General features: G+C 59.9%; 110 protein-coding genes, 4 tRNA genes, 2 pseudogenes and 1 riboswitch (1 of these 117 cut by a window edge). Of the genes and pseudogenes, 45 read left to right on the forward strand and 71 right to left on the reverse strand.

From position 1 onward, the window contains the following. Positions 1-397: 397 nt before the first annotated feature. Entirely contained in the window at positions 398-2353 is a 1956-nt protein-coding gene (gene acs, locus AC54XV_RS18375) for an acetate--CoA ligase (RefSeq protein WP_011268519.1), read from the reverse strand. 384 nt (positions 2354-2737) lie between these two features. On the opposite strand from acs, the gene AC54XV_RS18380 reads away from it, so the two are divergent. Next, the gene (locus AC54XV_RS18380; RefSeq protein WP_003404113.1) at positions 2738-3004 is read left to right on the forward strand and encodes a DUF2790 domain-containing protein; all 267 of its coding nucleotides are present in this window, start codon (positions 2738-2740) and stop codon (positions 3002-3004) included. A gap of 96 nt (positions 3005-3100) precedes the next feature. On the opposite strand, the gene AC54XV_RS18385 is transcribed toward AC54XV_RS18380, so the two are convergent. Beyond that, complete coding sequence (locus AC54XV_RS18385) at positions 3101-4678, reverse strand: sigma-54-dependent phenylalanine hydroxylase transcriptional regulator PhhR (RefSeq protein WP_011268520.1); 1578 nt, start codon at positions 4676-4678, stop codon at positions 3101-3103. Between the two features lie 265 nt (positions 4679-4943). Between AC54XV_RS18385 and phhA the strand changes: the two genes are divergently transcribed. The 4 genes from phhA to AC54XV_RS18405 all read left to right on the forward strand — a co-directional run bounded on the left by phhA (position 4944) and on the right by AC54XV_RS18405 (position 8104). Continuing rightward, positions 4944-5741, forward strand: coding sequence for a phenylalanine 4-monooxygenase (phhA, locus tag AC54XV_RS18390; protein WP_058398731.1), 798 nt, complete (start codon positions 4944-4946; stop codon positions 5739-5741). Between the two features lie 35 nt (positions 5742-5776). Further along, positions 5777-6133, forward strand: a complete 357-nt coding sequence (locus tag AC54XV_RS18395) for a 4a-hydroxytetrahydrobiopterin dehydratase (RefSeq protein WP_058398730.1) — start codon at positions 5777-5779, stop codon at positions 6131-6133. Positions 6134-6586: 453 nt separating this feature from the next. Next, positions 6587-6766: a hypothetical protein gene (locus AC54XV_RS18400; protein ID WP_003314725.1), complete on the forward strand. Its 180-nt coding sequence runs from the start codon at positions 6587-6589 to the stop codon at positions 6764-6766. Positions 6767-6904: 138 nt separating this feature from the next. Continuing rightward, the gene (locus AC54XV_RS18405; RefSeq protein ID WP_058398728.1) at positions 6905-8104 is read left to right on the forward strand and encodes an MFS transporter; all 1200 of its coding nucleotides are present in this window, start codon (positions 6905-6907) and stop codon (positions 8102-8104) included. A 929-nt stretch (positions 8105-9033) separates the two neighbouring features. On the opposite strand, the gene arfB is transcribed toward AC54XV_RS18405, so the two are convergent. The 8 genes from arfB to AC54XV_RS18445 all read right to left on the reverse strand — a co-directional run bounded on the left by arfB (position 9034) and on the right by AC54XV_RS18445 (position 16177). Next, positions 9034-9447, reverse strand: coding sequence for an alternative ribosome rescue aminoacyl-tRNA hydrolase ArfB (arfB, locus tag AC54XV_RS18410; protein WP_003314723.1), 414 nt, complete (start codon positions 9445-9447; stop codon positions 9034-9036). A 31-nt stretch (positions 9448-9478) separates the two neighbouring features. Next, a complete protein-coding gene (locus tag AC54XV_RS18415; RefSeq protein ID WP_003404128.1) occupies positions 9479-10888 on the reverse strand; it encodes an amino acid permease in 1410 nt (469 codons plus the stop codon). A 271-nt stretch (positions 10889-11159) separates the two neighbouring features. After that, a complete protein-coding gene (rluB, locus tag AC54XV_RS18420) occupies positions 11160-12389 on the reverse strand; it encodes a 23S rRNA pseudouridine(2605) synthase RluB (protein WP_003314721.1) in 1230 nt (409 codons plus the stop codon). Between the two features lie 184 nt (positions 12390-12573). Then, positions 12574-12765 carry a DUF1289 domain-containing protein gene (locus tag AC54XV_RS18425; protein WP_003314720.1) on the reverse strand — a complete coding sequence of 64 codons (192 nt, stop codon included), beginning with the start codon at positions 12763-12765 and terminating at the stop codon, positions 12574-12576. A 304-nt stretch (positions 12766-13069) separates the two neighbouring features. Beyond that, positions 13070-13837, reverse strand: coding sequence for an SMC-Scp complex subunit ScpB (gene scpB / locus AC54XV_RS18430; protein WP_032653332.1), 768 nt, complete (start codon positions 13835-13837; stop codon positions 13070-13072). 15 nt (positions 13838-13852) lie between these two features. After that, the gene (locus tag AC54XV_RS18435; protein ID WP_003404131.1) at positions 13853-14671 is read right to left on the reverse strand and encodes a segregation and condensation protein A; all 819 of its coding nucleotides are present in this window, start codon (positions 14669-14671) and stop codon (positions 13853-13855) included. Then, positions 14671-15300 carry an L-threonylcarbamoyladenylate synthase gene (locus tag AC54XV_RS18440; protein ID WP_003404133.1) on the reverse strand — a complete coding sequence of 210 codons (630 nt, stop codon included), beginning with the start codon at positions 15298-15300 and terminating at the stop codon, positions 14671-14673. The genes AC54XV_RS18435 and AC54XV_RS18440 overlap by 1 nt, the downstream gene beginning before the upstream one ends. 13 nt (positions 15301-15313) lie before the next feature. Continuing rightward, positions 15314-16177 (reverse strand): PHP domain-containing protein, encoded by an 864-nt coding sequence (locus tag AC54XV_RS18445; protein WP_003404134.1) that lies wholly within the window; start codon positions 16175-16177, stop codon positions 15314-15316. Positions 16178-16242: 65 nt separating this feature from the next. Here AC54XV_RS18445 and AC54XV_RS18450 point away from each other — a divergent pair, with 65 nt between their 5' ends. From AC54XV_RS18450 to AC54XV_RS18470, 5 genes are all read left to right on the forward strand, one after another. After that, on the forward strand, positions 16243-16839 hold the full coding sequence (locus tag AC54XV_RS18450) for a septation protein A (RefSeq protein WP_011268525.1): 597 nt from the start codon (positions 16243-16245) through the stop codon (positions 16837-16839). Between the two features lies 1 nt (position 16840). Beyond that, positions 16841-17140 (forward strand): YciI family protein, encoded by a 300-nt coding sequence (locus tag AC54XV_RS18455; protein ID WP_060409479.1) that lies wholly within the window; start codon positions 16841-16843, stop codon positions 17138-17140. Positions 17141-17226: 86 nt separating this feature from the next. Further along, a complete protein-coding gene (locus tag AC54XV_RS18460; protein ID WP_003404140.1) occupies positions 17227-17904 on the forward strand; it encodes a response regulator transcription factor in 678 nt (225 codons plus the stop codon). Between the two features lie 171 nt (positions 17905-18075). Beyond that, complete coding sequence (locus AC54XV_RS18465) at positions 18076-18561, forward strand: hypothetical protein (protein ID WP_003404142.1); 486 nt, start codon at positions 18076-18078, stop codon at positions 18559-18561. An 86-nt stretch (positions 18562-18647) separates the two neighbouring features. Beyond that, positions 18648-19997, forward strand: a complete 1350-nt coding sequence (locus tag AC54XV_RS18470; RefSeq protein ID WP_011268526.1) for a sensor histidine kinase — start codon at positions 18648-18650, stop codon at positions 19995-19997. On the opposite strand, the gene AC54XV_RS18475 is transcribed toward AC54XV_RS18470, so the two are convergent. Beyond that, the gene (locus tag AC54XV_RS18475; RefSeq protein ID WP_003404145.1) at positions 19998-20558 is read right to left on the reverse strand and encodes a nitroreductase family protein; all 561 of its coding nucleotides are present in this window, start codon (positions 20556-20558) and stop codon (positions 19998-20000) included. Between the two features lie 173 nt (positions 20559-20731). Between AC54XV_RS18475 and AC54XV_RS18480 the strand changes: the two genes are divergently transcribed. Beyond that, the gene (locus AC54XV_RS18480) at positions 20732-22186 is read left to right on the forward strand and encodes a TrkH family potassium uptake protein (RefSeq protein WP_060409480.1); all 1455 of its coding nucleotides are present in this window, start codon (positions 20732-20734) and stop codon (positions 22184-22186) included. A gap of 578 nt (positions 22187-22764) precedes the next feature. Continuing rightward, a complete protein-coding gene (locus tag AC54XV_RS18485) occupies positions 22765-23076 on the forward strand; it encodes an Mpo1-like protein (protein WP_003393857.1) in 312 nt (103 codons plus the stop codon). A 183-nt stretch (positions 23077-23259) separates the two neighbouring features. Here the strand turns inward: AC54XV_RS18485 and AC54XV_RS18490 are convergent, their stop codons facing one another. From AC54XV_RS18490 to AC54XV_RS18505, 4 genes and pseudogenes are all read right to left on the reverse strand, one after another. Continuing rightward, the gene (locus tag AC54XV_RS18490) at positions 23260-24081 is read right to left on the reverse strand and encodes a UDP-2,3-diacylglucosamine diphosphatase (protein WP_060400100.1); all 822 of its coding nucleotides are present in this window, start codon (positions 24079-24081) and stop codon (positions 23260-23262) included. Between the two features lie 93 nt (positions 24082-24174). Then, positions 24175-24477 carry an Rdx family protein gene (locus AC54XV_RS18495; protein WP_011268529.1) on the reverse strand — a complete coding sequence of 101 codons (303 nt, stop codon included), beginning with the start codon at positions 24475-24477 and terminating at the stop codon, positions 24175-24177. Between the two features lie 52 nt (positions 24478-24529). Next, on the reverse strand, positions 24530-25354 hold the full coding sequence (locus tag AC54XV_RS18500; protein ID WP_060400099.1) for an ABC transporter ATP-binding protein: 825 nt from the start codon (positions 25352-25354) through the stop codon (positions 24530-24532). A gap of 4 nt (positions 25355-25358) precedes the next feature. Next, a pseudogene (locus AC54XV_RS18505) lies at positions 25359-26215 on the reverse strand (ABC transporter permease). A gap of 257 nt (positions 26216-26472) precedes the next feature. On the opposite strand from AC54XV_RS18505, the gene AC54XV_RS18510 reads away from it, so the two are divergent. After that, positions 26473-27561 carry an LLM class flavin-dependent oxidoreductase gene (locus tag AC54XV_RS18510; RefSeq protein WP_024640582.1) on the forward strand — a complete coding sequence of 363 codons (1089 nt, stop codon included), beginning with the start codon at positions 26473-26475 and terminating at the stop codon, positions 27559-27561. A gap of 65 nt (positions 27562-27626) precedes the next feature. Here the strand turns inward: AC54XV_RS18510 and AC54XV_RS18515 are convergent, their stop codons facing one another. Next, positions 27627-28532, reverse strand: a complete 906-nt coding sequence (locus AC54XV_RS18515; protein ID WP_024640849.1) for a LysR family transcriptional regulator — start codon at positions 28530-28532, stop codon at positions 27627-27629. A gap of 207 nt (positions 28533-28739) precedes the next feature. On the opposite strand from AC54XV_RS18515, the gene AC54XV_RS18520 reads away from it, so the two are divergent. From AC54XV_RS18520 to AC54XV_RS18535, 4 genes are all read left to right on the forward strand, one after another. Further along, positions 28740-29345, forward strand: a complete 606-nt coding sequence (locus AC54XV_RS18520) for a cysteine dioxygenase family protein (RefSeq protein ID WP_058399448.1) — start codon at positions 28740-28742, stop codon at positions 29343-29345. Further along, positions 29342-30925 carry a rhodanese-related sulfurtransferase gene (locus AC54XV_RS18525; protein WP_060406618.1) on the forward strand — a complete coding sequence of 528 codons (1584 nt, stop codon included), beginning with the start codon at positions 29342-29344 and terminating at the stop codon, positions 30923-30925. The genes AC54XV_RS18520 and AC54XV_RS18525 overlap by 4 nt, the downstream gene beginning before the upstream one ends. Positions 30926-31149: 224 nt before the next feature. Next, positions 31150-32139: an ABC transporter substrate-binding protein gene (locus AC54XV_RS18530; RefSeq protein WP_060406619.1), complete on the forward strand. Its 990-nt coding sequence runs from the start codon at positions 31150-31152 to the stop codon at positions 32137-32139. 32 nt (positions 32140-32171) lie between these two features. Next, positions 32172-33350, forward strand: coding sequence for an acyl-CoA dehydrogenase family protein (locus tag AC54XV_RS18535; protein ID WP_496717123.1), 1179 nt, complete (start codon positions 32172-32174; stop codon positions 33348-33350). Between the two features lie 15 nt (positions 33351-33365). Here the strand turns inward: AC54XV_RS18535 and AC54XV_RS18540 are convergent, their stop codons facing one another. Further along, positions 33366-34274 carry a LysR family transcriptional regulator gene (locus AC54XV_RS18540; protein WP_024640577.1) on the reverse strand — a complete coding sequence of 303 codons (909 nt, stop codon included), beginning with the start codon at positions 34272-34274 and terminating at the stop codon, positions 33366-33368. Positions 34275-34458: 184 nt separating this feature from the next. Here AC54XV_RS18540 and AC54XV_RS18545 point away from each other — a divergent pair, with 184 nt between their 5' ends. Both AC54XV_RS18545 and AC54XV_RS18550 read left to right on the forward strand, forming a co-directional pair. Beyond that, a complete protein-coding gene (locus AC54XV_RS18545) occupies positions 34459-35181 on the forward strand; it encodes a pirin family protein (RefSeq protein WP_003404168.1) in 723 nt (240 codons plus the stop codon). Positions 35182-35328: 147 nt separating this feature from the next. Beyond that, positions 35329-35754 carry a cupin domain-containing protein gene (locus AC54XV_RS18550; RefSeq protein WP_003404169.1) on the forward strand — a complete coding sequence of 142 codons (426 nt, stop codon included), beginning with the start codon at positions 35329-35331 and terminating at the stop codon, positions 35752-35754. 72 nt (positions 35755-35826) lie between these two features. Here AC54XV_RS18550 and AC54XV_RS18555 read toward each other — a convergent pair. From AC54XV_RS18555 to AC54XV_RS18570, 4 genes are all read right to left on the reverse strand, one after another. Then, positions 35827-35902: transfer RNA gene (locus tag AC54XV_RS18555), tRNA-Gly, on the reverse strand. 4 nt (positions 35903-35906) lie between these two features. After that, a tRNA-Glu gene (locus AC54XV_RS18560) sits at positions 35907-35982 on the reverse strand. A 100-nt stretch (positions 35983-36082) separates the two neighbouring features. Then, positions 36083-36158 (reverse strand) — tRNA-Gly (locus AC54XV_RS18565). 2 nt (positions 36159-36160) lie between these two features. After that, positions 36161-36236 (reverse strand) — tRNA-Glu (locus tag AC54XV_RS18570). A 304-nt stretch (positions 36237-36540) separates the two neighbouring features. Here AC54XV_RS18570 and AC54XV_RS18575 point away from each other — a divergent pair. Next, on the forward strand, positions 36541-37299 hold the full coding sequence (locus tag AC54XV_RS18575; protein WP_011268541.1) for a hypothetical protein: 759 nt from the start codon (positions 36541-36543) through the stop codon (positions 37297-37299). 54 nt (positions 37300-37353) lie between these two features. Here the strand turns inward: AC54XV_RS18575 and AC54XV_RS18580 are convergent, their stop codons facing one another. Both AC54XV_RS18580 and AC54XV_RS18585 read right to left on the reverse strand, forming a co-directional pair. Beyond that, the gene (locus AC54XV_RS18580; RefSeq protein WP_003404173.1) at positions 37354-37836 is read right to left on the reverse strand and encodes a GAF domain-containing protein; all 483 of its coding nucleotides are present in this window, start codon (positions 37834-37836) and stop codon (positions 37354-37356) included. Then, the gene (locus tag AC54XV_RS18585; protein ID WP_011268543.1) at positions 37833-38723 is read right to left on the reverse strand and encodes an ATP-binding protein; all 891 of its coding nucleotides are present in this window, start codon (positions 38721-38723) and stop codon (positions 37833-37835) included. Before AC54XV_RS18585 ends, AC54XV_RS18580 begins: the two co-directional genes overlap by 4 nt. 85 nt (positions 38724-38808) lie before the next feature. Between AC54XV_RS18585 and AC54XV_RS18590 the strand changes: the two genes are divergently transcribed. Beyond that, positions 38809-41160, forward strand: coding sequence for a hybrid sensor histidine kinase/response regulator (locus AC54XV_RS18590; protein WP_024638898.1), 2352 nt, complete (start codon positions 38809-38811; stop codon positions 41158-41160). Positions 41161-41164: 4 nt separating this feature from the next. On the opposite strand, the gene AC54XV_RS18595 is transcribed toward AC54XV_RS18590, so the two are convergent. Together AC54XV_RS18595 and msrB are read right to left on the reverse strand one after the other, a co-directional pair. Beyond that, positions 41165-41650 (reverse strand): glutathione peroxidase, encoded by a 486-nt coding sequence (locus tag AC54XV_RS18595; protein WP_003418059.1) that lies wholly within the window; start codon positions 41648-41650, stop codon positions 41165-41167. 57 nt (positions 41651-41707) lie between these two features. Then, entirely contained in the window at positions 41708-42103 is a 396-nt protein-coding gene (gene msrB / locus AC54XV_RS18600) for a peptide-methionine (R)-S-oxide reductase MsrB (protein ID WP_024641772.1), read from the reverse strand. 188 nt (positions 42104-42291) lie between these two features. Here msrB and AC54XV_RS18605 point away from each other — a divergent pair, with 188 nt between their 5' ends. Together AC54XV_RS18605 and htpX are read left to right on the forward strand one after the other, a co-directional pair. Continuing rightward, positions 42292-43503 (forward strand): pyridoxal phosphate-dependent aminotransferase, encoded by a 1212-nt coding sequence (locus AC54XV_RS18605; protein WP_003314686.1) that lies wholly within the window; start codon positions 42292-42294, stop codon positions 43501-43503. Between the two features lie 265 nt (positions 43504-43768). Further along, positions 43769-44656: a protease HtpX gene (htpX, locus tag AC54XV_RS18610; RefSeq protein ID WP_003369784.1), complete on the forward strand. Its 888-nt coding sequence runs from the start codon at positions 43769-43771 to the stop codon at positions 44654-44656. Between the two features lie 146 nt (positions 44657-44802). On the opposite strand, the gene AC54XV_RS18615 is transcribed toward htpX, so the two are convergent. Further along, positions 44803-45465 (reverse strand): thiopurine S-methyltransferase, encoded by a 663-nt coding sequence (locus AC54XV_RS18615; RefSeq protein WP_032653364.1) that lies wholly within the window; start codon positions 45463-45465, stop codon positions 44803-44805. Positions 45466-45566: 101 nt separating this feature from the next. Between AC54XV_RS18615 and AC54XV_RS18620 the strand changes: the two genes are divergently transcribed. Beyond that, positions 45567-46334 carry a DODA-type extradiol aromatic ring-opening family dioxygenase gene (locus AC54XV_RS18620; protein ID WP_058398575.1) on the forward strand — a complete coding sequence of 256 codons (768 nt, stop codon included), beginning with the start codon at positions 45567-45569 and terminating at the stop codon, positions 46332-46334. Positions 46335-46424: 90 nt separating this feature from the next. Here AC54XV_RS18620 and AC54XV_RS18625 read toward each other — a convergent pair whose 3' ends face one another. Continuing rightward, entirely contained in the window at positions 46425-48098 is a 1674-nt protein-coding gene (locus AC54XV_RS18625) for a DEAD/DEAH box helicase (RefSeq protein WP_003404191.1), read from the reverse strand. Between the two features lie 453 nt (positions 48099-48551). Beyond that, complete coding sequence (locus AC54XV_RS18630; protein WP_003404195.1) at positions 48552-49313, reverse strand: spermidine synthase; 762 nt, start codon at positions 49311-49313, stop codon at positions 48552-48554. A 169-nt stretch (positions 49314-49482) separates the two neighbouring features. Here AC54XV_RS18630 and AC54XV_RS18635 point away from each other — a divergent pair, with 169 nt between their 5' ends. Next, positions 49483-50829, forward strand: coding sequence for a class II 3-deoxy-7-phosphoheptulonate synthase (locus AC54XV_RS18635; RefSeq protein WP_003404196.1), 1347 nt, complete (start codon positions 49483-49485; stop codon positions 50827-50829). 27 nt (positions 50830-50856) lie between these two features. Here the strand turns inward: AC54XV_RS18635 and AC54XV_RS18640 are convergent, their stop codons facing one another. Continuing rightward, positions 50857-51090: a DUF1127 domain-containing protein gene (locus tag AC54XV_RS18640; protein ID WP_058398573.1), complete on the reverse strand. Its 234-nt coding sequence runs from the start codon at positions 51088-51090 to the stop codon at positions 50857-50859. 94 nt (positions 51091-51184) lie between these two features. Between AC54XV_RS18640 and AC54XV_RS18645 the strand changes: the two genes are divergently transcribed. Then, on the forward strand, positions 51185-52039 hold the full coding sequence (locus AC54XV_RS18645; RefSeq protein WP_201025281.1) for a LysR substrate-binding domain-containing protein: 855 nt from the start codon (positions 51185-51187) through the stop codon (positions 52037-52039). On the opposite strand, the gene AC54XV_RS18650 is transcribed toward AC54XV_RS18645, so the two are convergent. Further along, complete coding sequence (locus AC54XV_RS18650) at positions 52029-52775, reverse strand: sulfite exporter TauE/SafE family protein (RefSeq protein ID WP_032653503.1); 747 nt, start codon at positions 52773-52775, stop codon at positions 52029-52031. The genes AC54XV_RS18645 and AC54XV_RS18650 overlap by 11 nt on opposite strands. 188 nt (positions 52776-52963) lie before the next feature. On the opposite strand from AC54XV_RS18650, the gene AC54XV_RS18655 reads away from it, so the two are divergent. Then, on the forward strand, positions 52964-53437 hold the full coding sequence (locus tag AC54XV_RS18655; RefSeq protein WP_003404203.1) for a MarR family winged helix-turn-helix transcriptional regulator: 474 nt from the start codon (positions 52964-52966) through the stop codon (positions 53435-53437). Positions 53438-53633: 196 nt separating this feature from the next. Beyond that, positions 53634-54053: an organic hydroperoxide resistance protein gene (locus tag AC54XV_RS18660; RefSeq protein WP_003342698.1), complete on the forward strand. Its 420-nt coding sequence runs from the start codon at positions 53634-53636 to the stop codon at positions 54051-54053. A gap of 102 nt (positions 54054-54155) precedes the next feature. On the opposite strand, the gene AC54XV_RS18665 is transcribed toward AC54XV_RS18660, so the two are convergent. Beyond that, on the reverse strand, positions 54156-54725 hold the full coding sequence (locus tag AC54XV_RS18665) for an elongation factor P (protein ID WP_003404205.1): 570 nt from the start codon (positions 54723-54725) through the stop codon (positions 54156-54158). Positions 54726-54824: 99 nt separating this feature from the next. Next, positions 54825-55961 carry an elongation factor P maturation arginine rhamnosyltransferase EarP gene (gene earP, locus AC54XV_RS18670; RefSeq protein ID WP_496717124.1) on the reverse strand — a complete coding sequence of 379 codons (1137 nt, stop codon included), beginning with the start codon at positions 55959-55961 and terminating at the stop codon, positions 54825-54827. Positions 55962-56119: 158 nt separating this feature from the next. On the opposite strand from earP, the gene AC54XV_RS18675 reads away from it, so the two are divergent. The 3 genes from AC54XV_RS18675 to AC54XV_RS18685 all read left to right on the forward strand — a co-directional run bounded on the left by AC54XV_RS18675 (position 56120) and on the right by AC54XV_RS18685 (position 57334). Then, positions 56120-56518 (forward strand): hypothetical protein, encoded by a 399-nt coding sequence (locus AC54XV_RS18675; protein WP_011268555.1) that lies wholly within the window; start codon positions 56120-56122, stop codon positions 56516-56518. A gap of 3 nt (positions 56519-56521) precedes the next feature. After that, complete coding sequence (locus AC54XV_RS18680; protein WP_003404212.1) at positions 56522-57004, forward strand: GreA/GreB family elongation factor; 483 nt, start codon at positions 56522-56524, stop codon at positions 57002-57004. A gap of 123 nt (positions 57005-57127) precedes the next feature. After that, positions 57128-57334, forward strand: a complete 207-nt coding sequence (locus AC54XV_RS18685) for a hypothetical protein (RefSeq protein ID WP_002554553.1) — start codon at positions 57128-57130, stop codon at positions 57332-57334. A gap of 72 nt (positions 57335-57406) precedes the next feature. On the opposite strand, the gene AC54XV_RS18690 is transcribed toward AC54XV_RS18685, so the two are convergent. Continuing rightward, positions 57407-58684 carry an aromatic amino acid transport family protein gene (locus tag AC54XV_RS18690; protein ID WP_496717125.1) on the reverse strand — a complete coding sequence of 426 codons (1278 nt, stop codon included), beginning with the start codon at positions 58682-58684 and terminating at the stop codon, positions 57407-57409. A gap of 361 nt (positions 58685-59045) precedes the next feature. On the opposite strand from AC54XV_RS18690, the pseudogene AC54XV_RS18695 reads away from it, so the two are divergent. After that, positions 59046-59838 (forward strand): annotated as a pseudogene (locus AC54XV_RS18695) (prolipoprotein diacylglyceryl transferase family protein). A gap of 119 nt (positions 59839-59957) precedes the next feature. Further along, positions 59958-60527 carry a TetR/AcrR family transcriptional regulator gene (locus tag AC54XV_RS18700; protein WP_003404219.1) on the forward strand — a complete coding sequence of 190 codons (570 nt, stop codon included), beginning with the start codon at positions 59958-59960 and terminating at the stop codon, positions 60525-60527. Between the two features lie 102 nt (positions 60528-60629). Here the strand turns inward: AC54XV_RS18700 and AC54XV_RS18705 are convergent, their stop codons facing one another. From AC54XV_RS18705 to mtnA, 14 genes are all read right to left on the reverse strand, one after another. Beyond that, entirely contained in the window at positions 60630-60992 is a 363-nt protein-coding gene (locus AC54XV_RS18705; RefSeq protein ID WP_024640829.1) for a ComEA family DNA-binding protein, read from the reverse strand. A 159-nt stretch (positions 60993-61151) separates the two neighbouring features. Next, complete coding sequence (locus tag AC54XV_RS18710) at positions 61152-63146, reverse strand: polysaccharide biosynthesis protein (protein WP_003404223.1); 1995 nt, start codon at positions 63144-63146, stop codon at positions 61152-61154. Between the two features lie 104 nt (positions 63147-63250). Further along, positions 63251-64261 carry an MraY family glycosyltransferase gene (locus tag AC54XV_RS18715; RefSeq protein ID WP_024640830.1) on the reverse strand — a complete coding sequence of 337 codons (1011 nt, stop codon included), beginning with the start codon at positions 64259-64261 and terminating at the stop codon, positions 63251-63253. After that, complete coding sequence (locus tag AC54XV_RS18720) at positions 64254-65234, reverse strand: UDP-glucose 4-epimerase family protein (RefSeq protein ID WP_003404227.1); 981 nt, start codon at positions 65232-65234, stop codon at positions 64254-64256. The genes AC54XV_RS18715 and AC54XV_RS18720 overlap by 8 nt, the downstream gene beginning before the upstream one ends. A gap of 199 nt (positions 65235-65433) precedes the next feature. Continuing rightward, positions 65434-66876: an MBL fold metallo-hydrolase RNA specificity domain-containing protein gene (locus tag AC54XV_RS18725; RefSeq protein WP_104652882.1), complete on the reverse strand. Its 1443-nt coding sequence runs from the start codon at positions 66874-66876 to the stop codon at positions 65434-65436. 415 nt (positions 66877-67291) lie between these two features. Then, positions 67292-67534, reverse strand: a complete 243-nt coding sequence (locus tag AC54XV_RS18730) for a lipopolysaccharide assembly protein LapA domain-containing protein (protein ID WP_024638886.1) — start codon at positions 67532-67534, stop codon at positions 67292-67294. A 24-nt stretch (positions 67535-67558) separates the two neighbouring features. Next, positions 67559-67855 (reverse strand): integration host factor subunit beta, encoded by a 297-nt coding sequence (gene ihfB / locus AC54XV_RS18735; RefSeq protein ID WP_002554561.1) that lies wholly within the window; start codon positions 67853-67855, stop codon positions 67559-67561. A gap of 320 nt (positions 67856-68175) precedes the next feature. Continuing rightward, positions 68176-69867, reverse strand: coding sequence for a 30S ribosomal protein S1 (gene rpsA / locus AC54XV_RS18740; protein ID WP_002554562.1), 1692 nt, complete (start codon positions 69865-69867; stop codon positions 68176-68178). A gap of 121 nt (positions 69868-69988) precedes the next feature. Further along, the gene (cmk, locus tag AC54XV_RS18745) at positions 69989-70678 is read right to left on the reverse strand and encodes a (d)CMP kinase (protein ID WP_002554563.1); all 690 of its coding nucleotides are present in this window, start codon (positions 70676-70678) and stop codon (positions 69989-69991) included. Further along, complete coding sequence (locus AC54XV_RS18750; protein ID WP_060409491.1) at positions 70675-72279, reverse strand: prephenate dehydrogenase/arogenate dehydrogenase family protein; 1605 nt, start codon at positions 72277-72279, stop codon at positions 70675-70677. The genes cmk and AC54XV_RS18750 overlap by 4 nt, the downstream gene beginning before the upstream one ends. Positions 72280-72336: 57 nt before the next feature. Beyond that, the gene (gene pheA / locus AC54XV_RS18755) at positions 72337-73431 is read right to left on the reverse strand and encodes a prephenate dehydratase (RefSeq protein ID WP_003404232.1); all 1095 of its coding nucleotides are present in this window, start codon (positions 73429-73431) and stop codon (positions 72337-72339) included. Further along, entirely contained in the window at positions 73431-74516 is a 1086-nt protein-coding gene (gene serC / locus AC54XV_RS18760; RefSeq protein WP_003393775.1) for a 3-phosphoserine/phosphohydroxythreonine transaminase, read from the reverse strand. The genes pheA and serC overlap by 1 nt, the downstream gene beginning before the upstream one ends. Positions 74517-74720: 204 nt before the next feature. Next, positions 74721-77498: a DNA gyrase subunit A gene (gyrA, locus tag AC54XV_RS18765; RefSeq protein ID WP_003314654.1), complete on the reverse strand. Its 2778-nt coding sequence runs from the start codon at positions 77496-77498 to the stop codon at positions 74721-74723. 304 nt (positions 77499-77802) lie between these two features. Continuing rightward, on the reverse strand, positions 77803-78879 hold the full coding sequence (gene mtnA, locus AC54XV_RS18770) for an S-methyl-5-thioribose-1-phosphate isomerase (protein WP_003404235.1): 1077 nt from the start codon (positions 78877-78879) through the stop codon (positions 77803-77805). A gap of 120 nt (positions 78880-78999) precedes the next feature. Between mtnA and AC54XV_RS18775 the strand changes: the two genes are divergently transcribed. The 5 genes from AC54XV_RS18775 (at position 79000) to AC54XV_RS18795 (ending at position 83677) form a co-directional block, all read left to right on the forward strand. Further along, positions 79000-80331 carry a TRZ/ATZ family hydrolase gene (locus tag AC54XV_RS18775; protein ID WP_024638883.1) on the forward strand — a complete coding sequence of 444 codons (1332 nt, stop codon included), beginning with the start codon at positions 79000-79002 and terminating at the stop codon, positions 80329-80331. Between the two features lie 85 nt (positions 80332-80416). Then, positions 80417-81115 carry a bifunctional 2-polyprenyl-6-hydroxyphenol methylase/3-demethylubiquinol 3-O-methyltransferase UbiG gene (ubiG, locus tag AC54XV_RS18780; RefSeq protein WP_003369710.1) on the forward strand — a complete coding sequence of 233 codons (699 nt, stop codon included), beginning with the start codon at positions 80417-80419 and terminating at the stop codon, positions 81113-81115. Between the two features lie 3 nt (positions 81116-81118). Further along, a complete protein-coding gene (gene mupP, locus AC54XV_RS18785) occupies positions 81119-81790 on the forward strand; it encodes an N-acetylmuramic acid 6-phosphate phosphatase MupP (RefSeq protein ID WP_024638882.1) in 672 nt (223 codons plus the stop codon). 12 nt (positions 81791-81802) lie between these two features. Then, positions 81803-82543 (forward strand): YciK family oxidoreductase, encoded by a 741-nt coding sequence (locus AC54XV_RS18790; RefSeq protein WP_003404242.1) that lies wholly within the window; start codon positions 81803-81805, stop codon positions 82541-82543. Between the two features lie 207 nt (positions 82544-82750). Continuing rightward, entirely contained in the window at positions 82751-83677 is a 927-nt protein-coding gene (locus tag AC54XV_RS18795) for a GGDEF domain-containing protein (RefSeq protein WP_024640836.1), read from the forward strand. 27 nt (positions 83678-83704) lie between these two features. Here AC54XV_RS18795 and AC54XV_RS18800 read toward each other — a convergent pair whose 3' ends face one another. The 7 genes from AC54XV_RS18800 to AC54XV_RS18830 form a co-directional block, all read right to left on the reverse strand. Then, positions 83705-84487, reverse strand: coding sequence for an iron-containing redox enzyme family protein (locus tag AC54XV_RS18800; protein ID WP_024652842.1), 783 nt, complete (start codon positions 84485-84487; stop codon positions 83705-83707). A 31-nt stretch (positions 84488-84518) separates the two neighbouring features. Beyond that, positions 84519-86981 carry an EAL domain-containing protein gene (locus tag AC54XV_RS18805; protein ID WP_024660915.1) on the reverse strand — a complete coding sequence of 821 codons (2463 nt, stop codon included), beginning with the start codon at positions 86979-86981 and terminating at the stop codon, positions 84519-84521. Between the two features lie 123 nt (positions 86982-87104). After that, positions 87105-88931 carry an ABC transporter ATP-binding protein gene (locus AC54XV_RS18810; protein ID WP_011268570.1) on the reverse strand — a complete coding sequence of 609 codons (1827 nt, stop codon included), beginning with the start codon at positions 88929-88931 and terminating at the stop codon, positions 87105-87107. Next, complete coding sequence (locus AC54XV_RS18815; RefSeq protein WP_003404247.1) at positions 88924-89556, reverse strand: DsbA family protein; 633 nt, start codon at positions 89554-89556, stop codon at positions 88924-88926. The genes AC54XV_RS18810 and AC54XV_RS18815 overlap by 8 nt, the downstream gene beginning before the upstream one ends. A 3-nt stretch (positions 89557-89559) precedes the next feature. Then, on the reverse strand, positions 89560-90498 hold the full coding sequence (trhO, locus tag AC54XV_RS18820; RefSeq protein WP_032607335.1) for an oxygen-dependent tRNA uridine(34) hydroxylase TrhO: 939 nt from the start codon (positions 90496-90498) through the stop codon (positions 89560-89562). Between the two features lie 188 nt (positions 90499-90686). After that, on the reverse strand, positions 90687-90980 hold the full coding sequence (locus AC54XV_RS18825) for a BolA family protein (protein ID WP_003404250.1): 294 nt from the start codon (positions 90978-90980) through the stop codon (positions 90687-90689). Between the two features lie 15 nt (positions 90981-90995). Continuing rightward, positions 90996-91523 carry a DUF2059 domain-containing protein gene (locus AC54XV_RS18830; protein ID WP_003314637.1) on the reverse strand — a complete coding sequence of 176 codons (528 nt, stop codon included), beginning with the start codon at positions 91521-91523 and terminating at the stop codon, positions 90996-90998. Between the two features lie 169 nt (positions 91524-91692). Here AC54XV_RS18830 and AC54XV_RS18835 point away from each other — a divergent pair, with 169 nt between their 5' ends. Both AC54XV_RS18835 and AC54XV_RS18840 read left to right on the forward strand, forming a co-directional pair. Then, complete coding sequence (locus AC54XV_RS18835) at positions 91693-93087, forward strand: class II fumarate hydratase (protein WP_024640839.1); 1395 nt, start codon at positions 91693-91695, stop codon at positions 93085-93087. Further along, positions 93080-93694 (forward strand): NAD(P)H-dependent oxidoreductase, encoded by a 615-nt coding sequence (locus AC54XV_RS18840; protein ID WP_011268572.1) that lies wholly within the window; start codon positions 93080-93082, stop codon positions 93692-93694. Before AC54XV_RS18835 ends, AC54XV_RS18840 begins: the two co-directional genes overlap by 8 nt. A gap of 20 nt (positions 93695-93714) precedes the next feature. Here the strand turns inward: AC54XV_RS18840 and AC54XV_RS18845 are convergent, their stop codons facing one another. Together AC54XV_RS18845 and AC54XV_RS18850 are read right to left on the reverse strand one after the other, a co-directional pair. Continuing rightward, positions 93715-94674, reverse strand: coding sequence for a DMT family transporter (locus tag AC54XV_RS18845; protein WP_057457137.1), 960 nt, complete (start codon positions 94672-94674; stop codon positions 93715-93717). 100 nt (positions 94675-94774) lie between these two features. Continuing rightward, positions 94775-95374 carry a tRNA-uridine aminocarboxypropyltransferase gene (locus AC54XV_RS18850; protein ID WP_060406625.1) on the reverse strand — a complete coding sequence of 200 codons (600 nt, stop codon included), beginning with the start codon at positions 95372-95374 and terminating at the stop codon, positions 94775-94777. Positions 95375-95599: 225 nt separating this feature from the next. Between AC54XV_RS18850 and AC54XV_RS18855 the strand changes: the two genes are divergently transcribed. Continuing rightward, entirely contained in the window at positions 95600-95902 is a 303-nt protein-coding gene (locus AC54XV_RS18855; RefSeq protein WP_024638875.1) for a hypothetical protein, read from the forward strand. Positions 95903-95988: 86 nt separating this feature from the next. Here the strand turns inward: AC54XV_RS18855 and AC54XV_RS18860 are convergent, their stop codons facing one another. Together AC54XV_RS18860 and AC54XV_RS18865 are read right to left on the reverse strand one after the other, a co-directional pair. Beyond that, positions 95989-96111 carry a PA1414 family protein gene (locus AC54XV_RS18860; RefSeq protein WP_003418154.1) on the reverse strand — a complete coding sequence of 41 codons (123 nt, stop codon included), beginning with the start codon at positions 96109-96111 and terminating at the stop codon, positions 95989-95991. Positions 96112-96310: 199 nt separating this feature from the next. Then, the gene (locus AC54XV_RS18865; RefSeq protein WP_161429162.1) at positions 96311-97675 is read right to left on the reverse strand and encodes a DNA recombination protein RmuC; all 1365 of its coding nucleotides are present in this window, start codon (positions 97673-97675) and stop codon (positions 96311-96313) included. Positions 97676-98430: 755 nt separating this feature from the next. Between AC54XV_RS18865 and AC54XV_RS18870 the strand changes: the two genes are divergently transcribed. From AC54XV_RS18870 to AC54XV_RS18880, 3 genes are all read left to right on the forward strand, one after another. After that, entirely contained in the window at positions 98431-98736 is a 306-nt protein-coding gene (locus AC54XV_RS18870; RefSeq protein WP_003404260.1) for a hypothetical protein, read from the forward strand. Between the two features lie 481 nt (positions 98737-99217). Further along, positions 99218-99436, forward strand: a complete 219-nt coding sequence (locus tag AC54XV_RS18875) for a hypothetical protein (RefSeq protein ID WP_002554588.1) — start codon at positions 99218-99220, stop codon at positions 99434-99436. A gap of 239 nt (positions 99437-99675) precedes the next feature. Next, a complete protein-coding gene (locus AC54XV_RS18880) occupies positions 99676-100959 on the forward strand; it encodes an OmpP1/FadL family transporter (RefSeq protein WP_024652837.1) in 1284 nt (427 codons plus the stop codon). Between the two features lie 290 nt (positions 100960-101249). On the opposite strand, the gene AC54XV_RS18885 is transcribed toward AC54XV_RS18880, so the two are convergent. The 13 genes from AC54XV_RS18885 to cobO form a co-directional block, all read right to left on the reverse strand. After that, a complete protein-coding gene (locus tag AC54XV_RS18885) occupies positions 101250-101801 on the reverse strand; it encodes a glutathione peroxidase (RefSeq protein ID WP_003404262.1) in 552 nt (183 codons plus the stop codon). A 61-nt stretch (positions 101802-101862) separates the two neighbouring features. After that, complete coding sequence (locus AC54XV_RS18890) at positions 101863-101985, reverse strand: hypothetical protein (RefSeq protein WP_032611050.1); 123 nt, start codon at positions 101983-101985, stop codon at positions 101863-101865. Further along, entirely contained in the window at positions 101982-103190 is a 1209-nt protein-coding gene (locus AC54XV_RS18895) for an MFS transporter (protein WP_011268578.1), read from the reverse strand. Before AC54XV_RS18895 ends, AC54XV_RS18890 begins: the two co-directional genes overlap by 4 nt. Positions 103191-103288: 98 nt before the next feature. Next, positions 103289-104020 (reverse strand): adenosylcobinamide-GDP ribazoletransferase, encoded by a 732-nt coding sequence (locus AC54XV_RS18900; protein WP_060400086.1) that lies wholly within the window; start codon positions 104018-104020, stop codon positions 103289-103291. 1 nt (position 104021) lies between these two features. Beyond that, positions 104022-104594 (reverse strand): alpha-ribazole phosphatase family protein, encoded by a 573-nt coding sequence (cobC, locus tag AC54XV_RS18905; protein WP_060400085.1) that lies wholly within the window; start codon positions 104592-104594, stop codon positions 104022-104024. After that, positions 104591-105643 (reverse strand): nicotinate-nucleotide--dimethylbenzimidazole phosphoribosyltransferase, encoded by a 1053-nt coding sequence (gene cobT, locus AC54XV_RS18910; protein WP_060400084.1) that lies wholly within the window; start codon positions 105641-105643, stop codon positions 104591-104593. The genes cobC and cobT overlap by 4 nt, the downstream gene beginning before the upstream one ends. Further along, positions 105640-106161 carry a bifunctional adenosylcobinamide kinase/adenosylcobinamide-phosphate guanylyltransferase gene (gene cobU / locus AC54XV_RS18915; protein WP_024638871.1) on the reverse strand — a complete coding sequence of 174 codons (522 nt, stop codon included), beginning with the start codon at positions 106159-106161 and terminating at the stop codon, positions 105640-105642. Before cobU ends, cobT begins: the two co-directional genes overlap by 4 nt. After that, the gene (locus AC54XV_RS18920; RefSeq protein WP_104652880.1) at positions 106162-107622 is read right to left on the reverse strand and encodes a cobyric acid synthase; all 1461 of its coding nucleotides are present in this window, start codon (positions 107620-107622) and stop codon (positions 106162-106164) included. Further along, complete coding sequence (gene cobD / locus AC54XV_RS18925) at positions 107619-108623, reverse strand: threonine-phosphate decarboxylase CobD (protein ID WP_024638869.1); 1005 nt, start codon at positions 108621-108623, stop codon at positions 107619-107621. The genes AC54XV_RS18920 and cobD overlap by 4 nt, the downstream gene beginning before the upstream one ends. Continuing rightward, positions 108616-109524 carry an adenosylcobinamide-phosphate synthase CbiB gene (gene cbiB, locus AC54XV_RS18930; RefSeq protein WP_487212800.1) on the reverse strand — a complete coding sequence of 303 codons (909 nt, stop codon included), beginning with the start codon at positions 109522-109524 and terminating at the stop codon, positions 108616-108618. The genes cobD and cbiB overlap by 8 nt, the downstream gene beginning before the upstream one ends. Further along, entirely contained in the window at positions 109521-110171 is a 651-nt protein-coding gene (gene bluB / locus AC54XV_RS18935) for a 5,6-dimethylbenzimidazole synthase (protein ID WP_003404272.1), read from the reverse strand. Before bluB ends, cbiB begins: the two co-directional genes overlap by 4 nt. Beyond that, a complete protein-coding gene (locus tag AC54XV_RS18940) occupies positions 110168-111463 on the reverse strand; it encodes a cobyrinic acid a,c-diamide synthase CobB (protein ID WP_024659858.1) in 1296 nt (431 codons plus the stop codon). The genes bluB and AC54XV_RS18940 overlap by 4 nt, the downstream gene beginning before the upstream one ends. A gap of 25 nt (positions 111464-111488) precedes the next feature. Then, positions 111489-112100: a cob(I)yrinic acid a,c-diamide adenosyltransferase gene (cobO, locus tag AC54XV_RS18945; protein WP_003393737.1), complete on the reverse strand. Its 612-nt coding sequence runs from the start codon at positions 112098-112100 to the stop codon at positions 111489-111491. 91 nt (positions 112101-112191) lie between these two features. Continuing rightward, a riboswitch (cobalamin riboswitch) is annotated at positions 112192-112405 on the reverse strand. Positions 112406-112524: 119 nt separating this feature from the next. Between cobO and AC54XV_RS18950 the strand changes: the two genes are divergently transcribed. After that, positions 112525-112832 carry the start of a PQQ-dependent sugar dehydrogenase gene (locus AC54XV_RS18950; RefSeq protein WP_104652878.1) on the forward strand. Its footprint extends 1021 nt past the window's final position, so the window shows 308 of its 1329 coding nt (coding positions 1-308); it begins with the start codon at positions 112525-112527; its stop codon lies beyond the right edge, outside the window.

The raw sequence follows: 112832 nt of genomic DNA on the forward strand, positions 1-112832 counted from the left end.
GAGAGGCATTTTAACGACAGGCTCAAAGTCGATATTTCTTCAATGCGACAACTAGTTACAGAAGCACCTGAAAAACCGCTACACGGTATTGACGGGACCTGCTTCTGCTGATCCAGCAGCACAGACTTAACCTGTCATAACAGCAAAAAGTGCGCCCATTATTGGCAAACCCTTTTAATCCGGCAAGCCCGGCGTGCCACATGGCGGTTTTAAAGCCCTGCTGCGTCGTACTTTCCTACACAGAAAGCCCGGACATGTCCCACAACGAAGCACCGCGCGACAACACCGTGTAAACCGGTAACAACCCGATATATATCCCGTTTCTCGCTTCAGCCCCTGGAAACAAAAGCGCCCCGATCGGCTCTCACCGAACGGGGCGCTTCAGTCACAGGATCGCTCAGGCAGCGTTCATGGTCTTGTGCGTATCGATCAGATGCTGCACCACGCCCGGGTCGGCCAGGGTGGAGATGTCACCCAGCGCATCGTACTCGGCAGTCGCAATCTTGCGCAGGATACGGCGCATGATCTTGCCCGAACGGGTCTTCGGCAGGCCGGGCGCCCACTGAATGAAGTCAGGCGAGGCAATCGGGCCGATCTCCTTGCGTACCCAGTTGCGCAATTCAGTGCGCAGCGCGTCACTCGGCTCTTCACCGCCGTTGAGGGTCACATAGACGTAGATGCCCTGCCCCTTCAGGTCATGCGGCACACCGACCACAGCAGCCTCGGCGACTTTCGGGTGCGCAACCATCGCGCTTTCGATTTCAGCCGTGCCCATGCGGTGGCCGGAAACGTTGAGCACGTCGTCCACACGCCCGGTGATCCAGAAATAGCCGTCCTCGTCACGACGGGCGCCGTCACCGGTGAAGTACATGCCGCGGAACGTCTTGAAGTAGGTGTCGACGAAACGGTCGTGATCGCCGTACAGCGAGCGCGACTGGCCCGGCCACGAATCGAGGATCACCAGGTTGCCCTCGGCAGCGCCCTCGATGAGGTTGCCCAGGTTGTCCACCAGCGCCGGAATCACGCCGAAGAACGGACGTGTCGCCGAGCCCGGCTTAAGGGCGGTCGCACCTGGCAACGGGCTGATCAGAATGCCACCGGTTTCGGTCTGCCACCAAGTATCGACGATCGGGCAGTTCTGCTTGCCGACTGTGTTGTAGTACCAGGCCCAGGCTTCCGGGTTGATCGGCTCGCCCACCGAACCCAGCAGGCGCAGGCTGGAACCGTCGGCACCTTCAACGGACTTGGTGCCTTCAGCCATCATGGCGCGAATCGCGGTCGGCGCGGTATAGAGGATATTGACCTTGTGCTTGTCGATGATCTTCGACACGCGGGTGATGTCCGGATAGTTCGGCACGCCTTCGAACAGCAGCGTGGTCGCACCGTTGGCCAGAGGCCCGTAGACAATGTAACTGTGCCCGGTGACCCAGCCGACGTCGGCGGTGCACCAGTAAACTTCACCCGGCCGATAGTCGAACACGCGTTCGTGGGTCAGCGCGGCATACAGCAGGTAACCTGCGGTGGTGTGCAACACGCCCTTGGGTTTACCGGTCGAGCCCGAGGTGTAGAGAATGAACAGCGACTCTTCGGCGCCCATCTCTTTCGGCGCGCAGGTGCTGGACGCCACTTCCAGCAGCGAGTGGTACCAGATATCACGGTGACGGTTCCATTCGATCTCGCCCCCGGTGCGCTTGCAGACGATAACCTTCTGCACGCTGCTGGTTTCCGGGTTGGTCAGGGCGCGGTCGACGTTGGCCTTGAGTGCAGTCTTCTTGCCGCCACGCAGACCTTCGTCAGCAGTGATGACCACTTTGGAACTGCAATCGATGATCCGGCCAGCCAGCGCTTCGGGCGAGAAACCGCCGAACACCACCGAGTGAATCGCACCGATCCGGGCGCACGCCAGCATGGCGACCACAGCCTCGGGAATCATCGGCATGTAGATCGTCACGACGTCGCCACGGTGCACATCCTGGCCACGCAGGGCGTTGGCGAACTTGCACACTTCAGCGTGCAGTTCGCGGTAGGTGATTTCCCGATGCTCGGAAGGGTCGTCGCCCTCCCAGATGATGGCGATGCTGTCGCCGCGTTCTTCCAGATGGCGATCCAGGCAGTTGTAGGCAACGTTCAGCGTGCCGTCGGCGAACCATTTGATATCGACACGGTGATCATCGAACGAGGTCTGTTTGACCACACTGAAAGGTTTGATCCAGTCGAGGCGCTGAGCCTGTTCACGCCAGAAACCATCAGGGTTGACCACCGACTGCTGGTACATGGCCTTGTAGGTCGCTTCATCCGTCAGCGTAGTCGCTGCGACTTCTGGGCGGACGGGGTACAGGGAAGCTGCACTCATCTTGGTTACCTCGGTGGATAGTTGTTGTTTTATGCCCCTGTTGTATCCCGCCCCACCCACAGGGGCCATTCGACGTTGGTATTACCGGGCGGGGCCGGAGCCGGAGCCGGAGCCGCAAGCCGCAAGCCGCAAGCTTGAAGCTTGAAGCTTGAAGCTTGAAGCTTGCAGCTGCCCTAAAGATTATTACCATTTTGATAAAAGCGCTTATCCAAAGTCTTTATATATGCGCTGTCACAACAGGCATAGAATTCGATCCGCCAACAAGGCAGACATCAACTGCCCCCACGCAGTGTTGTTCCAACTCGAAAAACGTATCAGACCGCCTGAGCCCATGACGTCAAAAACGTGATGCGACGGCGCTCACTTTGAAAAAGGTAAACGACAATGAAAGCTTTATTAGTGGCATTGGCCCTGTGCGGCGTCAGTAGTCTGGCCATGGCCGAAGAATCGCAGACCAAAGTGGCTGCGCAACAGGCGCGTGTCGAGCAATATACCTACGGCACTCATCTGGATATCGCTCGGGTTATTTCCATCAGCCAGATACCCAATGTCTGCGAAGTGGTCCCGGCGCGCATGGTGTATGAAGATTCGCAGGGCGCACGCCACACCATGGGCTATCAGGTGATGGGCAACGGCTGCAGCAACGGTTGAGGCTTCTTGCCGTTGCAACCTGTGCACGACGCCTCGCCGCTATATAAGGTGCGAGGCGCATGCACGAAGTGGGTGACGGAACTATCAATGAGCGAGTTATTTATCCGTTGAATGCGGATCTGATTCGCGCCCCACTTCATAGTCGCGCAACTTGTTGGCAATTGTTGTATGAGACACTCCCAGGCGTTTGCCTAATTGGCGGCTGCTGGGATATTGCGCATAGAGTTGTTCCAGCACCGACTTTTCAAAGCGCCCGATAATAGCGCCCAGCCCGCCCTCCAGCGACACCTCACTCAACCCCTGTCGCATGCCGTAGTCCGGCAGACGAATATGCTCGGCCTGCACCTTGCCGCCGTCACACAGCGATACGGCCTGAAACAATACATTTTCCAATTGCCGCACATTACCGGGCCAGTGGTACTGACCAAGGCGTTTGATGGCCGCAGGTGATATGCCGGGCAGCGCACAGCCGATCTGCCGGCTGGCCTGATCGAGAAAATGCTCCACCAGCGGCTCAAGACCGTCCAGACAGTCGCGCAGCGGGGGTATATGCAGTGAAAGCACGTTAAGGCGATGATAAAGGTCCTGCCTGAACATGCCCTTGGCGCACAGCTCCGAGAGATCGACCTGGGTCGAACACATCACCCGCACATCGAGAAACATGTCCTCGTCGCTGCCGACCCGGCGAAAACTGCCGTCCTGAATGAAGCGCAGCAGCTTGGCCTGCATGCGGGCACTCAGCTCGCCCACGCCATCGAGAAACAGCGTGCCGCCCGCGGTCAGCTCCAATAGCCCCAGCCGCCCTTCCGCACGCGCACCTTCGAACGCGCCGGGGTCATAGCCGAACAGCTCGATCTCGGCCATCGACTCCGACAACCCGGCGCAGTTGAGCGCCATCAGCGGTGACTGGCCGCGCGGGCTGGCCAGGTGACAGGCGCGGGCCAGCAATTCCTTGCCGGTGCCGGTCTCACCCTCGATCAGCAGCGGCGCATCGAGGGGCGCCATGCGCCGCGCCTCGCGAACCACAGCGGCCATGACCTTCGAGCTCTGAAAGATACTGTCGAAGCCACGCAACTCCTGCTTGCGCACATGGTAGATGCGCTCGCCGACCCGATCAGCACGGTGCAGCGTCAGCACGGCCCCGGCCATGGCCTCGCTGTCGTCATGCTCCGATTGCAGGGGCGCGATATCGGCAAGAAACACATCGCCGCACACCTTGACCCGCAGGCCGTTGATCCGCGACTGGCTGGCGCGCACCAGTTCAGGCAGGTCGAAATCTTCGGCGTAACGCGACAAGGGCATGCCCGGCACTTCATCGACCCGCACACCCAGCAATTGCGCGGCGGCACGATTGGCCGCAACGATAGCCCCGCCCATGTCGATGGACAACACCGGAAATTCCAGCGCGCCGAGCAAGGCATTGAGCTCCATGTGCCGGCGCTCGCTGGGCATCAGCCCGACACGCTTGACGCCGAATACCCCGGTGATCGCCTCGAACTTCGGGCGCAGGGCCTGGAACTGCAGGTTGATCAGGTTCGGGCAATGCAGATAGATCGCGTCACCGTGCTCACCCCCCACTTCACCGCGCGCCACGTTGACGCCGTAAGCCACCAGCAGATCGAGAATGTCGCGAAGAATGCCGATGCGGTTCTGGCAGTGCACCTTGATGCGCATGAGTCGTTGCCCCTGTGAGGGTAGTTTTTTATGAGGCGGCAAAATTAATGTCAACAATACGTTACGCACGCACGCTTCGCGAGCGGCAGGAGGACTGATTTCAGGCCTCACCCATCGCAAGCGTAAACTTTTCGTTACGAACCAGTGATCAAACCCTCGCACGGCCCTGCTCACCGCCGCTGACGCGCCCTCGAAACCGGGTTATTCCTGAACACAGGCTTTTACAAGAACACTTTAAAAACAGCAGCCTTTCGAGGACATCAGCATGGCCCAGACGCTTTACGTGGCACGCGAGCCGGACGCTTCGGGTTTCATCGATTACACGGCGGACGAACATGCGGTATGGAACACCCTGATCACCCGGCAGATGGAGATCGTCGAAGGGCGTGCCTGCCAGGAGTATCTGGACGGCATCGAGCAACTGGGCCTGCCGCTTGGTCGCATTCCTCAGTTAGGCGAAATCAACAAGGTTCTGGGCGCGACCACGGGCTGGCAGGTCGAGCGAGTGCCTGCGCTGATCCCCTTCCAGACGTTTTTTGAACTGCTGGCCAGCAAGCGCTTTCCGGTGGCGACGTTCATCCGTAGCGCAGAAGAACTGGACTACCTGCAGGAACCGGACATCTTTCATGAAATATTTGGCCACTGCCCGCTGCTGACCAATCCGTGGTTTGCCGAATTTACCCACACCTACGGCAAACTCGGCCTGAGCGCGAGCAAGGAACAACGCGTGTACCTGGCCCGGCTGTACTGGATGACCATCGAGTTCGGCCTGGTCGATACCCCGCAGGGGCGGAAAATCTACGGCGGCGGTATTCTTTCTTCGCCGAAGGAAGCGCTGTACAGCTTGTCGTCAGCCCCCGAACACCAGCCTTTCGATGCGCTTGAAGCGATGCGCACGCCTTATCGCATCGACATTCTGCAACCGCTGTACTTTGTCCTGCCGGATCTGAAGCGTCTGTTCGACCTGGCGCAGCAGGACATCATGGCGCTGGTCGGGCAAGGCATGCAGTTGGGCTTGCACGCACCCAAGTTTCCACCTAAAACCAAAAGCCACGCCGCCTGACACTCGGCCAGCTCTCCGAAAAGGACCCTCTGCTTATGACCACCTTGAATCAAGCTCACTGTGAAGCCTGCCGTGCCGATGCGCCGCAGGTCAGCGAAGCCGAATTGCCGGAACTGTTCAAGCAGATCCCGGACTGGAACATCGAGGTCCGCGACGCGGTGATGCAGCTGGAAAAAGTCTTTCTGTTCAAGAATTTCAAATGGGCGCTGGCGTTCACCAACGCAGTGGGTGAGATTGCCGAAGCGGAAGGCCATCATCCCGGCCTGCTGACTGAGTGGGGCAAGGTGACCGTGACCTGGTGGAGCCACTCGATCAAGGGCCTGCACCGCAACGACTTCATCATGGCCGCGCGCACTGATGAAGTGGCCAAGGGCGCAGAAGGCCGAAAATAAAATGATTGGTGGGCGATGGACCTTGCCAGAGCGGTCCGGCCCAATGAAATCAAGCTGCTCAGCACCTCGCAAGGTGAAAAGCCGGACAGTAAAAACGCGATTTTGTTTCACGATCAGGGCAATCAGGGTAAAAAAATATCCTGATTGTCATTTTCAGTGGGTTATCCTGCGCAGGCTTTTTAAAGCACGGTTCTATCTGCAACCCCTTGCGAGGAGCGACGACGATGCATGAAATCCCTAACTTCCCACCAGGCCAACAGGAACCACAACAGTCGACTCTGGCTCAGCAAGAGCTTGGTCAACCTGTCGCAATGAAAGCAACACCCTCGGCTCAAGACAGCCAGAAAGCCGGAAGCAAAGACTGAAGGCGATTGTTTTCAGGCGTATCGAAAAACGGTTTTGCCGGTTTTCAATACGCCTGGAAAACCAGCAACAGGCAAACAGCAGATTTTTATGAGCGACTTCACTGAAACCCAAGCCAGCGCCCTGATTGGCACCGCCGAGAAAATGATCGAGATCTGGTCACGCCTCAGCCCGGAAAAACAGAGCGCCCTGCTCGCCCGTTTCGGTACTCAGGAAAACGCCTTGGCCGCTCTCGTGACCACACACCTTGTGGCCCCCAGGGACAAATAGCCCCTACATTCAGGTTTATTTCAATCTGTTGCACCTGCATCGCCCGATGCATCGGTATGATGAGCACTTCGAGAGCTTGCTAAGGGTTTTCCCTGCCCGCTCGAACGCCATGCCCGCAAAAGAACGAAAGCCCGCCCCATGTCCGAGACACAGCAAAACACACCGCAAACCCCGATGGCCGTTACCCTGACCGTCGTGTCCATCGTGATGTTCACCTTTATCGGCTACCTGAACATCGGCATTCCCCTCGCCGTTCTGCCCGGCTATGTCCACAGTGATCTGGGCTTTGGTGCAGTCATCGCCGGGCTGGTCATCAGCGTGCAATACCTGGCCACGCTGATCAGTCGGCCCTGGTCGAGTCGCATCATCGACAATCTGGGCAGCAAGAAAGCTGTGCAGATCGGGCTGACCGGTTGCGGGCTGAGCGGTGTGTTCATGCTGGTGCCGGTGTGGCTGGAGAGCTGGCCGATGGCGAGCCTGGTGATTCTGCTGATTGGCCGGGTGATCCTCGGTGCTGCGGAAAGCCTGGTCGGTTCTGGTTCGATTGGCTGGGGCATCGGCCGGGTCGGCGCACAGAACACCGCCAAGGTCATTTCCTGGAATGGCATCGCCAGCTACGGCGCACTGGCCATCGGTGCGCCACTGGGCGTATGGATGGTTGACGAACTCGGCCTGTGGACAGTGGGCGTGAGCATCATGCTGCTGTGCGGGCTGGGCCTGTACCTGACCTGGCATAAAGAGCCGGCGCCTATTGTGCAGGGTGAGCGACTGCCATTCATGCATGTGCTGGGGCGAGTGTTTCCGCATGGCATGGGCCTGGCATTGGGCGGTATCGGTTTCGGCACTATCGCGACGTTCATCACCCTGTACTACGCGAGCAACCACTGGCCGAATGCCGCGCTGTGCCTGACGCTGTTTGGTGGCAGTTTCATCGCCGCGCGCCTGCTGTTCGGCAACCTGATCAATCGCCTGGGCGGCTTTCGAGTGGCGATTGTCTGCATGTCCGTGGAAAGCCTGGGGCTCTTGCTGCTATGGCTGGCACCCACTCCGGACCTGGCGCTGGCTGGCGCGGCGCTGACCGGCTTCGGATTCTCGCTGGTGTTCCCGGCGCTGGGCGTGGAAGCGGTCAATCTGGTCCCGGCGTCGAGCCGAGGCGCGGCAGTGGGCGCCTACTCGCTGTTCATCGACCTGTCACTGGGCATCACCGGGCCACTGGCAGGCGCCATTGCCGCCGGTTTCGGCTTCGTCTCGATCTTCCTGTTCGCGGCACTGGCGTCACTCACCGGGCTGGCGTTGAGCGTTTATCTGTACAAGCAGGCACAGGTGCTGCGCCAGTAATGATCGGTGCTCATAGTCATACAGGTCCTGAAGAGCCCGAAAAGCGGAGTTTTCAGGCTGCTGCCCGCAGGGCGTAGGAGCGAACTTGTTCGCGAAGACATTGTTTTGAACGCAAAATCTTCCGCGACGGTACGGGCCCTTTCGCGAACAAGTTCGCTCCTACGTTCGAGCGTGGGAACGGGGCTTTTGTAGGAGCGAACTTGTTCGCGAAGGCATTGTTTTGAACGCCAGATCTTCCGCGACGGTACGAGCCCTTTCGCGAACAAGTTCGCTCCTACGTTCGAGCGTGGGAACGGGGCTTTTGTAGGAGCGAACTTGTTCGCGAAGACATTGTTTTGAACGCTAAATCTTCTGCGACGGTACGGGCCCTTTCGCGAACAAGTTCGCTCCTACGTTCGAGCGTGGGAACGGGGCTTTTGTAGGAGCGAACTTGTTCGCGAAGGCATTGTTTTGAACGCCAGATCTTCCGCGACTGTACGGCCCCTTTCGCGAACAAGTTCGCTCCTACGTTCGAGCGTGGGAACGGGGCTTTTGTAGGAGCGAACTTGTTCGCGAAGGCATTGTTTTGAACGCCAGATCTTCTGCGACTGTACGAGCCCTTTCGCGAACAAGTTCGCTCCTACGTTCGAGCGTGGGAACGGGGCTTTTGTAGGAGCGAACTTGTTCGCGAAGGCATTGCTTTGAACGCCAGATCTTCCGCGACGGTACGAGCCCTTTCGCGAACAAGTTCGCTCCTACGTTCGAGCGTGAGGGCGGGAGGGCTTTTGTAGGAGCGAACTTGTTCGCGAAGACATTGTTTTGAACGCCAAAATTTCTGCGACGGTACGGGCCCTTTCGCGAACAAGTTCGCTCCTACGGCCTGCGGCCAGAATCAAGCGCAGACTTTTGTATAGCGCTGAGCACTGCGTGGCACGAGACTGAAAAACACCTCAGAAATCCACTTTCCCGCGTCCGGCCTTGATCGAGCCGCGCTTGCTCTTGGACTCCAGGCGCCGGGTCTTGGAGCCGAGGGTCGGGCGGGTCGGGCGGCGTTTCTTTTCGACCTTGGCCGCGTTGACGATCAGCTCGCTCAGGCGCAGCAAGGCATCGGCACGGTTCTGCTCCTGGGTTCGATACTGCTGAGCCTTGAGCACGATCACGCCGTCGCTGGTGATCCGGCTGTCACTCAACGCCAGCAGCCGCTCCTTGTAGAACGGCGGCAGCGACGAAGCGTTGATGTCGAAACGCAAATGCACGGCGCTGGAGACCTTGTTGACGTTCTGCCCACCCGCGCCCTGGGCACGGATAGCGGTCAACTCGATCTCGGCGTCCGGCAGATGAACGTTGTTGGAAATCACCAGCATCGGGGTCTCTTCTTCTCGGAAAAGGGCAAGGCTATTTGCCAGACTCGGCAGGCACGACAACGCTACGCCTGTTTTTGGCCCGGTAACAGACCCACATCACCGCCAGCCAAACCGGGATCGCATACACCGAGATCTGGATGCCGGGGATCATCAGCATGATGCCGAGGATGAACACCACAAAGGCCAGGCACACATAGTTGCCATAGGGATACCACAGCGCCTTGAACAGCGGCACTTGTGCGGTGCGGTTCATGTGCTGGCGGAATTTCAGGTGCGAGTAGCTGATCATCGCCCAGTTGATCACCAGCGTGGCCACCACCAGCGACATCAACAGTTCCAGCGCCTGCTGCGGCACGAAATAATTGAGCAGCACCGCGACCAGTGTCACCGCGGCAGAGGCGAAGATAGCCTTGACCGGCACCCCTCGTTTGTCGACCTGGGCCAGCGCCCTGGGCGCATCACCCTGCTCGGCCATACCCACCAGCATGCGGCTGTTGCAGTAGGTGCCGCTGTTGTAGACCGACAGCGCTGCCGTCAGCACCACAAAGTTGAGGATGTGCGCCGCCGTGTCGCTACCCAGCATCGAGAACACCTGCACGAACGGACTGCCGCTGTAGGAATCGCCAGACGCATTCAGGCTGGCAAGCAGGCTGTCCCACGGCGTCAGTGACAACAGCACCACCAGCGCGCCGATGTAGAAAATCAGGATGCGGTAGATGACCTGGTTGATCGCCTTGGGAATTACGGTCTTCGGCTGTTCGGCTTCGGCAGCAGTGAAACCGAGCATTTCCAGGCCGCCGAAGGAGAACATGATGATTGCCAGCGCCATCACCAAACCGCTGACACCATTGGGAAAGAACCCGCCATGCTCCCAGAGGTTGCTGACCGAGGCCTGCGGGCCGCCGCTGCCACTGACCAGCATGTAACTGCCCAGGGCAATCATTCCGATGATCGCCACCACCTTGATGATCGCGAACCAGAACTCGGTCTCGCCGAAGACCTTGACGTTGGTCAGGTTGATGGCATTGATCAGCACGAAGAAGGCTGCCGCGGATACCCAGCCCGGGATGTCCGGCAACCAGTAATGGATGTATTTGCCGACGGCAGTCAGCTCGGACATGCCGACCAGGATGTACAGCAGCCAGCAATTCCAGCCCGACAGAAACCCGGCGAAACCGCCCCAGTAGTTGTGGGCGAAGTGGCTGAACGACCCGGCGACCGGTTCTTCGACGATCATCTCGCCCAGCTGGCGCATGATCATGAAGGCGATGAAGCCACAGATGGCATAACCGAGAATCATCGACGGCCCGGCTGATTTCAGCACGCCCGCCGAGCCGAGAAACAGGCCCGTTCCGATAGCACCGCCCAGGGCGATCAACTGGATGTGTCGATTCTTCAGGCCACGTTTCAGTTCGCCCGAGGGTGAGGTTGTTTCACTCATTCAATAGCCACCTGATCGATCGTGTTCTGTGACGGAATAGAACCTGTTGCGCTCGTGGCGCAACAGAATTGCAGCGTTCGAGGCGGATGGCCCGGAGCGTTGAACAGCACTGTTTCACAGAAAAAAGCGCAGCATTGTACACGTGCATCCCGGCTGAGGTTCAAAACAGGAAGGTCGATACGCGACGGCTGTGTGACCGCACTTTTCAGCGCGCCGAAAACGACAACGCCAGCCCTGGGGACTGGCGTTGCCATTCATTCACACCGTGCGATCACTCAGGCTTGCGACGACCGAAGCCCGGACGCTGACCTGAACCTGCCGGTGGGCCACGACGCTTGCCTGACGGCGCATCATCGTTGACCAGCTTGATGCCGACACGCTTGGGGCCCGGCTTGGCCGGACGCTTGTTCATGTCGCTCGGACGCTCGGCGACCGGCGTGCCACGGCTGTTGTCGGCCGGACGCGGCGCGCGCGAACCGGGCTTGCCCGAATCCTTGCGCGGCGAAGGACGCTGAGTCGAATCGCCACCGCGCGGACGATCACGCTCGCTGCCGGTGATCTGCGGCTGACGCGGTGCGCGCTCGCCGCCGGTCGCCGGAGCACCAGCAGCCGGACGCAAGGTGCGAACGCGCTCGCCTTTGCCCAGAGGGCGCGACGATTGACGCTGCAGACGCTCCATCTTGTCCTTGGTCTTGGCATTCATCTGCGGCTGGGCCACAGGTTGCAGACCGACTTCAGCGGCCAGAATATCGACTTCGTACTGGCTCATTTCGCGCCAGCGACCCATCGGCAGGTCGGAGTTGAGGAACACCGGCCCGTAACGCACGCGCTTCAGACGGCTGACCACCAGCCCCTGGGATTCCCAGAGACGACGTACTTCGCGGTTGCGGCCTTCCATCACCACGCAGTGATACCAGTGGTTGAAGCCTTCGCCGCCCGGTGCCTGCTGGATATCGGTGAAGCGCGCAGGACCGTCTTCGAGAATCACACCGTTCTTGAGGCGCAGCAGCATGTCGTCATCGACTTCGCCACGCACGCGAACCGCGTATTCACGGTCCATTTCAAACGACGGGTGCATCAGGCGGTTGGCGAGTTCACCGTCGGTGGTGAACATCAGCAGGCCGGTGGTGTTGATGTCAAGACGACCGATGTTGATCCAGCGGCCTTCTTTCGGGCGCGGCAGACGATCGAACACGGTCGGACGGCCTTCAGGGTCGTCACGGGTGCAGATCTCACCGTCGGGCTTGTTGTACATGATGACGCGACGGACCGTTTCGGCCGCTTCTTCGCGCTTGATGACGCGACCATCGACACTGATGGCGTCATGCAGGTCGACGCGTTGACCGAGGGTCGCGTCCTTGCCGTTGACCTTGATACGGCCTTGGGTAATCCAGGCTTCCACGTCACGGCGTGAACCCACGCCAATGCGCGCCAGAACCTTCTGCAGCTTTTCGCCTGCGGGTCCGATTTCCTGGCTGTCCTGCTTGTCTTTTTCACTCATCTGGGCACCTCCCGGTGTGTCGAATCAGGGCTGGCCGAGAACCGGCAAGACCTGTGCCCGGCGCGCTGTGGATAGCGGCAAGGCGAAATACTTGAAAGCCCGGGCGACACTTGATCGCCGAGGGTCGGCCATCATACGCCCCTGCGCCGGTTTACGCATCCGGCGTCAGCGGCAAATGCCCGGATCACTTCTTCTTTTTACGACCGGCGGTCTTGAGCTTCGCCAGCCGCTTGGCAGACTCATCGAGCACCGTGCGTTTGTCGTCCTTGTCGAGCTTCTTCCAGGACTTGATTTCGCGCTTGCTGCGGCCGCATCCCAGACAAATGTCATCATCGAACTTGCACAGGCTGATGCAGGGGTTCTTGGTCGAACTCATGGGCAGCGAATCTCGTGGCGAGTGGTATCAGATGTGACCCTGGGCTGGCGTATGAATTCGACCGAAGTGCGCCGGGCGTTGGCAGGGCAGTTCTGATTATCGTTCCGCACGCTCCAGGACGAGGTATCAAGAGGACGCAGAGCGCTCATGGCTACATACAGGTCTTGTGGGAGCGAGCTTGCTCGCGAAAGGGCCCTTACAGAATCCGAAAATAGCGAGCCTGCACCATCGCCTTCGCGAGCAAGCTCGCTCCCACGAGACTTGTGTATCACGCTGAACGCTTCAGCGTGGGAGCGATAATCAATCAAATCTCATCGTCGCCTTTGCCGTCTTCAGCCTCTGGCTCCGCGCGTAGCAGGTCGTCGAAGTCGGTCTTGAGGCCCTGCTCCATCGAGTCCAGTTCCACCAGCAGGCTGCGGAAGCTGGTTTCGTCACGCGGGGCTTCGGGCTCTGCGTCCGGGTCGAGGCTGGCGTCGGCCAGGGCTTGCAGGTGCGCAGGCACCGGCGCCTCTTCGAAATCCAGCACTGGCTCGGTTTCCATCTCGCGCAGGTCGGCCAGCGGCGGCAGTTCGTCGAGGCTTTTGAGGTTGAAGTGGTCGAGAAAGCCCTTGGTGGTCGCGAACATGGCCGGTTTGCCGGGCACATCACGGTAGCCCACCACGCGAATCCACTCGCGCTCGAGCAGGGTCTTGACGATGTGGCTGTTGACCGCAACACCGCGCACATCTTCGATCTCGCCCCGCGTGATCGGCTGGCGGTAAGCGATCAGCGCGAGGGTTTCCAGCATGGCCCGGGAGTAACGCTGCGGCCGCTCTTCCCACAACCGCCCGACCCACGGCGAAAAGCGGTCACGAATCTGCAGACGATAACCCGACGCCACTTCCTTGAGCTCGAAGGCGCGCCCCTCACAGGACTTGCGCAACACCTCGAGCGCCTTTTTGAACACCGAAGGTTCAGGGCGCTCGCCTTCCTCGAACAGCTCATACAGCCGCTCCAGCGTCTGCGGTTTTCCGGAGGCCAGCAGAAATGCTTCAAGCAACGGGGCCAGTTCGCGAGGTTCGTTGAGATTCATGGGTGTGTTTTAGCTCTACTCGGCTCGCGCCCGGACATGGATCGCCGCAAAGGGCTCGTTTTGGACCAGCTCGACAAGGGATTCCTTGACCAGCTCAAGCACCGCCATAAACGTCACGACCACACCCAGACGCCCTTCTTCGGCAGTGAACAGCTCGGCGAACGGCACAAAACCGCCGCCCTTGAGACGTTCCAGCACATCGCTCATGCGCTCGCGGGTGGACAGTGCCTCGCGACTGACCTGGTGGCTTTCGAACATGTCGCCGCGGTGCAGCACTTCGGCCATCGACATCAGCACTTCTTCGAGACTGACATCCGGCAGCAACTTGCGTGCACGGGCTTCGGGAGCGTCCAGTTTTGGCACGATGACATCGCGCCCCACCCGGCTCAGGCCATCGATGCCCTCGGCGGCCGCCTTGAAGCGCTCGTATTCCTGCAAGCGGCGAATCAGCTCGGCGCGCGGATCGCCTTCTTCCTCTTCGACTTCCGCCGAACGCGGCAACAGCATGCGCGATTTGATCTCGGCCAGCATGGCGGCCATGACCAGATACTCGGCTGCCAGCTCCAGCCGCACGGTTTTCATCAGCTCGACGTAACCCATGTACTGCTTGGTGATCTCGGCCACGGGAATATCGAGGATGTCGATGTTCTGTTTACGGATCAGGTACAGCAGCAGGTCGAGCGGCCCTTCGAACGCTTCGAGAAAAACCTCCAGCGCGTCGGGCGGGATGTACAGGTCCAGCGGCATCTGCGTGACAGCACGCCCATAGACCAGCGCGAACGGCAGTTCCTGCTGGGCGTCTGCCTGGCTGTCCACCGACTCGACGGCTGTCATCAGGCGCGTTCACCGAAAGGCGTCGGATCACCGCAACCAACCCGAACGATCTGGGGTTCACCCTCAGCCAGGTTAATGACCGTGGACGCCGAAATACCGCCGATCCCGCCATCGATGATCAGGTCGACCTGATGCTCGAGAACCTGGCGCATCTCATAGGGATCGCTGAGGGGCACGCTGTCGCCCGGCATGATCAGGCTGACGCTCATCAGCGGCTCGCCCAATTGCTCCAGCAGGGCCTGGGCGATGGGATGGCTTGGCACACGCAGGCCGATGGTGCGGCGCTTGGGGTGCAGCACCAGACGCGGCACCTCGCGGGTGGCGTTGAGAATGAAGGTGTATGGCCCTGGCGTGTGCGCCTTCAGTGCGCGGAACGCGCCGGTGTCGACCTTGGCAAACAGCCCCAGTTGCGACAGATCACAGCACATCAGGGTGAAGTTGTGCTTGTCGTCCAGCTGGCGCAGGCGGCGGATACGCTCGATGGCGCTCTTGTCACCGATCTGGCAACCCAGTGCATAGGACGAATCTGTCGGGTACACCACCAGCCCGCCGGCCTTGATGATTTCAGCGGCCTGTTTGATCAGGCGCGGCTGCGGGTTTTCCGGATGGACCTGGAAAAATTGACTCACGATTACTTCCTGTTCAGACGGAGGCAGTAGGCTGTTCATGTTTGAATCTGCACCACAAAGGCGGTAGATCTTCAGGCACGGGGCGATAAGTGCCGATTTCGCCCCAGGTGCCAGGACCGTGGAAGTCGCTGCCGGCGGAAACCAGCAGACCGAACTCGCGGGCAAGGATGGCCAGGGTGCCGACCTGATCGGCAGGCTGCATGCCATTGACCACTTCTATGGCGTGCCCACCGGCCTGGACGAAATCGCCGACCAGTTTACGCCGTTTACTGCGGGTAAAGTCATAATGTGAAGGATGTGCGAGGCTGACCCATGCACCCGACGCCCGCAAGGTGGCTACCGTGTCTTCCAGCGTCGGCCAGTGCTGTTTCACATCGCCCAGTTTGCCCGCGCCCAGCCATTTGCGAAATGCCTCGGCGCGATCCTTGACGAAGCCCGAGCGCACCATGAAGTCGGCAAAGTGCGGACGCGCAGGCGCATTACCGCTGTCACCCAGCTCCTGCTGAATCGCGCGCGCGCCTTCCAGCGCCCCTGGCATACCTTTGATCGCCAGTTTGCGGCTGATTTCTTCCGCACGCAGCCAGCGTCCTTCGTGCAAACGGCTGATGGCTTCGGTCAGCGCCGGGGCCCGGGTATCGAATCCGTACCCCAGAATATGGATCGTCGCCCCGCCCCAAGTGCAGGACAGCTCCACCCCGTTGACCAGTTGCATACCCAATGAATGCGCGGCCGCACGGGCCTCTTCAAGCCCTTCGAGGGTGTCGTGGTCGGTCAGCGAAAGGACGCGCACGCCGTTTTCATGAGCACGCGCAACCAGTGCCGTGGGCGAGAGCGCCCCGTCGGAAGCGGTGCTGTGGCAGTGCAGGTCTACATTCATAGTGATGCTTTCGTGTTCATTGATGTTTGTTATTATGCCGCCACATCCTGCTTCTGGCTGCCATTGTGAAACAATTCATCGACTTCATCCCGCTGCTGCTGTTTTTCATCGTTTACAAAACCGAGCCGCGCGCCGTGGATATCCTCGGCAATACCTATATGGTAGGCGGCATTTTCAGTGCAACGGCGATGCTGATCATCAGTTCGGTGGTGGTCTACGGCATTCTCTACGTCAAACAGCGCAAGCTGGAAAAAAGCCAGTGGCTCACCCTGGTGGCGTGCCTGGTGTTCGGCAGCCTGACCCTGGCCTTCCACAGCGAAACCTTCCTTAAATGGAAAGCACCGGTGGTCAACTGGCTGTTTGCAGTCGCCTTCGCCGGCAGTCATTTCATCGGCGACCGTCCGCTTATCCAGCGCATCATGGGTCATGCACTGACCCTGCCGGCGGCGATCTGGACGCGGCTCAACATCGCCTGGATCATATTCTTCCTGTTCTGTGGCGCAGCCAACCTGTATGTGGCGTTCACTTATCAGGAATTCTGGGTCGACTTCAAAGTATTCGGCAGTCTGGGCATGACCCTGATCTTCCTGGTCGGCCAGGGGATCTACCTGTCACGCCACCTGCATGACACCACTCCCAATACGCCCAAATCCGAGGACTGACATGCTCTACGCAATCATCGCCACCGACGTCGAAAACTCGCTGGAAAAACGCCTTGGCGTTCGCCCGGCACACCTGGAGCGCCTCAACGCGCTCAAGGATGAAGGCCGTCTGGTGCTGGCCGGTCCACACCCGGCAGTCGACAGTAACGACCCGGGCGCTGCCGGTTTCAGCGGCAGCCTGATCGTTGCCGAGTTCGAATCGCAAAGCGCCGCCAAGGCGTGGGCCGAAGCCGATCCGTTCGTGGCCGCAGGCGTCTACGCCAACGTCGTGGTCAAGCCGTTCAAGCAGGTTATGCCCTGAGCCTGCCCGACCGACTTATTAACAGCTCTGCTTTCTGATCGAGGCAGAGTCACGCTGCACCCCGGTAGTGGCCAATTGAGTGAGTCATGAGCGAGCTGTTACTAATTGATGATGATCAGGAGCTGTGCGAACTGCTGAGCAGTTGGCTGAGCCAGGAAGGCTTTCAGGTACGCGCCTGTCACGACGGGAACAGCGCGCGCAAGGCATTGGCCGACGCTGCCCCGGCGGCCGTGGTGCTGGACGTGATGCTGCCCGATGGCAGTGGTCTGGAATTGCTCAAGCAATTACGCGCCGAACACCCTGACCTGCCGGTGGTCATGCTCTCGGCACGCGGCGAGCCGCTGGACCGTATTCTGGGTCTGGAGCTGGGCGCTGACGACTACCTGGCAAAGCCCTGCGACCCTCGCGAACTCACCGCCCGCCTGCGCGCCGTGCTGCGCCGCAGCCATCCGGTGGCGTCGTCCAGCCAGCTCGAACTGGGCGACCTGACTTTCAGCCCGATGCGCGGCGTGGTCAGTGTCGACGAGAAGGAACTGACCCTCACCGTGTCCGAAAGCCGTTTGCTGGAAGCGCTGATGCGCCAGCCCGGCGAGCCGTTGGACAAGCAGGAACTGGCGCAACTGGCCCTGGGCCGCAAACTGACCCTGTACGACCGCAGTCTGGACATGCACGTCAGCAACCTGCGCAAGAAAATCGGCCCGCACGCCGACGGCCGCCCGCGCATCGTCGCACTGCGCAGCCGCGGCTATTATTATGCTCTTTGAGCAGCTACAAGCTGCAAGCTACAAGCAGAGCGCTTCTGGCTTGAAGCTTGAAGCTGACAACTTGCAGCTGCCCCTTACACAAGCTTTACCAAGCGCTGACTGCGCTTGACCTTGATCTCCCTAAACTGGGCTCATCGGCATCGAGCCGCACTAGAGACAAGGAGATACACAATGCGCAAGACCCTGATCGCTTTGATGTTTGCCACTGCCCTGCCGACCATTGCCATGGCTGCACCACCAGCACCACCTGCCGGTGGCCCGGATGCTGACGGACCTGCCATGCACATGGATCGCGATGACCGCGGCCCAGGCCCTGGCCCACGTATGGATCGCGGCCCTGGCCCGATGGGACCGATGGCTGAGCTGGACCTGACACGTGAACAGCGTCAGCAGATCGAACGCCTGATGCGCGAGCAAAAGCATGAGCGCCGCGAAATCACTCAAAGCTACCTGGAAAAAATGCCTGCTGCCGACCAGAAAGCAATGCACGACGAAATCGAAGCCAAACGCTCCAAGACCGACAGCGAAGTTCGTGCACTGCTGAGGCCTGACCAGCAGAAGCTGTTTGACGAAATCAAGAAGAAAGAAGATGAGCGTCGCGCCGAATGGGCCGAGTTCAAGGCCTGGAAAGCGGCAAAAGCAGCAAAAACGCTGTAACCATCAGGCCTCGCGGCCCGGTGAGTTGAACACAACCCGGCATGCGCGCGCATGCCGGGCTTTTTTACTGAGACCGAGGAAATCCCGTGCGTTCATTGTTCTGGCGAATCCTGGCCAGCTTCTGGCTGGCCATCGCTCTGGTAGGCGGCCTGTCGGTGCTCATGGGGCATATGCTCAATCAGGATGCGTGGATCCTCAGTCGTCATCCGGTGCTCAACTCGTTGCCCGAACAGTGGACGCAACGCTTCGAGGACAAGGGCGCGGATAACGCTCAGGAATTTCTTCAGGACATCAAACGACGCAATCGTATCGACACGCAAGTGCTCAGCGACAGCGGCGAGCCGATGGTGCGCGGCACCTTCCCGCCCCGCGCCGCAGCCCTGGAAGCGCGGCAGCGGGAAGACGACGATCAGGGGCGCAAACTGCCCTGGCGCCGCCTGGCCACCGAGTACAGCAGCCCGAAGACCGGCGAAACCTACCTGTTTATCTACCGCGTTCCGCACCCGGAGCTCGACGAGTGGCACCGTCAGAGTCTGATGTGGCCGTTGAGCGCGCTGGGCATTGCCCTGGTGGTGCTGACCCTGTTCAGCCTGTTCGTGACGCTGTCGATTACCCGACCGCTGAGCCGCCTGCGCGGCGCAGTGTACGACCTGGGGCAAACCAGCTATCAACAGCACAGCCTCGGACAGCTGGCCAACCGCCGTGACGAATTCGGCGTGCTGGCCAAGGACTTCAACCGCATGGGTGCGCGCCTGCAAAGCCTGATTGGCAGCCAGCGCCAGTTGCTGCGCGATGTGTCTCATGAACTGCGCTCACCGCTGGCCCGGTTGCGCATCGCTCTGGCGCTGGCGGAACGCGCGGAGCCTGCCGAGCGTGAAAAGCTCTGGCCACGGCTGGGTCGTGAATGTGACCGGCTGGAGGCGTTGATCAGCGAGATTCTGGCCCTCGCACGCCTCGACGCCGAGCTTCGTGGCCCTGAGCCCGTCGACATCGAAGCCCTGCTGCAGCGCCTGAAGAGTGACACACAGCTGGACGGTGTCGACCAGAATATTCGCGTCGAGGTGCAGGACAACCTGCAGTTCAAAGGCTGGCCGGACATGATCGAACGTGCGCTGGACAACCTGCTGCGCAACGCGCTGCGCTTCAACCCGAGCGGCCAGAGCATCGATCTGCAGGCAACGCTGGTGGGCGATCACATCCGTCTGAGCGTTCGTGATCATGGCCCGGGGGTTGCCGACGAACACCTGACACAACTGGGAGAGCCGTTTTACCGCGCCCCCGGCCAGACCACGCCGGGTCACGGTCTGGGGCTGGCGATCGCCAAACGCGCAGCGGAACGACATGGCGGCACTCTGATGTTGGGCAATCACCCGGACGGCGGGTTTATCGCCACGCTGGATCTGCCCAGAGAGCCGCTCGGTTCATCGTCGGTCTGATCAGCCCTGCCACTCGCTGACAAACCCGCCCGTATCGACTTTTGGTGCTTCGCGCGGCGGGTTCAGCGGGGTGCCCAGATACAGAAAGCCGAGCACTTCTTCGCCGGCTTCAAGGCCGAAGCCTTTGGCTACCTGCGGCGCATAGGACAGCTCGCCAGTCCTCCAGACCGCACCGATACCCAGTGCATAAGCTGCCAGCAACACACCATGGGCGGCGCATCCGGCGGTGATCCGTTGTTCTGAGTGCGGGACTTTGAAGTGGTCCTGCAAGCGCGCGATCACGACCACCACCAAGGGTGCGCGAAACGGGCCAAGACGGGCCTTTTCCAGCGCCTGCGGGGTAACTTCTGCGCCACTCTCCTGCAGCGCCTGCGCCAGCATCTCGCCCATGCGCTCACGGGCCGCGCCTTCGACCGTCAGAAAACGATACGGCTTGAGCTGTCCATGATCCGGGGCGCGCAATGCGGCACCGAACAGGATTTCCCGCTGCGCAGCGTCCGGGGCCGGGTCGACCAGTCGTGGAACCGATACACGATTGAGCAAAACGTCGAGCGCCTGCATGGACTGTCTCCTTGAAAAGTGATCGAGCATTCTAGAGCCTGTTTAGCGTCAATAACGAGTGCGACGGACAATTCGTTACCTCTGCGCTTGCAGCCGGTCCTCGGCCGCGCCGGTTTACATGCCCTCAAGCGCAGGTAGAATGGCGACTTTCCTCACACCAGCCAGAGCCTGTCATGTCGTTGCCGACCTTGCGTATCATCGGTTTCATTATCGGCATCTTCCTGATCACCCTGGCTGTTGCCATGATCGTACCCATGGCCACGCTGGTCATCTACGACCGTTTCGAAGACCTGCGCGAGTTTCTCTGGGCCAGCGCCATCACCTTTATCGCCGGCCTGGCGCTGGTGGTGCCCGGACGTCCCGACAACGTTCAGTTGCGCCCGCGGGACATGTACATGCTGACCGTCTCCAGCTGGATCGTGGTATGCATTTTTGCCGCCCTGCCCTTTCTGCTGACCCAGCACATCAGTTACACCGACTCGTTCTTCGAGAGCATGTCCGGCATCACGGCCACCGGCTCGACAGTACTCAGCAACCTGGACAGCATGTCACCGGGCATTCTGATCTGGCGTTCGATGCTGCACTGGCTGGGCGGTATCGGCTTCATCGGTATGGCCGTGGCGATTCTGCCCTTGCTGCGCATCGGCGGCATGCGTCTGTTTCAGACCGAGTCCTCGGACCGCTCGGAAAAGGTCATGCCCCGCTCGCACATGGTGGCCAAGTTCATCGTGCTCGCCTACGTGGGCTTTACCGCGCTGGGCAGCCTGGCTTTCTGGGCGGCGGGCATGAGTCTGTTCGACGCGATCAACCATGCGATGTCGGCGATTTCCACCGGCGGGTTCTCCACTTCCGACCAGTCGCTGGCCAAATGGCCGCAACCGGCGGTGCAGTGGGTGGCGATCGTGGTGATGATCCTCGGCAGCCTGCCCTTTACCCTGTATGTCGCGACCCTGCGCGGCAACCGCAAGGCGTTGATCAAGGATGAGCAGGTTCAGGGCCTGATCGGGTTGCTGTTGATTACCTGGCTGGTCATGACCGTCTGGTACGCCAACACCACGGACCTGCCGTGGACCGAGGCGCTGCGCCATGTCGCGCTGAACGTGACTTCGGTGGTGACGACGACGGGTTTTGCACTCGGTGACTACAGCCTGTGGGGCAACTTCTCGCTGATGTTGTTCTTTTATCTGGGCTTTATCGGCGGCTGTTCCGGCTCGACAGCGGGCGGAGTGAAGATCTTCCGCTTTCAGGTGGCCTACATTCTGCTCAAGACCAACCTCAATCAACTGATCCATCCGCGCGCGGTGATGAAGCAGAAATACAACGGCCATCGGCTGGACGACGAGATTGTGCGCTCGATCCTGACCTTTTCGTTTTTCTTCACGATCACTATCTGTCTGATCGCGCTGATGCTGTCGCTGCTCGGGCTGGACTGGATGACTGCGCTGACTGGCGCTGCCAGTACGGTATCGGGTGTGGGACCAGGGCTGGGTGAGGTCATCGGGCCGGCGGGCAATTTCTCTACCCTGCCGGATGCGGCCAAATGGATTCTGTCCGGCGGTATGCTGCTTGGCCGTCTGGAAATCATTACTGTGCTGGTGCTCTGTGTACCGGCATTCTGGCGGTATTGAGGCCTGGCAGAGACCGCGGGCAAGGCATTATTTATCGTCCCCATGCTGCGCGTGGGCATGCAGTTCGTGACGCTCCGCGTCACACCCCGGCTCTGCGATGTCAGCTGGATTGACGTTCGGCTCAGGTCACCTTTTCGCCCCTAGGCGAGTTACTTTGATGAGGCCAAAGTAACCAAATCCTTTCGCTCCTGTTTCCGGCCCGACTTCGTCGGGTTCCTTCGCCCTGTCACTGATCCGGGGGTCGCCGCAACGCGCCATCCATGGCACGGTGCGGCTAGCCTGGCGTCCTGCCAGGCTACCCCCGGATCAGCGCCAGGACTCAGCCGTCACTAACGTCGCACCCTGCGTCGTCAGTGCCATCGCGGTTGAAAAGCGCTTTTGCGGCAGTGGCTGCGGGCAAGGCATTAGATTGTTTTGCTATCGTTCCAACGCTGCGCGTGGGCACGATAGTCGTAAGCATGAGCGCGAAGAACTGGCACGATAGTCGTAAAAATGAGCACGACTCGAATACTCCACATCGGCACGACAGTCGGCTAAATTTGTGTATAACAACAAGAGCCCACACGAGGACAGGCACCGTGGATACCATCAGGCGTTTTTCGAGCTTTGCCGAGTTCTATCCTTTTTATCTTGCCGAGCACAGCAGCGCTACCAGCCGACGCTTGCATTTTGTCGGTACGTCTCTGGTGATTTTCCTGTTGGCGTTTGGTGTGGGCAGCGGTCGGTGGGGGTTGTTATGGTTATTGCCGGTCGCGGGTTACGGCTTCGCGTGGGCCGGGCATTTCTTTTTTGAGAAGAACCGTCCGGCCACGTTCAAGCATCCGTTTTACAGCCTGCTGGGCGACTTCGTGATGTACCGCGACATGCTCTTGGGCAAGGTGCCTTTCTAGGCTCTGTACGAAAAGTGGCTGCGCTCGGTGATGCTTCGTTAAAAACAGGCTCGGATGCGAGTCCAATCGGAATGCTCATTTACAACACGTAGAGTCGAGCGCGACCCCGGCCGTTCCTCGCCTGTTTTTGCCTTGCCTGACCTTCGCTCGCCGACTTTTCGTACAGAGCCTAGGCCGGTTGCTTCAGGCAAGCGTTTCGCTGGCGGGTTCTTCGACCGCAACCTGTTGCGCCTTCAAATGCGCATCCGCCAGACGGAACAGTTCGATGTTGCCGTCCAGGTGTTCGATCAGGGCGGTACAGGATTCGACCCAGTCGCCGCAGTTGAGGTATTCCACGCCGCCCACCTGGCGAATTTCCGCATGGTGGATGTGCCCGCAGACCACCCCGTCCAGCCCGCGCTTCACGCATTCGTGGGCGATGGCTTCTTCGAAATCGCTGATGAAGTTCACTGCACTCTTGACCTTGTGCTTGAGGTACGCCGACAGCGACCAGTAGCCATAGCCGTATTTGGCGCGCCAGTGGTTGAGCCAGCGGTTGAGGGTCAGGGTGAATTCATAGGCCGAGTCGCCCAGAAAGGCCAGCCAGCGGTGGTAGCGGGTGATCACGTCGAACTGGTCGCCGTGAATGACCAGAAAGCGACGTCCATCGGCCGTGACGTGCTCGACTTCGTCGACCAGCAGGATGTTGCCCAGCACCAGCTTGGAGTAACGGCGCAGGAATTCATCGTGATTGCCGGTGACATAAATGACTTCGGTGCCGCGCTTGCTCATGGTCAGCAAGCGGCGAATCACGTTGGTGTGTGCTTGTGGCCAGTACATGCCGCCGCGCAGTTTCCAGCCATCGATGATGTCGCCGACCAGGTACACCTTGTCAGCCTGATAGCGCTTGAGAAAAGCGGAAAGGTGCTCGGCCTGGCAATCACGTGTGCCCAGATGAACGTCGGAAATCCACAAGGTGCGCACGCGCTGTTTGCGGCTGGGTGTGGCGAGCTGAGCACTGGTCATGTAACGACCTCCGGCAGGGTTTCCAGAAGAGTGGAGCATGCCGGTTAACCGAATGTGACACGTGCGTGGCGATGTCGTGACAGCGGCCCCGTATTACTGAGGGCTTGCCGGAGTATGACGGTCGTTATGGCCCAGATCGCGGGCCGGGTCGATCTGGTCACGCAGCCGTTGCTTGAGCACTTTGGCTTCGGGAAAGCCGCCGTCGGCCTTGCGCTCCCAGAGTTGTACGCCGTCGCAGGTAATGCGGAACACGCCGCCGGTGCCTGGCTGCAGCGAGACTTTACCCAGATCGTCACTGAAGGTGCTCAGCAGTTCCTGGGCCAGCCAGGCAGCGCGCAATAGCCACTGGCATTGAATGCAATAGGTGATGATGACTTCAGGCTTTTCGGCAGGCATGGGCGTCCCTCTTCGGAAATTCAGACGACCATGATACGCAGCGTGCACCGAATCAACGAGCGTTGGCGAAGCGGCGCAATGCGCTGAGGGTCACGTCCTGTTCTGGCGCTTGCGGTGCGCTATCGACAGTCGCGTGCACCTTGACGCCCAGCAAGCCCAGCAAGCGGCTGCGAATCAGCTGAAACCCGGCCTGCCCGCTGTCGCGCTGGCGCGGCAGGTCGACGCGGATGTCGTCGGCAATCCTGCCGTCGGCCAGCACGATGACCCGGTCAGCGAGCAGGATCGCCTCATCGACATCGTGCGTCACCAGCAGCACCGCCGGGGTGTGTTTGCGCCACAGGTCGATGATCAGCTGATGCATGCGAATGCGCGTCAACGCATCGAGTGCGGCAAAAGGCTCGTCGAGCAGCAACAGTTTTGGCTCACGGACTAGCCCTCGCGCCAGCGCCACACGCTGCGCTTCGCCGCCGGACAAGGTGGCCGGAAAGGCATTCAGCCGATGCGCCAGGCCAACCTCGGTCAACGCCGCTTCGGCCCGAGCCTTGGCATCGTTGATACGCAAGCCGAGAACCACGTTCTTCCAGGCGCTTTTCCACGGCATCAGGCGCGGTTCCTGAAACACCGCCGCACGTGCCACCGGCACACGCAGTTCGCCGCTGTCGATCTCGTCCAGCCCGGCCAGGGTGCGCAGCAAGGTGGTCTTGCCGGAGCCACTGGCGCCGAGCAAGGCGACAAATTCACCTGGAGCAATGTCCAGATTCAGCCCGTCGATGACCCGTTGCCGGCCAAACTGACGCACCACGTTGCGCAGTTGTACAGGCGCCTGCCCCGCCTCGGGAGACACGGATGGAGTGTTGCGCAGATCAGGAGTCGCCATGTGTTCAATGCCTCACGAAGGTCGGTCGCCAGGCCAGCGCATAGCGCTCCAGCGTGCGAATGATGGCGTCGATCACCAGGCCAAGGACGCTGTAGATCAACAGGCAGATAACGATCACATCAGTGCGCATGAAGTCCCGCGCATCACTGGCCAGATAACCGATGCCAGCGGTGGTGTTGATTTGCTCGACAAAGACCAGGGCCAGCCACGAAATACCCAGTGAATAGCGCAGCCCGACAAAAAACGCAGGCAGCGAACCGGGCAGGATGACGTGCCAGATCAGTTCGCGGCGGCTCAAGCCGAGCGTATTGGCAGCCTCGATCAGTTTCGGGTCGATATTGCGGATGCCGGAAAACAGGTTCAGGTACACCGGAAAGGTGGTGCCCATGACGATCAGCGCCACTTGGTGAACTCGCCAATGCCGAACCAGAGGATGAACAGTGGCACCAATGCCAGCGAGGGAATGGTGCGCAACATCTGCATGGGCGAGTCGAGAACGATTTCGCCGCGCCGGGAAAGCCCGGTCACCAGCGCAGCGACCACGCCGATGCTGACGCCAATGCTCAAGCCCAACAGTGCCCGTTGCAACGAGACCCACAAGTGGTGGGCCAGTTCGCCCGAGACGATCATCGACCAGAGCGTACCGCCGATCTGCGACGGCGCGGCAATCACGCGGACGGGCAGCAGGCCGGTTTGTGAGGCCAGTTCCCAGAGCAGCAACAGCACCAGAGGGCTGAGCAGACGCAAGACAACGCCCGGCACTTGCCAGCGTGGGCGACCCGATTGCGAGACGCGCCCCTGTTCGGGTTTGTTCACCACCAGAAAACCGGGTTCTGCGGGGTTGAGCGTTGTGTCAGACATGGGTACATCCTTCCTGGACAAACCGGGCAGGACGCACCCGATGCATTATGAAGGCCATGTTATGAGCATAAGAGCGCTGCGTGAAATTCGATTTAGACCTAAGCTAATAGTTAAAATATTTGATCACCACAAATACATATAATGCATATTTTTTATAATTAACTTAGACCGAAATCGAATTTCACAGCGTCTGCCCCTTGCCTTTATGGTGCCTCTCGACAAGGTCGAACGGACCTCAACCATTGGCAGGAGTTTTCATGAGCATCGAATTCATTGGCTATATCGCCACGCAACCCGGTTCTGAAATTCACCCGCGCAGCGGCGCGATCATCCAGCCCGACTACGTGAAGACCGTCGCCAAGGCTCATGAAGATGCCGGTTTTGATCGCGCACTGATCGCCTACCACTCCAACAGCCCGGACAGCACGCTGGTCGCAGCGCATGCCGCCAGCGTCACCACCAAGCTGAAGTTTCTGGTCGCCCATCGCCCTGGCTTCATCGCCCCTACTGTAGCGGCACGCCAGTTCGCGACGCTGGACGTGTTCAATGGCGGGCGCACCGCCGTGCATATCATCACCGGTGGTGACGACAAGGAACTGCGCGCCGACGGCAGCCACATCGGCAAGGACGAACGCTACGCACGCAGCGACGAGTACCTCAGCGTAGTGCGTCAGGAATGGACCAGCGACAAGCCGTTCGATCATAACGGCACCTACTACCAGCTCGAGGGTGCGCATTCACTGGTCAAATCCCCACAGCAGCCACATATCCCTCTGTACTTCGGTGGTTCCTCGGCGGCGGCGATTGCTGTGGCGGGTAAACACGCCGATGTTTATGCATTGTGGGGCGAGACATACGAACAGGTGCGTGACGTGGTGAAGCAGGTTCGCGCCGAAGCCGCCAGACATGGGCGGACCATTCGTTTCAGCCTGTCACTGCGCCCGATTCTGGCCGAGACCGAGGAACAGGCCTGGGCACGTGCCGACAGTATTCTGGAAAAGGCCAAGGCCTTGGCAGACCGCAACGGCTTCGTACGTCGCGAACCACCGAATGAAGGATCACGCCGCCTGCTCGCCGCCGCTGCGCAAGGATCGCGCCTGGACAAGCGCCTGTGGACCGGCATCGCCGGCCTGCTCGGCGCACAGGGCAATTCGACCTCGCTGGTCGGTACCCCGGAACAGGTCGCCGAAGCGCTGCTGGATTACTACGATCTGGGGATTACCACTTTCCTGATTCGCGGCTTCGATCCACTGGAAGATGCCATCGACTACGGCAAGAAGCTGATCCCGCTGACCCGCGCATTGGTGGCGCAGCGTGAACAGCAGGCTCGCGAACAGGTCGCCTGATTCAACTCATACCCTGCGGGCCGGTCTGACGCCCGGCGCCGGACTGCCTGCCCGCGATGCGGTATTCAGGCGGCTGCCGAGACCGGCTTGAGCGACCGCGCCACCAGTGCGCCAAAGGCTTCGACCGGCGCTTGCAGGTTACCCAGGAAGCGCGGGTAGAACAGCCACAAGTCCATCACCGGCTTGAAATCCTTGAGCGGCAACGCCACCAACTGCTCGCGGTGCGCGCTGCGTTCCAGCAACGGCCTGGGCACCAGGCCAAGCCCCATGCCATCGGCCACCAGCCCGAGTTGCAGCTCGGTGCCGAAAGTTTCCAGATTGACCTTCATGCTCAGGCCCTGATCGGTCAGCGTGCGCTGCAAGCCTGCACGAAAGCCGCAGCCGTCCGGATTCAGCACCCAGCCCTGCTCATAACAGTCCGCCAGCTTGCCGGGCTTTTTCGGGGCCAGCCCCCTGGCGCAGACCACCACCAGCTCCATCTTGCCAATCGACTGACCGATGATGTTGTCCGGAAATATCTTGCCTGCCGGAAACAGCGCAGCCGCCGCATCCAGCTCGCCGTTTTCGATCTTGCCGATCAGGTGGCTGCCCCAACCGGTGCTGACCTGCGCACGCAGGTCCGGAAATTCCCCACGCAACTGCTTGAGCGCATCGAGCAGCACCACGTCACCGATGGTTTGCGGCACGCCCAGACGCAACAGACCGCTGGGCGGCGTGTCACTGGCCACCAGCTCGCGCAACGAATCCATCTCGCGCAGGATCGCCAGGCACTTCTGGTAAACCTGAAGCCCCATCGGAGTCGGCTTGAGCGGCTTGGTATTGCGGTCGAACAGCTCGACTCCGAGGGCTTGCTCGAAATTCTGCACCCGGCGCGTTATGGCTGGCTGGGTCAGATCCAGCGATTCAGCGGCGTGGCTGATCGACTGGCAGCGGATGACTGCAACGAACGCATCGATATCATCAATTTTCATTCGGACCGCACATAAAAAAGAGATTAAACATAGGCAAAAAGCATAGTACCAGCCGGCGCTCATGGATAGCCCGAGCGTAGATTTCGCGGATTACGACAAAGAAGTAAAAGACGTTTTCGTTATAACCTAATCATTAAAAAATAGCATATTAAATATCCATATTATGCTTATATCGAACCATTCCCCGACTTTGATCTGGAAATGGACATGACTCAGAACCGACACCCGGAACGACTCGGGGCGTTTATCGATGCCCTCACCGAACTGCTTGGCAGCGAGCCGCACGAAGGCGATCTGTTGCGTCGCGGCGGCAAGCTGCTGGCGCATCTGGTCAGCCACGATGACTGGCTGGCAGAAGAATTCACCGTACCCGACGCCAGCCGCTATCAGCAATTTCTGCTGCATGCCGATCCGCAGCAGCGCTTTTCGGTAGTCAGTTTCGTCTGGGGACCGGGGCAGCGCACGCCGATTCACGACCACCGCGTCTGGGGGCTGATCGGCATGCTGCGCGGCGCGGAAGACGCCCAGGGCTACCGTCGCAACGCGCAAGGGCGCCTGGAAACCAGCGGCCCGGCGATTCGCCTGCAACCCGGGCAGGTCGAGGCGCTGTCACCGCACAGCAACGATGTCCATCAGGTCAGCAACGCCTTCAACGATCAGGTGTCGATCAGCATCCACGTTTACGGCGCCGATATCGGCACCGTCAAGCGTGCGGTCTATGACCTCGACGGCAGCGAAAAACTGTTCATCTCCGGCTATTCGAACGCCGCCACTGCCCATCAGGATCAGCCAACAGGGAGCCCGACCCCATGACCACACCTGCCACCCGATCATTCGCCGACATTCGCCAGGCCTTGCTGGACCGTCAGGAGCTGGCCCTGGTAGACGTCCGCGAAGAGGCACCCTTTGCCCAGGCTCATCCGCTGTTTGCCGTGAACATCCCGTTGTCGAAGCTGGAGCTGGAGGTTTTCTCCCGCATCCCGCGACGCGACACGGCCGTGACGCTGTACGACGATGGCGAAGGCTTGGCCCAGATCGCCCTGCAACGCCTGCAGACACTGGGCTACAGCGACGTGAAACTGCTCGACGGCGGCCTGCAGGGCTGGCGCGCGGCTGGCGGCGAGCTGTTCATCGACGTGAATGTGCCGAGCAAGGCGTTTGGCGAGCTGGTGGAGCATCACCGCGCCACCCCGTCGCTGGCCGCAGAAGAGGTCAAGCGCCTGCTCGACAGCAATGCCGACGTGGTGGTGCTCGATGCCCGGCGCTATGACGAATACCAGACCATGAGCATTCCCGGCGGCATCAGCGTGCCGGGTGCCGAACTGGTGCTGCGGGCACGTGAGCTGGCACCGGATCCCACTACTCGAATCATCGTCAATTGTGCCGGTCGCACGCGAAGCATCATCGGCACCCAGTCGCTGGTCAACGCGGGTCTGCCCAACCCGATCAACGCACTGCGCAACGGCACCATTGGCTGGCTGCTGGCCGGCCAGACGCTGGACCATGGCCAGAACCGGCGTTTTGCGGCAGTCAGTGAAGAGACCCGCGAAACCGCCAGTGCCGATGCCCGCAAGGTAGCCGATCGCGCCAGCGTCAAACGTGCCAGCCGTGCCGATCTGCAACGCTGGCAAGCCGAGGCTTCACGCACCACTTACCTGTTCGATGTACGCACCCCGGAAGAGTTTGCCAAAGGCCACCTGCCCGGCGCGCGCTCTACACCGGGCGGGCAACTGGTGCAGGAAACCGATCATTTCGCCAGCGTACGCGGTGCGCGAATCGCTCTGCTGGACGACGACGGCGTACGCGCCAACATGTCGGCCTCCTGGCTGGCACAGTTGGGCTGGGACGTGGCGGTGATCGATGACCTGGATGCGGCCGACTTCAGCGAACAGGGCGACTGGGACGCGCCCTTCCCGACGCCGCCGCAGGTGGAGGCGATCAGCGTCGAGACTCTCACCCAGTGGCAGACACAGGTAAAGGTGGCGGTGCTGGATTTCACTGCCAGCGCCAACTATGTCAAACAGCATATTCCCGGCGCCTGGTGGACGTTGCGTGCCGACCTGAAACAGGCGCTGCACAAGCTGCCGGCTGCTGACCGCTATGTCTTGACCTGCGGCAGCAGCCGTCTGGCGCGCTTCGCCGTGGCCGACCTCGAAGCGTTGACCGACAAGCCGGTGTTCCTGCTCGAAGGCGGCACCGCCAGCTGGGTCAAGGCCGGCCTGCCACTGGAACACGGCGAAAGCCGACTGGCCTCGCCACGCATCGATCGCTATCGCCGCCCCTATGAAGGCACCGATGCTCCGCGTGAAGCCATGCAAGCCTACCTGAACTGGGAGTTCGGGCTGGTCGAGCAGTTGGGACGTGACGGGACACATGGGTTTTACGTGATTTGATGCCGTTGAGTACACCGCGCAGCGCATTGGCACAAGCGCCAAGTGGGAGCGAGCTTGCTCGCGAAGAGGGCGCTACATTCAGTGCATTTTCTGCGTCTGGAACAGGGTCTTCGCGAGCAAGCTCGCTCCCACAAGGCTGCGTCCGACTCTAAAGGTGAGGCGTATTGGCACAAGCGTCAAAGGCTCATCAGGACTATTCATCACCCTATTGGAGACACACTTAAATGCTGCCTTTTTTCAAATCCCCCCTGCCCTTCAAAAGCCTGTTGCTGGGCGCGCTGGTGAGCGTCATGGCAGGTCAGCAGGTTCTGGCCGCTGAGCTGGCACCGTTGCTGGTGGCCAACCAGAAGTCACTGCTCAAAGTGCTGTTGCAGGTCTCCGGCGAACTCAAGGGTGTGCCGTACGAAATCAAGTTCTCCGAGTTCCCTTCGGCCGCGCCTTTGGGTGAAGCGCTGAATGCCGAGGCAGTGGATATCGGTGCGCTGGGTGATGCACCTTATGTGTTTGCCCTCGGCGCAGGTGCACCGTTGAAAGTGGTCAGCATCACCCACGCCCAAGGCCGATTCACCACCGCCGTGCTGGTGGCGAAAGATTCGCCGATCCAGACCGTGGCCGACCTCAAAGGCAAGCGCATCGTCACCGGGCGTGGCTCCATCGGCCACTATCTGGCGATTCGCGCGCTGCACCAGGCGGGGCTCAAGACCAGCGATGTGACCTTCATCTACCTGTTGCCCAGCGAATCACGGCTGGTGCTGGCCAATGGCGACGCCGATGCCTGGGCAACCTGGGACCCCTACACCACGATCTCCATCAGCCAGAACGATGCGCGCGTATTGGTCAGTGGTAACGAACTGCTGAGCAACCACCTGTACCTCGCCGCAACCAGCAAGGCCATTGACAGCAAACGCGTGCAACTGGAGGACTTCGTGGCCAGGGTCGAGCGCGCCTTCGACTGGACCAACAATCATCCAGAGGAGTATGCCGCTGCGCAGGCCAAAGTCACCGGCCTGCCAGTAGACGTGCATCTGGCCGTGGCGAAGGCCACAAAGATGCAGCGTACGCCGATTGATGACCCGATTATTCAGGGCCTGCAAGAAACCGCCAACACCTACCTGGCGGAAGGCATCGTCAGCAAGCCCATCGACGTCTCGACCGGCTTCGATAAAAGCTTCAACACATCGCGTGCCCGGATTGCCCAGGCCAACGCTCACTAACCCTCGGATATCCGCTGCGAAAAGGACCCCGCATGAAACTTTCACCGCTTCGTCAGCACCGTGAGCTGTCCGAATCAGCAGCAGATTTCGCCACCCGGCTGGAAGGGATTACCGCAACGCTGGCCGAAACCGCAGAGCACTACGATGCCAGCGGAGCATTCCCCCACGCCAACTTTGCCTTGCTGCACAGCCATGGCCTGCTGGGCTTTACCGTGCCCGCCGAACTGGGCGGCGGCGGTGCCGATCTGGCGCGAGCGCAACAGGTCGTCAGCGCAGTGGCCAGGGGCGAACCGTCGACAGCGCTGATTCTGGTGATGCAGTACCTGCAGCATTCGCGCCTGCAAGAGAACAGCCAATGGCCGACTGATCTGCGCATTCGCGTGGCCGAAGAGGCGGTTCGCGACGGCGCGCTGATCAACGCCCTGCGCGTGGAGCCGGACCTGGGCACACCCGCACGCGGCGGCCTGCCGGGCACCATCGCCTGCCGTACCGCCGAGGGCTGGCGGATCAGCGGCAGCAAAATCTACTCCACCGGCAGCCATGGCCTGACCTGGTTTGCCGTGTGGGCGCGCAGCGATGACGACGACCCGTTGGTCGGCAGCTGGCTGGTGCACAAGGACACGCCCGGCATCACGATCATCGAGGACTGGGACCATCTGGGCATGCGCGCCACCAGCAGCCACGAAGTCAGATTCGACAATGTGCTGGTGCCGCTCGATCACGCCGTCAGCGTCAGCCCGTGGAGCGCTCCGCAATCCGAACTGGATGGATCGGGCCTGCTGTGGATGGCGGTGCTGCTGTCATCCGTCTACGACGGTATCGCCCATTCCGCCCGCGACTGGCTGGTGCAGTGGCTGGAACAGCGCAAACCGTCCAATCTCGGGGCGGCACTTTCGACGCTGCCGCGTTTTCAGGAAACCGTCGGGCATATCGACACACTGCTGTTCGCCAACCAGAACCTGCTGCAATCCGCAGCACAGGGACACACGTCCGCCGAACATGCCGCGCAGATCAAATTTCTGGTGACCGGCAATGCCATACGCGCCGTGGAGCTGGCCGTCGAAGCCTCGGGCAACCCGGGCCTGTCGCGCAGCAACCCGCTGCAGCGTCATTACCGCAATGTACTGTGCGGTCGGGTGCATACGCCGCAGAACGATGCGGTGCTCATCGGTGTGGGCAAAGCGGCTTTTGCCAGGCGCAATAAAGGGTAACCTGGGGCGCACCGATCAACCCTGCTGGCCATCCAGTTCGATACTCGAATCCAGACGCTCGCGCAGAAACTCGATGAACATCTGTACCAGTCGCGAAGCCTGACGGTGTTGCGGGTACACCGCTGACAGCGTCAGTGGCTCGGGCCGCCTGTCGTCCAGCACGCGCACCAGACTGCCAGCGCGCAGGGCTGCACCGACGATGAACGTCGGCAGATAAGTGATCCCCAGCCCGGCAACGGCTGCATCTCTGAGCAACTCGCCGTTATTGACCCGCATTCGCCCACTGACGTTCAGGCTCGACGCTTTGCCCGCGCCTTGAAAACGCCATTGCACCTGGCGGCTGTGACCATACGGCAGGCAGTCGTGCTGGTGCAGGTCTTCAGGCTCTAGCGGCGTGCCGCGCTCGGCGAGGTAGCCCGGGCTGGCGCAGTAGACCCGGTCAATTGCAGCGATGCGACGTGCGATCAGGCTGGAGTCTTCCAGCACGCCGATGCGCAGCACCAGATCGTAGCCCTCGCTGATCACGTCCACCGGTCGGTCGCTCAAGTCGACCTCCACCGCTACATCACGGTAGCGCTGTAAAAACTGTGGCAACAGGCAGCCCAGGTGGGCGACGGCAAACGTCAAGGGGGCGCTCAGGCGCAATGTGCCCCGCGGTTCGCTGCTCTGCCCGGTGATGCCCTGCTCGACCTGTTCGACTTCGGCCAGCAAGCGCAAGGCCGATTCGTAATAGCTTTGGCCCAGAGGTGTAGCATCCAGACGCCGCGTCGAGCGGTTGAGCAAACGCACGCCAAGCCGCTCCTCCAGTTGCATCAGGCGGCGACTGACAAACTGCTTGGACAGCCCGAGCTTGTCGGACGCGGCCGTGAAGCTGCCGGATTCCATCACCTGGCAAAAGATACGCATGTCTTCAAAAGGGTTCATCGGCATGGCCTGAGTGAGCTGGACAGCATTCAACAAAGCCTAATCCTTCACTGAGCACTGTCAACCAGAACGAGACGGTGATTCGTGTTTCAGCTACTTATTGCATCGAAAGATAACCAGTAATCTTGATCTCACTTGATCGATTGCTGAATGTGCAGCGTCGATATCCGATGGAGAAAGAATCATGCTGACTCTTCGCAAAGCTTCCGATCGCGGCGCGGCTGATCATGGCTGGCTGAAATCCTTTCATACCTTTTCCTTCGCCAGCTATCGTAATGCGCAGGAACAGGGCTTTTCCGATCTGCTGGTCATCAATGACGACCGTGTGACTGCAGGTAAAGGCTTTGGCCAGCATCCGCACCGCGACATGGAAATTTTTTCCTATGTGCTGGAAGGTGCGCTGGAACATAAGGACACGCTGGGCACCGGCTCGGTGATACGCCCTGGCGACGTGCAGTTGATGAGTGCCGGTAGCGGCGTGGCGCACAGCGAGTTCAACCACTCGCCGACCGAAGGCGTGCATTTTCTGCAGATATGGATCGTGCCGAATGTCGCCGGTGCCACGCCCAACTATCAGCAGGAACACTTCAGCCCTGAACAGAAACGCGGCCGTCTGCAACTTATCATCGCCCCTGAAGGCGAGAATGGCGCACTGAAAGTTCGTCAGGACGCCCGTGTGTACGCAGGTCTGTTCGATGGTGATGAAACCGCCGCGCTTGAGCTGGCTGCCAATCGCTATGCCTACGTGCATGTCGCCCGTGGCAGCGTGGTGCTCAATGGCGAGCGACTTGGCGAAGGTGACGGGGTGCGCGTGCGTAACGAGCGGCTGATCAGCCTGAGCGAAGGGGTTGATGCGGAAGTGCTGGTGTTTGATATGCGGCCTAATGAATTGCCGCAGATGCCTTGATGCATCGATTGATATCAGGAAAACCTAGCGTTTCTTTCACTTGATTGGTGCTGCGAGGTAACCCACGCTCCCGCCCTCCACCAGTCGCTCGCGGCACTGACCCGGCCGCCTTGGGCTAGCCGATCAGACATCAAGTGAGGAAAAACCATGCCCCATGATCAACACTATGATTGTGTTCTTCTGAAGCCCGCCCGCACCTTTCAAGGTAAGCAGGGCCTGGATTATCAAGTCGGTATTTCAGCCCAAAGTGCGGGCGCACGTCACATTCATATGCAGTTGCTGACGATCCCGCCCGGAGGTAAAGGCAAGGCACACAAACATCAGGAGCATGAAACAGCTATTTACGCACTGAGTGGAGCTACCGGCTGCTGGTATGGCGAGTCGCTGGAAAAACATGCAGTCGTGGAAGAAGGCGACTTCTTTTACATCCCGGCGGGCATGCCGCATGTGCCTTATAACCGCAGCAGCGAGAATGCAGCCACAGCTTTGATTGCGCGTACCGATCCAAATGAGCAGGAAAGCGTGACCTTGCTGCCGGAACTAGACGAGGTATTGGCTTCCAGGCAGAGCTGAGCATGACTGTCGGGATACGTTCAAAACGCACAAACAAAAACGCCGCTCTGTTGAGCGGCGTTTTTGTGAATTTGGAGCGGGAAACGAGACTCGAACTCGCGACCCCGACCTTGGCAAGGTCGTGCTCTACCAACTGAGCTATTCCCGCAATATGGCGTCCCCTAGGGGACTCGAACCCCTGTTACCGCCGTGAAAGGGCGGTGTCCTAGGCCACTAGACGAAGGGGACACTGCCTGAAACACAATGGTGTGTGTTTCAGTTCCAGACATCATCCGAAGACGTGTTCTGGTTTCACTCAACCCTGCCCAAAGGCAAAGCTGCTTAAAATTGGAGCGGGAAACGAGACTCGAACTCGCGACCCCGACCTTGGCAAGGTCGTGCTCTACCAACTGAGCTATTCCCGCAATGGCGTCCCCTAGGGGACTCGAACCCCTGTTACCGCCGTGAAAGGGCGGTGTCCTAGGCCACTAGACGAAGGGGACACACGTACAACATTCACTACTTATTGGCGCTACGCTGTGTGCTTTACGCTGTAAGTGGCGCGCATTCTATGGATGGATTGAGGGGTCGTCAACCCCCATGTGAAAATTTATTGAAATCAATAACTTCGATGCCGTTCGGACGCTGACCGACTGTCGCCAGGCGCGCGGCTGATCAATCTCCCCTCATCTATATAGAAGAGATGCCGACAAACTCCGAGAGGGACATCTATGCGCAGTAGTGCTTAGCCACTACACTCGCACTAAAACTAATTGAACGAATGAGGTTTGCACAGTGACTCCACTCATGATCACGCTGATGGTAGTAGCAGGTATCGCACTGCTCATCGCGATCGGCTACCTGAATCACGTCGCTGAAAACGGCAAACTGGAGAAGGCTCGCACCAAGGTCGAACTGGGCGATCGCCTGCGTCGCTGCAGCGAGATCACCGAAGTGTTCCCGGGCCAGCTGATGTCCCCCGCCTTGAAGCTGTTGCTCGCGCGGCTGGAGCTGAACGTCGTGCAGCGCATGCTGAACATGGAGAAAGGCAACGCTCAGCTCAAGCACCGTATTGGCGAACTGGAAGAGCAGATTGCCAAGGGCGAAGGCATCGACATACCCAACCCGGTCACACCGATCCAGACCGAAGCCAAGGCCAAGGACGTGCGTTTTCTGCTGGAAGCCCTGCATGGTCAGGTGACGCGTGCTGCACATGACGGCTTTCTGCAGACCAGCGAAGCGAAACACTGGATCCGTGAAATCCGCACGATCCTGGTCAACCTGCACATCGAATTCTTCAACAACCTTGGCCAGACTGCACTTTCTCAGGATCAGCCAGGTCAGGCACGTCTGGCATTCGAGCGCGGCGTACAGTATTTGCGCAACCAGCCGGACCCGGTCACTTATCAACAGCAACTGCTGGCGATGGAAAAACAACTGGCCCGTGCCAACTCCGTAGTGCTGACCAACACCGCGCCGACCGAAGACGACGACAACGCACTGACCGAAGGCCTCAAGCAGGACGACACCGAATCGGAATGGAAGAAGAAAGTCATCTACGATTGATGACTGCCCCGCCGCTGCCGGGCTTGTGCTCCGGGCAGCGGCAGGCCGACCGGCTCAGCAGTCGGTCGATGCCAGAAAGATCGCCGCAAGACGCTCGATCCCTGCCTGATCCTCTTCGTTGAAACGCCCCACACTCGGACTGTCCAAGTCCAGCACACCGATCAGACGTCCCTCCTTGATCAATGGCACCACCAACTCGCTGTTCGATGCGCTGTCGCAGGCAATGTGCCCGGGAAACTCGTGAACGTCCTGCACACGCTGGGTTTGTCGGCTCTGCGCCGCCGCCCCGCAAACGCCCCGGCCGAAAGGAATGCGTACGCAGGCGATCTGCCCTTGAAACGGACCCAGCACCAGTTCTTCGTTGCGATTGACGTAAAAGCCTGCCCAGTTCAGATCATCGAGCTGGGTGTAGAGAAACGCCGAAAACTGCGCCGCATTGGCAATGAAATCGCGTTCGTCGGCCAACAGTGCTTCCAGTTGTGCGGCCAGCAAACCATAGCCGTCCAGGCCCGCGCCGGTGTTTTGCAAATCAATCATGTGTGTTGCTCCAACAATTCAAGTCCTACCCAGTAACGTGCAAATTGATAGGCGCAGCGGCCATTGCGATTACCGCGCGCGGTTGCCCAGCGAATCGCGGCTTTTTCCAGGTTTTCGTCGCGCTGCCACTGCAATCCGGCTTTTTGCGCTAATTGCGTGATCCAGTGTTCGACGACGTTCAGATAATGCTCCTGAGTGAACGGATAGAACGACAGCCACAGCCCGAACCGGTCAGACAAGGCGATCTTGTCTTCGACGGCCTCACTGGGGTGCAGTTCGCCGTCAACGTGCTTCCAGTCGACGTTGTCACTTTCCTTCTCGGGCACCAGGTGACGACGATTGGAGGTCGCGTACAGCAGCACGTTGTCTGGCGCCTGCTCCAGCGAGCCGTCGAGTACACTCTTCAGCACGCGATAATCACCCTCGCCCGACTCGAACGACAGGTCATCGCAGAACAGCACGAAACGCTGCGGCAGCTTGTGCAGTTGTTCAACCACACGCGGCAAATCACCCAGATGGTCTCGCTCGATCTCGATCAGGCGCAGACCGGCCGGGGCGTACTCGGCCAGCAGCGCGCGGATCAAGGACGACTTGCCGGTGCCGCGCGAACCCCAGAGCAAGGCATGGTTGGCAGGCAGCCCGTCGATGAACTGACGGGTATTGCGCCCCAACTGATCGCGCTGCAGGTCGACGCCGATCAGATCGGTCAGGCGCGTATCGAGGCTCACTTGCAGCGGCATCAGGTAACCGCTGCGGCCCTCTTGCACCCAGCGCGCGGCCAGCGCCTGCGACCAATCGACTGGCTCGCGTAGCGCTGGCAGCAACGGCTCCAGTCGGGCCAGCACGGCGTCGGCGCGCTGCAGAAAAGCATCCAACCGAGAATCCACGGGATCTCCTTATATTTAACTGATTAGTCAGCAGTGCCGATCGGCTATGCTTGGCCGGCACCGGGCACCAGAAGTGGCAGTACTCATGGATATATCGCTCAAAAACAGGCTGTCGTTCAAGCAGGCGCGCCTGGCTGTATCGATCGGCTTCGTGCTGGGGACCCTGCTGAGCCTGTTCCAGATTGCGATCGATTATGCCAGCGAAGACGCTTCCATCAATCGTGAAATCAAGTCACTGCTGGAAATCATCCAGAACCCGGCGTCGCGCATCGCCTATAACATCGACTCGGAGCTGGCCCAGGAACTCACGCTCGGCCTGCTGCGCTCGCCTGCCGTGGTCAGCGCCAGGCTTACCGATAACAACGACGCCGTGCTCTCCAGCGTCGAGCGCCCCATGGCCACCGGGCGTTATCGGGTGTTCAGCGACTGGCTGTTCGGCGAAAGCCGGCAGTTTCAGGAAAAGCTGCACCTCAATCACCTGCCCAATGAAACCATCGGCACACTGTACCTGACCGTGGACACCTTCGCGTTCGGCAGCCACTTTCTGCAGCGCGCCGAAATCACCCTGCTCAACGGCTTTGTGCGCAGCCTGGCGCTGGCCGGGATTCTGACCATTCTGTTTTACGCGACCCTGACCAAGCCGCTGGTGAGGGTAATCCGCGAACTGAGCAGTCGCGATCCGCGCAACCCTGACCAGGGCAAAATAACCTGCCCGCCCTACCATGCCCAGGATGAAATCGGCGTGCTGGTCGAGACGTTCAACCGTCAGTTTGAAACCATGAGCAGCGAGTTTTCCAGGCGACGCGCGGCCGAGGACCGGCTGACCGACCACCTCAATGAACTGGAAAACATCGTCTCGGCGCGCACCAACGAGCTCAAGGCCAGCAACCTGCGCCTGCGCGAGTCCAATGAGGAACTGCAGATAGCGCGCAGCACGGCGCTGGACATGGCCCATGCGCGCTCGGCGTTTCTGGCGCACATGAGCCACGAGATCCGCACACCGCTCAACGGTCTGCTGGGCATGCTGGCGCTGTCGCTGGACAGTCCGCTGGGTGCCGAACAACGCCAGCAGCTAATGATCGCCCACGACTCAGGCAAGGTGCTGGTCGAGCTGCTCAACGATATTCTCGACATGTCCAAGTTCGATGCCGGTCACCTGGAGATCGAGCGCATTCCTTTCGACCTTGGGATGTTGATCGAGGACACCGCCAATCTGCTGTCGCAGAACGCAGCGCCCAGCGTGGAGCTGACCTGCCTGATCGCGCCGGACTTCCCGGCCATGGTCACCGGCGATCCGACCAGGGTGCGTCAGATCGTCAGCAACCTGCTGTCCAACGCCCTCAAGTTCACCCGTTTCGGGCGCGTCGATGTGCGTCTGACTCACCATCGGGACGCCAGCTCCGGTGAACACCGGGTGCGCATCGAAGTCCGCGACACCGGCATCGGCATTGCGCAGGACGCCCAGACCCGAATCTTCCAGCCGTTCACCCAGGCTGAGACGGCCATCACCCGCCAGTACGGCGGCACCGGACTGGGCCTGGCGCTGACCAACAACCTCTGCGAGGCCATGAATGGCACGTTGAGCATCCAGTCGCAGTCCGGTTTCGGCAGCCAGTTCTGCGCCGAGCTGCCGCTGCCGGTCCACGTGCCTGCGGTTACTCAGACGCCGCTCAAGGGCCGGGTGACGGTGGTCAGCTCGGCAGGCAGCGGACTGGTGGAGCTGCTGGGCAGTCTGCTGCCGTTCTGGGGGGTCGACCTCAAGCGACGCAGCATCGACGATCGCGCACAAGCAGTGGACCTCGACGGCAGTTCCGATCTGGTCATCACCGACTGTCCCGAATGCCTGTTTACGATTCGCCCCACCACACCCGTGCCGATCCTGCTGGTGACCGCCTATGGCAACTTCATGCCCGGCGAACAGGTTGCCGCCCTGGCCCCGCTGCAACAGCAGGCCCGGCCACTGGCGCGCAACGCGCTTTACCACACGCTGCGGCGCATACTGGGTCAGGAAGAAACGGGGCTCAAGGACACACAGGCGCTCGAACATACGGCGCCACGTCTGGCGCGGGTGTTATTAGTCGAGGACAATCCGGTCAATCAACTGGTCGCCAAGGGCATCCTCGGCAAACTGGGTTGCGAAGTGATCATCAGCAGCCATGGCGGCGAAGCCCTGGAACAGCTGGAGCAAGGCCATTTCGATCTGGTATTGATGGATTGCAACATGCCGGTCATGGACGGCTATGAAGCCAGCCGCCAGATCCGCAGCAGTGGCCGCTGGCCGAACCTGCCGATCGTTGCCCTTACCGCCAACGCCATGCCCGATGAGCGCGAGCGCTGCAAGGCGGCGGGCATGAATGACTATCTGGCCAAGCCGTTCCGGCGTGCCGAACTGGTCAGCATTCTGGATCAGTGGATACCCATTACCGGCATCGACTGAAGACTCAGCGCAACAGCGCCTCGATTTCGCCCGTCAGTTCCTCGGGCTTGGTCAATGGCGCAAAACGCTTGACCAGCCTGCCATCCTGGCCAATCAGGAACTTGGTGAAATTCCACTTGATGCGCTCCGTACCCAACAAACCCGGAGCCTGCTGCTTGAGCTGCACGAACAGTGGATGGGCCTGCTCGCCGTTCACATCGATCTTCTTGAACAACGGGAAGCTGACGCCGTAGTTCAGCTCGCAAAAGCCGGAAATCGCCCCCTCGTCGCCTGGCTCCTGCTTGCCGAACTGGTTACAGGGGAAACCCAGCACCACCAACCCCTGATCCCGGTAGTCCTGCCAGAGCTTTTCCAGCCCCTTGTATTGAGGGGTAAAGCCACACTTGCTGGCGGTGTTAACCACCAGCAGCGCCTTGCCGGAGAAATCGGCGAGGGTTTTCTGTTCGCCCTTGATCGTCGTGACCGGGATGCTCAGCAGGTTTTCACTCATCAAAGGAGGCCTCGATACTGGAATTGGGACAGGGCGTTGGCTGAATCTGCAAAGCGTCTAGCTGCGTGGCACCAGATCCAGGCACACCGAATTAATGCAGTAGCGCAGCCCGCTGGGTGGCGGTCCATCCGGGAACACGTGGCCCAGGTGCGCGTCACACTTGGAGCAGACCACTTCGGTACGAATCATGCCGTGGCTCATGTCGCGAACCTCGATCACTGCACTGTTTTCGAGTGGCGCATAGAAGCTTGGCCAGCCGCAGCCTGAATCGAACTTGGTGGTGGAATCGAACAGCGGCTCATTGCAGCAGATGCAGTGATAGATGCCGTCGGTCTTGACCTTGTCGTACTTGCCGGAGAACGGCCGCTCGGTGCCTTTCAGACGGCAGACGTTGTACTGCTCCGGGTCGAGCATCTGCTTCCACTCTTCCAGCGTTTTCTGCAACTTTTCCACAGGTACACCTCCGAATTCGAAAAACCCTGATCTGTACCTTTTCCGCAGATCAGGTGGCACGTATCATTGCGCCAGGTCAGACGTCAGTCTGGCACCCGCGTTTGTCGTACACAAACCCATTTTCATGGCGAATGTAGCGACCTTCATTGCAAGCCGGCGACAGCTCGTCCATTTTCGGGATCATCACCATGCAGTTCAACAAATCGAACAAGCTCGCAAACGTCTGCTATGACATTCGCGGGCCGGTGCTCAAGCACGCCAAACGCCTGGAAGAGGAAGGTCACCGCATCCTCAAGCTGAACATCGGCAACCCGGCGCCGTTTGGTTTCGAGGCGCCGGACGAAATTCTGCAGGACGTGATCCGCAACTTGCCGACTGCGCAGGGCTACAGCGACTCCAAGGGCCTGTTCAGCGCCCGCAAGGCGGTGATGCAGTATTACCAGCAGAAGCAGGTCGAAGGCGTCGGCATCGAAGACATCTACCTGGGCAACGGCGTGTCCGAGCTGATCGTGATGTCGATGCAGGCGTTGCTCAACAATGGCGACGAAGTGCTGGTTCCGGCCCCCGACTACCCGCTGTGGACCGCTGCTGTCGCCTTGTCCGGTGGCAGCCCGGTGCACTACCTGTGCGACGAACAGGCCAACTGGTGGCCTGATCTTGAAGACATCAAGGCCAAGATCACCCCGAACACCAAGGCCATGGTCATCATCAACCCGAACAACCCGACAGGTGCGGTGTATTCGCGCGAAGTACTGCTGGGCATGCTGGAGCTGGCTCGCCAGCATAATCTGGTGGTGTTCTCCGACGAAATCTACGACAAGATCCTGTATGACGACGCGGTACACATCTGCACCGCTTCGCTGGCGCCGGACCTGCTGTGCCTGACCTTCAACGGCCTGTCCAAGTCGTATCGGGTCGCGGGCTTCCGCTCCGGCTGGATCGCCATTTCCGGGCCGAAACACAACGCGCAGAGCTACATCGAAGGCATCGACATTCTGGCCAACATGCGCCTGTGTGCCAACGTACCGAGCCAGCACGCCATCCAGACCGCGCTGGGCGGCTACCAGAGCATCAATGACCTGATTCTTCCCCCCGGCCGTCTGCTGGAACAGCGCAACCGCACCTGGGAGCTGCTCAACGACATTCCCGGTGTCAGCTGCGTGAAGCCGATGGGCGCGCTGTATGCGTTCCCGCGCATTGACCCGAAAGTCTGCCCGATCCTCAACGACGAGAAGTTCGTCCTCGACCTGCTGCTTTCCGAAAAACTGCTGGTGGTTCAGGGTACAGCGTTCAATTGGCCATACCCCGACCACTTCCGCGTCGTGACCCTGCCCCGCGTCGATGAACTGGAGCAGGCCATTGGCCGCATCGGTAACTTCCTCAAGGGTTATCGGCAGTAAACAGCCACAGCGCTCTCGCCCGATCTCTCTGCCCCGACCCGCTCGGGGCAGTTTATTTCTGTGCGCCCGAAACATCATGGACGCCCTGCCCCAAACGCTTCAGGCATCGACCACTCTGGCTCAGGCGCCGTTCAGCCTTGCAGGATTACCATTGATTGCGACAAGAGGACACAGTTTGAAATAGTCCCTCTGTTGAATAGCAGCAAGCATCACCTTATATACCCGGCATCGAGTTACATATTTACCTGAGGAGAACGTTTCGACCATGATGCGCATTTTGCTGTTTTTGGCCACTAACCTTGCGGTCGTGCTGATTGCCAGCATCACCCTGAGCCTTTTTGGCTTCAATGGGTTCATGGCGGCCAACGGGGTTGATCTGAACCTCAATCAGCTGCTGGTCTTCTGCGCTGTGTTCGGCTTCGCGGGCTCGCTGTTCTCGCTGTTCATCTCCAAGTGGATGGCGAAGATGAGCACCGGTACTCAGATCATCAGCCAGCCTCGCACTCGCCATGAGCAATGGTTGCTGCAGACCGTTGAACAATTGTCCCGTGACGCGGGCATCAAGATGCCGGAAGTCGGTATTTTCCCGGCGTACGAAGCCAACGCGTTCGCTACGGGCTGGAACAAGAACGATGCACTGGTTGCGGTCAGCCAGGGCCTGCTCGAGCGCTTTTCGCCGGATGAGGTGAAAGCCGTCCTGGCGCACGAGATCGGCCACGTTGCCAACGGCGACATGGTGACGCTGGCGCTGGTGCAGGGTGTGGTGAACACCTTCGTGATGTTCTTCGCCCGCATCATCGGCAACTTCGTCGACAAGGTGATCTTCAAGACTGAAAACGGTCAGGGCATCGCTTACTACATCACGACGATCTTCGCCGAGCTGGTACTGGGCTTTCTGGCCAGCGCCATCGTCATGTGGTTCTCGCGCAAACGCGAATTCCGCGCTGACGATGCCGGTGCACGACTGGCGGGTACGGGTGCAATGATCGGCGCGCTGCAACGCCTGCGTTCCGAACAGGGCGTCCCGGTGAACATGCCCGACAGCCTGACCGCCTTCGGTATCAACGCCGGTCTCAAGAAAGGCCTCGCCGGCCTGTTCATGAGCCACCCGCCGCTGGAGCAACGCATCGAGGCCCTGCGCCGCCGCGGTTGAACCACGAACGCGATAGCCTCAGCCCCGCGCATGGCAATGAGAGGTGTTCTTCCGGACACCTCTCGTTCCTTACGCTCCGCGTGGGAATGCAGTTCGTGACGCAGGGCGTCAAACGGTTCTGCGATTCAGAGAGATTCAGGACCAACTCAGCGCGATTGACGCTCCAACACATAAACATGCTCATCCATACGCTCCAATCCGGCCTTCAACGCCTTGGGACTGCTGTGCAGCGTATCCTGCCCGCCTACCTTCGTTACCTCCCAGTTTCCCGACATGACCCTCTGCAGCCATGTGCGCGGCACGGAGAATGGCGGGCCTTCGAGCAGGGTCTGATCGTATTCCAGGGTGATCAGTAAACCGCTACACGCTTGCGGCATCAGCGCTTCAAGCTGCCGTACATAGCGTTCGCGCATATCCGCTGGCAAGGCGATCATCGCGGCACGGTCGTAAAACGCCGCGCAATGACCGATATCGCGCACAGTCAGCGCGAAGAAATCACCGCACCAGATTTCGATACCGGGCGCTGCGTAGACCTTGAAGTCGCCCTGCGACGTAATCTTCGGCTGCTCACCACGCTCGGTGAAATAGCTTCCCACCGCTGCCTCGGACAGCTCGGCGCCCACCACGTGATACCCCTGCCCCCTCAGCCAGCTCATGTCCTGGCTCTTGCCACATAACGGCACCAGAACCCGCGCCCCTGGTGCAACACTCAACGAGGACCAGTATTGCTGCAGGTCCTGATTGACCTCGGACTGATGAAAGCCGATCTGTCCGGCGCTCCAGCGCTGCAGCCAAAAATCCGCGTGCATGAAACCTCCTGAAAATTCGATAAAAAAGCGCCAGAACTTATATTCGATTTAGATCATAAAAATGACCGACCATAAGTCATCTCTCTATTCTGGAGCTTTAAATGTTCCCCAGCCTGTTTATTTCCCATGGCTCTCCCATGCTGGCGCTGGAGCCCGGTGAAAGCGGCTCTGCCTTGAAGCGACTGGCTGCCAGCCTGCCCCGGCCTCGCGCCATCGTGATGGTCTCTGCCCATTGGGAAAGCCATGAACTGATCGTCAACGGCAACCCACAGCCCGAGACATGGCATGACTTCGGCGGCTTTCCGCCCGAACTGTTTGCAGTACAGTACCCGGCCCCAGGGCTGCCGGAACTGACGCGCACGGTGGTAGATCTGCTTGCCGCCAGCGACCTGCCTGCACGCATCGACAGCAGACGTCCGTTCGACCACGGCGTCTGGGTGCCGTTGTCGCTGATGTACCCGAACGCTGACATTCCGGTGGTGCAGGTTTCACTGCCCAGCCGCCAGGGACCTGAACTGCAGACCCGCGTGGGCCGGGCACTGGCCAGCTTGCGTGAACAGGGTGTGCTGATCATCGGCTCAGGCAGCATCACGCATAACCTGCGTGATCTTGACTGGAACGCCGGACCCGACAGCATCGAGCCCTGGGCTGCCGTGTTTCGTGACTGGATGATCGACAAGCTGCAAAACGACGACGAAGCCGCACTGCACCACTACCGCAGCCTTGCTCCTCACGCAGCCCGTGCGCACCCCAGTGACGAGCACCTGCTGCCGCTGTATTTTGCGCGCGGCGCTGGCGGTGGCTTCGGCATTGCCCATCAGGGCTTCACCATGGGCGCGCTCGGGATGGATATCTATCGGTTCGGGTGAAGCCAATAGCGCCAACCTGCCTGAATCCAAAGCAAAAAAATCCCCGAACCAGTCGGGGATTTTTTATTGGCCGATCAGCTCAAGAGCCGATCAGTCTTCGCGATAGCGACGCAGCTTGAGCTGCTTGCCAGCAACACGGGTGTCCTTGAGCTTGGTCAGCAGACGCTCAAGACCATCTTCCGGCAGTTCGACCAGGCTGAAGCTGTCACGGACCTGGATACGGCCGATCGCTTCGCGGGCCAGGCCGCCTTCGTTGAGAATGGCACCCAGCAGGTTCTTGGCAGCGATACCATCACGCGCACCCAGCGCGGTACGGCAACGAGCACGGCCTTCGGCCAATGGAACCGGCGCACGACGCTCACGCTCAGGACGATCACCACGGTCGCTGCTGCGCTCTGGACGATCACCGCGCGGGGCGTTGTTCGGAACCAGTGGACGCTCGCGCTCGATGGCTGCCAGGGTCAGTGCCTGACCGTTGGTAGCCTTGCGCAGCAGTGCAGCGGCAAGCGCGCGAGGACTGCAGCCGATGTCGGCAGTCAGACGATCGAGCAGATCACCGTGAGTCGATTCGGCATCAGCGACCAGCGGCGACAGGCTGTTGGTCAGTTTCTTGATGCGCGCATCCAGAACGGCCTGGGCATCCGGCAGGCGGACTTCCGCAACCTTCTGACCGGTAACACGCTCGATCACTTGCAGCATGCGGCGCTCACGAGGCGTCACCAGCAGCAGTGCGCGACCTTCGCGACCGGCACGGCCGGTACGGCCGATACGGTGAACGTAGGACTCCGGATCGTAAGGCATGTCCACGTTGAAGACGTGGGTGATACGCGGAACGTCAAGACCACGGGCAGCAACGTCGGTCGCCACAACGATGTCCAGACGGCCATCCTTGAGGGATTCGATAACGCGCTCGCGCTGGTTCTGGGCGATGTCGCCGTTCAGTGCGGCAGCCTTGTAGCCTTTGGCTTCAAGAGCACTGGCCAGATCCAGGGTCGCCTGCTTGGTGCGGACGAACATGATCAGGGCGTCGAAGTCTTCGACTTCCAGCAGGCTCAGTACGGCCGAGGTCTTCTGGTCAGCGTGAACCAGCAGGTGAGCCTGCTCGATCGCGGTAACGGTCTGGGTCTTGGTCTGGATCTTGACGTGCTTCGGATCGCGCAGATGGCGTTCGGCGATGGCACGGATCGACTGTGGCAGCGTGGCCGAGAACAGTACGGTCTGGCGGGTTTCAGGCATGGCCTTGAAGATGACTTCGAGGTCGTCCATGAAGCCCAGCTTGAGCATTTCGTCCGCTTCGTCGAGAACCAGGTGGTTCACGGTCGCCAGGACTTTCTCGTCACGACGCAGGTGGTCGCAGAGACGGCCCGGAGTAGCGACGACGATTTGTGCGCCGTTGCGGATAGCCTTGAGCTGAGGGCCCATCGGCGCGCCGCCGTAGACCGCTACAACGGTCACGCCCGGCATTTGTTTTGCGTAGGTCTCGAACGCGGTGGCAACCTGAAGTGCCAGTTCGCGGGTCGGGGCCAGGATCAGTGCTTGCGGCTCGCGCTTGCTCGGGTCGATCCGATGCAGGATAGGCAGTGCGAACGCGGCGGTTTTACCCGTACCGGTTTGCGCCTGACCAATCATGTCGTGACCGGCGAGAATAATCGGGATCGATTGCTGCTGAATGGCCGAAGGCTCTTCGTAGCCAGTGGCGACGACTGCTGCAACGATATTTGGATGAAGTTCGAGAGCGGCGAAGCCGCCGATTTCCTGGGTCATGGGTCTGCCTCTAGTGCATCCGCAAAGACCCATGCTTCAAAGCTGCGCGTGCCGTGTACGACCTTGAGGTCACCCTGGCTGCTTTGTCGGCGGGGATTTGCGAAAACGTTTGATGAATGGATCGTCCAGGCTAGTCCGTTGTGCGAACAAGCAACCGAAGCTGGCTTCGGGGAACTGCAATACCTTGACGAGGGCCGTGTTAAGGCCGGCGCGCACTATACCGGAAATACGCACCTTAGTGAGTCTTTTTTTACGAAACGTTGCGCCATTTTTGAGCGGCAGCAGCCCCTGAGTCCGGGCAGAAGGCCGCCTGATCAAGGCGCGGGCCCGAGATTGCGGGCATTGCCGCTTAAACGTTTAATCCATTCTTGCACATGACCGGCATTCTGGCCTTCGAGGTGTGGCGAATTGTCCCACCCCGTTTTCAGCACAATCGACTCACCTGTCGCCTGCTCAGGTGGCGGAACGAATAGCCTTGATCAGCGACGCAAGCGAGTAACCCAGATGCGGCGCAAGTGCCTCGGCTCGCCCGTTCAACGCGTCGATATCCAGCGTCTGCTCCAGGTCGGCCGGGACGAGCAGGATGACGTTGCCCTCCTTCACCGGCAGCTCCCAGTAATGGCGGTGGTAAAGGCCACGCAGCAGCGCCGCTCCCAGCGGCTTGCCGTCGTCGGTCGCCCACTGATTGATGATCAGCCAGCCGCCCGGATTCAGCCGCTGCTGACAGCTCTGCAGGAAATTCCAGGCCAGGTGCCCGACCCCAGGCCCGACATCGGTGTACAGGTCGACAAAGATCAGGTCGGCAGGCTCGGCACTGTCCAGCAGGTCCAGCGCATCGCCGATGCGGATATACAGTCGCGGATCGTCGTCGAGCCCCATGAACTCCATGGCCAGACGTGGCACATCCGGGCGCAGCTCGATGACTTCCACATCCTCGAGGGGCAGGAACTTCATGCAGGCCTGAGTCAGCGTACCGGCCCCCAGGCCCAGAAACAGCGCGCTTTCCGGCGCGTCATGGCACAGCGCGCCGATCAGCATCGCGCGGGTGTAGTCGTACTCCAGCCAGCTCGGATCGGCTGTAAAGGTGCAGCTTTGCTCGATGGCATCGCCAAACTCCAGAAAGCGGTAATCCTCCACTTCCAGCACGCGAATCATGCCGAAGTCGTCGTGCACCTCGGCCAGGATTCGCTCTACGCGCTCACGCTCTTCCGTCATCACCGTTCCTGGTTGTCTGCGCCGAGCGCAAAATACGAATTGTCGGGCAAGCGCACGGCTTTGTCACACGTTGTGGCGTACGGCGTCGCTCCAATGCTCCGCACCGCACTGGCAGAGCAACGACGAACTGCTAACATGCCGATCCGATTGCACAACTCTAGAGCCAATAATGAGCCAACCCTGGAGCCCCGACAGCTGGCGGGCACTGCCGATTCAGCAGCAACCTCACTACCCTGATGCCGAGCACCTGCACAGGGTCGAACAGACACTGGCCAGTTACCCGCCGCTGGTGTTCGCCGGCGAAGCACGTGAGTTGCGCCGTCAGTTTGCCGAAGTGACCCAGGGACGTGCGTTCTTGCTGCAGGGCGGTGACTGCGCGGAAAGCTTCATGGAGTTTTCCGCCGCCAAGATTCGCGATACGTTCAAGGTCCTGCTGCAGATGGCAATCGTGATGACGTTTGCCGCCGGTTGCCCGGTGGTGAAAGTCGGACGCATGGCCGGACAATTTGCCAAGCCACGCTCGGCCAACGACGAAATCATCGACGGCGTGACGCTCCCGGCTTATCGGGGTGACATCGTCAACGGCATCGGTTTCGACGAGAAAAGCCGAGTGCCGGACCCGGAACGCCTGATCCAGGCTTACAACCAGTCCACCGCCACCCTGAACCTGCTGCGCGCCTTCGCACAGGGCGGGTTTGCCGACCTGCATCAGGTGCACAAGTGGAACCTGGACTTCATCGCCAACTCGGCGCTGGCCGACAAGTACAGCCAGTTGGCCGGGCGCATCGATGAAACCCTGGCGTTCATGCGCGCCTGCGGCATGGACAGCTCGCCGCAGTTGCGCGAAACCAGCTTCTTCACCGCCCACGAAGCGTTGTTGCTCAATTACGAAGAAGCCTTCGTACGACGCGACAGCCTGACCAACGATTACTACGATTGCTCGGCGCACATGCTGTGGATCGGCGACCGTACCCGCCAGCTCGATGGCGCGCACGTCGAGTTCCTGCGCGGGGTCAACAACCCGATCGGCGTCAAGGTCGGCCCGAGCATGAACACCGACGACCTGATCCGCCTGATCGATATCCTCAACCCGGACAACGACCCGGGGCGCCTGAACCTGATCGCGCGCATGGGTGCCAACAAGGTCGGTGATCACTTGCCGCAGCTGATCCGCGCCGTCGAGCGCGAAGGCCGCAAGGTGCTGTGGAGCTCGGACCCGATGCACGGCAACACGATCAAGGCCAGCAGTGGCTACAAGACCCGCGACTTTGCGCAGATCCTTGGCGAAGTGAAGCAGTTCTTCCAGGTGCACCAGGCTGAGGGCACTTACGCGGGCGGCATCCACATTGAAATGACCGGACAGAACGTCACCGAATGCATCGGTGGTGCCCGCCCGATCACTGAAGACGGCCTTTCGGATCGCTATCACACGCATTGCGACCCACGCATGAACGCCGATCAGTCACTGGAACTGGCCTTCCTGATTGCCGAGACCCTCAAGCAGGTCAGGCGCTAAACAGGAAAACCCGGAGCAACTGCCCGCTCAATGCTTGAGCGGGTCGTCCCAGAACGGGCGCTCGGCTTCCTGCTGAATATCGGCACGGCTCAAGCCCAGGTCCTTCAGTGCTCCGTCACTCATCTGCGCCAGCAAGCGGCGCTGGCGGTGCAGCTCCAGCCAGCGCTGCAGATGACGCTTCAGCGCTGTGAATACCGTGCCCGCCTGCAAACACCCATCGACCCCTTCTACCTCTGCGCATTGTTTTTGACCTTTCATCATCTTGCCCTCCATGTGGGATGACTGAAGTCTCGCTTCGGGCGTAGGATCAATCCAACGAATGTTCGTTATACCTTCCATCTGGGAGTTTGATGTATTGGCCACCTACCCGAGCATTGATACCGAACTGTTGCGCACCTTCGTAGCGATTGCCGATCACGGCGGTTTCACCCGCGCAGGTGAAGCCGTCAACCGTACCCAGTCGGCGGTCAGCATGCAGATGAAGCGTCTGGAAGAAGACGTCGTGCAGCGCCCGCTGTTTCAGCGTGAAGGTCGGGTTCTGAACCTGACCGCAGAGGGCCAGGTACTGCTCGGTTACGCGCGGCGAATCCTCAAGCTGCACAGCGAGGTGTTCAACACCTTGCGCGAGCCGCACATGATCGGCGTGGTGAGAATCGGCTCGCCGGACGATTACGTGATGCGCTTCCTGCCCGGCATTCTGGCGCAGTTCGCCCAGGCCTATCCGCTGGTTCAAGTGGAAGTGCATTGCGAGCCATCGGATCTTCTGCTGCAACGTCACGACCTGGATCTCACCATTGTCACGCGCAAGCCCGGTACCGAGATCGGCACACTGCTGCGTCAGGAACGTCTGATGTGGATGGAGGCCGTCGGCTTTGCCCCGCATGAGCAAACACCCATTCCGCTGGCGATGTTCAATACCCACTGCTTCTGTCGTGACTGGGCGTGCAATGCGCTGGACGGCATGGGGCGTGATTACCGCATCGCCTACAGCAGCTCGAGCATGGCGGCGATCACTGCAGTGGTCAGCGCGGGCCTGGCAGTCACCGCGCAGTTCCAGAGCCTGGCCACAGCGGGTTTGCGTATCCTCGGCGAGGCGGAACAATTGCCACAGCTGCCAACCGCCAGCATCGTCCTCCTGCGCAACCCTGAAAATCCCTCGCCCATCACCGAATGCATGGCCGATTACATCATCGCCGGCTTCAAACCTTGAGCGCGAGAATGACCGCACAAAGCACCAGAAACACGCAGAACATCAGGCGCAGGGTTCGCTCCGGCAACGAATGCGCCAGCTTGACGCCCCAGCTGATGCTGGCCAGGCCGCCGATGGCCAGCGGAATGCCCATCGACCAGTTGACGTGATCGTGCAGTGCATAGGTGACCAGCGTTATGCCGGTGCTCGGTGCCGCCAGGGACAGCGCCAGCCCTTGGGCCACGACCTGAGTCGTGCCGAAGACACTGGTAAGGATCGGCGTCGCCACGACCCCGCCGCCGACGCCAAACAGACCACCGGTCACGCCGGAGCCGACGCCCAGCAGCCATAACCACTTTTCATGACGCAACCCGCCAGTGGCCTGCTTGCTGCGCCAATACATCTGCGCGACATTGAACACCGTCAGCACCACCAGAAAACCGACGAAGCCCAGGCGCATGCCTTGCGGGTCGATGCGAACCGCGAGCAGCGAGGTCAGCCAGGCAAAAATGAAACTGGGGATGATCAACATCAGCGCATTACGCAGCAGAATCCGGTTGCGCTGGTTGTAACGCCACAAGGCCAGCAACACATTGGGCAGCACCATCAGCAAGGCGGTCCCTTGAGCCAGTTGCTGATCCAGACCGAACAGCACCCCGAGCGCGGGAATTGCCACAAGACCACCACCGATGCCGAACAACCCTCCCAGGGTACCCATCGCTGCACCCAGCAACACAAACATCACAATTTCAATCACACTGCGTCCCCACCCGGTCAATGACCAAATGCTACGCAGTCCTGCCCTGGACCGACAGCCGATGACGCCGTTTTTTTCGCGCATCACGCACGATGCCAGCGCTTTGAGCGCTGCATGAGCGAAATTATCTGGCGCATTAAAGAGTGCAACACTAAGTTAAACTCATTCACCGAGTTTGAGGACCTGATATGAGTGCCGACCAAAGCCCGACCCGCTCCGCACCTGCCGATTGCGATTCGCTGCTGCTGGATAACCAATTGTGTTTCGCCCTGTATTCCACCTCGTTGATGATGACCAAGGTTTACAAGCCGCTGTTGCAGGCGCTCGGGCTGACCTATCCGCAGTATCTGGCGATGATGGTGCTGTGGGAAAGGGACGGGCTCACTGTGGGCGACGTCAGCACGCGCCTGCTCACCGATCCGGGTTCATTGACGCCGCTGCTCAAACGACTCGAAGGCGAGGGCTTCATCAGCCGTACGCGCAGCAAGGAAGACGAGCGGGTGGTGTTGCTTCACCTGACCGTACAGGGACGCGACTTGCAGCAAAAGGCCTTGACCGTGCCTGGCTGCATTCTCTCGTCGAGCGGGCTGACCATGGAAAAGCTTCGCGTCCTGCAAGCGCAGTTGCTGGAGCTGCGCGAGCACCTGCACCAGAGCCTCTAACCCCAGTCGCGCTTAACCATCGGGGGTGAGGTCTGGCAGGCGATCCAGATCGGCTGCCTCGCCTGCCAACGACAAGGCCAGAACCTTTCTGCAAAATTAACTTGCGCGCAAATTATCTGTAGGCTACCTTTGCTTTGCGATTAGTTAGCGCGCAAGTATTTAGCGCAACAAAACCTTCATTGAACGAGGCAAGATCATGGACACTCTTTACACCGCAGTTGCAACCGCCACCGGCGGCCGTGATGGTCGCGCTGTTTCCGACGACAAGATTCTCGACGTCAAGCTGGCGACCCCGAAAGAACTCGGCGGTGCTGGCGGCGCAGCCACTAACCCTGAGCAGCTGTTCGCTGCCGGTTATTCGGCCTGCTTCATCGGTGCATTGAAGTTCGTGGCCGGCCAGAGCAAACGCAGCATTCCGGCAGATACCTCGATCACCGCCCACGTAGGCATCGGTCAGATCCCGGGCGGTTTCGGTCTGGACATCGACCTGCATGTCAGCCTGCCAGGCCTGGAGCAAGCCGACGCTCAGCAACTGGTCGATGCCGCTCACGTGGTCTGCCCTTACTCGAACGCCACTCGCGGTAACGTCGATGTGCGCCTGCATGTAACGGTCTGATCCTGTCTGAGGCCTGGGCAACGGCTGCCCGGCAAGAATTTCAGGCACAAAAAAACCCGCAGCGATGCGGGTTTTTTGCGTAACGGGGTTACAAAACCATGCTTACTTCGCACGGCCTTTGTAGGAACCGCCTTCACGGGTATCGATCTCGATCATGTCGCCGATTTCGATGAAGTCGGCAACGCTCAGCTCGGTGCCGTTTTTCAGTTTGGCAGGCTTCATGACCTTGCCCGACGTGTCGCCACGAGCGGAGCCTTCGGTGTAGTCAACCTGACGCACGATAGTGGTCGGCAGCTCTACGGAAACCAGACGGTCTTCGAAGAACACGGCTTCGCAAACGTCAGTCATGCCTTCTTCGACGAAAGGCAGAACGCTTTCGATGTCTTCGGCGTTCAGCTCGTACATGGTGTAGTCAGAGGTGTCCATGAACGTGTAGGTGTCACCGCTGATGAAAGACAGGGTGGCTTCCTTGCGATCCAGGATCACGTCGTCCAGCTTGTCGTCGGCGCTGTAAACGATCTCGGTCTTGTAACCGGTCAGCAGGTTTTTCAGCTTGGTCTTCATGATCGCGCTGTTACGACCGGACTTGGTGAACTCAGCTTTCTGAACCAGCCATGGATCGTTCTCGAGACGGATCACGGTACCGGGTTTCAGCTCTTTACCAGTTTTCATTGCATATATCCGAATTTGGATGGAATTAACCAAAGGCTCTGTACGAGAAACAACCTGCGCAGGCCTTTTTCGTACAGAGCCTTGTATCAAGGCCGCGTATCATAGCGAATTTACATAAAACTGCACCAGCGCCGTGGCAAGATCAATCTGTGCGGCTTGTTGCTGGCACCAGCGTTCGGCATTGCGCTCGATCTGCGGCCAGTGTTCTGCCAGCGCCGTCCAGCATTCGCCAAGGTCGCCGCCGACATTCCAGCGCTGCCAGAACTGATTCACCGCCTGCGCGGCGGCCGGAGAAAGACCCGCGAGATAGAGCGTTAAAAACGCATCGAGCTTGGGCAGATGCGCGTCGTCTTCCTGCTGGTAGATGTGCCAGAGCATTGGCCGCCCCGACCACTGCGCACGCACGAACGAGTCCTCGCCGCGCACGATATTGAAATCGCAGCTCCAGAGCAGTTGGTCGTAAAGCTCCTGACGGATGAACGGCAGGACCTGAACCGTCAGCCCGCCGCTGACCTGAGTGAACCCGGCGCGCAGCGGATCGTCGACACCCAGCCAGCGCTGCAGGTCGCCGAGGATGCGTCCCTCCGGCACCAGAAGATGCGTCGGCCGGCTGTCGCTGGCCAGGGCATCGAGCCACCTGCCGAGCGCGGGATTTTCATAGGCAAATACCGAGATCAGACGCGCACCGGCCAACGCTTCGATCCCCAATCCGCTCAGGAACGCTTGCCTTGCCGCGCTGTTTTGCTGAAACGCCTGGCGCTGTTCGATCAGGTTTTTTTCGCGCAACAGGCCACCGGTGGCCTCGGAAAAACCCGGAAAGAAAAAGAACTTCTTCAAACCGTTCGATTGTGGCGAAGGCAGGCCGTGGCAGCCAGACACCCAGTCCTCGGCGCTGAGGTAATCCAGATTCAGCCACAACGGCCTTGGCGAACGCTGCAGCATCGATTCGGTGTAGCGCGTTGGCAGGCGGCAGGCGAACGCTTCGATGACCCCATCAGGAATATCGGTGTTCACCCATTCGCTCGGCCACTGGCAAACGCTCACGCCCTCTTGCCATTGTTGCCGGGCCTGGAGATCGGCACCGGGGCACAAGCGAACGAAGGCCGACAGGTCATCGATCCATAAACGCACCTGCAGGCCATGCTCGGCGACCAGCTGGCGCGCCAGACGCCAGGTCACGCCCGCATCACCGTAGTTGTCGACTACGCTGCAAAAAATATCCCACGAGGCTTTCATCCTGGCTCCCTGAGGCTGGATGGCAAAAACGCTGATTGTCGTTCACAAAGGTCTGTTGTCACCAGCCTGATGCTGCCGGGCAAACATGCAGCACCGTTTCCATGCCTGACCATCAGGCATGGCACAATCACATCTGTTGGCCTGCAAGGAGTTCAGCCATGTCATTCCCTACCCGCCGTCGCGACCTGTACGTGTCGTTGAAATTGATCGTGTGCATTGCGCTGGGCATCTGGCTGGGCGCCCTGGCGGTGTTTCTGACCGCCCTGCTCTATTACAAAAGCCTGCCACCGGCCCAGACCCAGGCGCTGGAAAACGCCGCCGCACAGCTGACCGCCCCGCCTGCGCAAAAAGCCGCCTCCCCGTCTGCGCTGGAGACCGAGATGTTTCGCAAATATGAGCAAAGCCTGCGTGAAAGCGAGGCCCGTCAGGCACGCGAGCAGGCTCAGGAGCAACAACAGCGCACCTTCAACCGCTCGAAATGTGATTTCTGGATACAGCAGGATCGCACCGCGCCGAGCGAAAAAAGCCGTGCCAGCATCAATCAGTACTGCGGATAAACCATGAACAAACAGGATGTACTGCAACGGATCATCGACAAGCTGAACATCGATCTGGATATCGCCGAACGAGCGGCGCAAACCGCCTACGAAACGGCTACCCACGAAGAGAACATCGCTGAGAACAAGTACGACACGCTAGGACTGGAGGCGTCTTATCTGGCAGCTGGCCAGGCACGCCGCGTCGAGGAGATTCGTCAGTCGCTGACGCTTTATCGGAAATGGTCGCTCAAGCCATTCGATGAATCGCGCGGTATTCAGACCGGTGATCTGGTGGTTGTCGAAGATGCGAGCGGGCAGACGCACTATCTGTTCCTCGGCCCCGATGCTGCCGGCCTGAAGGTCAGTGCAGGGGATCATCTGGTCACCGTCATTACCGCCAGAGCCCCGCTCGGGCAGAACCTGCTGGGCAAATTCGAAGACGATGCTGTACAGATTGTCATCAACGGCAGCGGACAATCCTACGAGATAACGCAAACGTTGTGACACACCCGGCATCTGCAGGGTTGATCGCATCAAGTTTTTGTGGGTAAGGTGAACCGTCGCCATCACCACCGCAACCGGGGCAACATCAAAGCAAACAAGGACTAAAACCCAAGGAGATTTTTCATGACGAACGTCATCGCATTCCCTGACGCCCATGAACGTGATCGCCTGAAGTCCAGCCAAGATCCGGCGTTGAGATACTTGAACAAGAAAGAACGACAACTGATCGACCAACTGCGTTCGACCAGCCATGCGGGACGGCAGTACGTTTACGACTATGCGAGCATCATGCACTTGTCCAGGCCGTTGTATCCCGAGCCAGTGGACTGATCACGATCGCATGACCTCCTCGCAGTCTGCGCCGCTGGATTGGCGCAGACTGCGAGGTTTCGCTTGCCGGCTTCAGCGGATCAGCGAAAAGATCAATGCTGAAATTGCCACCACACCGGCGGCCACCACAAAGTAGTTGGACCACGCGCCAGCGTATTTACGCATGGCTGGTACTTTGTGGATGGCGTACATCGGCATCAGGAACAGCAAAGCCGAAATCACCGGCCCGCCCAGGGTTTCGATCATGCCCAGGATGCTCGGGTTGAGCGTTGCCACCAGCCAGCACACCACCAGCATGAACGCCGCGGTCATGCGGTCCAGGACCTTGGGTGCAGGACGACGACCCGCCTTCAGAACCAGGCCTTTCAAACCCTCGCTCGCACCGATGTAGTGGCCAAGAAACGACTTGGAAATAGCCACGAACGCGATCAGTGGCGCGACAAAGGCGATGGTCGGGTTGTTGAAGTGGTTGGCCAGGTAAGACAGGATCGAGATGTTCTGCGCCTTGGCCTCGGCCAGTTGGGCAGGCGACAGGGTCAACACGCAACTGAACACGAAGAACAGCACCATCACGACCATCAGACCGTGGGCGCGGGCCAGAATCTGCGAACTGCGCACCTCGGCGTTTTCGCCATACTGACGCTTCTGATCGACGGCAAAGGCCGAGATGATCGGTGTGTGGTTGAAAGAGAACACCATCACCGGAATGGCCAGCCACAACGTGGGTATGAACGCCGATAGCTCAGGGAACGTGGTAGCGGTGCTCAGAATGCCGCCGGTCCAGTGCGGGATGAGGAATATTGCAAGAAACAACAGTGCGACGATGAACGGATAAACCATCAGGCTCATGGCCTTGACGATGAACCGCTCGCCACAACGCACCACGGCCAGCAGCCCCATGATCAGCACAAACGCCAGTGCGGCGCGCGGCGGTGGCGTGATGTGCAACTGGTGCTCAAGAAAACTGCCGACGGTGTTGGTGAGGGCCACGCTGTAGATCAGCAGGATCGGGAAAATTGCGAAGAAATACAGCAAGGTGATCATCGCACCGGCACTCTTGCCGAAATGCTCTTCGACCACATCGGTGATGTCGGCACCTTCACGTCCTGAGAGCACGAAGCGCGTCAACCCACGGTGGGCGTAGAAGGTCATGGGAAACGCCAGCAGTGCCAGCGCCATCAATGGCCAGAAACCACCGATACCCGCGTTGATTGGCAAAAACAGGGTACCCGCTCCGATGGCGGTACCGAACAATCCGAGCATCCAGGTGGTGTCATTACGATTCCATGACGCGATGCTCTCGGGAGCTACATCCAGACGTTCTACGACGCCATTAGCCTGATCATTCATCCGGTCGACTCTCCGTGGCCGGTTTATCAAAAAGGGAAACGCGTCGAAAAAACCGGCAGTTCAGCGCCCCCTCGAAAACAGCGGGCGAGATTCTCCGGGATTGTCGGCAGAAGTCAAAGGCTTGTAGGACAATAGTTTCTGCAGCGCATGCTGGCATTCGAGCGCACGCCCTTTATACAAAGGGCTGGAGGACGGTCGACCTCTTGTCGAGGAATTAGTGTTTCAACAGCTTACGGGCTCAATCCAGCCGCCCACGCGGCCTAACATCCGGGAACAGTTCTGCATTTTCCTGGAGGGGCAGCAGCGATACCATGCCGCCCCTGTGCAGTACGCCCGGCAAAAACATTCAAGGACCAAAACGATGTTGAGCATCAACGCCGGGCCGTTCGCCCTCGCGATATCCCACCTGTTGTTGTTGGGCGCCTTGATAACGGCCACCTGGGTAGAAGCACGGCTTGTCCGGCATACCCTGTCCAGAAAGACCGCGGTATTCGGACTCTTCATTCTGGGTATCGCTACTGCACGTATCGCATTCGTACTGACCTATTTCCCGCAGTACAGCGAAGCCCCCTGGAAGACCCTGGACATCCGTGACGGCGGCTTTCTGGTCTGGGCCGGGGTTATCTGCGCCCTGCTGGGCGGCCTGATCATCGGCTGGCGCCGCCCCGAACAGCGTCGCGCCCTGACATTCGGAATCAGCATCGGACTGGCGATCTGGGTATCAGGCGGTTTTATTCTGGACCATTATCAAAAGGGCAATTCACTGCCTGATACAACCCTTCGGACGCTGACTGGCGCGCCCGGTCAGGGTCTCCGACTACCGGGGCAAACCAGTGGTCATCAACCTGTGGGCCACCTGGTGCCCTCCGTGTCGCCGCGAAATGCCAGTGCTGCGCGATATGCAACGGGAACGCAAGGACATTACATTTTTGTTCGTCAATCAGGCCGAAAGCGCCGGGGAAGTCAGCGACTACCTGTCGAAACAGCAACTGGTGCTCAGCAACAGCTTTCTGGATCCGGACGGCGAGTTCGCCCGACAGGTGGGTTCGGCGGCGCTGCCCACCACTCTCTTCTATTCGCCGGATGGGCGCCTGATCGGCAGTCATCTGGGCGAATTGTCCAGCGCCAGCCTCACTCATTATCTGGATAAATAGTCAGGTATTCACCTGCCTGATTGAGATGAAGTTGTCATTGCGAGCGAAAGCCTGCTGCATCGTTTCACCTATCCATGTATAAATGCGCTTACACATTGGCCCTCTCGGAGACTCAGCGCATGCGTTACGCGCTTGATCATAAGGCCCAAACGCACCAACGCATTGTCAAGGAAGCGTCCATGCGCTTCCGTCGTGACGGCATTGGTGCTACGGGCTTGCAACCTTTGATGAAGGCACTTGGCTTGACCCATGGCGGGTTCTACGCGCATTTCAAATCCAAGGATGATCTTGTTGAACAGGCATTGAGTCACGCCCTCGACAATGTAAAAGGAATCACCAGCGACGTGTTCGCCAGACAGGACTCGCTTAGTGAATTCATTGATCTCTACCTATCGATAGCCAGCCGCGATGCGGAAGACGGCGGGTGTCCATTACCGACTATGTGCCTGGAACTGGGCCAGCGAGATCAGCCCAGCATGACGACGGATAAAATCATCCTTCACCTGCTGGAGAAGTTCGACAAGCCCCTGGCGGAGAATGGACTGGAGTCCAAAAGCCTGCCGGTGCTGTCCGCACTGGTGGGTGGTCTGGCACTCGCACGCAGCGCTTTTGACGAGGAGCTGTCACAGCGCATTCTGGACACGACCCGCGAATATCTCAAAAAGGAGATAAAAAAGAGCACCAACTGACCCTCTGGAACAGATACTTTCCCGGGAAGCTTCCCGGCGAGAGTTTATAAACACACAGGCCGATCATTGATCGGCCTGTGTGTTTAACGGATGAAACGCTGATCAGTCGATTGCAAGCTTTTCGCGATTCCTCTCCAGAATGGCCTTGCCGATTCCCTTTACCTCGATCAGTTCATCAATCGACGTAAAATCGCCGTTGGCTTCCCGGTAAGCCACAATGGCATCAGCCTTGTTCTTGCCGATTCCCACCAGTTCTTTCTGCAGTGTCTGCGCATCGGCAGTATTGAGATTGACCCTGTCCTTGCGTTGCTCATGCGCCATAGCGGGCGCTGTGCCTTCCAGCATCGGCGAATGGGATACCGCGGGCTCTGACATGGCGGGCTGAGACGCAGGGGCGGCGTTGACCGCAACCGAGGCACTGGTGAGCAAGGCAAAGATCAAGGCACTGAAGATAGGGGTTCGCATAGATAAAGCTCCATAGCAGTTCAAGGCAGCATTCCACATGCTGTGCCTGAAACTTAGACCAGCGTCCCCCCTTGGAAAAGCAGTCGAGCGTTGCTGCCTGTTGCCGGATCGTTCAACGTATTTCCGCCTCTGCCCGGCACCCCGACAGCACGGATGAAATCACGTTTCGCCGCTGCGTTCCTGATACATCCAGTCAACGATTTCACCCTCTGGCGTATATCCGTTTACCGTTTCGCGCAGCAACTGACGCACGCTGGTGTAATCGTCGCGGTCGACCGCATCCAGCAGTTTTGTCAGGCGGCCTTTCAATACATCCCACGGCAGGCAATCTTCGTTTGCACTCATGATCATCGGGTGCTCGGTGGCAACCACGTTGTCGCCGATCAACAGCTCTTCATAGAGTTTTTCGCCAGGACGCAGCCCGGTGAACTCGATGGAGATATCACCGTGTGGGTTTTTCTCCGAGCGAATGGCCAGACCGGACAGGTGGATCATCTTCTCGGCCAGTTCGACAATCTTGACCGGCTCACCCATATCGAGAACGAAAACGTCGCCGCCATGCCCCATGGAGCCCGCCTGAATGACCAACTGAGCGGCTTCGGGGATGGTCATGAAATAGCGGGTGATCTTGGGATGCGTCACCGTCAGCGGCCCGCCTGACTGGATCTGCTTGTGGAACAGCGGAATCACCGAACCGGACGAGCCCAGCACGTTGCCGAAGCGAACCATGGTAAAGCGAGTCTTGTTGACCTGATAGACATTGGCCTTGTCGCCGAAGATCACTGGCGCGGTTTCGCGGCTCAGTGCCTGCAATATCAATTCGGCGAGGCGTTTGGTGCTGCCCATCACATTGGTCGGGCGGACCGCCTTGTCTGTGGAGATCAGGACAAAGTTGGACACCCCTGCCTGCAACGCCGCCTGGGCGGTATTGAGCGTACCCACGACATTGTTGATGACGCCTTCGGCAATATTGTGCTCGACCATCGGCACATGCTTGTAGGCCGCAGCGTGATAGACCGTGTCGACTTTCCAGGTTTTCATGATCGACAGCAGTTTGGGGTGGTTGCGCACCGAACCGAGTATGGGCAGCAATTTAACCGAGAGTGACTCGCGAGCCGAGCGCTGTTCAAGCTCGGAGAGAATGCTGTAGAGATTGAACTCGCTATGGTCCAGCAACAGTAACTGGGTAGGTTTCAGCAGCAGTATCTGTCGGCACAGTTCAGAACCGATCGAGCCGCCTGCGCCGGTCACCAGCACCGTTTTGCCCTTGATGCAGTGCTCAAGCAGGTTATCGCGGGCCGGGACTGCATCGCGCCCCAGAAGGTCTGCGATGTCGACTTCCTGAAGGTCGTCGACCTTGACCCTGCCAGCGGCCAGGTCCATGAAACCCGGAACGCTTCGTACGTGCAGCGGAAAGCCTTCCAGAAAACCGAGGATTTCCCGACGACGCCCACGCGACGATGACGGGATTGCCAACAGGATTTCCTGAGCCCCTGTGGAATCTATCATTCGCTGGATGTTTCGCGGTTTGTAGACCTGAAGGCCGGAAATGACCCGGTTGGAAATCGACTCATCATCATCGATGAACGCCACCGGATGCATCAGACGCCCCATGCGCAATGCAGCGACCAACTGGTTTCCCGCAGCACCAGCGCCGTAAATGGCGACCTTTTGCAAACCGTTGTCGCTCTTGGCGAAGGGCACGTGCTGCGCTGCAGCGAACCAGTCGCCGAGAAAGTACTGCCGCATGGCCAGTCGCAGACCGCCAATCATGACCATGCTCAGCCACCAGTAATTGAAGATCACCGAGCGCGGGACCAATTGCTGGTGATTACTGTAAACGTAAACCATACAACCAAGGATCAACGACGACATCGTGACGGCCTTGATGATGGCAATCAGCGCATCATTGCCGAAATAGCGCATCACTGCACGGTACATGCCGAACCGGATGAACAGCGGGATAGCCGCAACAGGCGCACTGATGAACAGCCAGGTGTGCTTCTCGAGAGGATTGATCAGCTCATCGATACCCAGTCGTACGACAAACGCCATCCACAGAGCCAGCCAGACCAGAATAACGTCGGCAGCAACCTGAATTATTCGTTTTTTGCGGCGTGGTAGAGCCAGTAACCTGGCCCGCAACCTGCTCATCAATTTTTTTATGCTCCGTTATGCTACCGGTTGCAACATGACCTGAAATCGGTATCAGTGAAACAGCTACGTGTCTGAGACAACCAGAAAAACACTTCGTTACCTTATTCTGCCTTGCCGGCGTGGAACTTCAACGCCAGTAGAATCAGCGGGCTGTAGGCAACTACCGCCCATATAAGCCCTTCTCCATCGCCCAGCGCAACCCATAGTGCAATGGGCAGCAACCAGACAAGATTGATCAGCCCCACTGCAAGCGTAACCGGCACATGCCTGCCGTAATGACGCGACGCAAACTGATACGCGTGGCTGCGATGCGCCTCGTAGAGCCTTTCTCTGCGTAACAGGCGTCGCACAAGGGTTACGGTCGCGTCGACGATAAACACTCCCAGCAGAATCAACCAGGACCAGAATAACTGAGGTGAGGCCCAGGAACCCTGAATGGATAGCACACCGAGCGCTATGCCGAGGAAACCGCTGCCCGCATCGCCCATGAATATCTTCGCCGGAGGGAAGTTCCAGTAGAGGAATCCCGCCGCGGCAGCGCCCAGCATGAGTACCTCCCAGGACAGTCCGGCGTGGCCGCTCAACGCATAGATAATGCTCATGCCCAGACATACCGTGACCGCCTCGATACCGGCGATACCGTCTATTCCGTCCATGAAGTTGTATAGGTTGAGCATCCACACCAGATAGAACGCCGCGAGCACCTGCCAGAGCGGCCCTGCGTCGAACGTCCAGCCCATGAACTCAAGCGGAGCGAGCCCGCCCAGCCAGAACAAGGCCCAGGCAGCCGCAGCAAAGTGCCCCAGCAGGCGCCATCGTGCGGCGATATGCCCGTGATCGTCCATGAAACCGATCACAGCCACCAAGCCTCCCGAGCCAACGATTGCGACAAGCGCAGAGGACGGCAGATGACCGGCCCACCCCAGGACAGCCATCGCCATGATGAAAGTGATGACGATGGCAACGCCGCCGCCTCTGGGCGTGGGCATGGAATGCGAACTTCGGGCGTTTGGAATGTCGATCAGACTTTTGGCAAGCGCATACTTGCGCAGCAACGCCGTTAGAATCAGAGACAGAAAGGCAATAGCGATTACCGACAGCCACTCAATCATGCTTGTCGTGTTCCAGATAATATCGAGCAGTGTCCTGCATGGCGTGTTCAATACTCACAGGTGGATGCCAATCCAGCATCGTACAGGTTTTACTGATATCGACCTGCAGCGAGTTGCACAGCCGTTGTGAAAAAGCTTTCTTGCCCAACAGTGCTGCAGCCGCTTTCAACAGCGAGGCCGGCACCGGCAGCAGCCGGGCAGGTTTGCCCAAGGCCTTGCCCATTTCGCGCAGCAGCCTGGACGTGGACAGATCGTCCCCGTCACTGACCAGAAACGTCTGGTCAGCCGCAGCAGGATGATCGACACAGACCGTCACCAGATCTGCCAGATTATCCACCGCCACCAGGCTTCTGCGATTATCGATGGACCCGAGCGGCAACGGCAGCCCTTTGTCCAGCCAGCGCATCATGCTTCTGAAATTAGCCTTGACCCCCGGACCGTAGACCAGCACCGGTCGAATGATCACCACCTGCATACCGGTGCGGGCAGACAACTCGCGCAAGCCCTCCTCAGCCCTGTGTTTTGACACGCCGTAGGCATCCAGCGGAGTGCACGGGTCGCTGGCCGTGAATGGCGCACCCGCAAGCGTAGACTCGCCATTGGCCTTGATGGAACTGATAAAGATGAAGCGCTTGACGCCTGCCGCTGCGGCCTGCTCGGCCAGATTCAGGGTTGCGGTGACATTGGCGCGAAAGTACTCCTGATCCGGTGCGTCGGCGGTCTCATTGAGCACATGAACTCGCGCAGCACAATGAATCAGCACATCCGCGCCGGTTACAAAGCTTGCCCATTGATTATCCGGTGCCAGTGATTGTGCACTGACAACATCGATGCGCGGGCTGGAAACGACATAAGCGCCCCGGACTGCAACCCTCACAGAACAGCCTGTGCGCTCGATCAGCCGACGAACCACGGCACTGCCCACGAAACCTGTCGCACCTGTTATTGCAACCAATGCAACATCACCGCTCATGCAAACACGTCCTTCCAAATCGGCCAAATATTGCTCAAGTAACGCTTTTTGACAACTGAAATATCGTTAATCCATTTTATAACTTTCATGATGACGCTCAACGTGCAACAGGAACAATTCACAATAATCAGGCCCGGGCACTCACTTGCAAACATTCGATTATCGCGTCAGCCGACAACTAAGGTGCTCATCGTGCTTTTCAAGGGATGAGCAGTTCCAACGGGCGTTTTTCGAGCGAGTACTTACGACTCAGAATATTACCCAGCACCTTTTTCGCCGCCGCCTCGCCATGCACCAAGCGAATCTGCGTCGGCCACTCTTTCATCCCCGTGACGAACTCGACCAGTTCGACCTGATCGGCGTGGGCAGAATAGCCTTTTGCGGTATGGACCCCCGCTTTTATATCAAAGCGCTCGCGATCCAGCTCTACATAGCCACCCGACGGGCCGTGCAACTGAATGGCCTCGCCCGGTGTTCCCTTGCCCTGATAGCCGACAAATACCACGTTATGTCGCGTGTCGCCGAGCATGGCTTTCAGGTAATTGACGATTCTGCCTCCGGCACACATACCGTTACCGGCAATCACGATGGCCGGACGCGCCGTGCTGGCCAGGTAGTTGACCGTGCGCAGGTGCTCCTCATGAGTATCGACGGTAACCAGTTGTTCGAAACCCAACGGCTTTCTGCCGACGCCGAGCCTCAGCCGGGCATCCTCATCCCAATAGTCTTCGAACGACTGATAGACCCTGGTAAAACGACTCGCCAGAGGCGAATCAAGGATGATCGGCAACCTCGACCAGTCTGCGCACGGTACGTCACCGTCATCCAGGTGCTCACTGTTCCCGGCGCAATGATCCAACGGCATCTTGCGTCGCAGTATGTCTTCCAGCTCGTAGAGCAATTCCTGGGTTCGGCCGATGCTGAACGCTGGTATCAGGACGGTCCCGTTATACTCCAGCGCCTTGTCTATGATGCGCTCCAGCCCTTGCTGACGAATGCTGCGATCTTCGTGAATACGATTGCCATAGGTGCTTTCCAGGACCAGCACATCCGCGCGCTCGGGCGGCTTCGGCGCAGGCAGAAACGGTGTATGGCTTGCCCCCAGGTCACCGGAAAATACCACCCGCACAGAACGCCCTTGTGCAGGGTATTGAAGATCACACTCTATATAGGCCGAACCCAGTATGTGTCCGGCACGCTGCAAGCGGACCCGGCAATGCAGGGATTCGTTGTCGACCAGACTGAACCATTCATTGAATGGCAAAGCGATGATTCTCTTGTTGATGACGTCCAGGTAGCGCGCGACTTGCCCGGGGTCGTGTGCAAATTCGATTTTCAGGAGATCTTCCATGACCAGTGGCAACAGATGGGCACTGGGCTCACTGCACAGTATCGGCCCCTTGTAACCGGATGCCAGCAACTCGGGAATACGCCCGACATGGTCATTGTGTACATGGCTGATCAACAGCGCCCTGATAGCCTCGGGATCGAATCCGAATGAAGCCGTCCCGGACCGTCTGCCGCGCTCCTGCACCGACCCACAGTCAATCAGCAGGCTGCTCGATGCATTCATGTGCAGTTGATGACACGAGCCCGTTACTGTATCGACAGCGCCGTGATGAATGATTTGCGGGTAGGACATGCAGTCACCTTTTCTTGCCAGCCTGCTCTGAATATGCGGAACATCCGGTAGCAGGTCTGAACATTAAGTTTCGGCGCATTCTGCACTTGAACGATTCATTTTCAAGCCTTGACACAAGGCGGTCAGGGCAGCAGTAATCGACGCTGAAAATGAATATAACCCGCACCCCCTTTAAAATGGGTACGCGAATTAAAAAAGCGAATATTCCTACACGGCGAAGTAACTACTCTTCATATAAGCGAAGAATAAACCGACAGAATTATAAGGCTACTTTTTCAAAAAAAATCGTTTGAAGACACAACGAAGCGCGCCAACTCAGCGGCAGCGCATGTTGCTTCATGAACAAAAGGGAGTGAAAGACGCGCGCTATCGTGTCGCCAGATCGATCTCCGACGACGAATATCATCAACGCTGCTCAGACAGAGCGAGGGGAAGGTGTGCGCTTTTTACGAAGGCTGGCTAGCCACGCCAGTACCGGGCCGATGACCATGCCCACGAGCAAGGCAAGGACAACAGGCAATGCCAGAGGAAGCTGAGGCGCCGACCAACCGAAAAACGTCACGGCGACAGACTGCCGATTCTCAAGCACAAACACGGTGGTTGCCAAAACAACGAGCAACACGGCGACGATCAAAATGACTCGTTTGAAGATACGCATCTGGTGATCCTGTGGTGAATGGCTTTAAAAGCCCTCTTCTTCATCCTCGTTGACCCGGTCCCGCAGCTCTTTGCCCGGCTTGAAATGCGGGACAAACTTGCCATCGAGACTGACCGACTGACCGGTCTTCGGGTTGCGCCCTACCCGCGGTGCGCGGTAATGCAGCGAGAAGCTGCCAAAGCCCCGAATCTCGATTCGGTCTCCGGTTGCCAGGCACTGGGACATTTGTTCAAGCATGGTCTTGATGGCCAGCTCGACATCCTTGGATGAGAGCAGCCCTTGATGGGTGACAATTCGTTCGATCAACTCCGACTTCGTCATATTTTTCCCTTCTTTTTCAAGCAGCTAGATCAGCGCTTGGAAGGTTTTAGCATGACCGGATGAATTTGAACAGCCCATCTATTGACTTATGTTCAACACCGTCTAACCAGGCATGAACAGATTACAGCGACATGACAGGAGAGCGGTACCGGAAGGGAGCTGGAGCAATAGACGAATAAGACGGCCTGAGAGGCCACTGGAGGCGTTTAATGACTCGGACTGTGCGTGAGAGCAAGCCAGAAGCATCCGAATCCGTAGGGCCTGAACGGCATAAACAAAAAAGGACGACCGAAGTCGCCCTTTTTTTGGTCAAGCAGAACTTAGTTCTGTTTTTCCATTTGCGCGCGCAGCAGGTCACCAATAGTGGTAGGACCAGTGCTTTCAGCGACTTCAGGCTTGCTACGCAGGCTCTGGATCGCTTCTTTCTCGTCTTCAACGTCTTTCGACTTGATGGACAAGCTGATTACGCGGCTCTTGCGGTCAACGCTGATGATCTTGGCTTCGATCTCTTCGCCTTCCTTCAGAACGTTACGCGCGTCTTCAACGCGGTCACGGCTGATTTCGGAAGCCTTGAGGGTCGCTTCGATGTCGTCGGCCAGAGTGATGATGGCGCCTTTGGCGTCAACTTCTTTAACGATACCGCGAACGATGGCGCCCTTGTCATTGACAGTGACGTACTCGGAGAACGGATCGCTTTCCAGCTGCTTGATACCCAGCGAGATACGCTCACGCTCAGGATCAACCGACAGGATCACAGTGTCGAGCTCGTCGCCCTTCTTGAAGCGACGTACGGCTTCTTCGCCCACTTCGTTCCAGGAGATGTCGGACAGGTGAACCAGACCGTCGATGCCGCCGTCCAGACCAATGAAGATACCGAAATCGGTGATCGACTTGATGGTGCCGGAGATTTTATCGCCCTTGTTGAACTGGCCAGAGAAATCTTCCCATGGGTTGGATTTGCACTGTTTGATGCCGAGGGAGATACGACGACGCTCTTCGTCGATGTCCAGAACCATGACTTCCACTTCGTCGCCAACCTGAACGACTTTCGAAGGGTGGATGTTCTTGTTGGTCCAGTCCATTTCGGAAACGTGTACCAGGCCTTCCACGCCTTCTTCCAGCTCTGCGAAGCAGCCGTAGTCGGTCAGGTTGGTCACACGCGCGGTAACGCGGGTGCTTTCCGGGTAGCGAGCCTTGATAGCAACCCATGGGTCTTCACCCAGTTGCTTCAGACCCAGGGAAACACGATTGCGCTCACGATCGTACTTCAGGACCTTGACATCGATCTCGTCGCCAACGTTGACGATTTCCGATGGATGCTTGATACGCTTCCAGGCCATGTCGGTAATGTGCAGCAGGCCATCGACGCCACCCAGATCGACGAATGCGCCGTAATCGGTGAGGTTCTTGACGATACCCTTGACTTGCTGACCTTCCTGCAGGGACTCGAGCAGAGCTTCGCGCTCGGCACTGTTCTCGGCTTCCAGGACACTGCGACGGGAAACGACAACGTTGTTGCGCTTCTGGTCCAGCTTGATGACCTTGAACTCGAGCTCTTTGCCTTCCAGGTGAGTCGTGTCACGCACAGGGCGGACGTCAACCAGAGAACCAGGCAGGAACGCACGGATGCCGTTAACGTCGACAGTGAAGCCGCCTTTAACCTTACCGTTGATAACGCCCTTGACCACTTCTTCAGCTGCGAAAGCCGCTTCCAGAACGATCCAGCACTCGGCACGCTTGGCTTTTTCGCGGGACAGCTTGGTTTCGCCAAAGCCATCTTCGACCGCGTCCAGCGCAACGTGAACTTCATCACCGATCTTGATGGTCAGCTCGCCAGCGTCGTTGTGGAACTGTTCCAGCGGGATGAGGCCTTCAGATTTCAGACCGGCGTGAACCGTAACCCAACCTGCCTGGTAGTCGATATCAACGATGATCGCGGTGATGATCGAACCGGCCTGAAGGTTGAGGGTCTTTAGGCTTTCTTCAAAAAGTTCTGCAAAGCTTTCGCTCATTTTAATTCCTGTTGATCAAGGGCGAAGGATACGCCCATCTGCCACGCTCCAGACAACGTGGGTTTCGTTCAAGTAAAAGAAAGCCTACGGGACTATGACTGGTCTCCCACACGCCTCTTCGTCATCCGGCAATACCGCGAAGCGCGATTTCACTCAGAATGCGTTCCAGCACCTGTTCGATGGACAATTCAGTGGAATCCAGCTGTATGGCGTCGTGCGCCGGCTTCAACGGTGCTACCGCTCGCTGGGTGTCACGCTCGTCGCGTGCACATATCTCATCTAGCAGACTCGACAGACTAACATCATCGCCCTTGGCCTTCAACTGCAAGTAACGTCGACGCGCACGCTCCTCGGCACTGGCGGTGAGGAATATCTTCAGCGGTGCATCCGGGAAGACCACGGTGCCCATGTCTCGACCGTCCGCGACCAGGCCCGGCTCTTCCTGAAACGCGCGCTGGCGCAACAGCAACGCATCGCGCACCGCCGGCAGTGAGGCCACCTGCGATGCGCCGCTGCCGACCTGTTCGTTGCGAATGGCGTGGGTGACGTCCTCGCCTTCCAGAATGATGCGCTGCCCCTGCCCTGCCGCAGTCGCCTCGAACTGAACATCCAGATGAGCGGCCAGGAGCTTGAGCGCTTCTTCATTGGTCAGGTCGACACCGTGATTGCGCGCCGCGAAAGCCAGCAGGCGATACAACGCGCCGGAGTCAAGCAGGCACCAGCCGAGCTTTCTGGCCAGCAACCCGGCGACCGTGCCCTTTCCGGAACCGCTGGGTCCGTCGATGGTAATAACAGGAGCTTTGATTTTCACTTTTTGTCCTCTTGCGCTACACGCATGCCAACTTGAGCGCACAGCGCCAGAAAATGGGGAAACAATGCGGCGGCATCCGCGCACGCCTGAATACGGATGGGCGCCGAAGCCCTCAACGATGCAACGCGAAACGCCATGACGATACGCTGATCACCGCGAGCATCAACCTCGCCGCCACCCGGCACACCGCCTTCGATAATGATGCCATCCAGCACGGATTCGACCTCGATGCCGACAGCCAGCAAACCGTCAGCCATCAGCCTGACGCACTCTGCCTCATCGGCTTGCAGGGCCTGCGCGCCGCGCAGAATGGTACGCCCTTCTGCGCAGGCTGCGGCAACAAGAAGCACCGGAAATGCATTCAGCGCCAGAGGCACCAGCGCTTCGGGGATGTCAGCGCCTTTGAGCCGGGCCGAGCGAACGTGCAGATCAGCGACCGTTTCATCCGCCAGCTTGCGGACGTTCTGCAGCACGATATCGCCGCCCATCAGGCGCAAGATATCGATCGCCCCCTCGCACGAGGAACTGACGGAAACGTCTTCCAGCAGCAGATCGCAGCCTTCACTGATCGACGTCGCGACCATGAACAGCACCGCCGACGTCACATCCACCGGCCCTTTGATGCGATGACTGACACCCTCCGCAGCCCCGCCGTGAATTGCACGAGGCTCGCCAGCTGCGCTATCGACACGGGCACGGCTGGCCAGGATTCTGCCAAAGTGCTCCCTCGCTGCGCGCGCGCGGGTAAATACGTCCATCAACTGCGCGCCGTCACCGGCATCCACTGCGTCGCGCAAGGCGTCGAGATCGGTGCGAAAGCTGTCCAGAGTGCGCAGTACAGCATCACGGTTGGCCATGAAAATGTCATGCCACATGGTCGGATCGCTGCCTGCGATGCGCGTGAAATCACGAAACCCGCCTGCGGCATACCTGAATATGTCCAGGTTTTCGTTGCGCTTGGCCAGCGAATCGACCAGACCGAATGCCAACAGGTGCGGCAGATGGCTGGTGGCAGCCAGCACCTCATCGTGGCGCTCGACCTGCATGTGCTCTACGTCAGCCCCCAGGGCAGACCACAACTGGTCGACAATCGCCACCGCATGAGGATCGGTTTCAGCCAGCGGCGTGAGAATGACCTTATGGCGACGAAACAGCGCCGCATTGGACGCCTCGACGCCGCTCTGCTCGGAACCGGCAATCGGATGGCCGGGCACGAAGCGCGACGGCATGTGCCCGAACGCCTGACGTGCAGCCCTCACCACATTGCCTTTGGCGCTGCCGACATCGGTCAGGATTGCCTGCCCCAGATCGATAGGCGCCAGCAGCGCAAGCAGCTTTTCCATGGCCAGTATCGGCACTGCCAGCTGAATCACGTCAGCGCCACGGCAGGCTACAGCAAGATCGGCCTCACAACGGTCCACGACCCCCAGCTCGACCGCAAGCCGTCGCGACTGTGGATCAAGATCGACACCGACCACCTCGCGACATAGCCCGCTTTCGCGTACGCCCTTGGCAAAGGAACCGCCAATCAGCCCAAGCCCGACGACCACCAGTCGACCGATCAGCGGCCGTACTGAATGTTCTGCAATCACATCAACCACGCGAACATACCTGACAGCCCGGCAAGGTAAAAAACAAATGCATCATGGAGCGCGCCCTCAGAGAACCGCCTTCGGGTAAGAACCCAACACCTTCAAGGCCACCGCCTCACTGCTGATTTGCTCCAGCACGGCCTTGACCAGCGGATCCTTGTGATGCCCGACGAAGTCGATGAAGAACACGTAGGTCCACTTGCCACTGCGCGAAGGACGGGTCTCGATCCGTGTCAGGTCCAGGCCATTCTCGTGGAACGGCACCAGCAACTCGTGCAGCGCGCCGGGCTTGTTGCTCATCGACACAATGATCGAGGTCTTGTCATCCCCGGTCGGCGGGACTTCCTGATTGCCGATAATGAGAAAGCGCGTGGAATTGTCCGGACGATCTTCGATCTTTTCCGCCAGCCGGGTCAGGCCATACAGACCTGCCGCCATATCGCCGGCGATGGCCGCCGAGTTCCACTCGCCCTTGACCCGTTTGGCAGCCTCGGCGTTGCTGGCAACGGCGACGCGCTCGACATTCGGGTAATGGGCATCCAGCCATTTACGGCACTGGGCCAGTGACTGAGCATGGGAATAGATGCGCGTGATGCTTTCGGTCTTGGTGCTTTCGCCCACCAGCAGATGGTGGTGAATGCGCAATTCAACTTCGCCGCAGATCACCATGTCGTGTTCAAGAAAGCTGTCGAGGGTGTGATTGACCGCGCCTTCGGTGGAGTTTTCCACCGGAACCACGCCGAAATTCACGGCACCGGCGACCACTTCGCGAAACACTTCGTCAATTGCGGCCATCGGCAGACTGATGACGGCGTGGCCGAAATGCTTCATTGCAGCGGCCTGGGTGAACGTCCCCTCAGGGCCAAGATAGGCAACCTTGAGCGGCTGTTCCAGCGCCAGGCAGGAAGACATGATTTCGCGGAACAGACGCGCCATTTCTTCGTTGCTCAACGGTCCGCGATTGCGTTCCATGACCCGCCTGAGCACCGCAGCTTCGCGCTCCGGACGATAGAATACAGGCACCTCGCCTTCAGCCAGCGAGGACATCTTGACCCTGGCCACTTCCTGGGCACAGCGGGCACGCTCGCTGATCAGTTCCAGAACCTTCTCATCGAGGCTGTCGATACGGACGCGAAGCGCCTTGAGTTCTTGCTCGGACATCAGCCGTGCTCCTTCTCGAAGTCTTTCATGTAGGCCACCAGCGCGTTGATGGCGTTGATATCGATCGCGTTGTAGATGGATGCACGCATGCCGCCCACCGAGCGATGGCCCTTGAGGTTAAGCAGGCCGTTTGCATCGGCACCGGCCAGGAACGGCTTGTCGAGACGATCGTCAGCCAGACGGAACGGGACGTTCATCCACGAACGATCAGGCTTGTTGATCGGGTTGCTGTACAGCTCGCTGGCGTCGATGAAGTCATACAGCGTGCGCTGCTTGATTTCGTTGCGCTTGCCGATCGCTTCGACACCGCCCTGCTCTTTCAGCCATTCGAAGACCAGCCCGGACAGGTACCAGGCCAGGGTCGGCGGCGTGTTGTACATCGAGCCATTGTCGGCCGCGACCTTGTAGTCGAGCATGGTCGGGCACAGCGAGCGAGCGCGGCCCAGCAGGTCTTCGCGAATGATCACCACCACGATGCCGCTGGGGCCGATGTTCTTCTGGGCGCCGGCGTAGATCATGCCGAAACGCGAGATATCGAGCGGACGCGAGAGGATGTCCGAAGACATGTCGGCCACAAGGGGCACGTCGCCGGTTTCCGGAATCCAGTTGAATTCCAGACCGCCAATGGTTTCGTTTGGCGCGTAGTGGACGTAAGCCGCGTCCTTGGACAGCTTCCACTCGTTCTGGCCGGGAATCGCAAAGTAATCGTAGGCCTTGGCGCTGGCCGCGACGTTGATTGCGCCGTAGCGCGACGCCTCGTCGATAGCCTTCTGCGACCAGATGCCGGTGTCGATGTAATCGGCCTTGCCATTTTCAGGCAGCAGGTTCAGCGCAATCTGGGCGAACTGCTGGCTGGCACCGCCTTGCAGGAACAACACTTTGTAATTCGAAGGAATGGACAGCAGGTCACGCAGATCCTGCTCGGCCTTGGTGGCAATGGAGACGAACTCATCACTGCGGTGGCTCATTTCCATGACGGAAAGGCCTTTGCCATGCCAGTCGAGGAGTTCCGCCTGGGCACGCAGCAGAACAGCTTCAGGAAGCGCAGCAGGACCTGCGCAGAAGTTAAAGGCTCGCTTGCTCATATCCACTCTCGTCAAATACGTTGGGTCTGTACGCGCTTGTTTCTGATTACTTGCCACGAGCAGACAGACGCCGCAGCGACTGGCAGCTCCTTGCGAGAATCTTGATCCGGCCGCCGGGCTGGCCGAATGCCGCAAGGGCTGGACTTGCCTGGAATGCAGATGCATGCACAGACGAGCCAGCCCTTACCTGATTTACGTTAGCGCTTAGTTCTGTGGTTCGTCTTCGTCTGACGCAGCATCCGCCTGCAGGTCTTCACCAGCATCGTCCACTTCAGCGGCATCGACGATCACGCCGTCGACAAGCTCACCTTCAAGCTCTTCGCCTTCGACTTCCGACGGCTCCTGAACACGCTCCAGACCAACCAGCTTCTCGTCGCTGGCCAGCTTGATCAGGGTAACGCCCTGGGTGTTACGACCCAGACTGGAGACTTCACCGACGCGGGTACGAACCAGCGTGCCCTGGTCGGAAATCAGCATGATTTCTTCGCCATCGAGCACCTGAACCGCGCCGACCAGACGGCCATTACGCTCGTTGCTGACCATGGCGATGACGCCCTGACCGCCGCGCTTGTACTCAGGGAACTCGGAAATCGCCGTACGCTTGCCGTAGCCGCGCTCGGAAGCGGTCAGAATCTGGCTGCCTTCTTCCGGGATCAGCATCGAAATCAGCTTTTGCCCTTCTGGCAGACGCATACCACGAACACCGCGAGCGGTACGGCCCATGGCGCGTACGTCGGATTCCTTGAAGCGGGTCACCTTGCCACCGTCGGAGAACAGCATGATTTCCTGCTCGCCATCGGTAATGGCTGCAGAGATCAGGATGTCGCCCTCGTCCAGTTCAAGGGCGATGAGGCCCGAGCTGCGCTGACGGCTGAATGCAACCAGCGGGGTCTTCTTGACGGTACCGTTGGCGGTGGACATGAAGATGAACGGAGCCTTCTTCTTGTCGGCAGCCTTGATACGGGCCTTGCGCTCTTCTTCGGTCTCGCTGCTGTTTTCCGCGTCGTCCAGCTCGCCTTCCAGGGCCTCGCCTTCTTCATCGGCACGCTTGCGCATGGCTTCGAGGTCGACCGGCAGCATGGTGGTGATGTATTCGCCATCGCTCAACGGCAACAGGTTGACCAGCGGACGACCACGAGCAGCGCGGGACGCTTCCGGAATCTCGTAGGTCTTGAGCCAGTAGACCTTGCCCTTGCTGGAGAACATCAGCAGCGTGGTGTGGCTGTTGGCGACCAGCAGGTGAGCGATGTAGTCCTCATCCTTGATGCCGGTGGCCGACTTGCCCTTGCCGCCGCGGCGCTGAGCCTGATAGACCGCCAAAGGCTGAGTCTTGGCATAACCGCCGTGGGAAATGGTGACCACACGCTCTTCTTCGGTGATCAGGTCACCCAGCGTCAGGTCCAGGCGCGCATCGAGAATTTCGGTGCGACGGGCATCGCCGTATTCGGAGCGGATCAGTTCCAGTTCTTCGCGGATCACTTCCATCAGGCGCGTTGCGCTGTTGAGGATGCGGATCAGCTCGCCGATCTGGTTGAGGATTTCCTGGTACTCGCCCAGCAGCTTCTCGTGCTCCAGACCGGTCAGGCGGTGCAGACGCAATTCCAGAATGGCCTGAGCCTGTTCCGGCGACAGGAAATATTTGCCTTCACGCAGACCGTATTGCGGATCGAGGTTCTCGGGGCGGCACGAATCGGCACCGGCACGCTCGACCATCTCGACCACTGCGCTCGACTCCCAAGGCGTCTTGATCAGCGCTTCCTTGGCTTCGGCAGGTGTCGGAGAGGCCTTGATGAGGGCGATGACCGGGTCGATGTTGGACAGCGCAACAGCCTGACCCTCAAGGATATGGCCACGCTCGCGCGCCTTGCGCAGTTCGAACACGGTACGGCGGGTCACCACTTCGCGGCGATGACGAACGAAGGCTTCCAGCAGGTCCTTGAGGTTCAGGATGCGCGGACGACCGTCGATCAGGGCAACGATGTTGATACCGAAAACGCTTTGCAGCTGGGTCTGGGCATAAAGGTTGTTGAGGATAACCTCAGGCACTTCGCCACGACGCAGCTCGATGACCACGCGCATACCGTCCTTGTCGGACTCGTCGCGCAGCTCGGTGATGCCTTCGAGTTTCTTTTCCTTGACCAGCTCGGCGATCTTCTCGATCAGACGTGCCTTGTTCAGTTGGTAAGGCAACTCGGTGATGACGATCTGCTGGCGACCGCCAACCTTGTCGATGTCTTCGACGATGGAGCGGGCACGCATGTAAATGCGTCCGCGGCCCGTGCGATAGGCTTCGATGATGCCGGCGCGACCGTTGATGATTGCCGCAGTCGGGAAATCCGGGCCGGGGATGTATTGCATCAACTCGTCGACCGTCAACTCGGGGTTGTCGATCAGCGCCAGGCAACCGTCGATGACTTCACCGAGGTTGTGCGGCGGAATGTTGGTCGCCATGCCCACGGCGATACCGCTGGAACCGTTGACCAGCAGATTGGGAATACGGGTCGGCATGACCGCCGGGATCATCTCGGTGCCGTCGTAGTTCGGCACCCAGTCCACGGTTTCCTTGTGCAGGTCGGCCAGCAGCTCGTGCGCCAGCTTGGTCATGCGCACTTCGGTGTATCGCATGGCGGCGGCGTTGTCGCCGTCGACCGAACCGAAGTTGCCCTGACCGTCTACCAGCAGGTAGCGCAGCGAGAATGGCTGAGCCATACGAACGATGGTGTCGTACACGGCGGTGTCGCCGTGCGGGTGATACTTACCGATCACGTCACCAACCACACGGGCGGATTTCTTGTACGGCTTGTTCCAGTCGTTACCCAGCTCGCTCATTGCGAACAACACGCGCCGGTGCACGGGCTTCAAGCCGTCGCGTGCATCGGGCAGTGCGCGACCGACGATTACGCTCATCGCGTAGTCGAGGTAGGACTGCTTCAGCTCGTCTTCGATATTGACCGGGAGGATTTCTTTGGCCAGTTCGCCCATGAGAAGCCTGATTCCTTTTTCTGGTGAAACCTCGCAAACCCATTCGGGGTATACGAAGCTCGCCGCTGCCAGCATGTGCGGGGCAGCGACTTACGACAAATCAACGAGTTATGCCATGAATCTACGCAGCGTGGGCGACCACAATCAGTGTCCCCGATAACCGCCGGATATTACCACAATCGCCGAGGCGCTCACATCCTTTGCAGGCGCTGAAAGCGAGCCGCAGACGCATAACACGCCTGAGAAACGCTTACAGGCCCGTCCAGCCGCATTGCACAACGGCGAAGGGTCGGGCCTGTCAGCCTCAGTGAAGGTGTTTACGGCTCATCAATTGAGCCATGCGCGCGGTATCGGGACGCTCGACAATGCCCTTTTCAGTCACGATGGCGTCGATCAGGTCTGCCGGCGTCACATCGAACACCGGGTTGAAAGCCTCGACCTCGGCGCCGACTCGCTGACCGCCTACTTCAAGCAGTTCGCGACCGTCACGCTCTTCGATGACGATGTCGTCGCCACTGGCCATTTCCATGTCGATGGTCGAACTCGGCGCGACCACCATGAAGCGCACCCCGTGGTGCATGGCGGCAACGGCGAGCTGATAGGTACCGATCTTGTTCGCCACATCACCGTTGGCGGTGATGCGGTCGGCACCGACGATGACCCAGGTGATGCCCTTGGTACGCATCAGGTGCGCCGCGGCGGAATCTGCGTTCAGGGTCACCGGGATGCCCTCGTTGGCCAGCTCCCAGGCGGTCAGACGCGAGCCCTGCAGCCAAGGCCGGGTTTCGTCGGCGTAGACCCGCTCGATCATGCCTTCCAGATGCGCCGCGCGAATCACCCCCAGCGCCGTGCCAAAGCCCCCAGTGGCCAGCGCCCCGGTATTGCAGTGGGTGAGCACCGTCTGCAGATTGCCCTGGTGCTTGCGGATCAGGTCGGCGCCCAGCTGCGCCATGGTCAGATTGGCCTCGCGGTCGCTCAGGTGAATCGCCACGGCTTCGGCCTCGAGGGCTGCCAGCGGGTCATCGCCATCCTTGACGCGCATCAGCCGATCCCGCATCCGGTTCAGCGCCCAGAACAGGTTCACTGCAGTCGGGCGCGAATCGGCCAGCAACTGCATGTCCTCTTCCAGCGCCGGATACCAGTCTGCACCCTGCGCAATACGCGCACGTGCGGCCAGCACAGCACCATAAGCGGCACTGATGCCGATAGCCGGCGCCCCGCGCACGACCATCGTGCGAATCGCTTCGGCGACTCCCTCGGCGGTGGTATAGCGGTGCCAGACTTCCTCGAACGGCAGTACCCGCTGGTCCAGCAGGTACAGAGCGTCGTCCCGCCAATCGATGGCCTTAACTTTCTCCGCAGCCAACAGTCGATCGCGCATCGCCAACTCCATCTTGAACATCCGAAACCCAGCATCAAAAGCCGCTGATTATAGCGAGCCGCCTGCGAAGACGCTCGGGTATACTTCGTCATCAACGTAATAAACGATGGAAACCTTCTCATGCCGAACGCTACAGCACCGCTCGACCTTTTGCTCCTGCCCGCCTGGCTGGTGCCGGTCGAGCCCGCAGGCGTCGTGCTCAAGGACCACGGCATCGGCATTCGCGATGGCTGTATCGTCTATATCGGTCCACGTGCCGAAGCGCTGCGGCAGAACGCCGTGCAGGTGCAGGAACTGCCCGGCATGCTGCTCAGCCCCGGCCTGATCAACGCCCACGGCCATGCGGCGATGACCCTGTTTCGCGGGCTGGCCGACGATCTGCCGCTGATGACCTGGCTGCAGGACCACATCTGGCCTGCCGAAGGCAAGTGGGTCGATGAAGACTTCGTGCGTGACGGCACAGACCTGGCCATCGCCGAGCAGCTCAAGGGCGGCATCACGTGTTTCTCCGACATGTATTTCTACCCCAAGGTGGCCGCCGAACGCGTCCATGCCAGCGGCATGCGCGCGCAGATCACCGTCCCGGTGCTGGATTTTCCGATTCCAGGTGCCCACACCACGGCTGAAGCCCTGCACAACGGCATCGAACTGTTCAACGACCTCGTTCACCATCCACGCATCAAGATCGCCTTCGGCCCGCATGCGCCCTATACCGTGAGCGATGAGAACCTGGAGAAGGTCCGGGTGATCGCCGACGAGCTGGACGCCACGATCCAGATGCACGTGCACGAGACCGCATTTGAGGTCGAGCAGGCTGTCGAGCAACGCCAGGAGCGCCCCCTCGCCCGCCTCAACCGGCTGGGCATGCTCGGGCCGCGCTTCCAGGCCGTGCACATGACGCAGATCAGCGACGACGATCTGGCCCTGCTGGTGGAAAGCAACACCAACGTCATTCATTGCCCGGAATCCAATCTCAAGCTGGCCAGCGGTTTCTGCCCGGTCGAACGACTGTGGCAGGCGGGTGTGAACGTTGCGGTGGGCACCGACGGCGCGGCCAGCAACAATGACCTGGACCTGCTCGGCGAAACCCGCACCGCCGCCTTGCTGGCCAAGGCTGTCGCCGGCTCTGCCACGGCGCTGGATGCACACCGCGCGCTGCGCATGGCGACGCTCAATGGCGCTCGCGCCCTGGGTATTCAGGCCGAGACCGGCTCGCTGGAGATCGGCAAGGCGGCGGACATGGTCGCTTTCGACCTGTCGGGCCTGGCCCAGCAACCGATTTACGACCCGGTGTCGCAGCTTATATATGCCACTGGCCGCGATTGCGTGAGTCATGTCTGGGTGGCCGGCAAGCAATTGCTCGACGCTCGCCGGCTGACCCGCATGGATGAGCCCGCACTGCGCGACACCGCGATTGCGTGGGGCCAGCGTATTTCCGGTAAAGCCGAATAATTCGATTCGGACCGAACACATGTCAGTCAGGCTTATCTATAAGCCTGACTGACGAAAAAGAATTTTGAGTTCAAGAGGGACACCCATGAGCAACGTCGACCGCGCAGAAATCGCCAAATTCGAGGCCCTGGCCCATCGCTGGTGGGACCGCGAAAGCGAATTCAAGCCGCTGCATGACATCAACCCGCTGCGCGTCAACTGGATCGACGAGCGCGTCGGTCTGGCGGGCAAGAAAGTGCTGGACGTCGGTTGCGGCGGCGGCATCCTCAGCGAGGCGATGGCCCTGCGCGGCGCAACGGTGACCGGCATCGACATGGGCGAAGCGCCGCTGGCAGTCGCACAGCTGCACCAGCTCGAATCGGGTGTCAGCGTCGAGTACCGGCAGATCACTGCCGAGGACATGGCCGAAGAAATGCCCGAGCAGTACGATGTGGTGACTTGCCTGGAAATGCTCGAGCACGTGCCGGACCCGTCCTCGGTGATCCGCGCCTGCTACCGCATGGTCAAGCCTGGCGGTCAGGTATTCTTCTCGACCATCAACCGTAATCCGAAAGCCTATCTGTTCGCTGTGGTCGGCGCCGAATACATCCTCAACCTACTGCCGCGCGGCACCCACGACTTCAAGAAATTCATCCGCCCTTCCGAGCTGGGCGCCTGGAGCCGTGACGCCGGCCTGCAGGTCAAGGACGTCATCGGCCTGACCTACAACCCGCTGACCAAGCATTACAAGTTGACCTCCGATGTCGGCGTCAACTACATGATCCAGACCCTGCGGGAGGCATGACAGATGCGCCTGAGAGCGGTTTTATTCGACATGGACGGCACTCTGCTCGACACCGCACCGGACTTCATCGCCATTGCCCAGGCGATGCTTGCCGATCGCAACCTGCCGGCGGTGCCGGACAAACTGATCCGCGACGAAGTTTCCGGTGGCGCCAGAGCCATGGTCGCGGCCACCTTTGCGATGTCCCCCGAAGATCCACAATTCGAGGCGTTGCGTCTGGAGTTTCTGGAACGCTATCAGCGTGACTGCGCCGTCCACAGCAAACTGTTCGACGGCATGGACGAATTGCTGGCCGACATCGAGAAGGCCGGCCTGATCTGGGGGGTGGTGACCAACAAGCCGGTGCGCTTCGCTCAGCCCATCATGGAGCGGCTCGGCCTGGCGGAACGCTCGGCGCTGCTGATCTGCCCTGATCACGTCACACACAGCAAGCCACACCCGGAACCGATGATCCTGGCCTGCCGGATGCTCGACCTGGACCCGGCCAGCGTTCTGTTCGTAGGCGACGATCTGCGCGACATCGAGTCCGGGCGCGACGCCGGCACAAAAACCGCCGCCGTGCGCTACGGCTACATCCACCCCGACGACAATCCCGATCACTGGGGTGCCGACGTGGTGGTCGATCATCCGCTGGAATTGCGCAAGGTGCTGGATAACGCACTGTGCAGCTGCTAAACGAGGCTTTACATGTTTGATTACTCCGCGCACCCGGAACTGCTCAAGGGCCGGATCATTCTGGTCACCGGTGCCGCTCGCGGCATCGGTGCCGCAGCCGCCAAAGCCTATGCAGCACATGGCGCCACCGTCTTGCTGCTGGGCAGGACCGACGCCAGCCTGGCTCAGGTTCATGACGAGATAAAGGCAGCAGGTCAGTTGCCGCCACTGGTCATACCCTTCGATCTGCAAAGCGCCGACCCGGCGCAGTACCACGCGCTGGCGGCCATGATCGAGCGCACAGTCGGCCGTCTAGACGGGCTGCTGCATAACGCCTCGATCATCGGCCCGCGTACTTCGGTGGAACACCTGCCCGGCGAAGACTTCATGCAGGTCATGCACGTCAACGTCAATGCCACCTTCATGCTCACCCAGGCACTGCTGCCGCTGCTTCAGCGTTCGGCGGATGCGTCGATAGCCTTCACCTCCAGCAGCGTAGGTCGCAAGGGGCGCGCACAATGGGGCGCTTACGGCGTGTCGAAGTTTGCCACCGAAGGCCTGATGCAAACCCTTGCTGACGAGCTGGAGGGCGTCAGCACGGTCCGCGCCAATAGCATCAACCCTGGCGCAACCCGCACAGGCATGCGCGCGCAGGCCTATCCGGATGAAAATCCACAGAACAATCCGGCGCCTGAAGAGATCATGCCGGTCTATCTGTACCTGATGGGGCCGGACAGCAAAGGCATCAATGGGCAGGCATTGAATGCCCAGTGACAGGGACAGGCTGTTGTGACGAAAAACCGTCACAACGGCCGTTCAAAACGGCTTTTTAAGTCAAGGAATTGCCGATTTTTCGCCACTGTCAGAGAGATGGCGTCAGCTAAACCACTGATTTTAATAAGTCTGGCCAAAAATGAACCGAATGGCACCGCGTCCCCTCTAACCCAGCCAAGCCAGCAATATGTGCTGAGGAGCGAAGAGATGAATTTTCCTACCCAGACCCATGCAATCGACTTCGATACGGCTGAACTGCAACGCCTCGGGTTTAGAAATCGACCTGACGCCGTGCTTCCACCCCCGTCACTGCCCGAGCTGATCTATCAGCTTGGGCGACAATTGCAGACCAGTCTGGAAGCCGAGCGGATACTGACCCTGTTTTTTCAGGGTGTACAACGCTTCCTGCCATTGAGCGGTCTGATGTATCGACATATCGAAAGCGACTTGCACCTGCGTCTGGGCGAGATGTCATCCGACAGCGCCAGTTTTCACCTGCGTCACGAAGGCAAATGCATCGGCGAACTGGAGTTTCAAGGCTCCAGGCCATTCGACACGCGGCAATTGAGCGACCTTGAATCGCTGCTGGTCTGCCTGGTGTACCCGCTGCTGAATGCGCTGCTGTACCGCATTGCCACGCAAACTGCCCTGCGTGATCCGCTGACCAGCACTGGCAACCGCATCGCCATGGATCAGGGCCTGGCCCGAGAAATCGAAATTTCAAGGCGCCACAAGCAACCGCTGTCCCTGCTGATGCTGGATATCGACCACTTCAAGAAAGTGAATGATGAATACGGTCATCACACCGGCGACGATGTGCTGAAAACCGTTGCGCAGAGCCTGAAGGCGCAACTGCGCAATATTGATCGGGTGTTCCGCTATGGCGGTGAAGAGTTCGTGGTGATTCTGTCCAATACCGGCGCCGACTCCGCCGAACTGATTGGTCAGCGTCTGTGCCAGGCGGTGCGCAATCTTGAGTTTCGCGAACTCAGCCCGGCGTTGACCATGACCGTGAGCCTGGGTTGCTCGACACTGCTGCCGACGGAAACAGCCGACAGCTTGCTGCGCCGTGCCGATAATGCGCTGTACGTCGCCAAGCGCGAAGGCCGTAACCGTATCGCCATGGCCAGCTAGCACTCTCTCCCGCCTTTTCGCCCGCCCCTACGCCTCCAGCGCGGCAACACGTCCTCGCGGCTTGACCCTGTCCAGTTGCATGCAACGCTCAAGAAACAGGTACATGTAGTCGTAGCTTTTGGTAACGGCCTGACGCAGCTCGGTCTGCAATTGCACACTCGGCTTGTTGCCCACCAACGTACAAATGATCTCGAGCGCCTCCCAAGGGTGAGCGTCGTCGTATTGCGCATGCATCTTGAGCCACTTCATGGCCTTCTTGCGGGTCTCTTCAGGAAACGCTTCAGCATACGCACCCGTTGAACAGACCACGGCTGACCATTCGCCCGTCGCCCCTTCAATAGCGTAGTTGGTAGCCGCCATCGCCACGGCCAGCGAATCCGACGAGCTGGTCTGCCAGCACCAGTGGCTCAGCGCGTGCAACTCGGGCGCTACCCGCTGATCGTGCAAGTCCTCAAGCGTCACATCATGCGCCGCACACCAGTTGACCCAGTAGTCGGCATGATTGAGTTCGACGCGAATATTGCGCATCAGCCAGCGGCGCGCCATGTCTTCACCCGGGTGACGACCGAAACGGGTCTTGGTGAGGTTCTTGGCCATGTACACCGCGAATTGTTCGACGACTGGCCATCCGCCGATCAGGTAGTGGCGCATGATCTGCGGACTCAGCGTCGCGTCACGCATCTGCTGGTACAACTCGTGCTCGACCACCCGTGCTTTTGCAGCGCTGCAATCCTTGATCAACTGCTGCGCCCAGGCCGGATAACTGCTGGCTTCCATGAGCGGACCGGTTCTATCGAAAGCATCGATCACTGGGGTATCTCCTTATGAGGGTTTCAACTGATTAACGTAGCGTTCCTGGCGCGCCGAACATCAGGGGGTCAGGCCGTACGGGCTGAATATAAAGACTCTCGCAAGTGAACAATTCAGGGCGGGAAATCAGATAGCCTTGTGCAAAATCCACGCCCATTTCCTGCAACGCAGATTCGATCTGCGGCGTTTCAACGTATTCAGCAATAGTGCGCTTGCCCATGACATGACCGATATTATTGATCACCTCGACCATAGCCTTGTTGATCGGGTTGTCGAGCATGTCCTTCACAAAACTGCCATCGATCTTCAGGAAATCCACCGGCAAGTGCTTGAGATAGGCAAAAGACGACATACCCGAGCAGAAATCATCAAGGGAAAACTGACACCCCAATGCCTTCAACTCGTTAATGAATCTGATCGCACTTTGCAGGTCGGCAATCGCACTGGTCTCGGTGATCTCGAAGCAGATCATCCCGGGCGATACGTCAAACGTCTTGAACTGCTGTTTCAGGTATTCGAGGAACGTATCATCCCCGATACTCGATCCAGACAAATTTATAGCACATAGTGCCTGCGGCACCTGATGCCGATCATCACTCTGGCACTGGGCAATGACTTTGAACACATTGTGTACCACCCAGCGATCGAGGGTGGTCATGAGGCCGTAGCGTTCGGCGGCCGGAATGAAATTGTCCGGTACGACCATTCGTCCAGACTCGTCGCGCAGGCGCAAGAGGATCTCAATGTGTCGTACTTCGCCCACTTCGCCCTTTATTGAGGCGATTTCCTGCGCATAAAGGCAAAAGCGATTCTCGTCCATTGCCATGTGCAGCCGCTGTATCCAGGCCATCTCGCCGAAACGCATCGACAGCGTCAGGTCATCCACACTGTAGGCCTGGACTCGGTTGCGACCTCTTTCCTTGGCCATATAACAGGCCATGTCTGCAGCAGACAATGATCCTTCCAGAGACGCAGGTGTATCGCCGAGGTGTACCAGGCCAATACTGACGGTAGTCATGAATGGCCGACCTTTCCACATGAAATGCAGACGCTGCACCACTTCGCGCAACGCCTCGGCCATATCGAGCGCCGTTTCGGCAGGACAATCGACCAGCAACACACCGAACTCGTCGCCTCCCAGCCGGGCCAGCGTATCCCCGTCACGCAAGCCCTGCGGCAAGGCCCGGCACAGCTGGCGCAGCAGTTCATCACCCGCCGCATGACCACCGGTATCATTGACCAGCTTGAACTGGTCCAGATCGAGAAACATCAGGCAATGGCTCCGGCCCTGACCGCAGTCTTCGTCGAGCACTCGCTGCAAACGGCGTTCGAACTCGCTGCGGTTGACCAGGCCGGTCAGCGGATCATGGGCAGCCTGCCACGACAGATCGGCGATGTACTGCTGCTCCTGGGTCATGTCATGCAGCACCAGCACCGCGCCACTGATCACGCCTTCGGTGTAGATCGGCGTGCCGACCAGCGCCACCGACACCGTGCTGCCATCAAGCCGCTGGATCAGCTTGCTGTTGGCGCTGCCGCCCTTGAGCTTGCCGGTGATGATCTGCTCGACCAGCGTTGACTGATCCTTCTGATCGTTTTCATCCAGCAGATTGAACAGCGCAGCCAGCGGAAGTCCGCTGGCCTGAGTGCTTTTCCAATGGGCCAGGCCCTCGGCGGCGGGGTTCATGTAGACGATGGCGCCGGCCACATCGATGGTGATCACCCCGTCGCCGATGGACTCCAGCGTGATCTGCGCACGCTCCTTCTCCAGTTGCAGGGCATCGGCAAACACGCGCCGCTGGACGATCAGACGGCGCACCCGCAGCAGTGCCAGAAGAATCAATACCACGGCGGTGATCAGATTGACCGCTATCAACAGGTTGAGGATCAGCCTTGAGCCTTCGCCCAGCGCATCACTGAACGCACGCGCAGCAGGCGTGACGCCTTCATTGATGACATTGATCTGCTCGCGCCATTGATCGACCTCGGCGGCGCTCACAGCCCCCTGACCGACCCGGTCGTGGATGTGCCGGGCAAGTTCGTCGAGCTGCATGAGGTAGCCATCACCCACTTCCCAGAAATGAATGGCCTGTTTCATGAAACTGAAGTTGTGGAAGTTCAGGTACATCCAGATGATGCCATTCACATCATCCGGGTGATTGCCACCCTGAATGATTCCGCCTCTGGCATCCGCCAGGGACGGGATGGGCTGATCGAGCGCCTTGCGCAGCGCATGGCCGCCCTGAGGTACGGAAAAGGCTTTTTGATACTTGAGGTAGTCACGCTCATCATGCCGATTGGCGTACAGGCTCAGGTAGTGGATAGCGTCCTTCTGCCCCTTGGACCAGAGACTCTCCCCGGCCACATAGCTGCGCACGGCAGACATGGTGTAGAGACTGACGCATCCCAGCAACGCCTGAAACAGCGCGACGGCAATGAAAGGCCATACGATGCCCAACAGACGGGGCTTGGAGAAGGTCCATGGTTGCTTCATGGGTTTCACGTCACCACATGCCTGAATAAACGTCTAGCGCAGAGACTAGGCTAAATTCGCCCATGATGGCAGGTGAATCTCCCGCAATCGAGCCAACCTGTGCGCTGATCGAGGCTTGGCACATCAGATTTGTTGCAAATGTCCGTACAGTTTTGCGTACAGACCTCCATCGGCAATCAACTGCTGATGGTCACCGTCCTCCGCAATACGCCCGCCATCAAATACCAGTACCCGGTCAGCCTGCTTCACGGCCGACAGGCGGTGGGCAATGATCAACGTCGTGCGGCTGCGCAGAAAACGTGCGAGTGCCTGATGCAGGTTGTACTCGGTGGCAGCATCCAGCGCCGAGGTGGCCTCATCGAGGATCACCACCTTGGGGTCGGACAGGACCATGCGCGCGATTGCCATGCGCTGGCGCTGGCCACCCGACATTCTGACTCCGGAGCGTCCGACCACGCTGTCCAGACCCTGTGGCAGATCGCGGATCGCGGAATCGAGTTGCGCAACTTCCAGTGCACGCCAGCAGGCTTCATCGCTGCAGTCGCGGCCCATGGTCAGGTTGGCGCGTACGGTGTCGTTGAACAGGGCCGGATGCTGCAGTACCACGGCGACGTTTTCGCGCACGGTCTCCAGGCCGATATCCTGCTGGCTGACGCCGCCAAAACGGATCACGCCGGTGCGCGCCGTATAGAGTCCCAGCAGCAACTGCACCAAGGTGCTCTTGCCACCCCCGCTGGCACCGACGATGGCGACTTTTTCTCCCGGCGCAATGTTCAGGTTCAACTGGTCCAGCACCAGGTCTTCGCCATAGCCAAAGGTCAGGCCACGGACCTCGACCCCTACGGTTTCCTTGCCCTCGAACGGGTCGGTGCCGCCGGCATATTGCGGCTCGTCGGCGCGCGCCAGCAACTCGTTGATGCGCGTCAGCGCCCCGCCTGCCGCGTAGTAGGCGTATTGCAGGTTCAGCAGTTGCTCAACCGGCGTCATCATGAACCACAGGTAACTGAACACCGCGAGCATCTGCCCGATGGACAGGTCCGAGAACAGCACGGTAAGCATTGCCGCGGCGCGAAAGATATCGATACCGAACTGGAACAGCAGCCCGCTGGCACGGCCCGAGGCGTCGCTTTTCCACTGTGAATTGATTGCGTAGTCACGCACTTCCTGCGCGCGTACGCCCAGGCGTCCCAGAAAGAAGCCTTGTCTGTTCCCGGCCCGGACTTCCTGAATCGCATCCAGCGTTTCGCTCAGTGCCTGGGTAAACCGCGACGTACTGTCGTTCTCCAGCTTCTTGAGGTGCTTGACGCGCTTGCCCAGTTTCACCGTGAGCAGGATGACCAGCGGGTTGAACAGCATGATCAGCAGCGCCAGTTTCCAGTGCATCCACATCAGAATGCCTGCAGTGCCGGCCAGGGTCAGCGTGGCCACCAGCAGGCGGCTGAGGGTTTCACCGACGAACTTGTCCAGCGTATCCAGATCGGTCACCAGATGCGTGGTCACCGTACCGCTGCCCAGGCTTTCGTATTCACGCAGGGAAATGCGCTTGAGCCGCTCGATCAGCCGCAGCCGGATACGATAGACGATGTCCTTGGCCAGCCCGGCGAACAGCCGCGCCTGCAACACATTGAACACCAGCGCCCCGACCCGCAGCACCAGCGTCAACGACAGCATCAGGCCAATGTAGCCCGCTGCCTTTTGCCAGTTGCCAGGTAGCAGGTGATCCATGACCTTGAGCGCAGCATCGCCACGGCCCAGCAACACCTCGTCGACCAGCAACGGCAGCAGCAACGGGATAGGCACACTGCACAGCGTGGCCAGCACCGCGACACCGTTGGCCAGCCACAAGGATTTTTTATGCCGCAAGGCAAGACGACGGATCTCGGCCCAGCTCAATGCGTCGCTGCGTGTGGCGTGCGGCTGTCGGGCAGCCTCAGGCACTTCATCATGCACTGGCTGCACGCTCCAGCCATCGACCCAGCAAGGGCGAAAGGCTGCTCAATGGCTGATAACCGTTGGTCAGCAGCGCCAGCTGACCGTTGCGCTCTGCCAGCAGGGTCGGGAAGCCGGCAATCCCCAGATCCTGTGCCCAGGCGAAATCGGCGGCGGTGGCCGCCTGGCGCTGCGGACTTTCGAACTCATCGGCAAATGCCTGACGCGACAGCCCTGTCTGCTCCGCGAGCTCAGCCAGCACCGACGGACGCGTCACGTCACGGGCCTCGTTGTAGAACGCCCGCTGGATGAGCCCGACCAGTTCCCAGGCGCGGTCCGGGTCCAGCTGCCGTGCCGCAGTGACGGCAAGGCAGGCAGGCGTAGTGTCGTAGACAAACCCTTCCGGCAGCGCCCCTTCGCGAAGAAACGGCTGGCCGGTAGCCTCTTCGACCGCCTGCCAGTGCTCAAGAATGTAACGACGCTTGGCAGGCTCCAGCGCAGCACCTTCAGAGCGCAGACCGCCCATGACCAGATGCAGCGGCACGCCCGCCGCCCGAGCCTGTTGCACCAGCGCGTCGGCAACCGGAGCAAAGCCCCAGCACCAGGAGCACATCGGGTCCATGACATAGATCAGGCGGGCAGACATGGCTCAGGCCTCGGAGGGTAAACGATAGTTGCGACCGATCGGATGCGGCTGATTACGTGCCTTGGCCAGTTCGATCTGCTTTTGCCGGTCGATGGCGCTGCGACGCGTCTTCTCGCTCAGCGAATCCCAGCAATGCGGGCAACTGACGCCAGGCGAGTAATGCTCGCTGGCGCGGTCCTCGGCACTGATGGGCGTGCGGCAAGCGTGACACTGATCATAATCGCCTTCGGTCAGGTCGTGGCGCACCGTGACCCGATTGTCGAACACGAAACACTCACCGCGCCAGTGACTTTCCTGCTCGGGGACTTCTTCCAGATACTTGAGAATGCCGCCCTTGAGGTGATAGACCTCTTCGAAGCCCTCGCCGAGCATGTAGCTCGAGGCTTTTTCGCAACGGATGCCACCGGTGCAGAACATGGCGACTTTCTTGTGCACTGCCGGGTCGAAATGCGCCTTGATGTATTCCGGAAACTCTCGAAACGACGTGGTCTTCGGATCGATGGCGCCCTCGAAGGTGCCGATCGACACTTCGTAATCGTTGCGGGTATCGATCAGCAGCACTTCAGGATCGCTGATCAGGTCGTTCCAGTCCTTGGGCTCGACGTACGTACCGACGCTCTTGTTCGGGTCGACGCCTTCGACGCCAAGGGTCACGATCTCTTTCTTGAGCTTGACCTTGGTGCGATAGAACGGCTGCTCGTCGCAGTAGGATTCCTTATGGTCGATATCGATCAGGCGCGGGTCGCTCTTCAACCACGCCATCAGGCCATCGATGCCTTCGCGACTGCCGGACACCGTACCGTTGATGCCCTCGTCGGCAATCAACAGCGTGCCCTTGATGCCGTTGTCGACCATCGCCTGCAACAGCGGCTCGCGCAGTTCCACGTAATCGCTGAGGGTGACGAACTTGTACAGCGCAGCCACGACGATCGGCTGAGTCATCGGCTCTTGAGTCATGTATCTCTCCAGTGGCGACCCTCGCAAAGGGCCTACCGGGTAAAAAAATGCGGACCAAAAAAACGCACCGGCCAGGCGGCGCGGTGCGGATTCTAGCAAAAACCGGAGTGCAGCAGACAGCTCGGCGGGGCAATCGCCCCCGGCAAGGGGGCAGGATCAGTAAAAAGCCCTGATCAATGCCCGCCGGCGCAGGTCGGTGAAGCAGGCGCTGTACCGACCTTCGACCATTCTTCAGGCGTGTAGGTGTGCAACGCCAGTGCATGAAACTCGCCCATGAGCGGGCCCAGCGTGGCGTAGACCTTCTGGTGCCGCTTGACCGAGTTCAGGCCCTGAAACTGGTCACTGACCAGAACCGCCTTGTAATGGGTCTGCTGACCACGACTGTGCATATGACTCTCGTCGAGTACTTGCAGGTGGTGCGGTTGCAGCAGCGCAAGCGCCGACTCGATTCGTTGTTGCATGGTCATGATGGAAATCGCCTGTCAGGGCTTTTTGGCCGGAGCCGGAGCAGCTGCCTTGGCAGGTTCCAGTTCGGCAGTCATGTCAGCCAGCAGCTTGTTGACCACCGGAACAGCGCTTTCCAGCTTGCTCTGGGTCAGCTGGGCCGACTGCTGAGCCAGCTCAGGCATCTTGGTCATCACTTTCTTGCCCAGTGGCGACTGGTAGAACGCGACCAGATCCTTCAGCTCGCTTTCGGTGAAGTTTGCGGTGTACAGCTTGACCATCTCGGGCTTGAGCTTGTTCCAGCCAATGGCTTGGTCCAGAGCGGTGTTGGCCTTGGCCTGATAGGTTTCAAGCAGGGCTTTCTTCGATGCAGGTGCCTTGGTTTCAGCGAAACGCTGAGCGAACATCTGCTGAACCTGAGCGTAGACCGGAGCGCCCAGGCGATCGGCGTTGGCAAGCTTCAGGAACGTTTCGGCGCTCGCGTTGTGACTGGCGGTGTCGGCGAAGACCTGGCCGCTGGCACAGACCAGGGCTACCGCGGTACAAATGGCACGAAGACGGGTCATCGAGTTTCCTTATCTAGCAAACGAGGCATTACCCCAGGGCCGACCATTCTGCGCTTATCTGGGCTTTTGGCTCAACCCCCGGTTCACCCAGCGGTTAAAAAGCACTGCGCGGGAACCCTGTGGGCATATGGACACCTAACCCTGCAACGCACTTAAAGGAGTAAGACCAGTGAGCCGCACCGAAACCGATAGCATTGGCCCGATCGAAGTCCCCGAAGATGCCTACTGGGGCGCGCAGACCCAACGCTCACTGATCAATTTTGCGATTGGCGACCAGCGAATGCCGCTGCCCGTCCTGCACGCACTGACCCTGATCAAGAAAGCTGCCGCACGGGTCAACGATCGAAATGGCGACTTGCCTGCCGATATCGCCCGCCTGATCGAACAGGCCGCCGACGAAGTGCTCGACGGTCAGCATGACGCGCAATTTCCGCTGGTGGTCTGGCAGACCGGCAGTGGCACACAGAGCAACATGAACGTCAACGAAGTGATCGCAGGCCGCGCCAACGAACTGGCTGGCCAGGGGCGTGGCGGCAAGTCACCGGTTCACCCCAACGATCATGTCAACCGCTCGCAAAGCTCCAACGACTGCTTCCCGACGGCCATGCACATTGCCACTGCCCAGGCGGTCAAGGCGCAGCTGCTGCCGGCCATCGCCGAACTGTCCAGCGGGCTGGCCGAACAGGCCGCGCGGCACATGAAGCTGGTCAAGACCGGGCGCACACACATGATGGACGCGACGCCGATCACCTTCGGCCAGGAGCTGTCCGGGTTTGTCGCGCAACTCGATTATGCGGAAAAAGCCATTCGCGCCGCCCTGCCCGCCGTCTACGAGCTGGCTCAGGGCGGGACGGCAGTCGGCACCGGGCTCAATGCGCCCAAGGGCTTTGCCGAGGCCATTGCCGCAGAACTGGCGGCCCTGTCCGGACTGCCATTCGTCACCGCACCCAACAAGTTCGCCGCGCTGGCCGGTCACGAGCCACTTGCAGCGCTGTCCGGCGCACTGAAGACGCTGGCCGGCACACTGATGAAGATTGCCAACGACCTGCGTCTGCTGGGCTCAGGCCCGCGTGCCGGTCTGGCAGAAGTCAGACTGCCTGCCAACGAGCCCGGCAGTTCGATCATGCCCGGCAAGGTCAACCCGACCCAGTGCGAGGCCTTGTCGATGCTCGCCTGCCAGGTCATGGGCAACGACGTGACCATCGGTTTCGCCGCCAGTCAGGGCCACCTGCAACTGAACGTGTACAAACCGGTGATCATCCATAACGTTCTGCAGTCGATTCGCCTGCTGGCCGACGGCTGCAGCAATTTCAACGAGCACTGCATCGCGGGCATGGAGCCGGATGGCGAAAAAATGGCCGAACACCTGGAGCGCGGCCTGATGCTGGTCACCGCACTCAATCCGCATATCGGCTATGACAAGTCGGCGCAGATTGCCAAGAAAGCCTACACCGAAGGTCTGACCCTGCGCGAAGCGGCATTGGCGCTGGGTTACCTGACCGATAAAGAGTTTGATGCCTGGGTGCGGCCGGACAAAATGCTCGAGGCAGGCAGTAATGGCTGATGCCAGAAGCGGCGCAACGCCACTGGAAGGCAATGGCAAACGAATCCTGATGGTCTACGGCACGCCGAAGGCCATCAGTTTCTGCCACGCCCTGGGTGACGCCTACGCGCAAACGGCGCGTGGCGAAGGGCATGTGGTGCGGGTCATCAAGCTGGGCGAACTGGACTTCGATCCGATTCTGCATAACGGCTACGATCAGACTCAGACACTTGAGCCCGACCTGCTCGAAGCCCAGCGCCAGATTCACTGGGCCGAGCATCTGGTCTTCGTCTATCCGGTCTGGTGGGGCGGCTTGCCGGCGTTGTTGACGGGCTTTTTCGACCGGGTGTTGACGCCCGGTTTTGCGTTCAAGGTCCACGGCCGCAAGCACTCATCCAATGAACTGCTTCGCGGCCGGACAGCTGAGCTGCTGGTCGCCATGGACACGCCGCCGCGCTACTTTCACTGGATCTACGGCGCGCCGGCTCACCGCCAGATGGTAAGGACCATACTCGGCTTTTGCGGGATAAAGACCAAACGCCTGACCGAGTTTGCTCCGGTACACAGCGCCAGCGAACAGCAGCGCCAGGAATGGATTATTCAGGCGCAGGGGCTGGGCAGACGCTGATCTGCCCCGCCACCCGCCAGTCAGGCCTGCGCCAGCCGGGCCTTGCGTGCCCTGAGGCCGGCGACCAGCGAAGGGCCAAGCGCAGTCAGCGCCGACCCGGCCACCACCAGCAGCGCACCGCCATAACCCAGCACGTTCAACTCTTCAGCCTGCACGTAATCCGGCCACAGCCAGGCGGCAGCCGCCACGGCGGTCAGCGTGACCAGAGGCGTCAGCGCAAGCGTCGCACTGACCCGCGAGGCCTCCCAGTGCGCCAGCGCTTCGGCAAAGGCGCCGTAGGCCACCAGCGTGTTCAGACAGCAGGCCAACAGCAGCCAGCCCTGCATCGGGCTCAACAGCAATGCCTCGGCAGGGTGCGCCCACGGCGTGAGCAACAGGGCGCAAAACAGGTAGATCACCATCATCACCTGCAGCGAATTCCATACCGTCAGAAGCTGCTTCTGACTCAGCCCGTAGAACGTCCAGATGGTCGAGGCCAGGAGCACTACCAGCACGCCCAGGGTGTAGTCGCCCAACGAGGTGAAAAGCTCCACCAGACGCTGATTGAAAAAGAATCCGAAGCCCACCAGCAGCACCATCAGGCCGATGCCCTGCCCCAGACTGAAACGCTCCTTGAACAGAAAGATGCTGCTGATCAGCAGAAAAATCGGACCGACCTGAACCAGCAATTGCGTGGTGCCCGGGCTCAGCAGGCGCAAGCCAATGAGGTACAGCACATAGTTGCCGACCAGACCGAACACGGCCAGCCCGACCAGCACCCTGCCCTTGCGCCCCAGCACCTTGAAGCTGGGCAGGCGCTTGACCGAGGCCAGCCAGATGAACAACAGCGCCCCGGACACAGCCAGGCGGAACCAGGTCACGGTCACCGGATCCATCACCTGCAGCACCTGCTTGAGCTTGATCGGCAAAATGCCCCACAGCAGTGCGGTCAACAGTGACAGGCAGAGGCCATAGACCCAACGACCAGACGAGATGTGCATTGCAACTTCCGCGAGAGATAGAACAGAACACCCATTCTAGGCGCTGATCGGCAAAGCAACAGTTACAGCTGGATGCAGTTAACGACGCGAATTGTGTTCCTTACCCCTGGCCGCCGTGGTTGCGCTGGTAGGTCTCACTGCCCATGGCCTGAATCTGACCTTCGATCAACGCATCGAACGGCTTGAGCAACGCCTCGAACGAGGCAGGTGCTTCCAGCGTCTGCAAGGTGTGCACGATGGCCTCGAGCGTCGACAAGGCATCAGGGCCCGGCGCCTTGCGCAAGCGATAACGCGAAACAGGCGCGGCGCCCGGCGTCACCCTTGGCAGCTCGGCGAGCAAAGGGTTGAGGTGCAGCAATTTGCGCGCCTTGCGCCAAGTGCCATCCGGCACGACCAGCAGCATGGGCAGCGAATCCTGTGCATAAGAAGTCAACGTCTGCGCAGTGTCCCCCGGAAACAGCAATCGCGCTTGATAGCCAGGCGGATTCAAAAGCGCTTGCAGATCGTCGAACACTTCGCCCACCAACAACTGCGCATTGACCAGACCGAGCGAGGCCAGTCGGGCGGTGTTCAAGGCATGACCGACTTCATCCGGATGCTGCAGGATCAACACCCGCGTGCGGCTGTCCAACTGCGGAATCAGGGCGCACAGACAATGCGTGGCAGGACGCAGGCAACGTTCACAACGGGCACGGGACATCGATGGGTACTCGGTCAATCTCACACGGTCAAAAAGGCTGCGCTGCGCGACGAATCAGCGTTGCCGCAAACCGCCTGTCGAACAGCCGTGCATTTTAAACAAATCAGCACCGCAACGGCGCGGCAATCCACAGCCGCAACGGCGATTTGAGCTAGCCTCATGGGTCTGGGCTGGAGAAATGAAGTACGCCTGCTGTATCTGACAAGATCCACATCAGGGGCTTTCATGAATCGCGAAGAGATCAGGCAAAAGGTGTTCGACGCCCTAGGCATCATTCTAGTGGACAAGAGCGCCATTCAGGATGACGCCACCTTCGTCGATCTGACCCTTGATGACGATGATATCGAGCTGTTTTTCCTCGCGCTGGAGGAAGCCTTCGATTTCACCCTCCCTGAAGCCATCAGAACACAGGCAATCACCAGACCAGAGCAGTTTGCGCTGCACAGGATCATCGAGCTGATTTTTTTATTGCAGGAGGCGAAAAAGGGATCAGCAAAGCCGGGGGAAGAGACAGGACACCAGCATTGAACGCCAGCCCTTGTATCGGGACGCCCTGTGCGCCCCGACGAAACTCAACATGCGCATTACCCTGTAGCGAGGGTCAGGCGAGAAGCTTACCGGCGTTGGCGGCGACGATCATCGTCGGCACGAACCGGAATGGGTTGCAGTTTTGGGCGTTCTATCAAACCCAATGCAACGCCTACATCGTGGAGCCATTCTTGCAGTTTGCTATTCATAGAGCCCCCTTGAGGGAAATACTCGGCAGTCGATCCGTACTCATCACTCACTAGAGATCATAGAAGCAAATGAACTGTTAGCCGAGTGCAACGGGAAACAATTTTCCCGATGGAGTCAATGTGACATTTGTGCAGCGTAGCTTCTAGTCTTTGCGACGGACGGCCTGTTACTGAACATTACGCCGGGCAGTCGTACGGCTCAGTCAGGCGGGCTGATCAGGCCATCATTATCGGTCATCGCCCGCTCCAGCAAATCGGCAGGCAGACTCTTGCTCGCGCGCGCGCCCAGCAGTTTGAGCTGTTCACTGCGGCTGATCAGGTTGCCGCGCCCTTCCGTCAGCTTGTTGCGCGCCGCCGAATAGGCCTTGTCCAGCTGTTGCAGGCGGTTGCCGACCTCATCCAGATCCTGAATGAACAACACGAACTTGTCGTACAGCCAGCCTGCCCGCTCAGCGATCTCACGGGCGTTCTGGCTCTGACGCTCCTGCTTCCACAGGCTGTCAATCACCCGCAAGGTGGCCAGCAGGGTCGTAGGGCTGACAATCACGATGTTGCGGTCGAAGGCTTCCTGGAACAAATTCGGCTCGGCCTGCAGGGCGGCGGAAAAGGCGGCCTCGATAGGCACGAAAAGCAGAACGAAATCCAGACTGTGCAGCCCTTCGAGACGCTTGTAATCCTTGCCCGACAAGCCTTTGACATGGTTACGCAACGACAGTACGTGCTGCTTCAGCGCAGCCTGACCAATGACTTCATCATCGGCAGACACATATTGCTGGTAGGCCGTCAGGCTGACCTTGGCGTCGACCACCACCTGTTTGTCGCCCGGCAACATGATCAACACGTCAGGCTGAAAGCGTTCGCCGTCCGGCCCCTTGAGGCTGATTTGCGTCTGATACTCACGACCCTTTTCAAGCCCGGCATGCTCAAGCACACGCTCCAGGATCAGCTCGCCCCAGTTGCCCTGGGTCTTCTGCCCCTTCAAGGCGCGTGTCAGGTTGGTCGCCTCATCACTCAACCGCTGATTCAACTGCTGCAGACGTTCAAGTTCCTTGGCCAGGGAAAAGCGTTCGCGCGCTTCGTTCTGGTAACTCTCCTCGACACGCTTTTCGAACGACTGGATACGCTCCTTGAGCGGCGTGAGCAATTGGCCCAACTGCTGCTGGCTGGTTTCAGCGAAGCGCTGCTCGCGCTCATCGAAAATCTTGCCCGCCAATTCGGCGAACTGTGCACGCAGCTCATCACGGGAACCCTGCAGATCGTTCAGGCGCTGCTGATGGCCATCCTGCTGTTCACGCAGCTCAGCGTTAAGCGCCGCACACTGCGCATCAAGACGACGCAGTTCTGCCTCTCTGGCGGCACGCTCATGATTCCAGTCCTGGGCCGTTTCGCGCGCGTTATCGCTTTCCTGACGCAGCAACTCGACCTCGCGGCGTAACGCGGCAAGATCAGCCTGCTTGGCCGCATTGGCCTGACTGAGGTCGCTGACCTCGTCACGACACGCATCCAACTGGGCATTGAGACCTTCCTGCGCCATTTGCGCCATGCTCAGACGCTCATCGAGCAGCGCGCTCTCGGCCTGACGAGCGGCCAGACGGCGCTGCAGATGCCAGAGCAGAGCCAGCAAGGGCAGCGCTGCTGCGGCGAGCCCCAGTAACAGGCTGTTCAGGTCCAGTGCCATAAAGACTCCATGCGGGCTGAATAATAACGGCCAGCGGCAGTTTGGGTAGGGCGTGCGGATAGTGCAGCAGAAACACCGTCTCGGGCGAGACGAAATCAACAGGCGGGCATAAATCGGGGGAACGGATTGTACGCGTTTTCAGCGCAGCGCACAGCCCCTATTAGGGGGACATTTTCCTCGGGACAATCCACAGAAGCTGTGGATAACTCAGTGGACAACCCCCCTTTAACTTGCGCAAACGCAAGCAGCATGGGGCCTGCGCTCAAACTGACGATTTTTTCACCAGCTAAAAAAAACGATGTTTTTCATTGACTTAATAATTCACCATCATAAATCAAACCCTTAGCTTCGCTTGTGACAGTGATGTGGCAGCTTGTGCCGCTAATGTGCACAACTCCTCATCAAGGCCGTTTTTGGTCATTTCATGCATCATATTTTGCGTTCCCGAACGCATCGCATTCTCAATGAATACAAGGCTTTCAGCAGGTTTTCAGGTGCTGGACCGACATGACTGACGACCCATTTCGCGCATTATTCAGGGCAATGAAAGCGACGCAGGCGACAAATTGCACAAGTTGCGGTCCAAGCACTGGCAAAAATGCACCTCACTCTAATTTACCAACGATTCAGTGAAGGGACCCATGAAGGAGATCGCCAAGTTCTTCCTGCTGTTGTTGGCCGTTTGCCTGGTCGCCCTGGCAGTCAGTATCGTCCTGCCACCCCCGGACGGCGGCGTGTTCGCCTACAGCGTGCTGCTGTCAGCGATCGCCCTGATGCTGATCATCTGCGGTGACCTGAGCAACGGGCGTATCAACGCGACAGGCGATATCATGCGCGCCATCGAAAGCCGCAGGTCGCTGCGGCTTACCGTCGCCGCCTATCTGCTGGGCTGCTCGATGGTGGCGTCAGTCACCGTACTGATTTATCGGCTGGCCGGACACTGGTGAAGATTTGTTCACTGCTACTTGCAATGTTCTGATGGGGCGAGTAATATCGCCGCCGTTAGTACCAAGCTGAAAATCAATTCCGGTCGACAAGTCCCCCGACAGACACTCCTCCATGCGACGAGAATGTTGGCAACAAGGGATCGACCACCTCGATGGTTTCCAGACATGAACCTTTCGCGCTGATTCACCATTTGGGGTGACAGTGCAGTCATGGCTCTCATGCTCTGCTTCAACCAGCCTGCAATTGATCAGGATCTTCACCCGGAGCGTAGAACCTTTGCTCCTGTTGTGTTGCCTGCCCTCCTAAGTACCTACCGGTCAGCCAGAGCGCCATACGATAAAGCGCGCTTCAACTGCCTGTCTTTGTTCCAGTCAGGTTCTCCGCCCAGCCAGGCTTTTGTATCAAATGTCGGCCCGCGTTTACTGGAATCTTTATTTTTGCACGGTATTGTTCCGTGTTGCTTCAGGAAACACCTTGAATATGAATACTCAGACTCAACATGCAATTCACACATTGACCAACGCTTTTGCCCCGATGAACTGCCTGATCATGGCCGCTCGCAAAGGCTGCTTCAGTTTCACCATCGTCAATGAACACGGCATCGCCCGCCACAGCGAACGCCTGTACCCCGATCAGTACGCCAGCGCCGAACCGCTGCAGGCCGTGATCGAGCGTACCCGTCAGGCCCTCATCGCCTGACGAAAACGCTGCACCGCAAGCCGAAAGCCCCGCACTGCAAAGGCGGGGCTTTTTTTATGCGCGCTTTATAACGGCGGCATTACGCAAGGATAAGGCTCTGGGCCTGCGCTAATTCGCAGGTCCTACTCCTGCGGCGGGATTGTCCTACAAGAATAGCTCTAAATCGGGCTCCTCAGCCTATAGCGCGCCATCGAAAATGTTGGTAATTTTCGAGCGGTGAACAACAAGGAGTTCTAATAATGAAAATAATGACAAAAGCACTGAACCGGACAACGCTTGGACTCGCACTGGGTCTGGCTTCTTCTCAACTGCTCGCTGCCGGCTTTGCCCTCAACGAACAAAGCATCAGCGGCATGGGCACCGGCTTTGCAGGTCGCTCCTCGTCAGCCGATGACGCAAGCACCGTATTCGGCAACCCTGCCGGTATGTCCCGCCTCAAACGTGAACAAATCAGCGTGGGTGCAGCTGCCGTGATCGCCAAGACCGATATCGACAATGGTCGTGGCACATTTGGCGGCAGCAACGACGGCGATATGGTTCCGGTGGTCGGCGTACCCATGGGCTATTACGTCAAACCAATCGATGATCACTGGGCATTTGGTCTGGGCGTGTACGTACCGTTCGGCCTGGTCACCGATTACGAAAAAGGCTTCGCTGGCCGCTACTGGGGTGACAAGAGTCACGTCCAGGTCGTGACCTTCCAGCCGACTGTCAGCTATGCATTCAATGACAAGGTGTCCATCGGTTTCGGCCCGACGATCAACCGTATCGACGGTGAACTGACCTCGGCAACATTGAACGCCGCAACACCGGGCCGTAACGACGGCAAAGTGAAGATCGAAGGCGATGACACCGCAATCGGCTTCAATGCCGGTATTCTGGTGCAGGCTACCGACACCACTCGCCTGGGCCTGACTTACCACTCCAAGGTCGATTACAAGCTCAAGGGCAAGACCAAGATCGAAGGTTCGGGTTTCGGTCCTTTCGGCGGCCAGAAGTATGACGCTTCGCTGGATATCTCCACACCCGAGTCCGTGGACTTCTCCATCACCCAGCAGATCGACGAAAACTGGACGGTCTATGCCGGCAGCACCTGGACTCGCTGGAGCCGCCTGCAAGACATCACCGTCAACAACGATGGCGTCCCTGCCTTACTGGGCGGTTCTGCCGGCCCAATCGGCACCATTACTGAAGAGCAGAACTGGCACGACACCTGGGCGCACGCCATCGGTGCTTCGTACAAGGTCAATAAAGAGTGGACGCTGCGTACCGGTTTCTCCGTTGATCAGTCGCCGACCAACAACGTCAACCGCTCCCCACGCATCCCGACGGGCGATCGCAAGATCATCAGCTTCGGTGCAGGCTGGAGCCCGACCGACGACCTGACCATCGACGTGGCGTACTCGTACCTGCGTGAAGACGAAACCAAGATCCGCGATTCCAGCGCGACCAAAGGTTCGTACAGCGCCGACTACCGTAACACCGCTCACGGCCTGGGCACTTCGGTTACCTATCGCTTCTGATAAGCAACTGCCAGGCTGAAAAAAAGCCCGCAACCCGTAATGGTTGCGGGCTTTTTATTGCGCGCCTTGAGCTCTCAGACCTGCATTGACTGACTAGCGTGCAGATACTCCGAGTCATTGACTGACTATCGTGCCAATGCTCCGCGCCATTGATTGACTATCGTGCCGATGCTCCGCGTCGGCATGCAGTTCTGGACGCTCTGCGTCCTCTATGTGGCGCTCTGCGTCACACAAGGGTTCTGCGATGCCAGGTCGATTCAGACAAGACTCAAGCCGCCCTTTTTTGTCCCCTAAGGCTTAGACGCAATCGCCTTCTCAATGGCTGCGATCAGCTCCGGATCATCCGGCTTGGTCATGCTGGAGAAGTTGGCGATGACCTTGCCCTGACGATCAACCACGTACTTGTAAAAGTTCCAGCGCGGCGCACTGCTCTGCTCGGCCAGCACCTTGAACAAATGGGTCGCATCATCACCGCGTACTGCCTGCGGCTCGGTCATGGTGAAGGTCACGCCATAGTTGACGTAACAGACCTTGGCGGTCTCCTCACCATCCTTGGCTTCCTGTTTGAAGTCATTGGACGGCACGCCCAACACCTCCAGCCCCTGCCCCTTGTAGCGCTGACTCAGCGCTTCAAGGCCTTTGAACTGCGGGGCAAAGCCGCAGAAACTGGCAGTATTGACCACCACCAGCGGCTTGCCGGCGAAGCGCTTGCACAGGTCGATGTTTTCCTTGGCGCGCAGCTTGGGCAACTCGCCTTGCAGCAACGGCGGGCAGTCGGCAGCCATGGCAGCACCGCTCATGGCCAGCAGCAAAAGAGGGATCGAAAAAAAGCGAAGTTTCATCATGGCGGCCCTGGATATTGTTGTCGTCTGCCGACACGCTACCGCATGCCGGAGCGTCTGCCTAGCAAGCGCCCATTCCCAGTTGCAATGCGGCCAGCCCGACATGCTGCCAGGCCCACAAGAGCAATCCCAGCACCACCGCGCCCACCAGCAGCGCCGCCAGCAACGGCCAGCGCCGACTCATGCCAGACTGCCCTGCGCCTGCAAGCGTTCCACCGGGCGCTCGCGCACCGGCCAGTTGAGTGCCGCGGCGAGCAGACTCAGGAGTATCGAGACTTGCCAGATCAGGTCGTAGCTGCCGGTACGGTCATATACCAGCCCGCCCAGCCAGCCACCGAGGAAGGCGCCTAACTGGTGAAACAAAAAGACAATGCCGCCCAGCATCGACAGGTTGCGCACACCGAACAGTGTCGCGACCGTACCGTTGGTCAGCGGCACGGTGGACAGCCACAGCAAGCCCATCGCCACGCCGAACAGATACGCCGTGGTCTGGCTCAAGGGTATCCACAGAAACAATACGATTACTACCGCGCGCAACAGGTAAAGCACGGTCAGCAGCCGGGGCTTGGACATGCGCCCGCCCAGCCAGCCTGCGGTGTAGGTGCCGAAGATATTGAACAGGCCGATCAGGGCCAGCACTGTAGTGCCGACCTTGGCGGGCAGGTGCTGATCCACCAGATACGCCGGTAAGTGCACGCCAATGAATACCACTTGAAAGCCGCAGACGAAGAACCCCAGTGCCAGCAGCCAGAACCCCGAATGCGAGCACGCTTCACGCAGCGCCTCGCCGAGGGTCAGCTCGACGCCGGTGGATACGCTCGGCGTATCCTTGAGCATGCCCACCAGAGGCAGGATCAACGCCACCATCACGCCCAGCACCAGCAAGGCGCCGGACCAGCCCAGCCAGCTGATCAGGCCCAATGTACCGGGCAGCATGGCGAACTGACCGAATGAGCCGGCTGCGCTGGCGATACCCATGCCCATACTGCGTTTTTCCGCAGGCAGCGCACGCCCCACGACCCCCAGGATGACCGAAAACGATGTGCCGGACAGACCGATACCGATCAGCAGACCGGCGCTCAATGAAAGGCTGAGGGAAGAATCGGCGGTACTCATGCACAACAGACCTGCGGCATACAGCACACCGCCGACGAAGACGACTTTCGCCGCCCCGAATCGATCTGCCAGCGCCCCGGCGAAGGGCTGTGCCAGGCCCCACATCAGATTCTGCAGAGCGATGGCAAAGGCAAAGACTTCGCGTCCCCAGCCAAACTCGGCGCTCATGGGCGCCAGAAACAGACCGAAGCCGTGCCGCGTACCGAGTGAAAGCGCAAGAATCAGCGCACTCCCCAGCAGAACCCAGCCACTGGTACGCCAGATCGATGTCATGGTTGAGCTCCCTGCGCTGTGTGTTACATGGTTTTACCCGCGATTGGCGAAGCTACGCGCTGCCGGTAAAAGCTGTCAACAAAGCGTTGCGCAGGGTCTCAAAGCAACGCCAGCGTCAGCAGCACCGCCAACTCCAGCAGCTCGAGCAATGCCCCGGCCGTATCGCCGGTGCATCCGCCCAGACGGCGCATCATCAGCTGCCGCAACCAGAAGAAACAGACGGCGCAGACCAGCAATACGTCTACCCCCGACCAGCCGGCGAGCAGCACGCACGCAATGGCGGTGGCGAGCAAAACCTTGCGTCCAGGGCCGTGCGGCAGGTGATCAGCCAGCGCCTGCCCCAGCCCGCCGGAACGCACATACGGCGTCCCCAGAAACAGCCCAAGCATGGCCGCGCGCCCGATCACCGGCGCCAACAGCAGCCAGACACTGGCATGGCTCTCGATCAGCGCCAGAATCGCAGCAAACTTGAGCAGCAACACCAGGACCAGCGTGACCACGGCGATAGGCCCGCTGCGTGGGTCTTTCATGATCTTCAGGGTGCGTTCACGGTCACCGAAGCCGCCCAGCCAGGCGTCAGCACTGTCGGCCAGACCGTCCAGATGCAAGCCGCCGCTGAGCAACACCCAGGCAGTGAGTACCAGCGCAGCGTGCAGCATCAGCGGCGTACCACTGAGCAGCGTGTTGAAGCCCAGCAGCAGCGTGCCGAACACCGCCCCCACCAACGGGTAAAACAGCAAGGAACGCCCCAGCTCTTTGGGGCTCGGCATGCCGGGCAGCCTGATCGGCAGGCTGCCGAGAAATTGCAGGGCGATCCAGAACGGCAGCATCTCAGACCTCCGTGAGTACGCGATCAGCAGCGACCTGAATCGACAACAGCGCGCCATGCCCGACCACCACCTGCAACAGTTGCTCACGTGGCAGGCCACGCGCCTGCGCCAACAGCAGGCGCATGACACCGCCATGACTGACCAGCAACACGCGCTCACCGGCATAAGCCTGATACAGACGCTCAACGGCACTCAATACCCGGTTCGAGAAATCCACTACCGGCTCGCCATTGGGAGGTGTGAACGCATAAGGATCCGCCCAGAACAGACCCAGGCCCTCAGCATCGGTTTCCATGAGTTGCGCAGGGCTGCGCCCTTCCCAGTCGCCGAAATGCAGCTCCTGCAAGCCGGGCTCCAAGTGCAGGGGCAACGACAAGCGCTGCGCCAGCTCTTCGGAGAAACGTGCGCAACGTTGCAGCGGCGAGCTGACAATCCGCGTCCACGGTCCGCCACCGGCCACTGCCGCACGCATCTGCTGCCAGCCAGGCTCGGTCAGAGCGTCGTCGATGCTGCCGCGCAGGCCGCCGCCCCGTTCGGTTTCGCCGTGACGCAACAAGTCCAGGTGCAAGGTCATGCGGGGCGGTCCGCCACAGCCGCTTCGGCAAATGTCGCCATGCCGTTGTGCAGCTCGCACGCCAGGCGCACCAGCGGCACTGCCAGTGCGGCACCACTGCCCTCGCCCAGACGCAAACCGAGGTCCAGCAACGGTTCGGCCTGCAGCGTTTCCAGCAGATGCCGGTGGCCCGGTTCGGCGCCCCGATGACCGAACAACAACCAGTTACGGCAGGAAGGGTTCAGGCGTACCGCCACCAGCGCGGCCACGCTGCAAATGAAACCGTCGACCAGTACCGCGATACCTTCCTGCGCGCAGGCCAGGTACGCACCCGTCAGCGCAGCGATTTCGAAGCCGCCCAGGCAGAACAGGCTGTTTAACGGGTCACCGGCCTGCTCGGCGTGCAAGGCCAGTGCGCGCTCGATGACACGCGTCTTGTGCTGAATGCCCTCGGCGTTCAGCCCGGTGCCCGGCCCGACCAGCAACGGCGCGGCGCACTCCAGCAGCGAGCAGGCAACTGCGCTGGCGGCGGTGGTGTTGCCGATGCCCATCTCGCCACCGATGAACAGTTCAGTGCCGACAGCCTTGGCGCGCAATACGCTGTCACGCCCGGCCTGCAGGGCGGCGAGTCCCTGCTCGACACTCATGGCCGGCCCATGGGCAAAATTGGCGGTGCCCGCGCCAATGCGCAGATGGCGCACCCCGGGCAGATCCATTGGCGACACGGTGCCCAGATCGACCACGTCCAGTTGTGCGGAGAGCTGACGCGCCAGCACGCTGATCGCGGCGCCGCCATTGACGAAGTTGTGCAGCATCTGCCCGGTGACTTCCTGTGGGTACGCCGACACGCCTTCTGCGACGACCCCATGATCAGCGGCAAAAATCGCGATCCACAGTTGATCGACGGCCGGACGCTCACGCCCCTGCAGACCGGCCAGTTGCACCGCCAGGCGCTCCAGTTGCGCCAGTGATCCGGCGGGTTTGGTCAGTTGCTGCTGACGGGCCAGTGCCGCCTCGCGCATCGGCACATCAATAGCCTGTGCAGGCTTGAGCCACCAGGAATTACTCATAGCGCGGTTCCTTTCAACGTCAGGGGCAAGCCGGCAACGGTCAACACGACACGCTGGCAACGCTCGGCCAGCGCTTGATGCAACAGGCCGGCTTCATCGACATAGCGACGGGTCAGTTCGCCGAGCGGCACGACGCCAAGCCCGGTTTCGTTGCTGACAAAAATGATTTCACCCGGCAGCCCGGCGAGGCTGTCGAGCAGGGATTCACGTTCTTGAAGCAAGCGCTCGGGGTTGTCGAGCATCAGCAGATTGGTCAGCCAGAGAGTCAGGCAATCGACCAGCAGGCAGCAATCGGGCGCCGCCTTTTCGCGCAGCACCCGCGCCAGCTCGATCGGTTCTTCGACCAATCCCCAGTGCTCGGGACGGCGTGCGCGATGGCTGGCAACACGCTGATTCATTTCGCCGTCCAGCGGCTGACTGGTAGCAATGTAGGTCACCTCCAGCGCGCTGTCGGCGGCCAGTTTTTCCGCCAGGCGACTCTTGCCGGAACGCGCGCCGCCGAGGATCAATTGCAGCATTCAGTTCGCCTCCAGGCCACACAGTTCGCGAAGCAATGGGCCGTCAAGGTGCTTTTCCACCAGGTCCGCCAGACGTTCGATGTCACGCTCGCGCAGGGCGTGATAATCGACGGATTGCACGTTCGCCAACCCCGCCCAGCGCAGCAACGCGCTACACGCAGCAGGTGATTCGAACAGGCCGTGCAGGTAAGTCCCCAGCACCAGCCCGTCGGCACTCTGCGCGCCATCGCAACGCCCATCGTCCAGTTGCACGGCAGCCTGCTCCAGCGCCGGCCCTGTCGTTACGCCGGCATGAATTTCGTAACCGCTGACCTCGGCATCTTCCAGGGTCAGACGACCGCGCACATTGCGCAGTTGCTTTTCCGCTTCCAGCACCGTGCTCATGGCCAGCAAGCCGAACCCGGCACTGGACCCGGCTGCGCCTTCCAGCCCGAGTGGATCGTGTACCTGCTCACCGAGCATTTGCAGGCCGCCGCAGATGCCCATCAGCTTGCCGCCGTAACGCAAATGCCGAGCGATGGCGGTGTCCCAGCCATTGTTGCGCAGGTAGTTCAGATCGCTGCGCACGCTCTTGGAGCCGGGCAGAATGATCAGGTCCGCAGGAGGAATCGCCTTGCCGGGCCCGATGAATTGCAGATTGACCTGAGGGTGCAGGCGCAACGGGTCGAAGTCGGTGTGATTACTGATGCGAGGCAGCACCGGGACCACCACGTTCAGCACATGCTCGACCTTGTCGGTCTGACGCTGGTCCAGGCCGTCTTCGGCCTCCAGGTGCAGATCCATCACATAGGGCAGCACGCCAACCACCGGCTTGCCGGTGCGTGCTTCCAGCCAGTCCAGGCCCGGCTGCAACAAGGCGATGTCGCCACGAAAACGGTTGATGATGAAACCCTTGACCCGCGCCTGCTCGCTGAGCGACAGCAACTCTAGCGTGCCGACCAGATGGGCAAACACCCCGCCACGATTGATGTCGGCAATCAGCAGCACCGGGCAGTCGACCGCCTCGGCAAATCCCATGTTGGCGATATCGTTGGCGCGCAGGTTGATCTCGGCCGGTGAACCCGCGCCCTCGACCACGATCACCGGATAGCTTTCACCCAGGCGCCGATGCGATTCCAGCACCGCCTGCATGGCGATCTCTTTATAGCCGTGATACGCCACCGCGTTCATGGTGGTCACGGCGCGGCCGTGAATGATCACCTGCGCGCCGGTGTCACTGTTGGGCTTGAGCAGCACCGGGTTCATGTCGGTGTGCGGTTCGAGGTAGCACGCCTGCGCCTGCACGGCCTGTGCGCGGCCGATCTCGCCGCCGTCTGCGGTCACCGCGCTGTTGAGCGCCATGTTCTGCGGCTTGAACGGCACGACCTTGACGCCCTGGCGGGTCAGCCAGCGGCACAGGGCCGTCACCAGGGTGCTTTTGCCGGCATCGGAGGTGGTGCCTTGTACCATCAGCGTGCTCATGGGTATTCCTTGCGGTATTCAAGCAGAACATCGTGCAGCCGCAGCCAGTCGGCCTCGTCGCAGGGCAGGCCAAAACGCAGACTGGACGACTCGGGGGAATCACCCTTGAACAGGCGCAGCAGCACGCCACGCAGCGCACAAAACTCATAGAGCGTCTGCGCTTCAGGGGTCACCAGCCATTGAAACAGCGCACAGCCGCCTTGCGGGGTCAGGGCGTACTGGTCGAGCAGCGCCACCAGCCGGTCGCGGGCCTGCTCACAGCGCTCACGCTGACGCGCCTGCCCCTGCTGATCGCTGAGGCACACCTGACCGATGATCCGGGTTGGCCCACTGACCGACCAGGGGCCGATTTCCTGCGCCAGCATCCTCAACAACACCGGTTCGGCCATGACAAAACCGAGCCGGACGCCGGCCAGGCCGAAAAACTTGCCAAACGAACGCAGGACGATCAGCCCGGTGCGCCACGTCTCGGCCGCCAGGCTCATGCCCGGCGTGTTATCCATGAACGCTTCATCGACGACCAGCCAGCCACCGCGCTCAGCCAGTCGCGCATGCCACTCCAGCAGGCGCTCGGCGCTCAGGTGCAGGCCGGTCGGGTTGTTGGGGTTGACCACCACCAGCACGTCCAGGCTGTCGAGGAAGTATTCGACCTCCTGCTCACCTACCTCACGCACCACGAAACCGTTCTTGCGCCAGGCATGCGCGTGCTCTGCGTAGCAGGGCGACAGAACGCCGACCCGCCCTGCGCTGCGCACCCGCGGCAGCGCCTGAATCGCAGCCTGCGAACCGGACACCGGCAATAACCGGGTCACGCCGTAATAAGTGCAGGCCGCCGCTTCCAGACCATCGTCGGTCTCGGGCAACCGCGCCCAGGCACGCGTCGGGATCTCCGGGATGGGCCACGACCAGGGTGCGATCCCGGTGGACAGGTCCAGCCAGTCGGCCAGATGAATACCGTAATGCTGCGCCGCCGCGCGCAACCGCCCGCCGTGCTCAAGCATAAAATTCAGCCGCCACGCAGATGACCAGCAGCCATAACCACACGCCGCGCTGCACCAGTTGCCAGCCGCGATCGATCGAGTCCGCATCGGCAGGCGCACCGTCGCCCAGTTGCGGACGCTGATGCAGCTCGCCGTGATAGATCGCCGCGCCACCCAGCTCGACACCCAGCGCGCCTGCGCCAGCGGCCATCACCGGACCGGCATTCGGACTGTCCCAGGCCGGAGCCTGTGTGCGCCAGCAACGCAGCGCCAGTCGGGTCTTGCCCAGCAAGGCGTAGGTCAATGCCACAAGACGTGCGGGAATATAGTTGAGCAGATCGTCGATCTTCGCCGCAGCCCAGCCAAAACGCTCAAAGCGCTCGTTGCGGTAGCCCCACATGGCGTCCAGCGTGTTGCTCAGCCGGTACAGCACCACGCCGGGCGCACCGGCCACCACGAACCAGAACAGCGCAGCGAACACCGCATCGCTACCGTTCTCCAGCACCGACTCGGTGGCAGCGCGGGCGACTTCGGTAGCGTCCAGCTCAGTGGTCTGGCGACTGACCAGATAACCGACGCGCTGACGTGCTTCGATCAGATCATCACTGCGCAGCGCTTGCGCCACCGGCTGAACGTGCTCGCCCAGGCTGCGCATGCCCAGCGCGCAATACAGCGCCAGAATCTCGAACAGCCAGCCCACGCCAGGCAACCAGCTCAGCAGCGTGGCCAGCAACGTCAGCGGCACAACAGTGATGACCCAGGCGGTAACGCCGTGACTGCGCCAGCCACGGCCGCCACTGTTGAAACGCTGCTCGACCCGACTGGCGAAGTTGCCGAACGCCACCAGCGGATGCCATCGTTTCGGCTCACCGAGCAGCGCATCCAGCGCGACCCCGGCGACGCTCAGCAGCGCCACACTCATTGACTCACTCCCCATTGATTCTCGTACAGCAACTCATGCAGCGGACGCGCCTGCGCCCAGCCTTCCATCACCAGCATTGGCGCGGGATAAAATTCCTTGACCGGGCCCAGGCAAATGATCGCCAACGGCTTGGCGCCGTCAGGCATGCCCAGCAGTTCGGCCAGCGCCTCGGGGTCGAACAGCGACACCCAGCCCATGCCCAGGCCTTCTGCACGCGAGGCCAGCCACAGGTTCTGGATCGCGCAGGACAGCGAAGCCATGTCCATTTCCGGCAAGGTGCGCCGGCCGAAAATGTGTTGCTCACGCCCTTCCATCAGCGCGGCGACCAGCACTTCTGCACAGTCGTTGATGCCTTCGACCTTGAGCTTCATGAATTCGTCGGTGCGCTCACCCAGCGCCTCGGCGGTCCGGATACGCTCTTGCTCTACCTGCGCCTGCATCCTGCCGCGCAATAGCGGGTCGCTGATGCGGATGAAGCGCCACGGTTGCATCAGCCCGACGCTGGGGGCCTGATGCGCGGCCTCCAGCACACGTGCCAGCAGCTCGGGCGCGACCGTGCCGCCGATGAAGTGGCGCATGTCGCGACGTTCGGCGATGGCGCGGTACACCGCAGCCCGCTCTTCGGGGCTGAACGCTTGCTCGGTCATGGTTTGAACAGCGCCGCGATCGCCTGAGGGCAGGAAGGAAAATAGAAATGCACGTAGGACGCGGTCAGGCGACCCAGGCGATAGACCGCTTCTGCGCCGCGCCCGCCATTGGGGCTGACGCCACGCGCAATCGGCTGCAGCTCGGTGCTGGTCAGCGAATGGTGATAAGTGTGACCGTGCAGCGTGCCCTCGGGCAGCTCGACGGCTTGCAAGGCCAGCGCGGCCAGACGCTTCTGCATGACCGCTTCACCGGACAGCAAGCCGACCAGTTCGGCGCGCACGCCCTCGACATCGGTCAAGGCTTCGAGCAAATAGAGCATGCCGCCGCACTCGGCGAGAATCGGCTTGCCGGCAATATGGTGAGCCCTGATCGAAGCCTGCATCGTGCCATTGGCGGCCAGCGCGACGTGGTGCAGCTCCGGGTAGCCGCCTGGCAGGTACAGGCTGTCGGCGTCGGGCAGCTCGCGATCATGGATCGGCGAGAAGAAGCTCAGTTCGGCGCCCATGTTCCTCAGCAGGTCCAGGCTCGCGCCATACAGAAAGGCAAAGGCTTCGTCGCGCGCGATGGCGATGCGGATGCCGCGCAGCAGCGGCTCGACCTGCACCGGGTCGGGCGCAGTAAAGGTCACGGCCGGCGGCAAGGCCACTTCGCAGGTGCTGGCCAGCGCCGCAGCCGCCATGTCCAGACGCACGTCCAGATCATTGAGCTCACTGGCCTGGACCAGCCCCAGATGGCGGCTGGGCAATTCGAAGCCGACCTCCCGGGACAGGGCGCCGTACCAGCGCAGGCCTTCGGTCAGGCTGTTCTCCAGCAACTGCGCATGGCGTACCGTGCCGACGCGATTGGCCAGCACGCCGGCGAACGGCAGATCAGGCTGATAGCGCGCCAGGCCCAGCGCCAGTGCGCCAAACGTCTGCGCCATGGCCGTGCCGTCGATCACACCGAGTACCGGCACGCCAAAATGCCGGGCCAGGTCGGCGCTCGACGGCGTGCCATCGAACAGGCCCATGACCCCTTCGATCAGAATCAGGTCGGCCTCGTCAGCCGCTTCCCACAACAGGCGACGGCTTTCATCGGCACCGACCATCCACATGTCGAGTTGATAGACCGGCGCGCCACTGGCCCGCTCGAGAATCATCGGGTCGAGAAAGTCCGGGCCGCACTTGAACACCCGGACCTTGCGCCCCTGGTTGCGGTGCAGGCGTGCCAGTGCAGCGGTCACCGTGGTTTTGCCTTGCCCGGAGGCAGGCGCAGCGATCAGTACCGCCGGGCAATCACGCGGGGCTCTCATTGCAATGCGCTCAATGATGAAGGGTTCACAGCTCGATACCTTTCTGCGCACGAATACCGGCCTGAAACGCGTGCTTGACCACGCCGATCTCGGAAACGGTATCGGCCAGGTCGATCAATTCGGCTTTGGCACCGCGGCCAGTCACCAATACGTGCTGCATCGGCGGACGTGCCTGCAGATCGCTCAGCACCTGTTCGAGGTCGAGGTAGCCATGTTTGAGGGCGATATTCAGTTCGTCGAGCACCACCAGACCAATGGCCGGATCGCGAAGCATTTCCTGAGACACGGCCCAGGCGGCCTCAGCGGCGGCGATGTCACGCTGGCGATCCTGGGTTTCCCAGGTGAAGCCCTCGCCCATCACGTGATAGCGCACCTGCTCGGGGAAACGGCGGAAAAACATTTCTTCGCCCGTGCTGTTGCGGCCCTTGATGAACTGCACCACGCCACACTGCATGTCGTGGCCCATGGCCCGGGCGAGCATACCGAACGCCGAGCTGCTCTTGCCCTTGCCATTGCCGGTCAACACCAGCAGCAGGCCGCACTCGTTGGGCGAGCTGGCAATACGCTGGTCCATGAAGGCTTTCTTGCGCTGCATGCGCGCCAGATGGCGTTCGTCGCGTTCGGGGGATTCGTTCATCTGGGTTCTCCGCTCGGGGCAGGCGACAACAGACGGAAGGACAGCACTGGACAGCACGGCAACGCCCTGCACAGAACATCACCCTCCGTGATGTCATTGAATGATTCAGGCCGGTCTCCGGGCTCATGAGCGGGTCACCCCGGCTGCGCGCCTTCCCATGTCGAAACACAGTGGCGTCAGGCACAGCCTTGACTCATTTACCGTTGCGGGGGCAGCGCCGGGATCGGATCTGTCGACCCACACCGGCTTCCCTGTTTCACTCTGCCAATCGAGGATTGCAGAGCACCTGAAACAAACCGCGAAGGGTAGAGGGTTGGACCGGGAGCGTCAATCGACACCGTCGCCGCGGAACGTGATTGAACCTAGCGGGTTGGCGGTGCCTCTATCAGTTACTGGACCACGCCTTTGTTAATGGAGATCGATCATGTTCAAACTCAGACCCCACTACGCAGTGTTGCTGCTGGTCGCCGGCGGCCTCGCTGCCTGCGGCGAGTCGTCGAGCCTGCAAGTCTCGGATGGAACAGGCCCCTCGCCCAAGCTGCCGGAGCCCAACAAGACGCTGATTCCGACCGTCAACATCGCCCCTGCCGTAGGCTGGGAAAAAGGCGCCAGGCCGGTCGCCGCGCCGGGCACACAAGTGGCTGCGTTCGCCGAGAACCTCGACCACCCGCGCTGGCTGTATGTGCTGCCCAACGGTGACGTGCTGGTGGCGGAAACCAATTCGCCCGCCAA

The organism is Pseudomonas fragariae (ex Marin et al. 2024), assembly GCF_059621105.1.

Bases quoted from the DNA above. Each gene is read 5' to 3' on its own strand.
- acs (WP_011268519.1), bottom strand. From the start codon at position 2,353: ATGAGTGCAGCTTCCCTGTACCCCGTCCGCCCAGAAGTCGCAGCGACT.
- AC54XV_RS18380 (WP_003404113.1), top strand. From the start codon at position 2,738: ATGAAAGCTTTATTAGTGGCATTGGCCCTGTGCGGCGTCAGTAGTCTG.
- AC54XV_RS18385 (WP_011268520.1), bottom strand. From the start codon at position 4,678: ATGCGCATCAAGGTGCACTGCCAGAACCGCATCGGCATTCTTCGCGAC.
- phhA (WP_058398731.1), top strand. From the start codon at position 4,944: ATGGCCCAGACGCTTTACGTGGCACGCGAGCCGGACGCTTCGGGTTTC.
- AC54XV_RS18395 (WP_058398730.1), top strand. From the start codon at position 5,777: ATGACCACCTTGAATCAAGCTCACTGTGAAGCCTGCCGTGCCGATGCG.
- AC54XV_RS18400 (WP_003314725.1), top strand. From the start codon at position 6,587: ATGAGCGACTTCACTGAAACCCAAGCCAGCGCCCTGATTGGCACCGCC.
- AC54XV_RS18405 (WP_058398728.1), top strand. From the start codon at position 6,905: ATGTCCGAGACACAGCAAAACACACCGCAAACCCCGATGGCCGTTACC.
- arfB (WP_003314723.1), bottom strand. From the start codon at position 9,447: ATGCTGGTGATTTCCAACAACGTTCATCTGCCGGACGCCGAGATCGAG.
- AC54XV_RS18415 (WP_003404128.1), bottom strand. From the start codon at position 10,888: ATGAGTGAAACAACCTCACCCTCGGGCGAACTGAAACGTGGCCTGAAG.
- rluB (WP_003314721.1), bottom strand. From the start codon at position 12,389: ATGAGTGAAAAAGACAAGCAGGACAGCCAGGAAATCGGACCCGCAGGC.
- AC54XV_RS18425 (WP_003314720.1), bottom strand. From the start codon at position 12,765: ATGAGTTCGACCAAGAACCCCTGCATCAGCCTGTGCAAGTTCGATGAT.
- scpB (WP_032653332.1), bottom strand. From the start codon at position 13,837: ATGAATCTCAACGAACCTCGCGAACTGGCCCCGTTGCTTGAAGCATTT.
- AC54XV_RS18435 (WP_003404131.1), bottom strand. From the start codon at position 14,671: ATGACAGCCGTCGAGTCGGTGGACAGCCAGGCAGACGCCCAGCAGGAA.
- AC54XV_RS18445 (WP_003404134.1), bottom strand. From the start codon at position 16,177: ATGAATGTAGACCTGCACTGCCACAGCACCGCTTCCGACGGGGCGCTC.
- AC54XV_RS18455 (WP_060409479.1), top strand. From the start codon at position 16,841: ATGCTCTACGCAATCATCGCCACCGACGTCGAAAACTCGCTGGAAAAA.
- AC54XV_RS18460 (WP_003404140.1), top strand. From the start codon at position 17,227: ATGAGCGAGCTGTTACTAATTGATGATGATCAGGAGCTGTGCGAACTG.
- AC54XV_RS18465 (WP_003404142.1), top strand. From the start codon at position 18,076: ATGCGCAAGACCCTGATCGCTTTGATGTTTGCCACTGCCCTGCCGACC.
- AC54XV_RS18475 (WP_003404145.1), bottom strand. From the start codon at position 20,558: ATGCAGGCGCTCGACGTTTTGCTCAATCGTGTATCGGTTCCACGACTG.
- AC54XV_RS18480 (WP_060409480.1), top strand. From the start codon at position 20,732: ATGTCGTTGCCGACCTTGCGTATCATCGGTTTCATTATCGGCATCTTC.
- AC54XV_RS18490 (WP_060400100.1), bottom strand. From the start codon at position 24,081: ATGACCAGTGCTCAGCTCGCCACACCCAGCCGCAAACAGCGCGTGCGC.
- AC54XV_RS18495 (WP_011268529.1), bottom strand. From the start codon at position 24,477: ATGCCTGCCGAAAAGCCTGAAGTCATCATCACCTATTGCATTCAATGC.
- AC54XV_RS18500 (WP_060400099.1), bottom strand. From the start codon at position 25,354: ATGGCGACTCCTGATCTGCGCAACACTCCATCCGTGTCTCCCGAGGCG.
- AC54XV_RS18510 (WP_024640582.1), top strand. From the start codon at position 26,473: ATGAGCATCGAATTCATTGGCTATATCGCCACGCAACCCGGTTCTGAA.
- AC54XV_RS18515 (WP_024640849.1), bottom strand. From the start codon at position 28,532: ATGAAAATTGATGATATCGATGCGTTCGTTGCAGTCATCCGCTGCCAG.
- AC54XV_RS18520 (WP_058399448.1), top strand. From the start codon at position 28,740: ATGACTCAGAACCGACACCCGGAACGACTCGGGGCGTTTATCGATGCC.
- AC54XV_RS18525 (WP_060406618.1), top strand. From the start codon at position 29,342: ATGACCACACCTGCCACCCGATCATTCGCCGACATTCGCCAGGCCTTG.
- AC54XV_RS18530 (WP_060406619.1), top strand. From the start codon at position 31,150: ATGCTGCCTTTTTTCAAATCCCCCCTGCCCTTCAAAAGCCTGTTGCTG.
- AC54XV_RS18535 (WP_496717123.1), top strand. From the start codon at position 32,172: ATGAAACTTTCACCGCTTCGTCAGCACCGTGAGCTGTCCGAATCAGCA.
- AC54XV_RS18540 (WP_024640577.1), bottom strand. From the start codon at position 34,274: ATGAACCCTTTTGAAGACATGCGTATCTTTTGCCAGGTGATGGAATCC.
- AC54XV_RS18545 (WP_003404168.1), top strand. From the start codon at position 34,459: ATGCTGACTCTTCGCAAAGCTTCCGATCGCGGCGCGGCTGATCATGGC.
- AC54XV_RS18550 (WP_003404169.1), top strand. From the start codon at position 35,329: ATGCCCCATGATCAACACTATGATTGTGTTCTTCTGAAGCCCGCCCGC.
- AC54XV_RS18575 (WP_011268541.1), top strand. From the start codon at position 36,541: ATGATCACGCTGATGGTAGTAGCAGGTATCGCACTGCTCATCGCGATC.
- AC54XV_RS18580 (WP_003404173.1), bottom strand. From the start codon at position 37,836: ATGATTGATTTGCAAAACACCGGCGCGGGCCTGGACGGCTATGGTTTG.
- AC54XV_RS18590 (WP_024638898.1), top strand. From the start codon at position 38,809: ATGGATATATCGCTCAAAAACAGGCTGTCGTTCAAGCAGGCGCGCCTG.
- AC54XV_RS18595 (WP_003418059.1), bottom strand. From the start codon at position 41,650: ATGAGTGAAAACCTGCTGAGCATCCCGGTCACGACGATCAAGGGCGAA.
- AC54XV_RS18605 (WP_003314686.1), top strand. From the start codon at position 42,292: ATGCAGTTCAACAAATCGAACAAGCTCGCAAACGTCTGCTATGACATT.
- htpX (WP_003369784.1), top strand. From the start codon at position 43,769: ATGATGCGCATTTTGCTGTTTTTGGCCACTAACCTTGCGGTCGTGCTG.
- AC54XV_RS18615 (WP_032653364.1), bottom strand. From the start codon at position 45,465: ATGCACGCGGATTTTTGGCTGCAGCGCTGGAGCGCCGGACAGATCGGC.
- AC54XV_RS18620 (WP_058398575.1), top strand. From the start codon at position 45,567: ATGTTCCCCAGCCTGTTTATTTCCCATGGCTCTCCCATGCTGGCGCTG.
- AC54XV_RS18625 (WP_003404191.1), bottom strand. From the start codon at position 48,098: ATGACCCAGGAAATCGGCGGCTTCGCCGCTCTCGAACTTCATCCAAAT.
- AC54XV_RS18630 (WP_003404195.1), bottom strand. From the start codon at position 49,313: ATGACGGAAGAGCGTGAGCGCGTAGAGCGAATCCTGGCCGAGGTGCAC.
- AC54XV_RS18635 (WP_003404196.1), top strand. From the start codon at position 49,483: ATGAGCCAACCCTGGAGCCCCGACAGCTGGCGGGCACTGCCGATTCAG.
- AC54XV_RS18640 (WP_058398573.1), bottom strand. From the start codon at position 51,090: ATGATGAAAGGTCAAAAACAATGCGCAGAGGTAGAAGGGGTCGATGGG.
- AC54XV_RS18655 (WP_003404203.1), top strand. From the start codon at position 52,964: ATGAGTGCCGACCAAAGCCCGACCCGCTCCGCACCTGCCGATTGCGAT.
- AC54XV_RS18660 (WP_003342698.1), top strand. From the start codon at position 53,634: ATGGACACTCTTTACACCGCAGTTGCAACCGCCACCGGCGGCCGTGAT.
- AC54XV_RS18665 (WP_003404205.1), bottom strand. From the start codon at position 54,725: ATGAAAACTGGTAAAGAGCTGAAACCCGGTACCGTGATCCGTCTCGAG.
- earP (WP_496717124.1), bottom strand. From the start codon at position 55,961: ATGAAAGCCTCGTGGGATATTTTTTGCAGCGTAGTCGACAACTACGGT.
- AC54XV_RS18675 (WP_011268555.1), top strand. From the start codon at position 56,120: ATGTCATTCCCTACCCGCCGTCGCGACCTGTACGTGTCGTTGAAATTG.
- AC54XV_RS18680 (WP_003404212.1), top strand. From the start codon at position 56,522: ATGAACAAACAGGATGTACTGCAACGGATCATCGACAAGCTGAACATC.
- AC54XV_RS18685 (WP_002554553.1), top strand. From the start codon at position 57,128: ATGACGAACGTCATCGCATTCCCTGACGCCCATGAACGTGATCGCCTG.
- AC54XV_RS18690 (WP_496717125.1), bottom strand. From the start codon at position 58,684: ATGAATGATCAGGCTAATGGCGTCGTAGAACGTCTGGATGTAGCTCCC.
- AC54XV_RS18700 (WP_003404219.1), top strand. From the start codon at position 59,958: ATGCGTTACGCGCTTGATCATAAGGCCCAAACGCACCAACGCATTGTC.
- AC54XV_RS18705 (WP_024640829.1), bottom strand. From the start codon at position 60,992: ATGCGAACCCCTATCTTCAGTGCCTTGATCTTTGCCTTGCTCACCAGT.
- AC54XV_RS18710 (WP_003404223.1), bottom strand. From the start codon at position 63,146: ATGAGCAGGTTGCGGGCCAGGTTACTGGCTCTACCACGCCGCAAAAAA.
- AC54XV_RS18715 (WP_024640830.1), bottom strand. From the start codon at position 64,261: ATGATTGAGTGGCTGTCGGTAATCGCTATTGCCTTTCTGTCTCTGATT.
- AC54XV_RS18720 (WP_003404227.1), bottom strand. From the start codon at position 65,234: ATGAGCGGTGATGTTGCATTGGTTGCAATAACAGGTGCGACAGGTTTC.
- AC54XV_RS18725 (WP_104652882.1), bottom strand. From the start codon at position 66,876: ATGTCCTACCCGCAAATCATTCATCACGGCGCTGTCGATACAGTAACG.
- AC54XV_RS18730 (WP_024638886.1), bottom strand. From the start codon at position 67,534: ATGCGTATCTTCAAACGAGTCATTTTGATCGTCGCCGTGTTGCTCGTT.
- ihfB (WP_002554561.1), bottom strand. From the start codon at position 67,855: ATGACGAAGTCGGAGTTGATCGAACGAATTGTCACCCATCAAGGGCTG.
- rpsA (WP_002554562.1), bottom strand. From the start codon at position 69,867: ATGAGCGAAAGCTTTGCAGAACTTTTTGAAGAAAGCCTAAAGACCCTC.
- pheA (WP_003404232.1), bottom strand. From the start codon at position 73,431: ATGTCCGAGCAAGAACTCAAGGCGCTTCGCGTCCGTATCGACAGCCTC.
- serC (WP_003393775.1), bottom strand. From the start codon at position 74,516: ATGAGCAAGCGAGCCTTTAACTTCTGCGCAGGTCCTGCTGCGCTTCCT.
- gyrA (WP_003314654.1), bottom strand. From the start codon at position 77,498: ATGGGCGAACTGGCCAAAGAAATCCTCCCGGTCAATATCGAAGACGAG.
- mtnA (WP_003404235.1), bottom strand. From the start codon at position 78,879: ATGCGCGATCGACTGTTGGCTGCGGAGAAAGTTAAGGCCATCGATTGG.
- AC54XV_RS18775 (WP_024638883.1), top strand. From the start codon at position 79,000: ATGCCGAACGCTACAGCACCGCTCGACCTTTTGCTCCTGCCCGCCTGG.
- ubiG (WP_003369710.1), top strand. From the start codon at position 80,417: ATGAGCAACGTCGACCGCGCAGAAATCGCCAAATTCGAGGCCCTGGCC.
- mupP (WP_024638882.1), top strand. From the start codon at position 81,119: ATGCGCCTGAGAGCGGTTTTATTCGACATGGACGGCACTCTGCTCGAC.
- AC54XV_RS18790 (WP_003404242.1), top strand. From the start codon at position 81,803: ATGTTTGATTACTCCGCGCACCCGGAACTGCTCAAGGGCCGGATCATT.
- AC54XV_RS18795 (WP_024640836.1), top strand. From the start codon at position 82,751: ATGAATTTTCCTACCCAGACCCATGCAATCGACTTCGATACGGCTGAA.
- AC54XV_RS18805 (WP_024660915.1), bottom strand. From the start codon at position 86,981: ATGAAGCAACCATGGACCTTCTCCAAGCCCCGTCTGTTGGGCATCGTA.
- AC54XV_RS18815 (WP_003404247.1), bottom strand. From the start codon at position 89,556: ATGTCTGCCCGCCTGATCTATGTCATGGACCCGATGTGCTCCTGGTGC.
- trhO (WP_032607335.1), bottom strand. From the start codon at position 90,498: ATGACTCAGCCGATCGTCGTGGCTGCGCTGTACAAGTTCGTCACCCTC.
- AC54XV_RS18825 (WP_003404250.1), bottom strand. From the start codon at position 90,980: ATGACCATGCAACAACGAATCGAGTCGGCGCTTGCGCTGCTGCAACCG.
- AC54XV_RS18830 (WP_003314637.1), bottom strand. From the start codon at position 91,523: ATGACCCGTCTTCGTGCCATTTGTACCGCGGTAGCCCTGGTCTGTGCC.
- AC54XV_RS18840 (WP_011268572.1), top strand. From the start codon at position 93,080: ATGGCTGATGCCAGAAGCGGCGCAACGCCACTGGAAGGCAATGGCAAA.
- AC54XV_RS18845 (WP_057457137.1), bottom strand. From the start codon at position 94,674: ATGCACATCTCGTCTGGTCGTTGGGTCTATGGCCTCTGCCTGTCACTG.
- AC54XV_RS18850 (WP_060406625.1), bottom strand. From the start codon at position 95,374: ATGTCCCGTGCCCGTTGTGAACGTTGCCTGCGTCCTGCCACGCATTGT.
- AC54XV_RS18855 (WP_024638875.1), top strand. From the start codon at position 95,600: ATGAATCGCGAAGAGATCAGGCAAAAGGTGTTCGACGCCCTAGGCATC.
- AC54XV_RS18860 (WP_003418154.1), bottom strand. From the start codon at position 96,111: ATGAATAGCAAACTGCAAGAATGGCTCCACGATGTAGGCGTTGCATTG.
- AC54XV_RS18870 (WP_003404260.1), top strand. From the start codon at position 98,431: ATGAAGGAGATCGCCAAGTTCTTCCTGCTGTTGTTGGCCGTTTGCCTG.
- AC54XV_RS18875 (WP_002554588.1), top strand. From the start codon at position 99,218: ATGAATACTCAGACTCAACATGCAATTCACACATTGACCAACGCTTTT.
- AC54XV_RS18880 (WP_024652837.1), top strand. From the start codon at position 99,676: ATGAAAATAATGACAAAAGCACTGAACCGGACAACGCTTGGACTCGCA.
- AC54XV_RS18885 (WP_003404262.1), bottom strand. From the start codon at position 101,801: ATGAAACTTCGCTTTTTTTCGATCCCTCTTTTGCTGCTGGCCATGAGC.
- AC54XV_RS18890 (WP_032611050.1), bottom strand. From the start codon at position 101,985: ATGAGTCGGCGCTGGCCGTTGCTGGCGGCGCTGCTGGTGGGCGCGGTG.
- AC54XV_RS18895 (WP_011268578.1), bottom strand. From the start codon at position 103,190: ATGACATCGATCTGGCGTACCAGTGGCTGGGTTCTGCTGGGGAGTGCG.
- AC54XV_RS18900 (WP_060400086.1), bottom strand. From the start codon at position 104,020: ATGCTGCCGTTCTGGATCGCCCTGCAATTTCTCGGCAGCCTGCCGATC.
- cobC (WP_060400085.1), bottom strand. From the start codon at position 104,594: ATGACCTTGCACCTGGACTTGTTGCGTCACGGCGAAACCGAACGGGGC.
- cobT (WP_060400084.1), bottom strand. From the start codon at position 105,643: ATGAGTAATTCCTGGTGGCTCAAGCCTGCACAGGCTATTGATGTGCCG.
- cobU (WP_024638871.1), bottom strand. From the start codon at position 106,161: ATGCTGCAATTGATCCTCGGCGGCGCGCGTTCCGGCAAGAGTCGCCTG.
- AC54XV_RS18920 (WP_104652880.1), bottom strand. From the start codon at position 107,622: ATGAGCACGCTGATGGTACAAGGCACCACCTCCGATGCCGGCAAAAGC.
- cobD (WP_024638869.1), bottom strand. From the start codon at position 108,623: ATGCTTGAGCACGGCGGGCGGTTGCGCGCGGCGGCGCAGCATTACGGT.
- cbiB (WP_487212800.1), bottom strand. From the start codon at position 109,524: ATGAGTGTGGCGCTGCTGAGCGTCGCCGGGGTCGCGCTGGATGCGCTG.
- bluB (WP_003404272.1), bottom strand. From the start codon at position 110,171: ATGACCGAGCAAGCGTTCAGCCCCGAAGAGCGGGCTGCGGTGTACCGC.
- AC54XV_RS18940 (WP_024659858.1), bottom strand. From the start codon at position 111,463: ATGAGAGCCCCGCGTGATTGCCCGGCGGTACTGATCGCTGCGCCTGCC.
- cobO (WP_003393737.1), bottom strand. From the start codon at position 112,100: ATGAACGAATCCCCCGAACGCGACGAACGCCATCTGGCGCGCATGCAG.